87 protein-coding genes, 11 tRNA genes, 1 other RNA gene, 1 pseudogene and 1 riboswitch are annotated in these 98,226 nt (G+C 71.9%); of the genes and pseudogenes, 51 read left to right on the top strand and 49 right to left on the bottom strand.

Annotated elements, in window-relative coordinates:
* Nucleotides 1-417: 417 nt before the first annotated feature.
* Nucleotides 418-966, bottom strand: coding sequence for a MarR family winged helix-turn-helix transcriptional regulator (locus ACH4G3_RS14570; protein WP_020272015.1), 549 nt, complete (start codon nucleotides 964-966; stop codon nucleotides 418-420).
* A gap of 125 nt (nucleotides 967-1,091) precedes the next feature.
* Between ACH4G3_RS14570 and ACH4G3_RS14565 the strand changes: the two genes are divergently transcribed.
* The gene (locus tag ACH4G3_RS14565; RefSeq protein WP_397624772.1) at nucleotides 1,092-2,357 is read left to right on the top strand and encodes an MFS transporter; all 1,266 of its coding nucleotides are present in this window, start codon (nucleotides 1,092-1,094) and stop codon (nucleotides 2,355-2,357) included.
* 43 nt (nucleotides 2,358-2,400) lie between these two features.
* Here the strand turns inward: ACH4G3_RS14565 and ACH4G3_RS14560 are convergent, their stop codons facing one another.
* The 3 genes from ACH4G3_RS14560 to ACH4G3_RS14550 are packed head-to-tail and all read right to left on the bottom strand — an operon-like array spanning nucleotide 2,401 to nucleotide 6,128.
* Nucleotides 2,401-5,031 carry a hypothetical protein gene (locus ACH4G3_RS14560; protein ID WP_397624746.1) on the bottom strand — a complete coding sequence of 877 codons (2,631 nt, stop codon included), beginning with the start codon at nucleotides 5,029-5,031 and terminating at the stop codon, nucleotides 2,401-2,403.
* A 34-nt stretch (nucleotides 5,032-5,065) separates the two neighbouring features.
* Nucleotides 5,066-5,758 carry an ABC transporter ATP-binding protein gene (locus ACH4G3_RS14555; protein ID WP_397624745.1) on the bottom strand — a complete coding sequence of 231 codons (693 nt, stop codon included), beginning with the start codon at nucleotides 5,756-5,758 and terminating at the stop codon, nucleotides 5,066-5,068.
* Nucleotide 5,759: 1 nt separating this feature from the next.
* Nucleotides 5,760-6,128 (bottom strand): peptidase inhibitor family I36 protein, encoded by a 369-nt coding sequence (locus ACH4G3_RS14550; RefSeq protein ID WP_397624744.1) that lies wholly within the window; start codon nucleotides 6,126-6,128, stop codon nucleotides 5,760-5,762.
* Nucleotides 6,129-6,403: 275 nt separating this feature from the next.
* Here ACH4G3_RS14550 and ACH4G3_RS14545 point away from each other — a divergent pair, with 275 nt between their 5' ends.
* Entirely contained in the window at nucleotides 6,404-7,111 is a 708-nt protein-coding gene (locus ACH4G3_RS14545) for a helix-turn-helix transcriptional regulator (protein ID WP_397624771.1), read from the top strand.
* Between the two features lie 76 nt (nucleotides 7,112-7,187).
* Here the strand turns inward: ACH4G3_RS14545 and ACH4G3_RS14540 are convergent, their stop codons facing one another.
* Nucleotides 7,188-8,852, bottom strand: a complete 1,665-nt coding sequence (locus tag ACH4G3_RS14540; protein ID WP_397624743.1) for an ATP-binding SpoIIE family protein phosphatase — start codon at nucleotides 8,850-8,852, stop codon at nucleotides 7,188-7,190.
* A gap of 173 nt (nucleotides 8,853-9,025) precedes the next feature.
* Nucleotides 9,026-10,405: an NAD(P)/FAD-dependent oxidoreductase gene (locus ACH4G3_RS14535; RefSeq protein WP_397624742.1), complete on the bottom strand. Its 1,380-nt coding sequence runs from the start codon at nucleotides 10,403-10,405 to the stop codon at nucleotides 9,026-9,028.
* A 376-nt stretch (nucleotides 10,406-10,781) separates the two neighbouring features.
* Here ACH4G3_RS14535 and ACH4G3_RS14530 point away from each other — a divergent pair, with 376 nt between their 5' ends.
* Together ACH4G3_RS14530 and ACH4G3_RS14525 are read left to right on the top strand one after the other, a co-directional pair.
* Nucleotides 10,782-11,561 carry a TetR/AcrR family transcriptional regulator gene (locus ACH4G3_RS14530; protein ID WP_397624741.1) on the top strand — a complete coding sequence of 260 codons (780 nt, stop codon included), beginning with the start codon at nucleotides 10,782-10,784 and terminating at the stop codon, nucleotides 11,559-11,561.
* Between the two features lie 406 nt (nucleotides 11,562-11,967).
* Complete coding sequence (locus tag ACH4G3_RS14525) at nucleotides 11,968-13,959, top strand: sigma-70 family RNA polymerase sigma factor (protein ID WP_397624740.1); 1,992 nt, start codon at nucleotides 11,968-11,970, stop codon at nucleotides 13,957-13,959.
* Nucleotides 13,960-13,963: 4 nt separating this feature from the next.
* Here ACH4G3_RS14525 and ACH4G3_RS14520 read toward each other — a convergent pair whose 3' ends face one another.
* A complete protein-coding gene (locus tag ACH4G3_RS14520) occupies nucleotides 13,964-17,242 on the bottom strand; it encodes an AfsR/SARP family transcriptional regulator (RefSeq protein ID WP_397624739.1) in 3,279 nt (1,092 codons plus the stop codon).
* 263 nt (nucleotides 17,243-17,505) lie between these two features.
* Nucleotides 17,506-19,623: an asparagine synthase-related protein gene (locus ACH4G3_RS14515; RefSeq protein ID WP_397624738.1), complete on the bottom strand. Its 2,118-nt coding sequence runs from the start codon at nucleotides 19,621-19,623 to the stop codon at nucleotides 17,506-17,508.
* A gap of 770 nt (nucleotides 19,624-20,393) precedes the next feature.
* Here ACH4G3_RS14515 and ACH4G3_RS14510 point away from each other — a divergent pair.
* From ACH4G3_RS14510 to ACH4G3_RS14495, 4 genes are all read left to right on the top strand, one after another.
* Nucleotides 20,394-21,815 (top strand): NsdA family TPR-like regulatory protein, encoded by a 1,422-nt coding sequence (locus ACH4G3_RS14510; RefSeq protein ID WP_397624737.1) that lies wholly within the window; start codon nucleotides 20,394-20,396, stop codon nucleotides 21,813-21,815.
* 74 nt (nucleotides 21,816-21,889) lie between these two features.
* On the top strand, nucleotides 21,890-23,104 hold the full coding sequence (gene lhgO / locus ACH4G3_RS14505) for an L-2-hydroxyglutarate oxidase (RefSeq protein WP_397624770.1): 1,215 nt from the start codon (nucleotides 21,890-21,892) through the stop codon (nucleotides 23,102-23,104).
* Between the two features lie 128 nt (nucleotides 23,105-23,232).
* On the top strand, nucleotides 23,233-24,066 hold the full coding sequence (gene trmB / locus ACH4G3_RS14500; protein WP_397624736.1) for a tRNA (guanosine(46)-N7)-methyltransferase TrmB: 834 nt from the start codon (nucleotides 23,233-23,235) through the stop codon (nucleotides 24,064-24,066).
* 64 nt (nucleotides 24,067-24,130) lie between these two features.
* Nucleotides 24,131-25,471, top strand: a complete 1,341-nt coding sequence (locus ACH4G3_RS14495; RefSeq protein ID WP_397624735.1) for a PrsW family intramembrane metalloprotease — start codon at nucleotides 24,131-24,133, stop codon at nucleotides 25,469-25,471.
* A 10-nt stretch (nucleotides 25,472-25,481) separates the two neighbouring features.
* Here ACH4G3_RS14495 and ACH4G3_RS14490 read toward each other — a convergent pair whose 3' ends face one another.
* From ACH4G3_RS14490 to ACH4G3_RS14475, 4 genes are all read right to left on the bottom strand, one after another.
* A complete protein-coding gene (locus ACH4G3_RS14490) occupies nucleotides 25,482-26,426 on the bottom strand; it encodes an aldo/keto reductase (protein ID WP_397624734.1) in 945 nt (314 codons plus the stop codon).
* Between the two features lie 106 nt (nucleotides 26,427-26,532).
* Nucleotides 26,533-27,564, bottom strand: a complete 1,032-nt coding sequence (locus tag ACH4G3_RS14485; RefSeq protein ID WP_397624733.1) for a M23 family metallopeptidase — start codon at nucleotides 27,562-27,564, stop codon at nucleotides 26,533-26,535.
* Between the two features lie 11 nt (nucleotides 27,565-27,575).
* Nucleotides 27,576-27,732, bottom strand: a riboswitch (cyclic di-AMP (ydaO/yuaA leader).
* A 297-nt stretch (nucleotides 27,733-28,029) separates the two neighbouring features.
* Nucleotides 28,030-28,103: transfer RNA gene (locus ACH4G3_RS14480), tRNA-Met, on the bottom strand.
* Nucleotides 28,104-28,156: 53 nt separating this feature from the next.
* On the bottom strand, nucleotides 28,157-29,302 hold the full coding sequence (locus ACH4G3_RS14475) for a dihydrofolate reductase family protein (RefSeq protein ID WP_397624732.1): 1,146 nt from the start codon (nucleotides 29,300-29,302) through the stop codon (nucleotides 28,157-28,159).
* A 118-nt stretch (nucleotides 29,303-29,420) separates the two neighbouring features.
* Here ACH4G3_RS14475 and ACH4G3_RS14470 point away from each other — a divergent pair, with 118 nt between their 5' ends.
* From ACH4G3_RS14470 to ACH4G3_RS14460, 3 genes are all read left to right on the top strand, one after another.
* Nucleotides 29,421-29,936: a MarR family winged helix-turn-helix transcriptional regulator gene (locus tag ACH4G3_RS14470; protein WP_397624731.1), complete on the top strand. Its 516-nt coding sequence runs from the start codon at nucleotides 29,421-29,423 to the stop codon at nucleotides 29,934-29,936.
* 142 nt (nucleotides 29,937-30,078) lie between these two features.
* On the top strand, nucleotides 30,079-30,720 hold the full coding sequence (locus ACH4G3_RS14465) for a GTP cyclohydrolase II (RefSeq protein ID WP_397624730.1): 642 nt from the start codon (nucleotides 30,079-30,081) through the stop codon (nucleotides 30,718-30,720).
* 118 nt (nucleotides 30,721-30,838) lie between these two features.
* A complete protein-coding gene (locus tag ACH4G3_RS14460; RefSeq protein WP_397624729.1) occupies nucleotides 30,839-31,399 on the top strand; it encodes a MarR family winged helix-turn-helix transcriptional regulator in 561 nt (186 codons plus the stop codon).
* Nucleotides 31,400-31,434: 35 nt separating this feature from the next.
* Here the strand turns inward: ACH4G3_RS14460 and ACH4G3_RS14455 are convergent, their stop codons facing one another.
* The 5 genes from ACH4G3_RS14455 to ACH4G3_RS14435 all read right to left on the bottom strand — a co-directional run bounded on the left by ACH4G3_RS14455 (nucleotide 31,435) and on the right by ACH4G3_RS14435 (nucleotide 35,558).
* On the bottom strand, nucleotides 31,435-32,505 hold the full coding sequence (locus tag ACH4G3_RS14455; RefSeq protein WP_397624728.1) for a SpoIIE family protein phosphatase: 1,071 nt from the start codon (nucleotides 32,503-32,505) through the stop codon (nucleotides 31,435-31,437).
* A complete protein-coding gene (locus ACH4G3_RS14450; RefSeq protein ID WP_397624727.1) occupies nucleotides 32,505-32,948 on the bottom strand; it encodes an anti-sigma regulatory factor in 444 nt (147 codons plus the stop codon). The genes ACH4G3_RS14455 and ACH4G3_RS14450 overlap by 1 nt, the downstream gene beginning before the upstream one ends.
* Entirely contained in the window at nucleotides 32,948-33,361 is a 414-nt protein-coding gene (locus ACH4G3_RS14445; protein WP_397624726.1) for an STAS domain-containing protein, read from the bottom strand. Before ACH4G3_RS14445 ends, ACH4G3_RS14450 begins: the two co-directional genes overlap by 1 nt.
* On the bottom strand, nucleotides 33,358-34,257 hold the full coding sequence (locus ACH4G3_RS14440; protein ID WP_397624725.1) for an STAS domain-containing protein: 900 nt from the start codon (nucleotides 34,255-34,257) through the stop codon (nucleotides 33,358-33,360). The genes ACH4G3_RS14445 and ACH4G3_RS14440 overlap by 4 nt, the downstream gene beginning before the upstream one ends.
* A gap of 116 nt (nucleotides 34,258-34,373) precedes the next feature.
* Entirely contained in the window at nucleotides 34,374-35,558 is a 1,185-nt protein-coding gene (locus ACH4G3_RS14435) for a PP2C family protein-serine/threonine phosphatase (RefSeq protein ID WP_397624769.1), read from the bottom strand.
* A gap of 197 nt (nucleotides 35,559-35,755) precedes the next feature.
* Between ACH4G3_RS14435 and ACH4G3_RS14430 the strand changes: the two genes are divergently transcribed.
* Both ACH4G3_RS14430 and ACH4G3_RS14425 read left to right on the top strand, forming a co-directional pair.
* On the top strand, nucleotides 35,756-36,199 hold the full coding sequence (locus ACH4G3_RS14430; RefSeq protein ID WP_397624724.1) for a MarR family transcriptional regulator: 444 nt from the start codon (nucleotides 35,756-35,758) through the stop codon (nucleotides 36,197-36,199).
* A gap of 341 nt (nucleotides 36,200-36,540) precedes the next feature.
* On the top strand, nucleotides 36,541-37,389 hold the full coding sequence (locus ACH4G3_RS14425; RefSeq protein WP_051185484.1) for an RNA polymerase sigma factor SigF: 849 nt from the start codon (nucleotides 36,541-36,543) through the stop codon (nucleotides 37,387-37,389).
* Between the two features lie 12 nt (nucleotides 37,390-37,401).
* Here ACH4G3_RS14425 and ACH4G3_RS14420 read toward each other — a convergent pair whose 3' ends face one another.
* On the bottom strand, nucleotides 37,402-37,860 hold the full coding sequence (locus tag ACH4G3_RS14420) for a MarR family winged helix-turn-helix transcriptional regulator (RefSeq protein WP_397624723.1): 459 nt from the start codon (nucleotides 37,858-37,860) through the stop codon (nucleotides 37,402-37,404).
* An 80-nt stretch (nucleotides 37,861-37,940) separates the two neighbouring features.
* On the opposite strand from ACH4G3_RS14420, the pseudogene ACH4G3_RS42380 reads away from it, so the two are divergent.
* A pseudogene (locus ACH4G3_RS42380) lies at nucleotides 37,941-38,078 on the top strand (helix-turn-helix domain-containing protein); the annotation flags it as partial.
* Nucleotides 38,079-38,127: 49 nt separating this feature from the next.
* On the top strand, nucleotides 38,128-38,337 hold the full coding sequence (locus tag ACH4G3_RS14410; RefSeq protein WP_397624722.1) for a hypothetical protein: 210 nt from the start codon (nucleotides 38,128-38,130) through the stop codon (nucleotides 38,335-38,337).
* Here the strand turns inward: ACH4G3_RS14410 and ACH4G3_RS14405 are convergent.
* The 4 genes from ACH4G3_RS14405 to ACH4G3_RS14390 form a co-directional block, all read right to left on the bottom strand.
* Nucleotides 38,335-38,407 (bottom strand) — tRNA-Lys (locus ACH4G3_RS14405). The two genes, ACH4G3_RS14410 and ACH4G3_RS14405, sit on opposite strands and share 3 nt — an antisense overlap.
* Before the next feature lie 158 nt (nucleotides 38,408-38,565).
* Entirely contained in the window at nucleotides 38,566-40,668 is a 2,103-nt protein-coding gene (locus ACH4G3_RS14400; RefSeq protein ID WP_397624721.1) for a DEAD/DEAH box helicase, read from the bottom strand.
* 318 nt (nucleotides 40,669-40,986) lie between these two features.
* Complete coding sequence (locus tag ACH4G3_RS14395; protein WP_397624720.1) at nucleotides 40,987-41,529, bottom strand: hypothetical protein; 543 nt, start codon at nucleotides 41,527-41,529, stop codon at nucleotides 40,987-40,989.
* 87 nt (nucleotides 41,530-41,616) lie between these two features.
* Nucleotides 41,617-41,967, bottom strand: coding sequence for a metallopeptidase family protein (locus ACH4G3_RS14390; RefSeq protein WP_397624719.1), 351 nt, complete (start codon nucleotides 41,965-41,967; stop codon nucleotides 41,617-41,619).
* An 83-nt stretch (nucleotides 41,968-42,050) separates the two neighbouring features.
* On the opposite strand from ACH4G3_RS14390, the gene ACH4G3_RS14385 reads away from it, so the two are divergent.
* From ACH4G3_RS14385 to ACH4G3_RS14355, 7 genes are all read left to right on the top strand, one after another.
* Nucleotides 42,051-43,649: a metallophosphoesterase family protein gene (locus ACH4G3_RS14385; protein WP_397624718.1), complete on the top strand. Its 1,599-nt coding sequence runs from the start codon at nucleotides 42,051-42,053 to the stop codon at nucleotides 43,647-43,649.
* A gap of 80 nt (nucleotides 43,650-43,729) precedes the next feature.
* Nucleotides 43,730-43,802 (top strand) — tRNA-Glu (locus ACH4G3_RS14380).
* Between the two features lie 37 nt (nucleotides 43,803-43,839).
* Nucleotides 43,840-43,914, top strand: a tRNA-Asp gene (locus ACH4G3_RS14375).
* A 24-nt stretch (nucleotides 43,915-43,938) separates the two neighbouring features.
* Nucleotides 43,939-44,012, top strand: a tRNA-Phe gene (locus ACH4G3_RS14370).
* A gap of 112 nt (nucleotides 44,013-44,124) precedes the next feature.
* Nucleotides 44,125-48,093 (top strand): ATP-dependent RNA helicase HrpA, encoded by a 3,969-nt coding sequence (gene hrpA / locus ACH4G3_RS14365; RefSeq protein WP_397624717.1) that lies wholly within the window; start codon nucleotides 44,125-44,127, stop codon nucleotides 48,091-48,093.
* A 93-nt stretch (nucleotides 48,094-48,186) separates the two neighbouring features.
* Nucleotides 48,187-48,261, top strand: a tRNA-Asp gene (locus tag ACH4G3_RS14360).
* A 167-nt stretch (nucleotides 48,262-48,428) separates the two neighbouring features.
* Entirely contained in the window at nucleotides 48,429-48,629 is a 201-nt protein-coding gene (locus ACH4G3_RS14355) for a DUF6274 family protein (protein WP_397624716.1), read from the top strand.
* Nucleotides 48,630-49,090: 461 nt separating this feature from the next.
* Here ACH4G3_RS14355 and bldC read toward each other — a convergent pair whose 3' ends face one another.
* Complete coding sequence (bldC, locus tag ACH4G3_RS14350) at nucleotides 49,091-49,297, bottom strand: developmental transcriptional regulator BldC (protein ID WP_003949541.1); 207 nt, start codon at nucleotides 49,295-49,297, stop codon at nucleotides 49,091-49,093.
* A gap of 596 nt (nucleotides 49,298-49,893) precedes the next feature.
* Nucleotides 49,894-50,739, bottom strand: coding sequence for a DUF8083 family protein (locus tag ACH4G3_RS14345; protein WP_397624715.1), 846 nt, complete (start codon nucleotides 50,737-50,739; stop codon nucleotides 49,894-49,896).
* Nucleotides 50,740-50,961: 222 nt separating this feature from the next.
* Here ACH4G3_RS14345 and ACH4G3_RS14340 point away from each other — a divergent pair, with 222 nt between their 5' ends.
* Both ACH4G3_RS14340 and ACH4G3_RS14335 read left to right on the top strand, forming a co-directional pair.
* Entirely contained in the window at nucleotides 50,962-52,065 is a 1,104-nt protein-coding gene (locus ACH4G3_RS14340) for a Leu/Phe/Val dehydrogenase (RefSeq protein WP_397624714.1), read from the top strand.
* 299 nt (nucleotides 52,066-52,364) lie between these two features.
* Complete coding sequence (locus ACH4G3_RS14335) at nucleotides 52,365-52,616, top strand: DUF3073 domain-containing protein (protein WP_020277200.1); 252 nt, start codon at nucleotides 52,365-52,367, stop codon at nucleotides 52,614-52,616.
* Between the two features lie 94 nt (nucleotides 52,617-52,710).
* On the opposite strand, the gene purM is transcribed toward ACH4G3_RS14335, so the two are convergent.
* From purM to purS, 9 genes are all read right to left on the bottom strand, one after another.
* Complete coding sequence (purM, locus tag ACH4G3_RS14330) at nucleotides 52,711-53,778, bottom strand: phosphoribosylformylglycinamidine cyclo-ligase (RefSeq protein WP_397624713.1); 1,068 nt, start codon at nucleotides 53,776-53,778, stop codon at nucleotides 52,711-52,713.
* A gap of 45 nt (nucleotides 53,779-53,823) precedes the next feature.
* The gene (gene purF, locus ACH4G3_RS14325; RefSeq protein WP_020277202.1) at nucleotides 53,824-55,353 is read right to left on the bottom strand and encodes an amidophosphoribosyltransferase; all 1,530 of its coding nucleotides are present in this window, start codon (nucleotides 55,351-55,353) and stop codon (nucleotides 53,824-53,826) included.
* Nucleotides 55,354-55,416: 63 nt separating this feature from the next.
* Complete coding sequence (locus ACH4G3_RS14320; RefSeq protein ID WP_397624712.1) at nucleotides 55,417-56,196, bottom strand: META domain-containing protein; 780 nt, start codon at nucleotides 56,194-56,196, stop codon at nucleotides 55,417-55,419.
* A 37-nt stretch (nucleotides 56,197-56,233) separates the two neighbouring features.
* Complete coding sequence (locus tag ACH4G3_RS14315) at nucleotides 56,234-57,031, bottom strand: maleylpyruvate isomerase family mycothiol-dependent enzyme (RefSeq protein ID WP_397624711.1); 798 nt, start codon at nucleotides 57,029-57,031, stop codon at nucleotides 56,234-56,236.
* A gap of 9 nt (nucleotides 57,032-57,040) precedes the next feature.
* Complete coding sequence (locus tag ACH4G3_RS14310; protein ID WP_397624710.1) at nucleotides 57,041-57,877, bottom strand: M23 family metallopeptidase; 837 nt, start codon at nucleotides 57,875-57,877, stop codon at nucleotides 57,041-57,043.
* 26 nt (nucleotides 57,878-57,903) lie between these two features.
* Nucleotides 57,904-58,404: an ArsR/SmtB family transcription factor gene (locus ACH4G3_RS14305; protein WP_397624709.1), complete on the bottom strand. Its 501-nt coding sequence runs from the start codon at nucleotides 58,402-58,404 to the stop codon at nucleotides 57,904-57,906.
* Nucleotides 58,405-58,505: 101 nt separating this feature from the next.
* Nucleotides 58,506-60,764, bottom strand: a complete 2,259-nt coding sequence (gene purL, locus ACH4G3_RS14300) for a phosphoribosylformylglycinamidine synthase subunit PurL (protein WP_397624708.1) — start codon at nucleotides 60,762-60,764, stop codon at nucleotides 58,506-58,508.
* Entirely contained in the window at nucleotides 60,761-61,441 is a 681-nt protein-coding gene (gene purQ, locus ACH4G3_RS14295; protein ID WP_397624707.1) for a phosphoribosylformylglycinamidine synthase subunit PurQ, read from the bottom strand. The genes purL and purQ overlap by 4 nt, the downstream gene beginning before the upstream one ends.
* The gene (gene purS, locus ACH4G3_RS14290; protein WP_397624706.1) at nucleotides 61,438-61,701 is read right to left on the bottom strand and encodes a phosphoribosylformylglycinamidine synthase subunit PurS; all 264 of its coding nucleotides are present in this window, start codon (nucleotides 61,699-61,701) and stop codon (nucleotides 61,438-61,440) included. Before purS ends, purQ begins: the two co-directional genes overlap by 4 nt.
* A 267-nt stretch (nucleotides 61,702-61,968) precedes the next feature.
* Here purS and ACH4G3_RS14285 point away from each other — a divergent pair, with 267 nt between their 5' ends.
* From ACH4G3_RS14285 to ACH4G3_RS14250, 8 genes are all read left to right on the top strand, one after another.
* The gene (locus tag ACH4G3_RS14285) at nucleotides 61,969-62,286 is read left to right on the top strand and encodes a histone-like nucleoid-structuring protein Lsr2 (protein WP_010045046.1); all 318 of its coding nucleotides are present in this window, start codon (nucleotides 61,969-61,971) and stop codon (nucleotides 62,284-62,286) included.
* 135 nt (nucleotides 62,287-62,421) lie between these two features.
* A tRNA-Gly gene (locus tag ACH4G3_RS14280) sits at nucleotides 62,422-62,493 on the top strand.
* Nucleotides 62,494-62,575: 82 nt separating this feature from the next.
* A tRNA-Gly gene (locus tag ACH4G3_RS14275) sits at nucleotides 62,576-62,648 on the top strand.
* A 144-nt stretch (nucleotides 62,649-62,792) separates the two neighbouring features.
* The gene (locus ACH4G3_RS14270) at nucleotides 62,793-63,761 is read left to right on the top strand and encodes an ABC transporter ATP-binding protein (protein WP_397624705.1); all 969 of its coding nucleotides are present in this window, start codon (nucleotides 62,793-62,795) and stop codon (nucleotides 63,759-63,761) included.
* Nucleotides 63,758-64,561, top strand: coding sequence for an ABC transporter permease (locus tag ACH4G3_RS14265; protein WP_397624704.1), 804 nt, complete (start codon nucleotides 63,758-63,760; stop codon nucleotides 64,559-64,561). Before ACH4G3_RS14270 ends, ACH4G3_RS14265 begins: the two co-directional genes overlap by 4 nt.
* A 22-nt stretch (nucleotides 64,562-64,583) precedes the next feature.
* Nucleotides 64,584-65,885 carry a sensor histidine kinase gene (locus ACH4G3_RS14260; RefSeq protein WP_397624703.1) on the top strand — a complete coding sequence of 434 codons (1,302 nt, stop codon included), beginning with the start codon at nucleotides 64,584-64,586 and terminating at the stop codon, nucleotides 65,883-65,885.
* The gene (locus ACH4G3_RS14255; protein WP_397624702.1) at nucleotides 65,882-66,502 is read left to right on the top strand and encodes a response regulator; all 621 of its coding nucleotides are present in this window, start codon (nucleotides 65,882-65,884) and stop codon (nucleotides 66,500-66,502) included. Before ACH4G3_RS14260 ends, ACH4G3_RS14255 begins: the two co-directional genes overlap by 4 nt.
* A gap of 22 nt (nucleotides 66,503-66,524) precedes the next feature.
* Nucleotides 66,525-66,600 (top strand) — tRNA-Gly (locus ACH4G3_RS14250).
* A 55-nt stretch (nucleotides 66,601-66,655) separates the two neighbouring features.
* On the opposite strand, the gene ACH4G3_RS14245 is transcribed toward ACH4G3_RS14250, so the two are convergent.
* The 6 genes from ACH4G3_RS14245 to ffs form a co-directional block, all read right to left on the bottom strand.
* Nucleotides 66,656-67,555 (bottom strand): phosphoribosylaminoimidazolesuccinocarboxamide synthase, encoded by a 900-nt coding sequence (locus ACH4G3_RS14245; protein WP_397624701.1) that lies wholly within the window; start codon nucleotides 67,553-67,555, stop codon nucleotides 66,656-66,658.
* 69 nt (nucleotides 67,556-67,624) lie between these two features.
* Nucleotides 67,625-69,100, bottom strand: a complete 1,476-nt coding sequence (locus tag ACH4G3_RS14240; RefSeq protein WP_397624700.1) for a N,N-dimethylformamidase beta subunit family domain-containing protein — start codon at nucleotides 69,098-69,100, stop codon at nucleotides 67,625-67,627.
* Nucleotides 69,101-69,304: 204 nt separating this feature from the next.
* Nucleotides 69,305-71,233, bottom strand: a complete 1,929-nt coding sequence (locus tag ACH4G3_RS14235; protein WP_397624768.1) for a M48 family metalloprotease — start codon at nucleotides 71,231-71,233, stop codon at nucleotides 69,305-69,307.
* Between the two features lie 467 nt (nucleotides 71,234-71,700).
* Nucleotides 71,701-72,951, bottom strand: coding sequence for a phosphoribosylamine--glycine ligase (purD, locus tag ACH4G3_RS14230; RefSeq protein WP_397624699.1), 1,251 nt, complete (start codon nucleotides 72,949-72,951; stop codon nucleotides 71,701-71,703).
* A 141-nt stretch (nucleotides 72,952-73,092) separates the two neighbouring features.
* The gene (locus tag ACH4G3_RS14225) at nucleotides 73,093-75,597 is read right to left on the bottom strand and encodes a DNA polymerase III subunit gamma and tau (protein WP_397624698.1); all 2,505 of its coding nucleotides are present in this window, start codon (nucleotides 75,595-75,597) and stop codon (nucleotides 73,093-73,095) included.
* Between the two features lie 76 nt (nucleotides 75,598-75,673).
* Nucleotides 75,674-75,768: signal recognition particle sRNA small type (ffs, locus tag ACH4G3_RS14220), an RNA gene on the bottom strand.
* Nucleotides 75,769-75,841: 73 nt separating this feature from the next.
* Between ffs and ACH4G3_RS14215 the strand changes: the two genes are divergently transcribed.
* Nucleotides 75,842-75,929: transfer RNA gene (locus tag ACH4G3_RS14215), tRNA-Ser, on the top strand.
* A 67-nt stretch (nucleotides 75,930-75,996) separates the two neighbouring features.
* On the opposite strand, the gene ACH4G3_RS14210 is transcribed toward ACH4G3_RS14215, so the two are convergent.
* On the bottom strand, nucleotides 75,997-76,428 hold the full coding sequence (locus tag ACH4G3_RS14210) for an arsenate reductase ArsC (protein WP_397624697.1): 432 nt from the start codon (nucleotides 76,426-76,428) through the stop codon (nucleotides 75,997-75,999).
* Between the two features lie 46 nt (nucleotides 76,429-76,474).
* Between ACH4G3_RS14210 and ACH4G3_RS14205 the strand changes: the two genes are divergently transcribed.
* Both ACH4G3_RS14205 and arsB read left to right on the top strand, forming a co-directional pair.
* Nucleotides 76,475-76,783, top strand: coding sequence for an ArsR/SmtB family transcription factor (locus ACH4G3_RS14205; RefSeq protein ID WP_397624696.1), 309 nt, complete (start codon nucleotides 76,475-76,477; stop codon nucleotides 76,781-76,783).
* On the top strand, nucleotides 76,780-77,868 hold the full coding sequence (gene arsB / locus ACH4G3_RS14200) for an ACR3 family arsenite efflux transporter (protein ID WP_397624695.1): 1,089 nt from the start codon (nucleotides 76,780-76,782) through the stop codon (nucleotides 77,866-77,868). Before ACH4G3_RS14205 ends, arsB begins: the two co-directional genes overlap by 4 nt.
* A gap of 19 nt (nucleotides 77,869-77,887) precedes the next feature.
* Here arsB and ACH4G3_RS14195 read toward each other — a convergent pair whose 3' ends face one another.
* Nucleotides 77,888-78,265, bottom strand: a complete 378-nt coding sequence (locus ACH4G3_RS14195) for an ArsR/SmtB family transcription factor (RefSeq protein ID WP_397624694.1) — start codon at nucleotides 78,263-78,265, stop codon at nucleotides 77,888-77,890.
* Nucleotides 78,266-78,413: 148 nt separating this feature from the next.
* Between ACH4G3_RS14195 and ACH4G3_RS14190 the strand changes: the two genes are divergently transcribed.
* The 3 genes from ACH4G3_RS14190 to ACH4G3_RS14180 all read left to right on the top strand — a co-directional run bounded on the left by ACH4G3_RS14190 (nucleotide 78,414) and on the right by ACH4G3_RS14180 (nucleotide 81,553).
* Nucleotides 78,414-79,778: an FAD-dependent oxidoreductase gene (locus ACH4G3_RS14190; RefSeq protein WP_397624767.1), complete on the top strand. Its 1,365-nt coding sequence runs from the start codon at nucleotides 78,414-78,416 to the stop codon at nucleotides 79,776-79,778.
* 28 nt (nucleotides 79,779-79,806) lie between these two features.
* A complete protein-coding gene (locus ACH4G3_RS14185) occupies nucleotides 79,807-80,253 on the top strand; it encodes an ArsI/CadI family heavy metal resistance metalloenzyme (protein WP_397624693.1) in 447 nt (148 codons plus the stop codon).
* A 172-nt stretch (nucleotides 80,254-80,425) separates the two neighbouring features.
* Entirely contained in the window at nucleotides 80,426-81,553 is a 1,128-nt protein-coding gene (locus ACH4G3_RS14180) for a ribonuclease H family protein (protein WP_397624692.1), read from the top strand.
* Between the two features lie 43 nt (nucleotides 81,554-81,596).
* Here the strand turns inward: ACH4G3_RS14180 and ACH4G3_RS14175 are convergent, their stop codons facing one another.
* The 3 genes from ACH4G3_RS14175 to ACH4G3_RS14165 are packed head-to-tail and all read right to left on the bottom strand — an operon-like array spanning nucleotide 81,597 to nucleotide 85,071.
* Nucleotides 81,597-82,064: an MSMEG_6728 family protein gene (locus ACH4G3_RS14175; RefSeq protein ID WP_397624691.1), complete on the bottom strand. Its 468-nt coding sequence runs from the start codon at nucleotides 82,062-82,064 to the stop codon at nucleotides 81,597-81,599.
* Nucleotides 82,065-82,082: 18 nt separating this feature from the next.
* Nucleotides 82,083-82,550, bottom strand: a complete 468-nt coding sequence (locus ACH4G3_RS14170) for a DUF4383 domain-containing protein (protein WP_397624690.1) — start codon at nucleotides 82,548-82,550, stop codon at nucleotides 82,083-82,085.
* A 13-nt stretch (nucleotides 82,551-82,563) separates the two neighbouring features.
* The gene (locus ACH4G3_RS14165; RefSeq protein ID WP_397624689.1) at nucleotides 82,564-85,071 is read right to left on the bottom strand and encodes a SpoIIE family protein phosphatase; all 2,508 of its coding nucleotides are present in this window, start codon (nucleotides 85,069-85,071) and stop codon (nucleotides 82,564-82,566) included.
* A 168-nt stretch (nucleotides 85,072-85,239) separates the two neighbouring features.
* Between ACH4G3_RS14165 and ACH4G3_RS14160 the strand changes: the two genes are divergently transcribed.
* Nucleotides 85,240-86,211 carry a DUF72 domain-containing protein gene (locus tag ACH4G3_RS14160; RefSeq protein WP_397624688.1) on the top strand — a complete coding sequence of 324 codons (972 nt, stop codon included), beginning with the start codon at nucleotides 85,240-85,242 and terminating at the stop codon, nucleotides 86,209-86,211.
* On the opposite strand, the gene ACH4G3_RS14155 is transcribed toward ACH4G3_RS14160, so the two are convergent.
* From ACH4G3_RS14155 to ACH4G3_RS14140, 4 genes are all read right to left on the bottom strand, one after another.
* On the bottom strand, nucleotides 86,111-87,970 hold the full coding sequence (locus ACH4G3_RS14155) for a copper resistance CopC/CopD family protein (protein ID WP_397624766.1): 1,860 nt from the start codon (nucleotides 87,968-87,970) through the stop codon (nucleotides 86,111-86,113). The genes ACH4G3_RS14160 and ACH4G3_RS14155 overlap by 101 nt on opposite strands.
* Nucleotides 87,971-88,165: 195 nt before the next feature.
* Nucleotides 88,166-88,648, bottom strand: coding sequence for a cupin domain-containing protein (locus ACH4G3_RS14150; RefSeq protein ID WP_397624687.1), 483 nt, complete (start codon nucleotides 88,646-88,648; stop codon nucleotides 88,166-88,168).
* Entirely contained in the window at nucleotides 88,645-89,253 is a 609-nt protein-coding gene (locus ACH4G3_RS14145; protein ID WP_397624686.1) for a GNAT family N-acetyltransferase, read from the bottom strand. Before ACH4G3_RS14145 ends, ACH4G3_RS14150 begins: the two co-directional genes overlap by 4 nt.
* Nucleotides 89,246-91,351: a penicillin acylase family protein gene (locus tag ACH4G3_RS14140; protein WP_397624685.1), complete on the bottom strand. Its 2,106-nt coding sequence runs from the start codon at nucleotides 91,349-91,351 to the stop codon at nucleotides 89,246-89,248. Before ACH4G3_RS14140 ends, ACH4G3_RS14145 begins: the two co-directional genes overlap by 8 nt.
* 77 nt (nucleotides 91,352-91,428) lie before the next feature.
* On the opposite strand from ACH4G3_RS14140, the gene ACH4G3_RS14135 reads away from it, so the two are divergent.
* The 6 genes from ACH4G3_RS14135 (at nucleotide 91,429) to ACH4G3_RS14110 (ending at nucleotide 95,025) form a co-directional block, all read left to right on the top strand.
* A complete protein-coding gene (locus ACH4G3_RS14135) occupies nucleotides 91,429-92,151 on the top strand; it encodes a siderophore-interacting protein (RefSeq protein WP_397624684.1) in 723 nt (240 codons plus the stop codon).
* Nucleotides 92,152-92,208: 57 nt separating this feature from the next.
* Nucleotides 92,209-92,802, top strand: coding sequence for an HhH-GPD-type base excision DNA repair protein (locus ACH4G3_RS14130; RefSeq protein WP_397624683.1), 594 nt, complete (start codon nucleotides 92,209-92,211; stop codon nucleotides 92,800-92,802).
* A 255-nt stretch (nucleotides 92,803-93,057) separates the two neighbouring features.
* The gene (locus tag ACH4G3_RS14125) at nucleotides 93,058-93,432 is read left to right on the top strand and encodes a hypothetical protein (protein WP_397624682.1); all 375 of its coding nucleotides are present in this window, start codon (nucleotides 93,058-93,060) and stop codon (nucleotides 93,430-93,432) included.
* A 69-nt stretch (nucleotides 93,433-93,501) separates the two neighbouring features.
* A complete protein-coding gene (locus ACH4G3_RS14120) occupies nucleotides 93,502-93,654 on the top strand; it encodes a hypothetical protein (protein ID WP_397624681.1) in 153 nt (50 codons plus the stop codon).
* Between the two features lie 338 nt (nucleotides 93,655-93,992).
* The gene (locus ACH4G3_RS14115) at nucleotides 93,993-94,289 is read left to right on the top strand and encodes a type II toxin-antitoxin system VapB family antitoxin (RefSeq protein ID WP_003991361.1); all 297 of its coding nucleotides are present in this window, start codon (nucleotides 93,993-93,995) and stop codon (nucleotides 94,287-94,289) included.
* A gap of 121 nt (nucleotides 94,290-94,410) precedes the next feature.
* Nucleotides 94,411-95,025, top strand: coding sequence for a LytR C-terminal domain-containing protein (locus ACH4G3_RS14110; protein ID WP_397624765.1), 615 nt, complete (start codon nucleotides 94,411-94,413; stop codon nucleotides 95,023-95,025).
* A gap of 15 nt (nucleotides 95,026-95,040) precedes the next feature.
* Here the strand turns inward: ACH4G3_RS14110 and upp are convergent, their stop codons facing one another.
* Nucleotides 95,041-95,676, bottom strand: coding sequence for a uracil phosphoribosyltransferase (gene upp / locus ACH4G3_RS14105; protein ID WP_037671908.1), 636 nt, complete (start codon nucleotides 95,674-95,676; stop codon nucleotides 95,041-95,043).
* 132 nt (nucleotides 95,677-95,808) lie between these two features.
* Here upp and ACH4G3_RS14100 point away from each other — a divergent pair, with 132 nt between their 5' ends.
* From ACH4G3_RS14100 to ACH4G3_RS14075, 6 genes are all read left to right on the top strand, one after another.
* On the top strand, nucleotides 95,809-96,063 hold the full coding sequence (locus ACH4G3_RS14100; RefSeq protein WP_397624680.1) for a hypothetical protein: 255 nt from the start codon (nucleotides 95,809-95,811) through the stop codon (nucleotides 96,061-96,063).
* Between the two features lie 275 nt (nucleotides 96,064-96,338).
* On the top strand, nucleotides 96,339-96,875 hold the full coding sequence (locus tag ACH4G3_RS14095) for a tRNA adenosine deaminase-associated protein (RefSeq protein WP_354747412.1): 537 nt from the start codon (nucleotides 96,339-96,341) through the stop codon (nucleotides 96,873-96,875).
* 56 nt (nucleotides 96,876-96,931) lie between these two features.
* Nucleotides 96,932-97,363, top strand: a complete 432-nt coding sequence (tadA, locus tag ACH4G3_RS14090) for a tRNA adenosine(34) deaminase TadA (protein ID WP_354747243.1) — start codon at nucleotides 96,932-96,934, stop codon at nucleotides 97,361-97,363.
* 45 nt (nucleotides 97,364-97,408) lie between these two features.
* Nucleotides 97,409-97,493 (top strand) — tRNA-Ser (locus ACH4G3_RS14085).
* A 116-nt stretch (nucleotides 97,494-97,609) separates the two neighbouring features.
* The gene (locus ACH4G3_RS14080) at nucleotides 97,610-97,786 is read left to right on the top strand and encodes a hypothetical protein (RefSeq protein WP_397624679.1); all 177 of its coding nucleotides are present in this window, start codon (nucleotides 97,610-97,612) and stop codon (nucleotides 97,784-97,786) included.
* The gene (locus ACH4G3_RS14075; protein WP_397624678.1) at nucleotides 97,786-98,079 is read left to right on the top strand and encodes a Dabb family protein; all 294 of its coding nucleotides are present in this window, start codon (nucleotides 97,786-97,788) and stop codon (nucleotides 98,077-98,079) included. Before ACH4G3_RS14080 ends, ACH4G3_RS14075 begins: the two co-directional genes overlap by 1 nt.
* Nucleotides 98,080-98,226: the final 147 nt, after the last annotated feature.

The raw sequence follows: 98,226 nt of genomic DNA, 5'->3' as shown, positions 1-98,226 counted from the left end.
CTCAAGGAACGGTCGCTTCCTTTGTACTCACCCTCTCGGGCTTTCCTCCGGGCGCTTCCCTTCGGTCTTGCGTTTCCGACTCTATCAGATCTTTTTCTTCGATCTGACCCCCAGTCAGCGGGGTTCGTCTTCTTGGCCGCTGGGCCCTTCCGACGTGTCCAACCTTAGCGCGTTCTCTCGGCGTTTCCAAAATCGAAGCCAGTGCGGAGTCGATCAGGTCGTCGAGTCCCAATTCGAATTGAATTCGGGCACGCCGAAATCAACCCCGTTGGGAGCGATCTTGCTAGTGGTTGGGTGCCGCTCAAGCGGCGGAAGTGCTGTCGCAGAACCGTTACGGCTCCCCGGCAACCCGAAGAACTTTACGGATCGGGAGGAGGCCTGTCAAGTGCCCCCCTGTCAAGATCTTTTATGCGGGCGTCAGTCCAGGTCGGAGAGGCGGCCGCCGGCGTCCGGCTGGGCGTCTTCCACCCGGCGCAGGAGCCGGGTGAGGACCTCGCCGAGCGCGGTGCGCTCCTGCGGGGACAGGTCCTGGAGCAGGTCCTCCTCGAAGACCGACGCCAGGCGCATCGCCTCCAGCCACTTCTCACGACCTCCGTTGGTGAGCTCCACGATGACGCGGACCCTGTTGGACTCGTCCCGTTCCCGGGTGACCAGTCCTTCGCCGACCATGCGGTCGATCCGGTGGGTCATGGCGGCCGGGGTCAGGCCGAGGCGCTTGGCGAGGTCGCTCGGGCCCAGACGGTAGGGGGCGCCGGAGAGGACGAGGGCCTTCAGTACCTCCCACTCGGCGTTGCTGATGCCGAGCGCCGCGGTCTGACGGCCGTAGGCGACGTTCATACGGCGGTTCAGGCGGGACAGGGCCGAGACGATCTGCTCCACCTGGGGGTCGAGGTCCTGGAACTCGCGCTGGTACGCCGCGATCTGCTCTTCGAGGGTCGGCTCGCTGGGGCCGGGGGTGTCGCCCATGGGGGGAGTATCGCACGCTCGTTCTTTGCCTTGAAGTCCTTGGGTATGTACTCTTTAGCTTCGAACTTTAGTTTCGAAGTCTTCACTCCTAACTACTTGTGAGAGAGGTGAACGTGACCAGGGCGATGGGCGCAGCGATGCGCCGGATCCACGTGGGCAACGCACTCAGCGCGTTCGGGCTCGGCTTCACCGTTCCTTATCTGTACGTCTATGTGGCGCAGGTGCGGGGACTGGGAGCCATGACGGCGGGTCTCGTACTCGCCGTCTTCGCTGTGGCGGCGCTGGTCGTGCTGCCGTTCGCCGGGCGGGCCATCGTCCGGCGTGGCCCGCTGCCGGTGCTGCTCGCCGCCCTGGTCGCCGCCGCCGTCGGTGCGCTGGGTCTGGGGCTGGCGAGCAGCGCGGCGGCGGTGCTGTCGGCGGCCGCCGTGCTGGGGGCCGGGCAGGCCGTGACGCAGCCGGCGCTGGCGACGATGATCGTGGACTGCTCGACCGCACAGACGCGCTCGCGGGCCTTCGCCATGCAGTTCTTCCTGCAGAACCTCGGGCTCGGGGTGGGTGGCCTCATCGGTGGTCATCTCGTCGACACGTCGAGCGCCGCCTCCTTCACGCTGCTCTTCGCGATCGAGGCGGCGATGTTCCTGCTGCTGGTCGTGGTGATGACGACCGTGCGGCTGCCGCACGCGCCGCGGATCGGGGCGGCGCCCGTGGCGTCGGGGCGGGGCAGCTGGAAGCAGTTGCTGGGCAACCGGGCCATGGTGCAGCTGTGCGTGCTGGGCTTCGTGCTGTTCTTCGCCTGCTACGGGCAGTTCGAGTCGGGGCTGAGCGCGTACGGGGTCGAGGCCGCCGGGATATCGACGTCGGCGCTGGGGACCGCACTGGCGGCGAACACGCTGGTGATCGTCGTGGCGCAGTTCGCCGTGCTGCGGTTCGTGGAGCGGCGTCGGCGCTCGCGGGTGATCGCTGCTGTCGGGCTGATCTGGGCCGTGGCCTGGGCTGTCGCCGGGTACGCGGGGCTCGGGCACGGGAGCCAGGAGATGGCGACGGCCGCGTTCGTCTCGACGTACGCGCTGTTCGGGCTGGGTGAGGCGATGCTGTCGCCGACGGTCGCCCCGCTGGTCGCCGATCTGGCGCCGGAGGGGATGGCCGGGCAGTACAACTCCGCGTTCGCTCTGGTCAAGCAGCTCGCGCTGGCCGTCGGGCCGGCGGTGGGCGGGCCGCTGGGGGCCTCGCTGCACGCGCCGTACATCGTGGCGTTCCTGCTGTTCTCGCTGGGCATCACCGTTCTCGCCGTGCGGCTGGGGCGGCAGCTGACCGACGTACAGGACCGGCCGTGGCTCGCGAAGAGCCGGGTCGTGGCGCGGGGTGGGGCGTCCGTGTCCGCGGACGTGTGAGGCACCGGCGCCGTCGGCGTGCGCCCGGGCCGGACTGTCCGGGTCAGGCCGATCGCGCCTCGGTCACGCGGAGCCGGTGGGCCGAGTGGACCGCGGCGAGCAGCGCGGCGAAGTAGATCGCCGCGGCGAGGACGGCCAGCTGCCACCACGGGACGCTCAGCACGAAACCGGAGATCCGCGCCGCGAGGACGACGGTCGGGAACACAGCGATCACCAGGCCGAGCAGGGTGCTCACGGCGATGAGGGCCGCGTGCTGACAGAGCAGCACCTGGCGTGCCCAGCGCGGCGGGATGCCCACGGCGATCAGCCGGGCGAGGTAGCGACGCAGGATGCGGGTCTGGCTGCGGGTGGCGGCGAGCACTGCGGCGAGGGCCAGGGCCACCAGGCCCACCGCGGTGGCCAGGAGCGCTGCCGGGGGCACCGGGTCGTCGGGCTCCACGTGGATCAGCACCGCACCGGCGTCCATACCGGCGTCGATCACCGCCTGTTGCAGGGCGTGGGCCTTCTTGTCGGAGACACCGGTGACCATGACCGGTCCGTGTGCCTGGATCGGCAGGTCCAGTGCGGTCGCGGTGGCGCTCAGCATGATGCCGTCGGAGCCTGTGCGCCATTCGGCCGGGTCCACGTCGAGGGCCGTGGCGGGCAGGGCGGCGGTGCGGCCCAGGACCTTGTCGCCCTGGCGGACGGCGAGACGCAGGCGCGTGTCGGGCCCGGTCGGGGCGTCGGCGGCGTGTGACCAGACCAGGACGCCGCCGTCGCGCAGGACGGAGGTCTGGCCCGGGTCGAGCCGGCGGCCGGTCAGTCGTTCGACATCGCGGGGGTGGTTCGCGGCGAGCAGGCTGCCGTACTGGCCTTCCCGGCCGGCCATCAGGGGGTTGTCCGGGTCTCCGGCCATCAGGAAGCGCACCTCGGTGCGGGGCAGGCCGTCGAGCCCGCCCGAGGTGCCGGCCGTACGCAGCAATGCCTTGCTGGGTGGGTGGGTGTCGCTCCCGTAGCCGGCCAGCAGCACCTGCCCGGGCAGGACCGCCGGGTACGACTGCTTCTCGACCGTGCGGATGAGGGTGTCCAGCAGGGTGACGTAGCCCAGGGACGCGCCGAGCAGCACGGTGAGCACCGCAAGGGCGGCGCAGGCCCTGGCCCGGTCGGCGGCCAGCTGCCGTCGCACCAGGCGGCGCCGGGGACCGCCCTCCGGCATCAGTCTGAGCAGTCCCGCGAACACCTCGGGGATGGTCAGGAGCACTGCGGCGATCATGATGCCGGTGAGGACCATGGCCTGGGCGGGCGAGTCGACCCGGGTGGCGTACACCGCCGTGGCGCACCACGCGGCGACGGCCAGCAGGTGCCGGGCGTCGCGGGCACGGCGGCCGGACGGCCGGTCGGCTCGTGACGCGCTGTCGTCCGCGCCGGGCGGGTGGCCGGCCTCCCGCTGCCGGGCGCGGGCCAGCATTGCCCCGGCGATCAGGCCGGTCACCAGGACCACGGCGAGCAGGCGCAGTGCGGGCGTCGCGAGGTCGTCGAGCGGGCCGCCCGGGCGCTCGCGCAGGTGGGAGACGAGCAGGCGGGCCCCCATGCCCACGGCGACACCGGCGACCGTTCCGCACACCGCCGCGGCCAGTGACCAGGCCAGCGCGGCCAGAGCCGGGGCGGCCGCCGCCGTCGTACGGGGGACGCCGACGGACACCAGTGAGGTGGTGGTGCGCCGGAAACGGCGGCCGTTCAGCCCGAACACCAGGGCCACCGCCGCGGTGGGAACCAGCAGGGAGGGGACGGTGTAGCCGGCCGGGGTCTTCTCGATCCAGGTCTTCTGCGGGCGGGCGGACAGCTGCTCCCTGGTGACCAGGGTGGCGGTCACGGCGGTGCGCGCGTCCTGCCGCAGGGCGGCGGTGTCCTCGCTGTCGTCCCGGCCCTCGGCCCAGGTGCGTGCCGCCCCGGCGAAGGCGTCGACGACGGCTTGCTGCCGCTCCCCCGACCACACGACGTCCATCTGGGCGGCCAGGACCGGGAACCCCTGGCTCAGGCCCGGGTCGAGCGTCGCCCAGGTGCCCGGTCCGAGCAGCAGGTTCGCGGTGTCCGCGGACCGGTCGTCAACGGTGCCGACGACCTGGAGCCGTACGTCGCCCAGCACGGTGAGGGTCTCGCCGACCGAGGCCGGCACGTCACTCGGCTCGGTGACCGCCACCTCGCCCGGTCGGCTGGGCCACCGTCCGGACAGCAGCTCGTAGCGCTCGGGGTACGGGTCGGCGGACCAGGCGGTCTCCAGCGCCGTCACATTGCGGGCCGGTGCGGTGTTGAGCTGGACGTCGGTCGCGCTGAGCACGACCTCGGCGTCGGTGGCTCCCGCGGCGCGCAGCCGGCTCCGGAGATCTTCGACGAACGTGTCGTCGCCGGGCAGCAGTGACACCCCGCTGCCGTAGCCGACCTTGGCACCGAAGCGGCCCAGTTCGTTGTCGGCGACCTGCTCTCCCGACAGGGACAGTGTCCGCAGGGTGACGAACATGGCCATCACCAGCAGCGCCGCGACGAAGACGAGCGCGACCGACCGGGCGAGGGCCTTGGAGCGGGCCAGCCGCCGGGCGAGCCGGAAGGCCAGACGAACCCTGCCTCCGTAGGCCAGGGGGACGGACGGGATCGGGTCGCCCGTCGTACGGCCGTGGGTCCCGGGCTCGTGCGTCATGCGGCCTGCGCTCCCGTTTCGTCGTCCGTGGTGGTCACGAGCGGGATTCCAGCCGGCCGTCGACGACCTCGTAGACCGTGTCGGCGAAGTCGCGGCAGCGTGGGTCGTGCGAGCAGATCACCGCCAGGACGCCGTCGTCGCACAGTTTCCGGAACAGCTCGAACAGCTCCTTGGTGGCCGCCGAGTCCAGAGCGCCGGTCGGTTCGTCCGCCAGCAGGACCGACCGCTGTCCGGTGAGCGCCCGGGCGACTCCCACGCGCTGCCGCTGGCCGCCGGACATCTGCCAGGGGAACCGGTCCTCCAGCCCGGCGAGGCCGACGCGGGAGAGCTGGTCCAGTGCCTGTCCACGAGCCTCCGCCACCGAGAGGCCGGCGGCCTCCAGGGGCAGTGCGACGTTCTCCGCCGCGGTGAACTCCTCGATGAGGTTGTGCTCCTGGAACACCACGCCGACGGTACGCAGCCGCAGTGACGCGCGCTGCGCCTCGTCAGCCGTGCTCACGTCGACCCCGCCGACCCGGATCTCGCCGGAGTCGGCGAGGTCCAGGCCGGCGAGCAGGTTCAGCAGGGTCGACTTGCCGGAGCCGCTGGCGCCGTACACGCATACGAACTCCCCCGCCCGGGCGGTGAAGTCCACGTCTCGCGCGGCCCATACGGTCTCGGCCGCGGAGCGGTACGCCTTGCACACCCCGCTCGTCCGGACGAGCGGTGCACCAGCGGCTGCGGTCAACTCAGCATCCGTTCGTCGTACGCCAGGACGAGATCTCGTCGCTGTTCCAGGGCGCGACATTGTCGTCGCTGTCGTTGCGGTGCATGCTCTGCCGGTCACCGGAGCCGTTGGAGTGCTCGGCCATGCAGCCGGTGTGGCTGGCGGAGCGGTTGGCCCACGAGTCCATCTCGTCGTTGCGGTCACCGCTGAGGTTCGTCCACGTGCCGGAGCCGTGGCCGCGCTCGCCGATCATCCAGCGGAAGTCGTTGTTGCCCCACATGCACATGTTGTTGGAGTTGCAGTCGCTCAGTGCCGCGCTCGCCACGCCCTGCGTGGTGAACAGGCTCGCGCCGACGATCATCGTCGCCGCTATGGCGGTTTTGACTCTCATCGTTCCCCCTCCTGGTCGTGTACTGGTGTCCACGACCCTCGGGCACCGCCGCCACCGGCTGCACCCCCCGTTGAGGGGTCTTCCGGCCCTTCGTCACCCTGTCGGGGGGTTGACAGGGAGGGAAGGGCCCGTCGGCACGGCAAGCGCTTGACCGGCGCATGACCAAGTGTGAGGCTGCAGGCGCCAGTTGACGTCTGAAGGACCCGCTCCTGACCACAGCGTGTTCTCACGACCAGCCTGACTCGACGGGGGTACGGATGTTGCGTGTCGCGTTGGTGGCTCCCTTGCTCTCCGCCCGCATCGCGGTGCGCAGGGTGCTGGACGAAGCAGAGCAGTTCGGCGTCGTCGCCGAGGGCGCTCCCGGCACTATGGCCGATATCGTGCGCTGGTCACGGCCGGACGTCGTGGTTATCAGCCATGCCGCGGAGAGCGAGGCCCTGCACACGCTGCTGCGCCTCGGCGGTGGGAAACCGGAGGGACGACGGCACGCGGGGCCGGGGCAGCGCACCGGACGGCCCGCCACTGTCGTGCTGGCCGAGCATCTCACCGGCCACGGCACACGCCAGCTGCTCGGCCAGGGCGTGACGGGCGTCCTGCGCCGCAGTACGGCCGCTCAGCACCTGCCCTGGGCGGTCACCGCCGTCGCCCAGGGCAGTCTGGCGCTGGACCCCTGTCTGACGGAGGCCCTCAAGACCGCCTACGTCCGGCCCGCTCCGGCCGACTCCGAACGCGTCCCGGCCGAGGCCCTGGTCTCCACGCTCACCCCACGCGAGCGGGACGTCCTCGCCCTGGTCGGCGAGGGCATGCCCAACCGGGAGATCGCCGCCGCCCTCAGCCTGAGCCCTGACACGGTCAAGGATCACCTGCGCCGCATTTACACCAAGCTCGGCGTCGAGACCCGGCTGCACGCGGCCCGTATCGCCTGGCACGCGGAGGGCGGCGCCGCTCACCGGCCGGTCCGGTACGCGCCCGAGCCGATCTAGCTGTGCTGTTCGGGGAGGTTGGCGACGCGGTTGGCGGGGAGCCGGCCTCCGATGCCGGTGTGGGCGCCGCCGTTCGTCACATCCCCCCGCGCGGCAGGGCGAACTCGCACCACACCGCCTTGCCGCCGCCCGGCGTCCGGCGGCAGCCCCAGTTCGACGCGATCGTGGCGACGATGGCGATGCCCCGGCCCGATTCGTCGCCCGGTTCCGCGCGGCGGCGTCTGGGGAGATGGTCGTCGCCGTCGGTGACCTCGATGATCAGACGGCGGTCGGTGCGGCGCAGGCGCAGGCGCATCGGTGGCGTGCCGTGCTGGAGGGAGTTGGCGACCAGTTCGCTGGTGGCCAGGACGCCCAGGTCGTGCAGGTCGGCGGGGAAGCGCCAGCTGGTCAGGACGCCGGAGGCGAAGGCACGCGCGCGTGGGGCCGCTTCCACGCCGCCCAGGAGGTCCAGGGCGGCGTTGCGGAACAGCTCGCTCTCCGGGCCTGTCCGGGCCGGGTGCTGGAGGACCAGGACGGCCACGTCGTCGTCGTGGTCGGGAGTGACGCCGGCCGAGCGGACCAGGCGGTCGCAGACGACCTGGGGCGTGCCGGTGGCGCCGGCCAGGGCGCTTTCCAGGGCGGCGATGCCCTCGTCCAGGTCGGCGTCCCGGCGCTCCACCAGGCCGTCCGTGTAGAGGACGGCCGTGGAGCCGGGGCCGAGGGGGATCGAGCCCGAGGCGTGCATCCAGCCGCCGGTGCCGAGCGGCGGGCCGGTGGGTTCGTCGGCGCGCAGGACCGCGCCGTTCTCGTCGCGGACCAGGATGGGCAGGTGGCCCGCCGAGGCGTAGACCAGCTTGCCCTCGTTCGGGTCGTGGACCGCGTACGCGCACGTGGCGATCTGGTTGGCGTCGATCTCGGCTGCCAGGCCGTCGAGGAGCTGGAGGACCTCGTGCGGGGGCAGGTCGAGTCGGGCGTAGGCGCGGACCGCCGTGCGGAGCTGGCCCATGACCGCTGCCGCGCGGACGCCGCGCCCCATGACGTCGCCGATGACGAGGGCGGTGCGGCCGCCGCCCAGGGTGATGACGTCGTACCAGTCGCCGCCGACCGCGGCCTCCGTGCCGCCGGGGTGGTACGTGGCGGCGACGCGCAGGTCGTCGGGTTCTTCGAGCTCCTGGGGGAGCAGTGACCTCTGGAGTGTCACCGCCGTTTCACGCTGGCGGCGTTCGCTGGCGCGCAGGCGTTCGGCGGCTTCGGCGTGGTCGGTGACGTCCGTGGCGAAGACGAGCACGCCGCGGCCGTCGCTGCCGCCCTTGCCGTCGCCCTGGGCGACGGGGGTGCAGGTGAAGGTGTAGGAGCGGCCGTCGGGGGCCTTGCGGGACTTGACCGTGCGGGGCTTGCCGCTGCGCTGGACCTGGTCCAGGAGGGGGAAGAGGCCGAGGGCGTCCAGTTCCGGGAGGACCTCGCGGGCGCGTTCGCCCAGGGGGCGTGCGCCGAAGGCGGTCGTGTAGGCGTCATTGACGTAGGCGATGCGGTGGTCGGGGCCATGGACCAGGGCGACGAGGGACGGGACGCGGTCGAGGACCTCGCGCACCCGCAGTTCGTCGACGGCGGGTACGGACGGTGGCTCGTCGGCCAGTTGTTCGGCACGGGCGGCGGGTACGGAACCTTCCCGTCGCCGGTCCGGGGAGGCCGTCTGCTCGGTCCGCGCTGCGGCGCGGCGCTGCGTTCCGGGGAGCCGGGCGCTCCAGCGCGTGAAGTTCACGAATCCTTGCCTCGTGTAGTCGTCGGCGGCCGGCACCGGAACCGGCCGGGGCCCCGGGGGCCCGCACCGGGGCGAGGGGTGGCACGCCCGCGGTGGTGGACCAGTCTGGCAGTGAGCGGACCGGACCGGCATCCGTCAGACGCCGGGCCGGCCGACGGAGTTCCTGGGTCCGGTCAGGACGACCCCTTCGGGTTGACCGGGGGGTCTTGGGAAGGCTTTCCACCGGCCGCGAGTTCGAACTCGGCCCGGGGGTGTTCGAGTGAACCCAGTGAGACGATCTCGCGCTTGAAGAGTCCGGCCAGGGTCCATTCCGCGAGCACGCGCGCCTTGCGGTTGAAGGTGGGCACGCGGCTGAGGTGGTAGGCGCGGTGCATGAACCAGGCGGGGTAGCCCTTGATCTTGCGTCCGTAGACGTGGGCGACGCCCTTGTGCAGGCCCAGGGAGGCGACCGAGCCGGCGTAGGCGTGTTCGTATGTCTGAAGGGGCTCGCCGCGCAGGGTGTGCACGATGTTGTCGGCGAGGACCTTTGACTGGCGGAGGGCGTGCTGGGCGTTGGGGGCGCACTCGCGGCCCGGTTCGGCGGCGGTGACGTCAGGGACGGCGGCGGCGTCTCCGGCCGCCCACGCGTGCGTGGCACCCTCGACGGCCAGTTCCGCCGTGCACTTGAGCCGTCCGCGGTCGTTGCGGGGCAGGTCGGTGGCCGCCAGGACCGGGTGGGGTTTGACGCCGGCCGTCCAGACGACCGTACGGGTGGGGAAGCGGGCACCGTCGCTGAGGACCGCGACCCGGTCAGCGCAGGACTCCAGGCGGGTCCGGAGGCGTACGTCGATGTTGCGGCGGCGCAGTTCGGTGACGGTGTAGCGGCCCATCTCCTCGCCGACCTCGGGCAGGATGCGGTCCGAGGCCTCGACGAGGATCCACTTCATGTCCTCGGGCTGGACGTTGTGGTAGTAGCGCGCGGCGTAGCGGGCCATGTCCTCCAGTTCGCCGAGCGCCTCCACGCCGGCGAAGCCGCCGCCGACGAAGACGAAGGTGAGGGCCGCGTCGCGGATCGCGGGATCGCGGGTGGAGGAGGCGATGTCCATCTGCTCGATGACGTGGTTGCGCAGGCCGATGGCCTCTTCGACGGTCTTGAAGCCGATGCCGTGGTCGGCGAGGCCGGGGACGGGCAGGGTGCGCGAGACGGAGCCGGGGGCGAGGACGAGTTCGTCGTAGTTCAGCAGTTGCCCGCCCGTGCCCTCCTCCTCGGTGGCCAGGGTGGTGATGGTGGCGGTGCGCTTCGCGTGGTCGATGGCGGTGGCCTCGCCGATGACGACGCGGCACCGGTCGAGGACGCGGCGCAGCGGTACGACGACGTGGCGCGGGGAGATGGCGCCCGCGGCGGCCTCGGGAAGGAACGGCTGGTACGTCATGTACGGGTCGGGGGTGACGACGGTGATCTCCACGTCGCCCCGCTCCAGCTCCCGTTTCAGTCTGCGCTGCAGGCGCAGGGCCGTGTACATCCCGACGTAGCCACCACCGACAACGAGAATGCGCGCACGTTCCTTCACCATCCCATGACGCACCCGCCGCTGGCGTTTGTCCACAGCCTCGACGAATTGTGTGACCGGAGCGGAAGAGCGCGCGGAGTTGGCCGGAAAGGCGAGGCGTGGTGAATACCCGCAGGTCAGCAGGGGTCGTGCGAGGGGCGCTCGGGGGCACATTCAGGACGTATACGGCACGTACTCCGATCGGTGGGCGCTCCGTGCGGAACGTCCCCCTTCTGAATTGACTCCCTCTCAACTATGTTCGTGTGTCGACGGGGTGTAGGGGGATGCGCTCGCCGGGTCCGCGACGGGCGGGGCCGGGGACCCGGGCCTGTTCCTCCGTCCCGGCATCGAATGGCGGGGAGTGTCTCCGGGGGGAGACGTCATTACCGGGGGAATGCGAATGCATGTTCAGGACTCTCATTGGTCGTCCGCGTCCGCTGTCGCGGCGGGTGGCGCGACGATGAACGCGACGGCGGGCAACGGACGCGGGAACGGAGCGCGGACGACGCCGCTGCGCGTGGACGCACAGCGCAATCTGGAGCATGTGCTGCGGGCGGCGCGCGAGGTGTTCGGCGAGCTGGGGTACGGCGCGCCGATGGAGGACGTGGCGCGACGCGCGCGGGTCGGCGTGGGCACGGTGTACCGGCGGTTCCCGAGCAAGGACGTCCTGGTGCGGCGGATAGCCGAGGAGGAGACCTCCCGGCTGACCGACCAGGCGCGTGCGGCGCTCGGGCAGGAGGACGAGCCGTGGTCGGCGCTGTCGCGCTTCCTGCGTACGTCGGTGGCCTCCGGCGCCGGGCGGCTGCTGCCGCCGCAGGTGCTGCGGGTCTCGGTCGAGGAGGACCGTGCCGGTCAGGCGCGGGTGCCGCAGCAGCGGACGCAGCCGGGCCCGGCTGAGCTGCGGCTGGTGCCGGAGGAGCCGGTGGCGGTCGCCTCGGTGCCGATGGCGGCGGTCGCGGCGGAGGACGACGCCGGGGCGTCGGCGCTGCTCGAGGTGGTGGGCCAGCTCGTGGAGCGGGCGCGTGCCGCGGGTGAGCTGCGGGCGGACGTGTCGGTGTCGGACGTGCTGCTGGTGATCGCGACGGCCGCGCCCTCGCTGCCGGACGCGGCACAGCAGGCGGCCGCGTCGGCCCGGCTGCTGGACATCCTGCTGGAGGGGCTGCGGTCACGGCCGGCGTGAGGCGGGCCGGGCCGGCGGAAGGGGTTTCCGCAAGGGGTTCCGCAAGAGTTTCCGGAGCGAGCGGAGCGACCGGCCGGTGCGTTCGGCTGGGCTGGTCGGCCGAACTGGTCGACCAGTCTGGTCGGCTGATCCGTTCGGTCGGACCGGTCGGCTGATCCGTTCGGTCGGACCGGTCGGCTGATCCCGTCGGTCGGACCGGTCGGCTGATCCCGTCGATCAGACCGGTCCGCTTCCGAGCCCGGCGTGACAGGGATTCATTCCCCGAACGAGTGACGTCTAGTACTGGCGTGCGGTAAATCCCCACGGATGAGTGATGGTCCGGACTCCAGAGTTCTGGCCAAAGGCCAATATGGCACTCTGACCCGGTGGTCTGGACGTGTTGGGCGGCTGGCGGGGGCTTTCCGCGATGAGCGGTGACGGGCGGGACGAGCCGAGCGGTAACGGGGACACCACAGCAGGCGGCCCGGTCCCGCCGCAGGTGCCGAGCCAGGGCGGACGCGCGGGCGTACCGCCGGGCGGGCGTCCGGCCGACGACTCGGTCCCGCCCCAGCGCACATGGCGTGAGGACAGCGTCCTGCCGCCGCCGCGCGAGCTGCCGCCCTCCGACGCCGATCTCATCGACCGGATGCGCTCGGGCGACGACACGGCGTACGAGGAGCTGTTCCGGCGGCACGCGCAGGCTGTGCGCCGGTACGCCCGGACCTGCTGCCGTGACGCCCATACCGCCGACGACCTGACCGCCGAGGTCTTCGCCCGCATGCTCCAGGCGGTACGCGGCGGCTCCGGCCCCGAGCACGCCGTACGCGCCTACCTGCTCACCTCCGTCCGGCGCGTCGCCGCTTCCTGGACGCGGTCGGCGCGGCGCGAGCAGCTCGTCGACGACTTCGCGGTGTTCGCCGCCCAGTCCGCACGCGGCTCCTACGTGTCCGACGACGACACGCTCGACCTGGGCGCGGACGTGCGGGCGATGCACGACGCCGAGCGGTCCATGGCCATGCGGGCCTTCCGGTCGCTGCCGGAGCGGTGGCAGGCCGTGCTGTGGCACACCGAGGTGGAGGACGAGTCGCCCAGCGAGGTCGCCACGCTCTTCGGGCTGGACGCCAACGGCACGCGCGTGCTCGCCAGCCGGGCCCGCGAGGGCCTCAGGCAGGCCTACCTCCAGGCCCACGTCAGCGCCGCGCTCACCGCCGACGAGGAATGCGCGCGCTACGCCGACCGGCTCGGCACGTACGCCCGCGGCAGGCTGCGCACCCGTGCCGAACGGGGGCTGCGCAAGCACCTGGAGGAGTGCGCGAAGTGCCGGCTGGCCGCGACGCAGATCGAGGAGGTCGCCGGTGGCATCCCCGCCGTGGTGCCGCTCGCGGTCATCGGCTGGTTCGGTGCCGCCGGATACGCCAAGGCGGCCGGGCTCATCGCCGGAGGCGCGGGAGCGGGGGCGGCCGGAGCCGCGGCCGCGGCGGTGGGCGGGGGCTCGTCCGGCGGGACGGCGGCGGGCGCCGGTTCGGCCGGTGGGGCCGCGGGGGGCGGCTCGTCCGGTGGGGCCGGAGGTGGTGCGGCGGCCGCCGAAGGGGTGGGCGCGCCGGTGAAGGCCGGTATCGCGGCCGGTGTGGTCGCCGTGGGCGTCGTGGCCGCGGTGGTGCTGGCGCTGGCCGGCAACGAGAAGCAGCAGGACGAGGCGAGGCCGGCTCCCACCCCGTCCTCACCGGTGGTCCGGCCCGCCGAGCCCACGCCCTCTCCCTCGGAGCGGGAACCGGGACCGCGGCCACCGGCGATCGTGCCCGCGCGCGCCGGGACGCCCGCGCCGACGCCGACCCCCAGGACCAGCCCGTCGTCCACACCGTCCCCGGCCGCGACCCCGACGCGCACCCCACCGCCCGCGTCCCCGAGGCCGGCACCACCCCCGGCGCCCACACGCACACCCACACCCACACCGACCCCGCCCCCGACCGAGAGGCCGCCCGCCCCGGCCGTCTACCAGTGGAGCGAACTGTCGTACGACATCAGCGGCGACGGCACCGCGCCCGAGATGCGGATCGGCGCGAGCAGCTGGGTCTGGCAGCGGCACGGCCTGTCGGCAGGCGACCGGCGGTACACGCACGGCGTCACCGTGCACGGCCGCTCCTCCGTCACCATCGACCTCAACCGCTCCTGCTCCTCGTACGAGGCGCTCGTCGGGGTGGACGACATGGCGCTGAAGCTCGGCAGTGTCTACTTCTCCGTCTACGCCGACGGGGTCCGGCTGTGGCGGTCCGGGCTGGTGGAGGGCGGTGACCCGGTGGTTCCCGTCCGGGTGAACCTCACCGGCCGGAGCACCGTGCGGCTGGTGGTGGAACCGCACGGCGCCCTCGACAACCTGGCCCTGGCGGACTGGGCGGAGTCCAGGTTCACCTGCGGTTAGCGGCTCACGGCCCGGTCGCGCACGAGGTCCGCGCCTTCTCCAGCTCGCGCAGGGCGTCTTCCGCCGTGAGGGCCGTGCCCCGGGCGCGCTCCGACTCGCACCGGGCAGGGCCCAGGGCGGCACGCGCGGCTGCCAAGGTCCGTTCCACCTGGGCGTGCTCCGGCATGGGCCGGGGGCGGCCGGCCCACCAGTGGTCCCCGGCCCCGAGCAGCCGTGCCGCACGCGGGAAGTCGCCGAGGTCGGCCAGCAGTCCTGCCGCACTGTCCACGACGATGGCCCGGATCAGGTCGGAGCACCGCTTGTCCACGGCCTCGCGCAGGGCTCCGGTCAGCTTGGCCAGGCCGGGCCCCGGGCCGGACTCGCTCGCCGTGACCACGGCGTCCATGAGGTCCAGCATCACCACGAACTGGGGCGGCGGTGTGCCGCGCGCAGCGTCCGCACGCGCCGCATCGCAGAACTCGCGCGCCCGGGCGATGTCCCCCTCCTCGAACGCCATCTGGGTCCGCAGCAGCAGGACGAACGCCCTGGAGTCCGCCACGCCGTACCGTTCGGATGCGGCACTCGCCTCGTCCAGCCCCGCCAGAGCGGCCGAGTGGTCTCCCGCGCGGTACGCGATCTCGGCGAGCCGGGCGAGGAGGAACGGCGACTCGGCGTACGCGCCCACCTCGTAGGCGAGCCGCAGCGCCTCCTCGTACTCCCCCTTGGCCTCCTCGAAGCGGCTGCGCGCCATGGCGGCCTCGCCGGCCGCGCTGCACACCTGGGCCCGCAGCCAGCGGTCACCCGTGCGACGGCTGAGGACGCGCAACTCCGCGAGGTCGTCGTCCACGCCGTCCAGGTCGCCGGGGGCGTCGACGACCATGTGCGTACGGAACATCAGGGCGACGGCGGTCTCCCAGTCCCCGCCGTACGTACGGCAGTTGGCGACGGCGGAGTCCATGACGGCCCGGAGGTCGCCGCGGTCGCCCAGGTAGGAGGAGATGATCGGGCAGACGAGCCCCGGGATACGGGCCGCCCGTGGGCCCCCTTCCTGGAAGTAGGCCCACATCCGCTCCACATACGGCTGCCGCTCGTCGACGAACCGCTGTATGGGCCCCGCCTCGGTCATGAAGAACACATGCAGCAGGCGCAGATCCATCCGCAGGGCGTGCAGCGGATGCCCCGCCTCCCCGTCCGGCGCGGCGAGGAAGTGGTCGACCGGGTCGGGCAGGCCCGGCTCGCCGCCGGACGGCACAAGCCCCGCGGCGGCGTCCCTCTCCACGCCCAGCCGCAGGATCCGGTCGAGCCACTCCAGGCCCTCGTGCCGGTAGTTGCGCAGCCACCAGAACCAGCCGATGGCCACGACGAGAGCACCGGCCTCCTGCTCGTCCCCGGCCGTGATGGCCCGGTCGAGGGCCGCGCGGATGTTGTCGAGCTCGGTCTCCAGGCGGGAGACCCACGGCAGTTGCCCGGCGGAGCGCAGCAGCGGCTCGGCCTGCTCGACGAGCGCGCGCACCCACGCCCGGTGCCGCCGCTCGGCCGCGACGCGCAGTTGCGGAGCCTCGGCGGCACGCTCGACGGCGTACTCGTGGATGGTCTCCAGCAACCGGTACCGCATGCCGTCCAGTTCGTCCGTCCCGCAGGGTGCCGCGACGACGAGGGACTTGTCGACGAGGGCCCCGAGCAGCTCGGCGGCGGGCCCGGTGCACACGGCCTCCGCCGCCGCCAGGTCCCAGCCTCCCGCGAACACGGACACCTCGCGCAACACCGTCCGCTCGGCCTCGTCGAGCAGGTCCCACGACCAGTCGACGACGGCCCGCAGGGTCTGCTGGCGGGGCAGGACCGTACGGCTCCCGGAGGTGAGGAGGCGGAAGCGGTCGTCGAGCCGGTCGGCGATCTGCCGGGGCGTGAGCAACCGGAGCCGGGCCGCGGCCAGTTCGATGGCGAGCGGCAGCCCGTCCAGGCGGCGGCAGATCTCCGCCACCGCCCGCTCGTCCCGGAGCACGGCGTCCGCGTCGGGACGGACGGCGGTGGCGCGCTCCGCGAACAGCCGGCGGGCGTGGTCCGGCGGCAGGGGCTCGACCGGACGCACCAGTTCGCCGGGCACGCCCAGGGGTTCACGGCTGGTGGCGAGGATCGTGAGCCCCGGGCAGCGGGTCAGCAGGGTCTCGGCGAGGTGGGCGGCGGCGCCGATGACATGCTCGCAGTTGTCAAGGATCAGCAGTTGGCTGCGCGGCGCGCAGTACTCCACGAGCAGGGCGACGGGGTCGTCCTGCATGGCCGTCAGTTCGCTGGTCATCAGCACGGTCTCGCGCAGACCGAGCGCACTGACCACCGCTCCCGGCACCGCCTCCGGCCGGTCGAGCGGGGCGAGCTCGGCCAGCCACGCCTGCGGGAGCCGGGCGGCGGCTTCCTCGGCGAGACGGGTCTTGCCAGAGCCGCCCGGTCCGGTGAGGGTGACGAGTCGGGCCCTGCGCACGTCTGAACGGATGGCCTCGATCTCGGGTTCCCGGCCGACGAACGAGGTCAGACGCGGGCGGATGTTCCCAGTGCGCTCGGGCCGGGCGGGCGCTGGTTTCCCGCTCCTCGCGGCCGACGCGAGCAGGTCGGCGTGGAGGGCGCGCAGTTGCGGGCCGGGGTCGGTGCCGAGGCGCTCCGCGAGGGCGCGGCGGGCGGACTCGTACGCAGCGAGGGCGTCGGCTTCACGGCCGGTGTCGCGCAGGGCGCGGATGAGGAGGGCGTGCAGCGGTTCGTCGTACGGATGTACGGAGGTCAGTTCGCGCAGTTCCGGTACGACGTCCGGGGCGCGGCCGAGCCGTAGGCGGGCCTCGGCTCGGGCTCGGGTCGCCTCCAGGCGCGTGGCCTCCGGGCGGGCGGCGGCGGTGCGGTCGGGGAGGTCGGCGAGCGCTGGGCCGCGCCAGAGGGCGAGGGCGTCGTCGAGATGGCGTTCCGCCAGGGCGGGGGCGTCGGCGGCGAGGGCGTCGGTGCCTTGCCTGACGAGCCGTTCGAAGACGAAGAGGTCGATGTCGTCCGGCGTGGCCGTGAGGCGGTAGCCGCCGGTGTCCGACGTCACGGCGTCCTTGCCGAGTGCGCGGCGGAGGCGGCCGATGAGGGCCTGGAGCGCGGCGTGGGCGTCCTGGGGCGGGTCGTCCGTCCACACCTCGTCGATCAGTGTCTGGGGGCTGGTGACGCGGGAGGGGCGCAGGGCGAGGGCGGTGAGCAGGGCGCGGAGGCGGGGGCCGCCGACGGGTACGGCTGTGCCGTGCTCGTCCTCTGCCGTGGTGACGCCCAGGATTCTGTACCGCACCGGGTCATTGTCGCCCGGGTGGGGGCGAAGGCTGTGGGGTTTTCGGAGCCGGGTGTTTCCGGGGGCGGCGATGGCATGGGCGCGGGGTTGTACAACTCGGCGCTGCGGGGTGCTCGGCGTTGTTGCTGGGGCCGGGTGGGTCCGCAGCCCGGCGGACCGGGGTGCCGCTGCGCCCACCCGTGCCGCCCTCAGCGGCACGACTGCCCGCAGCTGGGCGGACCCGCACCCGCGCACGGCCCCGACCCACCACCCGGCGTCAGGCGCTACACCCGCCGCACCCCGGCGGCCCCCGCCCCCAACGCCCCCCGCTGCGGCGCGATCCCCGCCGGTACGGCCCGCTGACGGGCCGGTGTACCCGTCCAGCAGGTACCGCGGCGCGACAGCAGGCGGCGCAGCCACAGTTCCAGGGAGACGAGGTCGGCGAGGCCGTCCAGGGGCAGGGGCTCGCCGGCCGCCGCGGAGCGCAGGGCCTTGCGGACCACCCGGGCTTCGACCAGCCCCGCCTCCGCCAGCAGCGGCGTGTCGAACAGGGCGACCAGGGAGTCCGCCGCCACCCTCAGCCCGGTACGGGCCGCGGCCGCCGCCGTCGCCTGGGTCGGGGCGCCCCACCCGGGCGGCAGGTCCCGGACCCCGGCCCCTTCCAGCACCGTACGCAGGACCGCCGCCCGCGCCCCCGGCCGCACCCGCAAGGCCTCGGGCAGCGCCCGGGCCGCGCGTACGACCTGGTTGTCGAGGAACGGCGCGTGCAGCCGCTGGAAGCGGATCTCCGCGGCCTGCTCCAGCACCCGCAGATCCGCCGCGTGCCGCGCCAGCGCCGCACGCGCGCGGAAGTCCCCTGGCCGCTGCCCCGGCCCCGCCAGCTCCGACCGGTGCGTCGCCGCCTGAAGGCGAACCGATACTTCAGCGAGCGCCTCACCGGTCAGCCAGCGCGCCGCCGGCCCGGGTCTCCCCCAGGTCAGGGCGGCGAGTGAGGCCTCCACCGCACCCCCGGGCGCGTCCGGACCGTCGTCCGTGCGGTGGTCGAGCAGGCGCTCGGCCAGGGATTCGAGCCCCGCCCGGTAGGGCGTACGGGACAGCCGTCGCGCCGCCGCGTACACGCGCGCGGGGACCAGCACCGAGCCGTCCGTCTTCGCCAGCGCGGCGACGGGCCGCACCAGGTGACGCCGCTTGCGGTCCATCAGCAGGTCGGCCAGGCGCGCGGGATGGGCGTCCAGGACCTGCCGGGCGCCGTAGCCCGTGAAGTGATCCGCGCTGCCGGCCGCGAGCCGCGCGCGGTGCCGCGCCGCCGTCACCAGGGACGCGCCCGGCTCGTCCGTCAGCGGGCCCTCCAGATCGGCGTACGGAAGGGTCTCCTCGCCACCGGCCACGACGACATGGTGCAGCCGCGGGTTCGCGGCCAGCGCACCCGCCCGCTCCAGCTCGGCCTCCCGCCCTCCGACGGCCAGGTCGTTGAACGTCACCGCCAGCAGCCGCTCCCCGGCGCCCGTGCCGTGCCCCAGCACCGTGCCCGGCATGCCGGGCAGCCCCGCGGCCAGCAGCGCCAGCGTCCCCGAGGCCGGCCCGCCGGACAGGTCCGCCCCGATCCCCGGCACCGGCATCCCGCGCGCGGCACGCCGCTCGGCGGGTCCCATGCCGGGCACCGGCCCGGGGTCGATGTCCGCCCCGGGGACGTGCCGCGGCGCGGACAGCCGGGTCCGTACGGCCTCCACGAGCGCGTCGCGCACGGCGTCGACCGCGCTGTCGGGATCGGCCGAAGGCGCCGCCACCGCCAGCGAGGCGACCGGTTCGTACCCGGCGATCTCGCGTGCCCCGGCGCGCAGGATCAGCGCATGCCCCGGCGGAATGCGCTTCACGCCGTCGTACGGCGTGGAGTCGTGCAGCGCGGCGGGCACGTCAGGGGCGGCCAGCAGCGCGGCGAGGTGCCCGAAGTCGAGGTTGGCCTCGATGAGGTCGGCCAGCGGCAGCGCGGCTGTCGCATACGCCGTGCCGCCGGCCCAGGGCGTGTAGAACACCGGCCGCGCGCCCGCGAGGTCGCCGCAGACGGTGACCCTCCTGCCGACCTGCACGATGGCCGTGTAGCTCCCCGGCCAGGCGGTCAGATGCCGAAGTGCCCCGCCGCGCGCGGCGAACAGCGCGACGCGCAGCTGCTCGTCGGTGGCGCCGCAGATACCGAGGACGGCGATGCGCGTGCGCTCGTCGGCCTTCACGACCCGCACCTCGTCGGGGCGCCAGTCACCGACCGCCCACAGCGGATCGGGGTCACCCCACAGGAGGTGGGAGCCCACCGGGTGCAGGGTCTCGCCGTCGGGTCCCGTGGCCCCCGCCGAGCCGGCAGCGACGGCTCCCGCGGCGGTGCTGCTCCACCCCACCAACCACCGCATCGCCGCCTCCACAGGCTGTGGACAACCAGTGCACCGTACGAACCGGTTCACCATGCTGCCATGAAGGAAGCGTTCCAGAGTGCGCCCGCGCCGCTTGCGCTCCGCCGAACGCGCCCCGGCGGAGCCACCCACGCCGCCTCGAACACCCGGAACGCCCCGAACTCCGCCACGAACGAGGCGGCGGTGGAGGCGGCAAGAACAGAAGGGACCGTCAGGAGGCAAGACCCGTCAGCGACACGTCACCAGTACGACTGCGGCGCGAATGCGCCCCCGATACGCGCCCCGAATACGCCCGAAGCGCCCTCAACTGCCATGGTAGGAGGCCTGATACCCCACCATCGACGGGGTCGATTTTCAGCCAAATCCCCATCCCGCGCGCAGCGTCGAACACTCTCCGTACAGATCCTGCGGACCACCGCGCTGTCGCGCAGTCCGGGAGACGGAGCACGCCTCCCGGACCGTTCCGCCGCCCGCGGGGATGAAGGCGGCGGTGTCCCCCAGCCCACTGGATCCAGTACAGCGGGCCGACCCACGCAACGACCATGGAACCGCTCCCGCGATGGCCGGAGAAGAGCGCACGGACAGGCGCACGGCCACACAGTGGGAGCACATGGCAACAGCCCGTATCTGAACCGCACTTCAGTACGGACCACAATCCCGCCAACCGGAACAATGCCCCTTAACGCTTGGGATGCGGCGAACTACGCTGGGTTTACGAATGCCGCGTGGTTATGCCAACGTCGGCAGCCGTCTGTGTCGAGGGGTGGCGCATGTCCAGGGAGCAACGCGGGCCGAACGAAAAACTCGGCGCCGTTCTCGCCCTCGCGGGAATCTCGAACGCAGGCCTCGCGCGGCGCGTCAACGATCTTGGCGCTCAGCGAGGACTGACGCTTCGCTATGACAAAACGTCGGTGGCGCGCTGGGTGTCGAAGGGCATGGTGCCGCAGGGTGCGGCGCCGCACCTCATCGCGGCCGCCATCGGCCAGAAGCTCGGCCGCCCGGTGCCGCTCCACGAGATCGGCCTGGCGGACGCGGACCCCGCGCCCGAAGTCGGCCTCGCCTTCCCGCGGGACGTCGGACAGGCGGTGAGGACCGCGACGGAGCTGTACCGCCTCGACCTCGCGGGCCGCCGCGCCGGGGGCGGCATCTGGCAGTCGCTGGCCGGCTCGTTCGCGGTGAGCGCGTACGCGACGCCCGCCTCACGATGGCTGATAACCCCGGCCGACAGTTCGGTCGCGCGTGACGTGGGCCCCGGCGAGGGCTCCGGCGCACCGCTCAAAGTCGGCCACAGCGATGTGCAGAAGCTGCGGGAGGCCGCCGAGGACGCGCGGCGCTGGGACTCCAAGTACGGCGGCGGCGACTGGCGTTCGTCGATGGTCCCCGAGTGCTTAAGGGTGGAGGCCGCCCCGCTCCTGCTCGGCTCCTACTCCGACGAGGTCGGCCGGGCCCTCTTCGGCGCCTCCGCCGAACTCACCCGGCTCGCGGGCTGGATGGCCTTCGACACGGGCCAGCAGGAAGCCGCCCAGCGCTACTACATCCAGGCCCTGCGCCTGGCCCGGGCGGCGGCGGACGTCCCCCTCGGGGGCTACGTCCTGGCCTCCATGTCCCTCCAGGCCACCTACCGCGGCTTCGGCGACGAGGGCGTGGACCTCGCCCAGGCCGCGCTGGAACGCAACCGTGGCCTGGCCACGGCCCGCACGATGAGCTTCTTCCGCCTCGTCGAGGCCCGGGCACACGCGCGTGCCGGTGACGCCCAGGCGGCCGGCGGCGCCCTGAAGGCGGCCGAGAGCTGGCTGGAGCGCGCCCGCCCCGGCGACAACGACCCGAGCTGGCTCGGCTTCTACTCCTACGACCGTTTCTGCGCCGACGCGGCCGAGTGCTACCGCGACCTCAAGGCGCCCCGCCAGGTCCGCCGCTTCACGGAACAGGCCCTCTCGAAGCCCACCGAGGAGTTCGTCCGCTCCCACGGCCTGCGCCTCGTCGTCTCGGCGGTCGCCGAACTGGAGTCGGGGAACCTGGACGCGGCGTGCGAGCAGGGCGTACGAGCGGTGGAGGTCGCCGGCCGGATCTCCTCCGCCCGTACCACCGAGTACGTCAAGGACCTCCTGCACCGGCTGGAGCCGTACGGCGACGAGCCACGGGTGGTCGAGCTGCGTGAACGTGCACGGCCGCTGCTGATGGCTCCGGCATAGCCGCGCAGTCATGCTGCCGTCTCCGCGTTTGAAGGCATTGTCAGTGGCGCAGTGCACTATCGAAGCGGGAGGTGGTGCGGGTGGCGCGGGTGCCGGAGATCGCGTACGACTGTGACGTGCTGGTGATCGGCGGGGGGATCGTCGGCCTGTCGACGGCGTACGCGATCACACGCGCCGCACCGGGCACACGTGTCACGGTCCTGGAGAAGGAGCCCGGCCCGGCCCGGCACCAGACCGGCCGCAACAGCGGCGTCATCCACAGCGGTATCTACTACCGCCCCGGCTCCCTCAAGGCGCGCTACGCGGTGCGGGGCGCGGCGGAGATGGTCAAGTTCTGCGCCGAGTACGGCATCCCGCACGCGGTCACCGGCAAGCTGATCGTCGCGACCGACCGCGCGGAGCTGCCCCGCCTGCACGCGCTCGTGCAGCGCGGCCGGGAGAACGGGATACCGGTCCGTGAACTGGGCGGGTCCCAGATCGCGGAGTACGAGCCGGAGGTGCGAGGCCTCGCCGCGATACACGTCGGTACGACCGGCATCTGCGACTTCGTCGCGGTCGCCCGCCAGCTGGCCCACGGCTCGGGCGCGGAGATCCGCTACGGCACGCGGGTCGTACGGATCGACCGCCGCCCCGAGCGGGGAGTCGCCGTGCTCACGGCCGCCGGGGATGTCGTGCGGGGGCGGATGCTGGTGAACTGCGCGGGTCTGTACAGCGACGAGATCGCCCGGCTGACCGGGGACGACCCGGACGTCCGGATCGTGCCGTTCCGCGGGGAGTACTACGAGCTGGCCCGGCCGGAGCTGGTGCGGGGCCTGGTCTATCCGGTCCCCGACCCGGCGTTCCCGTTCCTCGGCGTGCATCTCACGCGCGGGATCGACGGGGGTGTCCACATCGGGCCCAACGCGGTGCCGGCGCTGGCCCGCGAGGGGTACGAGTGGGGGACGGTCCGTGCGCGGGAGCTGGGGTCGACGCTGGCCTGGCCGGGCTCCTGGCGGATAGCCCGGCGGCACTGGCGGTACGGGGCGGGGGAGCTGCGGCGGTCGCTGTCCAAGGGGGCGTTCACGGAGGCGGTGCGCAGGTTGCTGCCCGGGGTGTCCGAGGACGACCTGGTGCCGACGGCGGCGGGGGTCCGGGCACAGGCGGTACTGCGTGACGGCACGCTGGTGGACGACTTCCTGATCCGCGAGGGCGCCCGCACGGTGCACGTGCTGAACGCGCCGTCTCCTGCGGCCACGGCGTCCTTGCCGATCGGCAGGGAGGTGGCGCGCAGGGCGTTGAGCGCGCTGTGAGTGTGCCGGCACCTGGACGTCGTCGCCCGAGTCCGGGCGGGTCCGCGGCCCGGCGAGCCGGTTGCCGCTGCGCCCACCCTCCCGCCGCCACCCGGCCACCACGTGGCGGCCGTAAAATCGGTCTCACTGTGTCTGACTCCGTGCATACCCCCGAACCTCCCCAGCCCCCCACCCCCGGTGCCTCCATCCGGCACAGCCGGGCCAAGGGTGAGCCGCGTTTTCCCGATGGGCCGAAGGCCGATCCCGCCGGGTCGCACTTCGAGCGGCGGATCCGGAGTTTTCAGCCACGGCGGAGCCGGGTCACAGCCGGCCAGGCGGACGCGCTCCAGCGGCTGTGGCCCAAGTGGGGCCTCGACATCGACGGCAGCCGAGCCCTCGATCTCGCCGACTTGTTCGGCAACGACAACCCCGTCGTCCTGGAGATCGGCTTCGGCATGGGCGAGGCCACGGCCCAGATGGCCGCAGGGGACCCCACCACCAACATCCTCGCCGTCGACGTCCACACCCCCGGCCAGGGGAACCTGCTCAATCTCGCCGACCGGAACGGCCTGTCCAACATCCGGGTCGGCAACGGCGACGCGATCATCCTCCTCCGGGAGATGCTCACCCCGGACTCCCTCGACGGCCTGCGCGTCTACTTCCCCGACCCCTGGCCCAAGAAGCGGCACCACAAGCGCAGGCTCATCCAGCCCGACTTCCTGACCCTCGCCGCCACCCGCCTCAGGCCCGGCGCGATCGTGCACTGCGCCACCGACTGGGAACCGTACGCCGAACAGATGCTCGACGTACTCACGGCACATCCCGACTTCGAGAACACGCAGGCGGACGGCGGTTTCGCGCCCCGTCCCGACTTCCGTCCCCTGACCCGTTTCGAGGGCCAGGGACTGGACAAGGGACATGTCGTGAACGACCTCCTCTTCCGTCGCGTACAGCACGTGGACCAACCCCCCGCCGGCGCCTGACCGCACCCGCACCCGTATCCCTCCCGCCTGCGGACAGCGCCCATCCGTCGTTAGGGTCAATGCCGTGGCCACCAGCCCCCCACACACGTCGTACCCCCGCGTTCCTCCCGGCGGCGCCACCCCCGGCGCCGGCCCGCTGCGGCACGCCCACTGGTGGCAGCGCACCTGGGTCCGCTACGGCGCGCTGACCACGCTGCTCGCGATATCCGGCCTCGTCATCCTCGCCCTGGTCCGCGAGGAGACCGGCACGGAGGGGTTCCTGGTCGGGCTGGGGCTGGCCACACTCCCGGTGCCCCTGCTCATAGCCGCGTTCCGCTGGCTGGACCGGGTCGAACCGGGCCCCTGGCGGAATCTGCTGTTCTGCTTCGCCTGGGGCGCCTGCGCGGCGGCGCTGATCGCGATCGTCGCCAACAGCTTCGCGACCAGATGGATAGCGACGGCGACGGCGGATCCGTCCAGCGCGGACACGCTCGGCGCGACCGTCATAGCGCCGGTGGTCGAGGAGATCGCCAAGGCGGCGGCCGTCTTACTGGTCTTCCTCTTCCGGCGCCGCGACTTCACCGGCATCCTCGACGGAGTGGTCGTAGCCGGCGTGACGGCCACCGGCTTCGCGTTCACGGAGAACATCCTCTACCTGGGCACCGCCTTCGGCACCGACCAGCTCACCGGCGGCACCGGAATCGCCTCCGTCACGGCGGCGACCTTCTTCGTGCGCATCATCATGTCGCCGTTCGCGCACCCGCTGTTCACCGTTCTCACCGGCATCGGCTTCGGCATCTCCGCGCTCGCGGCGGACCGCCAGCACGTCCGCCGCGTCGCCTTCCCGCTCTCCGGGCTGCTGCTCGCGATGGGCATGCACGCGATGTGGAACGGCTCGTCGGCGTTCGGCGAGTACGGGTTCTTCGCCGTGTACGCGGCGTTCATGGTGCCCATCTTCGGGCTGCTGACGTGGCTGGTGATCTGGACACGGCAGCGGGAGCTGAGGACCGTACGGGCGGAGCTGCCCGCCTACGCCGTGGCCGGGTGGCTGTCCCCGGTGGAGCCGTACGCCCTCGGCTCGATGCGGGCGCGGCGGATCGCCCGCCAGTACGCCCGCCGCCACGCGGGCCGGGCGGCGGCGCGGGAGGTCGCGCGGTACGAGGCCTGTGCGACGTCCCTGGCGTTCCTGAGGCACCGGGGCCGCCGCGGCCGCGCCGGTGCCGACTTCGTCGTACGGGAACGGGAACTGCTGGACGAACTGTGGCGGCGCCGGGAGGCGGCCCGCCCCGCGCTGGAGTACGCCGCGCGGGTCACGGCCCCTCCGGTACCGGTGGTGGCCCCGCCCTGGCCGGTGTACGGGGCATACGGGTACGGCTGTCCGGCGACGCCGGCGCCGTACCCTGCCGGCAATCCGTACCGGTCGTAGCAGGAACCGCTCAGGCCGAAGCCTCCGTGAGCCGCGCGAGCTCCGCCTCCGTCAGCGTCAGCTCCCCGACCCCGATCAGCGCGGGCAGCTGCTCCACCGTCCGCGCGGAGGCGATCGGCGCCGCCACCGTCGGCCGGGCCGCGAGCCAGGCGAGGGCGACCGTGGCGACGGGGACGTCGTGGGCCGCGGCCACCTCGTCGAGGGCGTCGAGGACCCGGCGGCCCCGCTCGGTCTCCAGGTGCTGGGCGGCACCGCCCGCCCGCGCGCTGTCGACGCTCGTACCGGGCCGGTACTTGCCGGTCAGGAAGCCCGACGCGAGCGCGTAGTACGGGACGGCCGCCAGGCCGGTCCGCTCGGCGAGGTCCTGGAGCTCGCCCTCGTAGGTGTCGCGGGAGACCAGGTTGTAGTGGGGCTGGAGGGCCACGTACCGGGCGAGCCCCTCCCGGTCGGAGAACTCCAGGGAGGTCCGCAGCCGCTCGGCGGAGATGTTGGAGGCGGCGATGTGCCGCACCTTCCCGGCCTTCACGAGTTCGTCGAGCGCGCCGATGATCTCCTCCACCGGCACGTCGGGCTTGTCGTAGTGGGTGTAGTACAGGTCGATGTAGTCGGTGCCGAGGCGCCGCAGGGAGGCGTCGGCGGCGGCCTTGATGTTGGCGGCGGACAGGCCCTGGAACTCGGGGTGCTGGCTGACCTTCGTGGCGACGACGACGTCCGCGCGGTTGCCGCGCGACGTCAGCCACTTGCCGAGGACGGTCTCGGACTCGCCTCCCTGGTTGCCTTCCGCCCACGCCGAGTAGACGTCGGCGGTGTCGACGAAGTTGCCGCCGGCGGCGGTGTACGCGTCCAGGACGGCGAACGACTGCGCCTCGTCGGCGGTCCAGCCGAAGACGTTGCCGCCGAGGGCGAGCGGGAAGACCTCGAGGTCGGAGGAGCCGAGCTTGCGAAGAGAAGTCATGCTCTGTGTCAACGGCCGTGCGGCGGAGGCTCATTCCGCAGCGGACGCAAAACTCCCGTAAACGCCCCCGGACGAAGCCCCCGCACGAGACCTGGAACGCCGGCGCTCAGACGTTCAGGCCCTTGCCCCGCAGCCAGGCCAGCGGGTCGATGCCGTTGCTGGAACCGCCGGTGTGGACCTCGAGGTGCAGGTGCGCCCCGGTGACGTTGCCGGTCGCGCCCACGCGTCCGATGACGTCACCCGTGCTGACCTTCTGGCCGACGCTGACGCCGATGGACGACTGGTGCGCGTACCAGATCTCCGTGCCGTCATCGAGGGTCAGGACCGTCTTGTAGCCGTACGAGCCGTTCCAGCCGGCCTCGGTGATGGTGCCGCTGTGCACCGCCTTGATCGGCGTGCCCGTGGGTGCGGCGAAGTCGAGGCCGGTGTGGTAGCCGGAGGACCAGTAGGCGCCGGCCTGGCCGAAGGTCGAGGTGAGGGTGTACGAGGAGGTCGGCAGTGTGTACTGCTTGGCGAGGGCGGCGAGCCGCTCGGCCTCGGCCTTCTTCCGGGCCTCCTCCTCCGCCTTCCTCTTGGCTTCGGCGGCCTTGGCCTTGGCTTCCTTCTCGGCCTTGGCAGCGGCCTCCGCGGCCGCCTTCTGGGCGGCTTCGGCGGCGTCCTGCGCGGCCTTGGTCTCGATCTGTTCCTGCTGGTGCTCGACCTGCGCCATGATCCGGGCGCGCAGCGCCTCACCGGCGCCGGAGGTGCCCTGCTCGGTGTCGGCGGACGCCGTGGCGAGGTCGCTGAGCGGGGTGGCGGAGCCCTCGGGGGTGTCGTCGTCCGAAATGAGGGAACCCACCGAGGGCAGGTCCGGAACGGAGATCGACACCGGCGGCTTGCCGGTCTGGGCGCTGGCCATGCCGCCCGCGCCCACGGCGGCTATGACGCCGACGCCCAGGACGGTGGAGCTGCGGGCGAGCCCTCCGCCGCGCTGCTTGGTGACGCGATGCCGGCCACGGATGGGGCGGATGGACTCCGCGGTGGGGTTCCATTCCTGGAACGGGCCCTCGTCGGTGCGGTGACCGCCGTAGCCGAAGGTCTCGGTGTCGCGCTGGTTCGGCGCGGACGGGGCCGCGGGGGCAGGCCGGTTGGACGCCACGTGGGCGTACTCCTTTCCTTCCTTCTCGCCTACCGGGTTAGCTGACGGGTTCGGAGCAGGAAGGTCTCCTACGCGCGTATACCGGCCGTGCTTCCACGGCGGCATCCGCTCGATTCACCCCAAGTGGTGGTTCCCCGGTTCCCTTTCGGGATTCGGCGCGTGCGCACGGAGCCGCCTTCTGTGACGGCTGGGACGACCGCGCTGCGTTATCGAACGTTAATAGACGCGCGGTGGGTATTCCAGCGGTTCCTCTTGATCATTAACCTTTTTCGCGCGGACCAACCTGCCATGACCAGCCTAAAACGGACGAGTTGACCGCCACCCAAGTGACTCACGGGTTTTGACGGTGTGTCAGTTGTGATGCGCAGCGGCGCGATTCACTCACCGACAGTAATGGCGAGCCCAGGGAAACGCGGAAAACACCGAGGGCCGGAACCCTTTCGGATTCCGGCCCTCGGCCTTCAGTAGCGGGGACAGGATTTGAACCTGCGACCTCTGGGTTATGAGCCCAGCGAGCTACCGAGCTGCTCCACCCCGCGTCGTTGTGACTCCAGTGTACGCCATCCGCGGGACCGCTCGCGCACACCGGTGCTCAGCGGCGGCTCAGCAGGTGTCGGTTCGGTGCCTTGGCCTGCTCCTCGTGCTCCGGGAGGACGACGACCTCGACTCCACCGGCCGCCAGGACGCCGCTGCCGTCGGCGCCCGCCACGAAGGTGTCCGGCTCGCGCCAGGCCGTGACCACACGCCGTACGCCCGCGTCGAGGATCAGCCGGGCGCAGGGTGCGGGGCGGGAGGCCCGGCGGGCGCAGGGCTCCAGGCTGCTGTAGACCGTCGCGCCGGCGAGCCCGGGGCCGGCCGGGTCGAGCTTGGCCAGGGCCGCCTCCTCGGCGTGCACGAGCGGGTCGCCGCCCTCGCGGGAGTGGCCGCGGGCCAGTTCCGTGCCGTCGGCCGCGACCACCACCGCGCCGACACTGAACGCCGTGTCCGACGGCGGGCACTGTGCCGCCAGTTCGCAGGCGAGGGCCAGCCAGTGGTGGTCGGCGGCGGCGGGGAGGGGGCCGGTGCCCGGGGCGGTCGGCTCGTAGCGCATCAGGACCACGTCCTCGATCCGCCGGGTCTCCAGCAGCCGGAGCCGGCCGGACTGGTAGCCGCCGGGGCCGAAGAGGCGGGGCGCCCCGGGGTCGCCCACGAAGAGCGGGGCGAGGACCAGCTGGAGTTCGTCGGCCAGGCCCTGGGTGAGGAGCTGGGTGTGGATCAGGCCGCCGCCCTCGACCATGAGCCGTCGTACGCCCCGGACGTCGTGCAGGTGGGTGAGGAGCCGCCGCCAGTCGAGGCCGGCGCCGAGCGGGACGACGTCGGTGGCATCGGTGGCGAGGCCGAGGGCACGGGCGCGTTCGGCACCCTGGTCGGTGGTGTAGAGGACCTTCTCGCCGCCGGTGTGCCAGAACCGTGCCGCCGGATCGAGGTCGCCGGAGCCGCTGACCGTGACCTTGAGGGGGTACTCCGGCAGGCCGGCCGCGGTCCGGGCGGCTCGCCGCTCGGGTGAGTTGACCAGCAGGCGCGGGTTGTCGGCGCGGACGGTGCCGGCGCCGATCAGGATCGCGTCGACGGACGCCCGGACCTCGTCGACCCGGTCGAAGTCGGCCGGGCTGGACAGGAGCAGGCGCTCGGGGCCGGTGTCGTCCAGGTAGCCGTCGAGGGAGACGGCGGCGGACAGCAGGACGTACGGATGGGGCATCGACGCTCCCGGCTCGTGGAAAACGGGCGACTGAGAAATCGGCGGACTGAGATCGGCTGAAAACGGCGGACTGACGGGCGGTCTTGGTTCAAGTTTGAAACAAACCTACACTGGCGGCATGACGACTCGCTGGCTCACCCCTGAGGAGCAACGCGCCTGGCGCGCGTACATCGCCGCCTCCTTGCTCCTGGAGGACGCGATCGACCGGCAGCTCCAGCAGGACGCCGGCATGCCGCACCTGTACTACTCCATCCTCTCGGTCCTGTCGGAGTCCCCGGAGCGGCGGCTGCGCATGACCGATCTCGCCGAGCGGCTGAAGATCACGCGCAGTCGGCTGACGTACGCGGTGACGCGGCTGGAGAAGGACGGCATGCTGCGGCGCGAGGCCTGCCGGTACGACAAGCGGGGCAGCATCGCGGCCCTGACGGACGACGGGTTCGCCGTACTGGACCGGGCGGCGCCCGGGCATGTCGAGACCGTGCGGAGCTTCCTGTTCGACCGGCTCAGCGAGGAGCAGGTGGGGCAGCTGGAGGAGATCTCCACGGCGATCGCGCAGGGGCTCCAGGAGGACGGGACGCGGCCGGCGTCGGACGACGTGCCGTGGCGACGGAGGTCCTCCTCGGCCTGTTCGTGACCCACCTCACACCGCACCCCGATCTCATTGCTTCAAATTTAAAGCAAGGGTAGGGTTCCGGACGTGGATCTGCTTCAAATCTGAAGCAGCCTGCAAGCCGACGGCTGTGCAGCCGAACAGGAACGGAACCCGGAGGCCCCGCATGCCCGACACCCCCGCTGTCCTCGCCACCCCGCGCTCCCGCGTCCGGGTCCCGCTGCGCTTCCACGACGGTTACGAGGTCGACGCCGAAGTCGTCACCTTCCACGGCCTGGCCGACGGCCAGGAACACGTGGCCGTCGTCCTGGGCGAGCCCGGCCCGGTTCCGCTGGTGCGGCTGCACTCCGAGTGCCTGACCGGGGACGTGTTCGGCTCGGCCCGCTGCGACTGCGGCCCGCAGCTGCGCGAGGCCGTCGAGCGCATAGCCGAGCGCGGCGGCGTGCTCCTCTACCTCCGCCAGGAGGGCCGGGGCATCGGCCTCTACAACAAGCTCGACGCCTACGCCCTCCAGGACGAGGGCCTCGACACCTACGAGGCGAACGCGGCCCTGGGGCTGCCGGAGGACGCCCGCGACTACACGGCGGCGGCCCAGATGCTCCGGGCCCTCGGCGTCGGCGAGCTGGACCTGCTCTCCAACAACCCCGACAAGGCCGCTCAGCTGCGCGACCTGGGCGTGGGCGTCCGCGACCGCGTCCCCACGGGCGTCTTCACCACCGCGCACAACGTCCGGTACCTGCGCGCGAAGGTCCTCCAGACCCAGCACACGCTGCCGCTCGCCGCGCTGACGGGGCTCAGCGCGGTCTGAGCCCCCCGGCCCGGCCGGGTGCTCGAACGGGGCGGCTTGCCCCTCGGCTCATCGGGTACAGCCTTTTGAAAGAGGGCGACCTCGGCAGTACCCGGAGCTTATGGAAAGTGACCGTTTCGTGACCGATCTCGACGGCCCCGGCGATCCCCGGGCGAGGAGACCGGGTGATGGCCCGGAGGCCGTCGCGGCACAGATCGCCGACGCCGTGGAGAGTCTGACGGCCCTGTGGTCGGTCGCCGCCCAGGACGCGTCCCTGCGGCTGTCCCTGCACCAGCTGCGGGCGCTGCGCGCCCTGGAGGCGGCGCCCGGCCTGAACCTGACGGCCCTGGCGGACCGGCTGGACATCGGCCTCCCCACAGCCAGCCGCCTCTGCGACCGCCTGGCGGCGGCCGGCCTCCTGGAACGCGCCCCGCACCCGGACACCCGCCGCGAGGTACAGCTATGGCTCACCGCGCACGGGCAGCACGTCCTGGGCGACGTCGCCGGGCGCCGGGCGCGGGCCCTGGCCACGGCGCTGGCGGCGATGGAACCGGCGGAACGGGTGGCGCTGAGCCGGGGGTTGCGGGGGTTTCTGGCGGCACGGGGCCCGGGGATCCCGCGCGTCGACGGGGCCGAGCGGGACGCCGGGCCCGACGCGGCCGGCCCTACCGGTGAGACCGACCCGCCCGATGGGCCGTAACGCCGTAGCGCCGCAAACAGGGGCGGGTCCGCCCCTCAGCCCCCCGAGCCGTGCCGGCTCCCGCCGCTCCCACCGCCGCCCAGCACCGCCACACACGTGTCGTCCCGCACCGGGCGAGCCGCGCTGCCCGCGTCGCGGAGGACCACCGCGGCCACCACCGCCGGGTCGCAGCCGAGGAGCACGGGGTCGTCGGGTGGCGTCCAGCGGCCGGGCAGGCCGTCGCTGTGCAGGACGAGCAGGCTGTCGTCCTGCCACGGCTCCCGCTGCACGGTCACGGTGGCCGGGGCCTGCGCGCCCACGATGCCGGGCTGGGACAGCATCGCCTTCCAGGTGCCGTCGGTGCGCAGCCGGGCGCCGACGTTGCCGATCCCGGCGAAGTGCAACCGCCCGGATCCCAGATCCAGTTGGGCCACGGCGACGGCCGCGCCCCGGGTGCGGCGCAGGATCCGGCCCAGATGCCGCAGCATCTCGACGGGCGGCCGGTCGGCAACGTCGCGCAGCGCGTCCACGGCCGCGCCGGACGCCTCGGCCGCCTTGGGTCCGTGGCCGAGCCCGTCGGCGAGCAGGAGGGTGTGGCGGTCGCCGGCGCAGACCCGGCTCCAGGCGTCGCCGGAGTACTCGGCCCGGCTGAGGGGGACGTTGACGCCACCGGCGTGGGGGCCCCGCGGGGGCGTCCGGTACCGGTCGGCGGGGGGTTCGTGGTCGATACGGGCCATGACCGCGGTGCCCCGGCCGGGGAGGCTGTGCAGGTCGAAGTCGTTCGCTATGCGCCGGCACGTGCCGAGGCCGGCGCCGAGGGAAGCCGCGGTGGTGTAGCCGTCGCGCAGCGCCGCCGCGACGTCCGGGATGCCCGGGCCGTGGTCGAGCGCGACGAGCTGCACGGACAGGCGCCGGCCGTCGGCGGGTGCGCGCTCGACGAGGTTGATGAGGACGTATCCGCCGTCCGCGTGCCGCACCAGGTTGGTCGCCAGCTCCGTCGCCACGAGCGCGGCGGTCGCGATGCGGTCCGGGCCGAGCCCGGCGCAGGCGCCGGCCGCCTCGGCCGCGACCCGGACGTCCCGCACCCGGGTCGAGTCGTCGACCGGCACGTCCCACACCCTGCTCATCACGCCCCCGGCCGGGCCGGCGGCACGACCGTCGCCCAGGCGGTGACGGTGACGGTGGTCCCCTCACCGGGCCGGCTGTCCACGTCGAACTCCTGGACCAGCCGCTTGGCCCCGCTCAGGCCGAGTCCGAGCCCCCCGCCGCTGGTGTAGCCGTCGGTCATCGCCTGGTCCAGATCGCGGATGCCGGGCCCGGCGTCGACGAAGGCCAGTCGCAGGCCGGGCGACGGCCCGGCGTCCAGCGGGGTGATCTCCACATGGCCACCGCCGCCGTGGACGAGGGTGTTGCGGGCCAGCTCGCTGGCGGCGGTGACGAGCTTGGTCTGCTGCACCAGACCGAAACCGAGCTCGGCGGCGGCCTGCCGGACCTGCTGCCGTACCCAGGCCAGGTCGGCGTCCGAGCCGATCGGCAGGCTGGCCGGGGCGGCATGGCGGGACGCCCGCATCACGGACTCCCCTCGCCCTGCCGCTCACCCGCGGTGAGCAGCTCCATCGCGCGTTCGGCGTCCAGGGCCGTCCGCAGTCCGGGCAGGGTGAGCCCCAGCTCGACCAGGGTGATCGCCACCGCGGGGCGCATCCCGGCCAGCACCGTACGGGCGGCCAGCAGTCCGGCTCCGGCGGCGATCTCGGCGAGGACCCGCCCCAGGAAGGAGTCGACGATGTCCACGCCGGAGATGTCGATGACCACGCCGGTCACCCGGGTGTGCGCGATCCGGTCGGTGATGTCCTGCTGGAGTTGCTCGGCCATCCCGTCGTGCAGTTCCCCCTGGAGGGTGACCAGCAGGATGTCGCCCAGCCGGAGGACCGGGACCGTGAAGCCGTGCCCGCCCGAGGGGACGTTCCCCGAGGGGCCGGTCATCGGGCGCCCGCGTCGGCCGCCCGCAGCGGCGCGATCTCGACGCCCTGCCGGCTGAGCGCGTAGGCCAGGGCGTCCGCCAGGCTCGCGCGGGTGAGCACCGTACCGAGGTCGATGCCCAGCTGGACGATGGTCTGCGCGATCGCCGGCCGGATGCCGGAGACGATGCACTCGGCGCCCATCAGCCGGGCCGCGGCCACCGTCTTCATCAGGTGCTGGGCGACCAGCGAGTCGACAGTGGGCACGCCGGTGATGTCGAGGATGGCGAACCGGGCGCGCTCGGCGACGATCGCGTCCAGCAGGCTCTCCATGACCACCTGGCTGCGCGCGCTGTCCAGCGTGCCGATCAGCGGTACGGCGACGGTGCTGTCCCAGAGTTTGATCACCGGGGTGGCCACTTCGTGCAGTTGCTCGCGCTGCCGTGCGATCACCTCCTCGCCCGCGCTGACCGTCGTCTCCAGTACGACCAGACGCAGCGTGCCCATGAGCACCGTGAGGGCCAGCACACACTCCTGGGCCTCGGGGGCGCAGGGGTCCGGGAACTCGGCGCGCAGCAGGTCGGTCACCGGTTCGCGCAGGGCTGCCACCTCGTCGGCGAGCCCGACCGCGTCGATGCCCATGCGGCCGCGGGAGGCCGCCATCCGCCCCAACTGGTCGCGCACCGCCGCGAATCCGGAGGCCCGGATGTCGTCCAGCCGCCCGGCGGCCGCCACCGCGGCCAGCGCCGCCGCCACGGACCTGCCCGCCTCCACCGCCTCGTCGCGGGACACGGTGAAGACCGTGCGGAACAGCGCGGCGTCCGCCCACCGTTGGGCGATCTGCTCCCGGCGCCGTTCGAGAAAGGCACTCACCTGCTGTGCGGGCGGCTCTTGTTCCGCGTTCTCTTCCGATACCGACACCGACACTTGCATCGCTCCCTCGCACGGGCCGGACCGAGGCCGCGCTGTGAAACCTCAGCCATTACTTGCCATGTGACAAACATTAGGGCCGGCGTACCGCTCCGCCAAACAGCCGCTCACCCACACCCCCTGACCTCCGCCTTCCCCGGCCCCTCCCGCCCACGCCAGTCCAGGCACACCACCAGGGCGTCGTCGTCCGGGACGGGTCTGCCGCGATGGCCGGACAGTTCGCGCAGGACGGCCCGGGGCACCTCGGCGGCCGGGAGCAGCCGGGTCGACTGGATCGCCCGGGCCAGGGCGGCGTCGCCGTACGCCTCTCCGCCCGGGGAGGCGACGTCGTACACCCCGTCGCTGACGAAGACCAGCCGGTCACCGGGCTCGACGGCGAACTCCTGGGCCACGTAGTCGGTCTCCTCGAACATGCCGAGCGGCAGCTGGGCGTCGAAGGGCACCCGCTCCACCACGCCCCGGCGCAGCCGCAGCAACCGCGGGGAACCGGCGTCCACCGCCCGGACCCGCCCGGTGGCCAGCTCGATGTCCAGCATGAGCACGGACAGGTAGCAGCGGCCCCGGTAGTGGGCGTACACCGCCTGGTCGGCCAGGGCCGCCTGGTCGGCCAGGGGGAGACCCGCCCGGCGCGCGTTGCGCAGGGCGTTGATCGCCAGGTTCGTCAGCAGGGAGGCCTCTATGCCCTCGCCCATGCCGTTGGTGACGTAGAGACTGAGCCGGTCGGCCGTGGCGGACCAGTCGAAGTTGTCGCCGAAGACCGCGTACGCCGGTTCCAGCTGGGCGCCCAGCTCGTACTCGGGGCGGGCGCAGGAACGGCCCGGCAGCAACTGCCACTGCATCTCGGCGGCCAGCGTGAGCCGGTCCCTGCGGCGTGCCTGGAGGTACAGGTCGGTGTCCCGCTCGGCCACGACGATCTCGTGCCCGAGCACCTCGGCGATCTCGGCCAGTTCGCCGAGGCAGCCGTCGGCGTGCTCGCCGCCCGGCAGGGTCACCGTCAGCACGCCGAGCCGGTCGCCGCGCACGGTGACCGGCAGATGCACGCGTACGAGGTCACCCTGCGGGGTTTCCACGTAGGGCTCCTGCGCGCCGAAGGCCCGGCCCGCCGGGCTGTTGGCCACGGAGACCGGCTGAAGGGTGTGCGGCAGCACGGACACCGGCTGGAGCACCGTGAGTCCGTAGTCGGCCAGGTACAGCTCGACGGAGTCCGCCGCGTACTGATCGGTCAGTACACGACGGACCGCGTCCAGCAGTTGATGGGGCGCCGCCGTGCGCAGGGCGCGCTCGGCGGCCACGAGTCTGTTCACGATCGTCGTCACGTTGGTCGACACACCAATCCTTGGTCTGAATGCGCGGTGGGCAGCTGTGGCCCCGGCCGAGGTCACCCCCCGGCTCCCCGCGCGCCTAGTACGCTGGCGGCCATCCCGGTGCCTGCGAGAGTGTGACTGTGACTTCCCTCCGACCCCGCCCTGAGCCAGCAGAGGTCGCACGTGTGACCTCCACGGCCGCGGAGTTGCTGGAAGTCCTCTGGGGCCGGGCCTCCACGGCACCCGCCTCCGCCTCCCAGCTGCGCGTGCTGCTCATCCTGGAGCACCACGAGGGCATCAATCTGCGCACCCTCGCCGACTCCCTCGCCTCCACCCCGCCCTCGACCAGCCGGCTGTGCGACCGGCTCCAGGCGGCCGGGTTCGTCGAGCGTGTGGTGAGTGCGGCGGACCGGCGCGAGGTACAGCTGCACCTCAGTGGGCGGGGCCGCGCCTTCCTGGCCGACCTGCGCGTCCGCCGGGAGCAGACGCTGCGCGCGGTGCTCGACCAGATGCCCGCCGCCAAGCGGGTCGCGCTGCTGCAGGGGCTGGAGGCGTTCTGCGACGCGGCCGCGGCCCAGATACACGACGACTCCGACGACTCCCCGGCGTCCGGTACCCGCACTGCCTGAACCGCCCGTCGTGGCACCGGGACGAACATTCCGGATCCTCCCCCGCGCCCGCACGTCACGGCTAGATTGTTGTCTCGTGACTATGATTGTCAAACGACAACTGTCCGCTCCATGAGTCCCGTCGCCGATTCCTCCGCGCCGCACCGCCCGCCCTCCTGCCCGTACCGTGAGCCGACCGTGCGGGTACCCCGTCACCGCCCCGACCTGCGCCGACTGTGGTCAACGTCTCTGCGGGCAGAAGACGGGGCATGAGCCGGGCGACTGCGGGTAGCGGCGTGGAGGTGGCCTGACGGGGGACGGGAGCGGGCCGGAACTACGAGGGAGGGCCCGTGACGGCGATCATGCGCATCGACACGACGACGGATTCCGGCACCGACACCGGTGAGGAGCTGCCGCAGATCGCAGAGCCGCAGAAGCTCGCCCCGCAGGACGCGCGTGAACTGACCGGACAGTTCCTCGAGCGGCTCGCCGTGCTGGAGGAGGGCACCGCCGAATACCAGTACGCGCGCAACACGCTCATCGAGATGAACATGTCGCTGGTGCGGTTCGCGGCCCGCCGGTTCCGTGCGAGCGGCCAGTCGATGGAGGACGTCGTCCAGGTCGGCGTCATCGGGCTGATCAAGGCCATCGACCGGTTCGAGGTCTCCCGCGAGGTGCAGTTCACCAGCTTCGCGGTGCCGTACATCATCGGTGAGATCAAGCGGTTCTTCCGCGACACGTCCTGGGCCGTGCACGTGCCGCGCCGCCTCCAGGAGGCCCGTACGGAACTCGCCAAGGCCACCGAGGAACTGTCCTCCCGCCTCGGCCGCGCTCCGAAGGTCGCGGAGCTGGCGGCGCTGATGAACCTCTCGGAGGAGGAGGTCGTCGAGGCCCAGGTCGCGGCGAACGGCTACCTGTCCTCGTCCCTGGACGCCGCCATCACCGGCGACTCGGAGGAAAGCGACACCTCGCTCTCCGAGTTCATCGGCGAGGAGGACCCGGCCCTAGAACTCGTCGAGGACTTCCACGCACTGGCTCCTCTGGTCGCCGAACTCGACGAGCGCCAGCGCCTCATCCTCCACCTCCGCTTCGTGGAGGAACTCACCCAGGCGGACATCGGCAAGCGCCTCGGCATCTCGCAGATGCACGTCTCCCGCCTGATCTCCCGGACGGTGGCCCGCCTGCGGTCGGGGATGCTGGCGACGGGCTAGCGGACAGCACACCTAGTGGTGCCAGGCACGCCCGCCCGTGTTGTGGATGAAGCGCTGCAGCACCTTGAGGGTGGTCAGGTACTCCTCGTCCGAGATACCCGCGTGCCGTTCCGCCCACAGCTCGTCCTGGAGTGCCGCGGCCTTGTCGTAGAACGCCTGGCCCTCTTCCGTGATGGTCAGGCGCCCCTCGGAGTCCTCGATGATCCAACCATGGGCGATGGTCGCGTCGATCTCCCGTTCCATGGCGTCCGAGCCCGTGTCGAGGTAGTTCTCCAGGAGGCGGGACACCTCGTGCCGGGATCTGACCGTGTCGGCCCGTGCGACCTGGGCGAGGACCCACCACTGCGGCTGCGTGGTGCCGATCCCCGCGAGGGCGGCCTGCGTGCGGCTGACGACAGCCTTGAAAGCGGCCCAACTCCAGTAGCCGATGGGCTGCTGGATCAGTTCGGCGTCGTTGTGTGAGTACTCCACGGCCGGTCCCTCCGTCTTCGTCCGAGCTGGTTCGACAGACCGACCGTAGAAACTCAACCTCGCTTGAGGTCAAGGCTCTTCGGGTGGTGGCGGGCCTGCGCCGCGAGGAGGTCGCGTACGTGGCCGGTGTGAGCACGGACTACTACACCCGCCTCGAACAGGGCCGGCACCCCAATGTCTCCGAGGCCGTCCTGGACGCCGTGGCCCGTGCGCCGCGGGCGCCATCGCCCGGAACGTGTGCAGCGCGTGCACCCCGAGGTCCATCAGATGCTGGACTTCCTCAACGGCGTCTTTCCGGCCGACCCCGGCCAGACCGTGTGCGTGTACACCGCGGAGCCCGGGAGCGCCTCCGCCCAGGCCCTCGCTCTCCTGGCCAGCTGGAGCGCCCCGGAAAGCACAGCGGCGCCCGCGCCGGCCGAAGCCGACCCGGGCGCCGCCCAGCAGGTCAGGGGATGTTTCCCCGCCCGCCTCCGGTAGGCCCTGTGGGACTCGAACCCACAACCAATGGATTAAAAGTCCACTGCTCTGCCAATTGAGCTAAGGGCCCCAGGCGATGTTGCCCCCACGAGCATAGCCGGACGAGGCCGAGTCTCCGATCGGGTATCGGTGACCCGGCCGTGCCGGAGGTGTGAAAACACCTACCGGAACGGCGGAGCGCCGTGGCCCCGCGGGAGCGGGGGCCACGGCGCTCGTCACGCCGGTGTGTCAGCCGTTGCGCTTCCAGCGCGGCTTGTCCTCGCGGCGCTGGAAGGAACCACCGCCACGGTGGTCGTCACGACGGCCCTGCGGACGGTCGTGCCCTGGACGGTCATGCCCGCCGGCGCGGTAGCCCGGACGGTCGTCCCGGCGGTCGCGGTTGAACGGACGGTCGCTGCCACGGTGCCCCGTGCGCTCGTCCCGGCGGAAGCCGCCGCGGTCGTCACGGCGCTCGAAGGGACGCCCGCCGCGGTCGTCACGGCGCTCGAACGAACGGCTGCCGCCACGGTCGTCACGACGCTCGAAGGAGCGGCCACCACGGTCGTCACGACGGAAGCCGCCGCGCTCACCACGGTCGCCCCGGTCGTCCCGGCGGAAACCGCCACGGTCACGGTCGCGGTCGAAGGAACGACCACCACGGTCGCGGTCCCTGTCCCGGTCACGGTTGAACCCACCGCGGTCGTCACGGCGCTCGAACGAACGCCCGCCACGGTCGTCACGACGGTCGGAGGAGCGGCCACCGCGGTCGCGGTCGAAGGACCGGTCCCGGTCGGCGTACCGGTCACGCCCGGCCCCGCCGCGCTCCTCGCGCCGCTCCCGACGCTCGTACGGCGCGGAGGAAGCCTCGGCGCGCTCGGCGTCCTGCGCGGTCCGCTGCTCCGGCACCGACAGCTCGACGCCGGCCGGAACCTCCGCGGACTCCCCGGACACCGCCGCCTGCGGCTCCTCGCCCCGCTCCCGAGCGACCCGCGCGAGCAGCCGGTCGGACTCCTCGCGCAGCTCGTTCGCACGCCGCTGCGCCCGCTCCAGCTCCTTGGTGAGCTGCGCGACCTCACGCTCGGCCTGCTGCGCGGCGTTGCCCACGGACTCGGCCTGGACCTCGGTCATCGACCGGGCGCCGGTGATCTCGGCGACCTCCGGGTCGAAGGCGCCGGCGCCCTGGATGATGTGGCGCGTGGCGTCGACGCCCGCGTCCTCCATCAGCCGGAAGATCTGACGCCGCTGGTGCGGCAGGGAGAGGGAGACGACGGTGCCGGTACGGCCCGCGCGCGCCGTACGGCCGGCGCGGTGCAGGTAGTCCTTGTGGTCGCCCGCCGGGTCCACGTTCAGCACCAGGTCGATGCCGTCGACGTGGATGCCGCGCGCCGCGACGTCGGTGGCGACGAGCACGTTGACGTACCCGTCCTTGAAGTCGGCCAGGGTCCGCGTCCGCGCGCCCTGCGTCATGCCACCGTGCAGCGCGTCGGCCTTCACACCGGAGTCGCGCAGCTGCTCGGCGACGCGGTCGGCGCCCAGCTGGGTGCGGACGAAGATGATCGTGCGGCCCTTGCGGGAGGCGATGGCCGCGGTGACCGGCGCCTTGTCCTTGGGCTTCACGATGAGGATGTGGTGCGACATGGTCGTCACGGCGCCCTGGGCGGCGTCGACCTCGTGGCTGACCGGGTTGTTCAGGTACCGGTCGACGAGGGTCTTGATCTCGTTCTCCATGGTCGCGGAGAACAGCATCCGCTGACCGCCCGCGGGCACCTGGTCCAGCAGCTCCGTCACCTCGGGCATGAAGCCCAGGTCGGACATCTGGTCGGCCTCGTCGAGCACGGCGATCTGCACGTTCTCCAGCGAGCAGGCGCCGCGGTTGATGATGTCGCGCAGCCGGCCCGGGGTGGCGACCAGGACGTCGACGCCCCTCTCGAGGGCGTAGATCTGGTTGCCCATGGACGTACCGCCGCAGACGACCTTCATCTTGAGGCCGAGGACGTCGCCGTAGGGCTGGAGCGCGTCGGCCACCTGCATGGCGAGCTCGCGCGTCGGCGTGAGGATGACGGCCCGCGGCTTGTGCTTCTCGGTGCGGCCGCCGGCGAGCTGGGCCAGGGCGGGCAGACCGAAGGAGAGGGTCTTGCCGGAGCCGGTACGCCCCCGGCCGAGGATGTCCTTGCCGTCCAGGGCGTCCGGGATGGTCGCGGCCTGGATCGGGAAGGGGGTGGTCACGCCGTTCTGCGCGAGCTTGCGGACGACGCCCTCGGGGAGACCGAGGTCGGCGAAAGTGACCTCGGGGGCGTCCTCGGCTGCCTCGTTCTCGGGCACGACGACGTGATCAGTACTGGCGATGGACATGCGAATGCGAAACCTTCCGGAGTCTCGTCGGCACGCGCCCGTCAACTCCGTGATTCGCGATTCGCAATACGACCGCCTCAATGCGGTCCACCACGGCAAGGGAGAGTACGCGCCACACGGCGCGCTCTGCGGTGGCGCCGGGCAAGATGGGATCAAACGATCTGCCACCATACGCACTCCGGGCCCCGTAAGGCAAACCGGACTCCGCAGGAGACAGTTGGGACGCCCTCCGTCGGCCGGTGGCCCGGAAAACTTCCCGTCGCTGCCAACCAGCCACCCCCCGGAATTGTTCCCGCCCCACGGCACGAGCCGGCAGGGCTACGCCGGCGACCCCGCCTCCGGCGCCGGCTCCCGCTGGGCGAGCTGAGGCCCCGGCGGCTCGTGCGCCGACGACGACGGCTCCGGTTTGTCCGTCGGCTCGGGGGACGTCGTCACCTCGGTCGGCGTCGGAGTGGGCTCGGGTTCGGCCGTCCGGGTGGGCGTCGGCGGAGCCGGCGGCTTCGGCGTCGGCCTGGCCGGCTTCCCCGGCTTGTCGCGCCCCGGCGCGGGCGCGCTCACCACGGCGGACGGCGACACACCGGGAGACGCCGGCTCCCCCGCCCCGCCGTCCTTGCCCTTCTTCCCCTTCGCCTTCTTGCCCTTGCCGTGCCCGCGCTCGCCGTCGGCCGCCGTACCGAACCCGGCACCGCCGCCCGACGCCGCCGACCCGCCGTCGGGTGCCTCCCCGCCGTGCCGCCCGGCGGAGTGCGACGGCTTGGCGCTCCCTCCCGCGCCGTCGTCGCCGACGCTCATACAGCCGGCGGCAGCGGCGACGGCCACGACCGTGGCGGCCAGGCGGACGGGTACGTACAAGGGGCGCACGGGGCCACCTCCGGGAAGGGTGAGGAAGTCAACACCTCCAACTCCCGCCGTGCGCAAGAGGACACGCCGCCCGCGTTCACAACCCGCTCAGCCGTAACCCAGGGCGTGAAGGCGCGCGTCGTCGATGCCGAAGTGGTGCGCGATCTCGTGCACCACCGTGATCTCCGTCTCGGCGACGACGTCCTCCCGCGACTCGCACATCCGCAACGTCGGATTCCGGTAGATGGTGATCCGGTCCGGCAACACACCGGCGTACCACTCTCCCCGGTCGGTCAGCGGAGTCCCCTCGTAGACCCCGAGCAGCTCGGGATCGTCCGAGGGTGGTTCGTCCTCGACGAACACCGCGACGTTGTCCATCAGTCGCGTCAACTCCGGCGGGATCCGGTCGAGCGCCTCGGCGACCAGCTCCTCGAACTCCTCGCGCGTCATCTCCAGCACAGGCCCATTGTCGGCCACGACGGAGCCGTACGAGAGCCTTCCGGCGTCGCATATCCGGCCCGGGACTTGGGCATACGGGACCAATGGCCCGCGTCCCCGCCGCAGTCCTGAGTGTCCTGAACCCGATCCGCAAAGCCCCACGCGCCCTCGCCCGCCGCTACCGCTCCCGGCAGGCCCCGGCCGTGATCGAACTCGTGCCGCAGCCGCACCCGTGGTCCCGCGCGGTGGGACTCGTGGCCGTCGTCCTCCTCGGCGCCTGGCTGGGCCTGCTGGTCGTGGGCAACGTCCGGGTCCCGGTCGGCCCCATGAACACCACCATGACGCTGCGCCCCTCCTTCACCGGTGGCACCAAGATCAACATCTCGCCCCTGGGCGCCCTCCAGCTGGACAGCCACATCGCCCCCGTCCGCCTGGACGTGAACGTCGACCAGCTCGACCCGGACCGCTCCCAGGCCCTGGTCGACCACCCCGAGCGGCTCTCCGGCCTCCAGGACGAGGTCACCGAGGACGTCGGACGAGGCACCCTCGACCTGGCCGTCCGTTCGGGCATCGCGGTCGTCGGCGGCGCCACCGCGCTCGGCCTCGCGGTCTACCGCCGCCCGCGCCGCGCCCTGGCCGCCGGCGGCCTCGCGCTCACCCTCCTCGCCGCCTCGGGCGGCACCGCGTACGCCACCTGGCGCCCCGACTCCGTCCTGGAACCCAAGTTCTCCGGGCTGCTCACCTCGGCCCCCTCCCTGGTCGGCAACGCGCGCAGCATCGTCACGGAATTCGACGTCTACCAGAAGGAATTGGCCCGCCTGGTCACCAACGTGACCAAGCTCTACGACGCCACCTCGACCCTCCCGGCCTACGCGCCCGACCCCTCGACCATCCGGGTCCTGCACGTCTCCGACATCCACCTGAACCCGGCGAGCTGGAAGATCATCGCCTCGCTGGTGGAGCAGTACAAGGTGGACGTGATCGTCGACTCGGGCGACACGATGGACCACGGCACAGCCGCCGAGAACGGCTTTCTGGACCCCATCGAGGACCTCGGGGCCCCCTACGTCTGGGTCCGCGGCAACCACGACTCGATGATCACCCAGCGCTATCTGGAAGGCCTGAAGAACGTCCACGTCCTCGACGACGGCCGGGCCGAGACGATCAAGGGCCTGCGCTTCGCGGGCATCGGCGACCCGCAGTTCACCCCGGACCGCTCGAAGCAGCCCGGCAACGAGCAGTCCCAGGAGCTGGCCGGAGCCCGCCTGGCCACGGCCCTGCGCGACCAGCGCACGGCCGGCACCCCGGTGGACATCGCCATGGCCCACGAACCGTCGGCGGCCCGCGAGGTCGACGGCGAGGTGCCGCTGGTGCTGGCCGGCCACGTCCACCACGACGAGATGGAAGTCCTGAAGTACGGCACCCGGCTCCGCATCGAGGGCTCCACGGGCGGCAGCGGCCTGCGCGCCATCGAGGGCAAGCACCCGGACCCCATCGAAGCGTCGATCCTCTACTTCGACCGGGACACCCGCCACCTCCAGGCCTGGGACGAGATCGAACTGGGCGGCCTCGGCCTCACGACGGCCGAGGTCAGCCGCCACCTCCCGGAGGAGAACCTGCCCGGCGCGACCCAGTCCCCGACCACCCCCACGACGGAGCCGCCGACGGGGTCCCCGACGGCCTCCTCGACGGCCTCTCCCTAAACCGTTTTGGCGATAGCTCCCGCCATCCCATATGCTTCTCACGTCCCCGACGCGCTGAGAAGCGCCCAGGCGGGCCGATAGCCCTCATCGTCTAGCGGCCTAGGACGCCGCCCTTTCAAGGCGGTAGCACGGGTTCGAATCCCGTTGGGGGCACGCACCACCCTGTGCGACACTGTCGTACGACACGCTTGGTCCTGTGGAGCAGTTTGGAGTGCTCGCCACCCTGTCAAGGTGGAGGCCGCGGGTTCAAATCCCGTCAGGACCGCTGAGGTTTCACGTGAAACCTCGTGGCTGGGTAGCTCAGTTGGTACGAGCGTCCGCCTGAAAAGCGGAAGGTCGCCGGTTCGACCCCGGCCCCAGCCACAACGGAAACCCCCGTCGAGTTCATCGGCGGGGGTTCTTGTTGTGCCCGGCCAGACCGCCGGGACAAAAGCGTTAGCCACAAAAATCCGCGGGATGAGATCCTGGATCGCGTATGTCTACGCAATCCGCCCCCGCCCTCGGCGCCCTCGCCCCCCGCCTGACCGAGCTGTCCCTGCGCGACGCGCACCGGCTCGGGCGCAGGCTCGAAGGTGCGCGCAAGATCCGTAAGCCGGAAGCACGCGCCGCCGTGCTGGCCGAGATCGAGGCGGAGATCGGCAAGGCCGAGGAGCGGATGGCCGGGCGCCGCGCCCACGTACCCGAGATCACGTATCCCGAGCAGCTGCCGGTCAGCCAGAAGAAGGACGAGATCGCCGACGCCATCCGCGACCACCAGGTCGTGATCGTCGCCGGTGAGACCGGTTCCGGGAAGACCACGCAGATCCCGAAGATCTGCATGGAGCTCGGCCGGGGCCTGCGCGGCATGATCGGGCACACCCAGCCGCGCAGGATCGCCGCCCGTACCGTCGCCGAGCGCGTCGCCGAGGAGCTGAACACCCCCCTCGGCGAGACCGTCGGCTGGAAGGTCCGTTTCACCGACCAGGTCGACCCGGACGCCACCTTCGTCAAACTCATGACGGACGGCATCCTGCTCGCCGAGATCCAGACCGACCGCGAGCTGCGCGCCTACGACACGATCATCATCGACGAGGCCCACGAGCGGTCCCTCAACATCGACTTCCTGCTGGGCTACCTCGCCCAGCTGCTGCCGAAGCGCCCCGACCTCAAGGTCGTCATCACCTCGGCCACCATCGACCCCGAGCGCTTCTCCCGGCACTTCGGCGACGCCCCGATCGTCGAGGTCAGCGGCCGTACCTACCCCGTGGAGGTCCGCTACCGGCCGCTCCTGGAGGAGGACGGCGACGACGCCGACCGCGACCAGATCACCGCGATCACCGACGCGGTCGAGGAGCTCCAGAAGGAGGGCCAGGGCGACATCCTGGTCTTCCTCTCCGGCGAGCGGGAGATCCGCGACACGGCCGACGCCCTGACCAAGAAGAACTACCGCTTCACGGAGATCCTGCCCCTCTACGCCCGGCTGTCCCACGCCGAGCAGCACCGCGTCTTCCAGCCGCACACCGGACGCAGGATCGTGCTGGCCACGAACGTCGCCGAGACGTCGCTGACGGTCCCGGGGATCAAGTACGTCATCGACCCCGGCTTCGCCCGCATCTCGCGCTACAGCCACCGCACCAAGGTCCAGCGCCTGCCGATCGAGCCGGTCTCGCAGGCCAGCGCCAACCAGCGCAAGGGCCGCTGCGGCCGTACCTCGGACGGCATCTGCATCCGTCTCTACAGCGAGGACGACTTCAACGCCCGCCCGGAGTTCACGGACGCGGAGATCCTCCGGACGAACCTCGCCTCCGTCATCCTCCAGATGACAGCGGCCGGCCTCGGCGACATCGAGAAGTTCCCCTTCATCGACCCGCCGGACCACCGCAACATCCGTGACGGTGTGCAGCTCCTCCAGGAACTGGGCGCCCTCGACCCGGCGCAGAAGGACCCCCGCAAGCGGCTCACGGACACCGGCCGCAAGCTCGCCCAACTGCCCGTCGACCCGCGGCTGGCCCGCATGGTCCTGGAGGCGGACAAGAACGGCTGTGTCCGCGAGGTCATGGTCATAGCCGCCGCGCTGTCCATCCAGGACCCCCGCGAGCGCCCCGCCGACAAGCAGACCCAGGCCGACCAGCAGCACGCCCGCTTCAAGGACGAGACCAGCGACTTCCTGGCCTACCTCAATCTCTGGCGCTACATCCGCGAGCAACAGAAGGAGCGCGGTTCGTCCTCCTTCCGCCGGATGTGCAAGCAGGAGTACCTCAACTTCCTTCGCATCCGCGAATGGCAGGACATCTACAGCCAGTTGCGCACGGTCGCGAAGCAGATGGGCATCCACCTCAACGAGGACGACGCCCCGGCCGACCGCATTCACGTCTCCCTCCTCGCGGGCCTGCTCTCCCACATCGGCATGAAGGACGTGAAGGAGACCGGCGGGGAGAGCGGGAGAAGCACGGGGAAGAACGAGTATCTGGGGGCGCGCAACGCCAAGTTCGCGATCTTCCCCGGCTCGGCCCTCTTCAAGAAGCCGCCGCGTTTCGTGATGTCGGCCGAGCTGGTGGAGACGAGCCGCCTCTGGGCCCGCGTCAACGCGAAGATCGAACCCGAGTGGGTCGAACCCCTCGCCGGCCACCTCCTCAAGCGCACCTACAGCGAACCGCACTGGGAGAAGGACCAGGCCGCGGTGATGGCGTACGAGAAGGTCACGCTCTACGGCGTGCCGATCGTGGCCCAGCGGAAGGTCAACTACGGCCGGATCGACCCGGAGGCCAGCCGCGAGCTGTTCATCCGGAACGCGCTCGTCGAGGGCGACTGGCGCACCCACCACAAGTTCTTCTCCGACAACCGCAGACTCCTCACCGAGGTCGAGGAACTGGAGCACCGGGCCCGGCGCCGGGACATCCTGGTCGACGACGAGACGCTGTTCGACTTCTACGACCAGCGGATCCCCGACCACGTGGTCTCCGGCGCCCACTTCGACTCCTGGTGGAAGCACAAGCGGCACGAACAGCCCGACTTCCTCGACTTCGAGCGCGAGATGCTCATCAACGAGAAGGCGGGCGAGGTCACCAAGGACGACTACCCGGACTCCTGGCGCCAGGGGAACCTCAAGTTCCGGGTGACGTACCAGTTCGAGCCGGGCGCGGACGCCGACGGCGTGACCGTCCACATCCCGCTCCAGGTCCTCAACCAGGTCACGGACGAGGGCTTCGACTGGCAGATCCCGGGCCTGCGGGAGGAGCTCGTCACGGAGCTCATCCGGTCCCTGCCCAAGCCGATCCGCCGCAACTACGTGCCCGCGCCGAACTACGCGAAGGCGTTCCTCGACCGCGCGGTCCCTCTGCAGGAGCCTCTCACCACCACCATGACCCGCGAACTGCGGCGCATGGTGGGCGTGCCCTTCGAGGCGGACGACTTCGACTGGTCCAAGGTCCCCGACCACCTCAAGGTCACGTTCCGGATCGTCGACGAGCGGCGCCGCAAGCTCGCCGAGGACAAGGACCTGGAGGCACTGAAGCTCAGGCTCCGGCCGAAGGCCCGCAAGGCGCTCTCGCAGGCGGCGGCCGCCACGGCGGAACGCCAGGGCGGCGAGTCCCTGGAGCGCAAGGGCCTCACGGACTGGACGATCGGCACCCTCACCCGCGTGTTCGAGACCCGGCGGGCCGGCCAGCCGGTGAAGGCGTACCCGGCGCTGGTCGACGACGGCGACACGGTCTCCGTACGGCTCTTCGACACGGAGGCCGAGCAGCAGCAGGCCATGTGGAAGGGCACCCGCCGCCTGATCCTGCGCAACATCCCGGTGAACCCGGCGAAGTTCGCCTCCGAGAAGCTGACGAACACGCAGAAGCTGGCACTGTCCGCGAATCCGCACGGCTCCATCCAGGCGCTGTTCGACGACTGTGCGATGGCGGCCGCCGACAAGCTGATCGCGGACTTCGGCGGGCCGGCGTGGGACGAGGAGTCGTACCGGAAGCTGTACGACAAGGTGCGCGCCGAGATCGTCGACACGACCGTCCGTACGGTGGGCCAGGTGCAGCAGGTCCTGGCCGCCTGGCAGGCCTGTGAGCGCCGTCTGAAGGCCGTACGCAGCCCCGCGCTGCTGCCGAACCTCCAGGACGTGCGGGGGCAGCTGGACGCCCTCGTGAAGCCCGGCTTCGTGACGGAGGCGGGTCTGCGCCGCATGCCGGACCTGATGCGCTACCTGGTGGCCGCGGACCGGCGTCTGACGCAGATGCCGACGAACGTCCAGCGGGACACCACGCGGATGCAGAAGGTCCACGAGATGCAGGACGAGTACGCCTGGCTCCTGGAGCAGATGCCGCAGGGGCGGCCGGTGCCGTCGTCGGTCCTGGACATCCGCTGGATGATCGAGGAGCTCCGGGTCAGCTACTTCGCCCACGCGCTGGGCACGGCGTACCCCGTCTCGGACAAGCGGATCGTGAAGGCGATCGACGCGGCGGTGCCGTGACGGGCTGTGCACGCAGGGTGAGTTCGACCAGGACCCCGCCCTCCTGTAGAGTCTCTTCTCGCAGCGCAACGCACGAATCGCGCCGCAAAACCTGGTCCTGTGGAGCAGTTTGGAGTGCTCGCCACCCTGTCAAGGTGGAGGCCGCGGGTTCAAATCCCGTCAGGACCGCAGTGAAAGAGCCCGGATCTTCGGATCCGGGCTCTTTCTTTGTGCGCCCTCGCGCCCCTGACCTGTGCAATGCCCCGTCGCGGGCCCTCACGCCGTCTTGACGGCCTCTCGTTCCCTCGGTACCCAGAAACCAGGGCCGTTCCCGTTCGGCCTTCCGGAGGTGGCGTATGGCGGCATCGGTCAGGCACGAGACGCGGGCCCTGCTCCGTGCGCACCTGTCGGCCGCGTCGTCGTACCGGCATCTCACTCGCCACTGTCCGATCTGCCATCACCTGCTGCGGCTGGCGATGGAGTCCGCCCAGTCCGCCCAACGCACCGCCCAGGCCTCCCAGGGGGCCGTCGAGACCGAGAGTCCGGCGCGAGCCTGACCGGAGGCCGGTCCCAACACCCCTTCGTACACGGGATGCTGGAGCCGATGGTTCCACTACCGCACCCGCAGCGGAGCTAACAAGCCGCTTGGTATGTGACGGGTGTCACCGCATGAGTTTTGAAAAGTGCGGTACTTACACCCCGCCTACAAGGGGTCAATTTAATATGTGCAATTGCACCCCTTCGGCGGTGCCGCACACAGCGGATCCGACACCCCTCCCCAGACTCCGACAAGGCCGCTCACAGCCAGGCCACGAGTCCGACAGCCGGCACACAAAAAAGATCGCGCTGGACCCGGCGGAGTCCAGCGCGATCGACGACGCACCCTGTTTACATGCCTGGAGAGCTCTGACTGGCGTGGGCGTGGGGCCTGTTGGGGCAGGACCCGCGTCGCTTGGAGCTGTCGTTCGGGCGCCTCGGCTGATGGGGGACCAGCCGGTTTGCCCGGTTATTCAGTTGTTCAGGCCTCGCTGCGCTGCTGCGGAATGCCCGCGAGCAGAGCGCGGACCTCGGCCTCGCGGTAGCGGCGATGCCCGCCGAGCGTGCGGATCGACGTGAGCTTGCCGGCCTTCGCCCACCGCGTGACCGTCTTGGGGTCGACGCGGAACATGGTGGCGACCTCAGCCGGGGTCAGCAGCGGCTCGGCATCAGGGGTGCGAGCGGTCATGAGCGGCCTCCTCGGGAGAACCGAACCTTCTCGGTTCTTTCCTCTAAATTCTGCACCTTGACCCGCGTTGCCCGAAATGGCGGACGCGAGTCGAGTCGGTTATAGGACGAACGGCTTGTCCTCGGCACTACAACTACACCATCTGTCCAGCCGCGTCGGCCAAACCGATGGAATTGCCCTCCCAGGTGTTCATCAGCGACGGAAGCCGATGGACCATGCCATAGCGGACAGTCACGCCACTGTGACGATCAGTCACAGGACGATCAGGAGTCACGAGACCCCCCAAAGCGTGCAATGCTGAGATTCCGCCCACAATCCAGCACAACGGGACGGAAGGAGCCCCCCGGACTCCTTGTCCTATTTTGGCATGAGGAGGGGCAAGGGGCGCAAGGGCCTCGTACGTGTACTCCGTCACGCTTGGCCTACTTGAGAGGTACGCCCGGATCGGGACCTACGTCCGTTGTTGACAAGGCTTCAGCAAACGCGGAGAGCTCTTCAGGAACGTCGGTGCGAGGACGAAACCCCAAAACGGGCGGTACGTCAAACGCCTGTTCGTGACCGGTCGCGAGCGGTCCGTAGGAACCGAAGGTCAGAGGTCAGTTCGCCGACCGCAGATCGCGTACGGAACGCCACCGCTCGACCAGCCGGGCGTACGCCGACCCCGCGGCCGCCCCGTCACCCCGGCGCAGCGCGGCGATCCCCTCGGCCACGTCCGCCGCCGAATGGTCGTCCTCCAGCGCCCCGGGCGGCACGGCGTGCACCAGGCCGCCGTAGTCCAGCTCCACGAGCGAGCGCGGGTGGAACTCCTCCAGCCAGCGCCCGACGTCCACGAGGCCGTCGATCAGCGGCCCCTCGTCCATGGCCTCCTTCAGGGCCCGCAGGCCCCGGGCCACCCGGCGCCGGGCCTGGACCATGGGCGTGCGGTAGCGCAGGACCGGCGGGCTGTCCACGCTGTCGCCCTTGTCGTACTCGCGCTCCTCGTCGGAGACCAGCACGAACCAGTTGATCGGCACCTGCCAGGTCGCCGTACGGATCCACGGCCGGGCGTCCGGGTTCTCCGTCAGCCAGCGCTCGTAGTCCTGGGCCGCCTGGTGGCGCAGGAAGGGCGGCAGGACCGCGTCCAAGACGGGCGGCGGGAGCTCCTCGGAGAGCTCCTCCAGGGCCTGCCAGCCGCGCAGCCGGGTGCGCCAGGGGCAGACGCAGACGACGCCGTCGACGTCCAGCACGAAGGCGTCCTCGCTCTCGTGCACCGGCACCAGGACCGGCGGGGTGGGCGCCAAGTCGGCCAGCGCACGGCGGAGTTCGTCCTGGTACGAGGGACGGTCCGGACGGCGGGCGTAGCGGGCCCAGTGGCTGCGCTCCGGTTCCGCGAAGGCGGCCAGCGGTTCGTACACGCGCAGATAGGTCGCGTAGGGGACGATCACCGAGGACACCTTGGGCACGCCTGCTCCCTCCCCCGCCCATCGTCGCGAAAACCTGCGGAACCCACTCACAAACGCGCGGGAAATCTATGCAAATCGTCGCACGGGTGTACTCCGGTCGGAGGTGATCCTGAGCACGGTGCGGCCGGCGGGGCCCCCAGGCTCTAATCTCATGCTCAACAGCCCCGCCACCCGCACGGGAGCTGGTCTCCACTCGCCGCTACTTACTCAGGAGTCACCACAGTGACCGACGTAACCGGCGCACCTGCTGATGTACTGCACACCCTGTTCCACTCGGACCAGGGGGGTCATGAGCAAGTCGTGCTCTGTCAGGACCGCGCGAGCGGCCTCAAGGCCGTCATCGCCATCCACTCCACCGCCCTGGGCCCCGCGCTCGGCGGTACGCGCTTCTACCCGTACGCGAACGAGGCCGAGGCCGTCGCCGACGCGCTGAACCTCGCCCGCGGGATGTCGTACAAGAACGCCATGGCCGGTCTCGACCACGGCGGCGGCAAGGCCGTGATCATCGGCGACCCGGAGCGGATCAAGACCGAGGAGCTGCTCCTCGCCTACGGCCGGTTCGTCGCCTCCCTCGGCGGCCGGTACGTCACCGCCTGCGACGTCGGGACGTACGTCGCCGACATGGACGTCGTGGCCCGCGAGTGCCGCTGGACCACCGGCCGCTCCCCCGAGAACGGCGGCGCCGGGGACTCCTCCGTCCTCACCGCCTACGGCGTCTACCAGGGCATGCGGGCCTCCGCGCAGCACCTGTGGGGCGACCCGTCGCTGCGCGCGAAGCGGGTCGGCATCGCCGGCGTCGGCAAGGTCGGCCACCACCTGGTGGAGCACCTGGTGAAGGAGGGCGCCGAGGTCTTCGTCACGGACGTGCGCGAGGACGCCGTACGGCGGATCACCGAGCGGCACCGGGACGTCATGGCCGTGAAGGACACCGACGAGCTGATCCGCATCGACGGTCTGGGCATCTACGCCCCTTGTGCACTGGGCGGGGCGCTGGACGACGACACCGTGCCGGTGCTGACCGCCGAGGTGGTCTGCGGGGCCGCCAACAACCAGCTCGCCCACCCGGGCGTGGAGAAGGACCTCGCCGACCGCGGGATCCTCTACGCGCCGGACTACGTGGTGAACGCCGGCGGCGTCATCCAGGTGGCCGACGAGCTGCACGGCTTCGACTTCGAGCGGTGCAAGGCCAAGGCGGCGAAGATCTTCGACACCACGCTGGCCATATTCGCACGTGCGAAGGAAGACGGCATTCCGCCGGCTGCCGCGGCCGACCGGATCGCCGAGCAGCGCATGCACGACGCGGCCGCGGCCCGCCGGGCGCGCTGATTCGGGAGCGCTCTCGTACGTTTGGCCGGTACCCGTCGGTGGGCAGTTAGAGAGAACTCTCACTTCTACCGGCGGGTCGACCGCCGATAAGTGGTTAAAATCGCGGTTGACCAGCGAGGACGGGGCGCCTCGAAGGTCCTGGGCGCGGGCACGTCATGCGGGCGACGTACCGTATGGGCGCGGGCTCAGGTACCGTGGAAGCCCTACGGACCGGTCTCTCCGCGGAGAGTCCGTGCCGGACCATGAACGCGTGTCAAGACTCTGGGGCCGTCGAGCCCCGTCGTTGAGGGGGTCGAGCCATGGGGCGCGGCCGGGCCAAGGCCAAGCAGACGAAGGTCGCCCGCCAGCTGAAGTACAACAGCGGTGGGACTGACCTCTCACGCCTGGCCGAGGAGCTGGGTGCATCGCCTTCGAATCCGCAGCCGCCTAACGGCGGGCCGTTCGAGGACGATGATCAGGACGACGACCTGTACGCACGGTACGCCGACCTCTACGAGGACGACGACGAAGACGAGGACGACCAGTCCTCGCAACACCGTCGCGGCGCTTGACCTTGCACTGAGCATGTTCCCGGTCGGTGACTGAAAGGTCACCGACCGGGTTCTGTGCTGCTTGCAAGGTCTCGCGGGGTTTCGACCCCGTGCCTCAGTTGTCGTAGTCACCGATCAGGGCGGCACCAGTGGTGTGCTCGCCCCGGTCCGTGATCTCTCCGGCCACCCAGGCGTCCACGCCACGGTCGGCCAGGGTCGCCAGGGCCACGTCCGTGGACTCCTGCGGCACGATCGCGATCATGCCGACGCCCATGTTCAGGGTCTTCTCCAGCTCCAGGCGCTCGACGTTCCCCGTCCGGCCGACGAGGTCGAAGACCGGGCCGGGGGTCCAGGTGGAGCGGTCGACGATCGCGTGCAGGTCGTCGGGGACGACCCGGGCGAGGTTGGCCGCGAGTCCGCCGCCAGTGACGTGGCTGAAGGCGTGCACCTCGGTGGTGCGCATCAGGGCCAGGCAGTCCAGCGAGTAGATCTTCGTCGGCTCCAGCAGTTCCTCGCCGAGGGTGCGGCCGAGCTCGTCGACGTGGGTGTCCAGCGCGAGGCCGGCCTGGTCCAGCAGGACGTGCCGGACAAGGGAGTACCCGTTCGAGTGAAGACCGGAGGACGCCATGGCGATCACCGCGTCACCCGTACGGATACGATCCGCGCCGAGCAGCCGGTCGGCCTCCACGACGCCCGTGCCGGCGCCGGCGACGTCGAAGTCGTCCTCGCCCAGCAGGCCCGGGTGCTCGGCCGTCTCGCCGCCGACCAGGGCGCAGCCGGCCAGCACACAGCCCTCGGCGATGCCCTTGACGATGGCGGCGACGCGCTCGGGGTGGACCTTGCCGACGCAGATGTAGTCGGTCATGAACAGCGGCTCGGCGCCGCACACCACGATGTCGTCCATGACCATGGCGACCAGGTCGTGGCCGATGGTGTCGTAGATGCCGAGCCGGCGGGCGATGTCGACCTTGGTGCCGACGCCGTCCGTGGCGGAGGCGAGCAGGGGCCGCTCGTAGTTCTTCAGGGCGGAGGCGTCGAAGAGGCCGGCGAAGCCGCCGAGGCCGCCGAGGACCTCGGGGCGCTGGGCCTTCTTCACCCATTCCTTCATCAGCTCGACGGCGCGGTCTCCCGCTTCGATGTCGACGCCCGCGGCTGCGTAGCTGGCACCAGTTGTCTCAGACATGGCTAATGAGAACCTTCGTGTCGTACAGCAGGTATTGCGGGCTGCCTACGGGCGGCGGATCGCGTCGGCGGCGGCCGTGGCGGCCGGGCCGGCGGCCAGCTCCGTCTCCAGGAGCTGCTTGCCGAGCAGCTCGGGATCCGGGAGTTCCATCGGGTATTCGCCGTCGAAGCAGGCGCGGCACAGGTTCGGCTTGGCGATGGTGGTCGCCTCGATCATGCCGTCGATGGAGATGTAGGCCAGGGAGTCGGCGCCCAGGGAGGTGCCGATCTCGTCGATCGTCATGCCGTTGGCGATGAGCTCGGCGCGGGTGGCGAAGTCGATGCCGAAGAAGCAGGGCCACTTCACGGGCGGCGAGGAGATCCGGATGTGGACCTCGGCGGCGCCGGCCTCGCGGAGCATGCGGACCAGGGCCCGCTGGGTGTTGCCGCGCACGATCGAGTCGTCGACGACGACCAGGCGCTTGCCCTTGATGACTTCCTTCAGCGGGTTCAGCTTCAGGCGGATGCCCAGCTGGCGGATGGTCTGCGAGGGCTGGATGAACGTACGGCCGACGTAGGCGTTCTTCACCAGGCCGGCGCCGAAGGGGATGCCCGAGGCCTCGGCGTAACCGATGGCCGCCGGGGTGCCGGACTCCGGGGTCGCTATCACCAGGTCGGCCTCGACCGGGGACTCCTTCGCCAGCTTGCGGCCCATCTCCACGCGGGAGAGGTAGACGTTCCGGCCGGCGATGTCGGTGTCGGGGCGGGCCAGGTACACGTACTCGAAGACACAGCCCTTGGGCTTCGCTTCCGCGAATCGGGACGTGCGCAGGCCGTTCTCGTCGATGGCGACGAACTCGCCCGGCTCTATCTCGCGGACGTACGCGGCGCCGCAGATGTCGAGGGCCGCGGACTCGGAGGCGACGACCCAGCCGCGCTCCAGCCGGCCGAGGACCAGCGGGCGGATGCCCTGCGGGTCGCGGGCGGCGTACAGCGTGTTCTCGTCCATGAAGACGAGGCTGAAGGCGCCGCGCACCTGGGGCAGGACCTGGCCGGCCGCCTCCTCGATGGTCAGCGGCTTGCCGTCCTCGTCGACCTGGGCCGCGAGGAGCGCGGTCAGCAGGTCGGTGTCGTTGGTGGCCGCGACGCGCGGCGTACGGCCGCCTTCCTGCTTGGGCAGGTCGGCGACCATCTCGGCGAGCTGGGCGGTGTTGACGAGGTTGCCGTTGTGCCCGAGCGCGATGGAGCCGTGCCCGGTGGCACGGAACGTCGGCTGGGCGTTCTCCCACACGGAGGCGCCGGTGGTCGAGTAGCGGGCGTGACCGACCGCGATATGACCCTGGAGCGAACCGAGTGAGGTCTCGTCGAAGACCTGGGAGACCAGGCCCATGTCCTTGAAGACGAGGATCTGTGAGCCGTTGCTGACCGCGATTCCCGCGGATTCCTGGCCTCGATGCTGGAGGGCGTAGAGCCCGAAGTACGTGAGCTTGGCGACCTCTTCGCCCGGAGCCCAGACACCGAAGACGCCACAAGCGTCCTGGGGGCCCTTCTCACCGGGGAGCAGGTCGTGGTTGAGTCGTCCGTCACCACGTGGCACGCCACCGAGTGTAGGCGAGGTCGTCCACTGGTCCGAATTGGGGATACCGGACTTTTCAGTGGATCACCGGTCGGCGACGGCTCGCACACTCGTGCCGTTTTCGCTGGTCAGCGTCAGAGTTTGGTGATCGACTCCGTACTTCAGCTTCCCGTCGAAAAGTCGCAGCAGGGCCTTCTCGTCGGACATGAGTGAGTCTTCGCACATCATTCGGGTCGTGGCCGGGCGGCCGAGGGTGATATGGCCGTCGCGGACGGTGGCCTCGGCGTTCACCTTGTTGCAGCCCAGGCTGCCGGAGACGGTGCCCTTCTTCGCGTCGAAGGTGAGGTGGGCGCGGCCGTCGGTGTCCGGGGTCGTGACCGTCCACCTGGTGCCGCTCAGCGGGGCGTCCTTCGCCTTGGTCAGGCGGACGGTGTCCCCCTGGCCGGTGGTGAGGGTGAGGCGGTCGCCGTCCACCCGGGCCTGGAGCTCCCGGTCGGAGAGTGTGCGGGCGAGGGTCTCCTCGAAGTCCATGGGCTTGTTCTCGCAGGCCATCTCCGTGGACATGGTCTTGCTGAGCCGGATGCGGTCGCCGTCGACGGTGGCCTCGGCGCCGAACTTGTTGCATCCGAAGCTGCCCTCGGCCCGGCCCTTGTCGATGGTCACGTGGGCGCCGGTGGGGGCCTTCTGGGTCTTTCCGTCGGCGGTGACGCTGTCCACGCTCCACCGCACGCCCGTCACCGTCACCGGCTTCCCGGCACCGACCGAACCGCTGCCGCCGTCCGCCTTCTCGTTGCCGCAGGCCGCCATGAGCGGGACGAGCATGGCGGCGGCCGTCAGGGTCATGCGCTGCTTCTGCCTGTCCATGCCACTTCGACGGGGGACCCGGGGTGATCGGTTCCCCTTATGCCATCAGCGGCAGGTGGGCCGAAAGGTCCGCCCGCTCGCCACTGGCGCTCACGCGGGCGTCCTGGAGCGCCTGTGCCCAGGCCAGCCGCCCGGTGGCCAGCCGGATCCAGGTCAGCGGGTCCGTCTCGACGACGCTGGGCGGGGTGCCCCGGGTGTGCCTCGGGCCCGCCACGCACTGCACCACCGCGTACGGCGGGATCCGCACCTCGGTGGAGCCGCCGGGCGCCTTCACGGCGAGGGCGTCGGCGAGGAGACGGGTGCAGGCGGCGAGGGCCTGGCGGTCGTAGGGGATGTCGAGGCCGGGGACGGCGGCGTTCAGGTCGTCGGTGTGGACGACGAGTTCGACGGTGCGGGTGACCAGGTAGTCGGCGAGGGTGATGGCGCCGGTGCGGGCGGCGAGGACGCGATCGCCGGGCGCGTCGGCCAGCTTGCGCGTGAGGCGCTCCTCGGTGCGGGCGTAGAGGGCGTCGAGGTCGGGGTTGGCGGCGGCGAGCTCACGGGTGCCGTCAGCGATGTCACCGGCGCGGGCGGCGGTGGCGAAGGGCCAGTCGAGGAGGGCGAGCTCCGGTTTCGCCGGCTCCTCCCGGTCGAGGTTGCGGCTGACGGTCTCCACGGCCATGGTCACGTGCGCGGCGAGGTCCCGTACCGTCCAGTCCCCCAGCCGGGTGGGCAGCGCGAGCTGGTCGGGGGTGAAGGTGCGTACGGCCTCGCGCACGTGCCCGAACTGAGTGAGGACCGCGGTGCGGATCTTGACGGGGTCGTAGCTGCGGGCGCGCTTCTTGGCCGGGGGCATGGGGGCAGCCTAGGCGCGGGGGGCCGGGGCCGGTTCGGGGACCTCGAACACCTCGCCGTTGCGGGGTACGCCGAGGCCACGCCAGGTGAAGGGGACGCCCCGGGCGGTGTCGGGATCGGAGCCGTCCATGAGCTGGAAGTGCAGGTGGGGCTCTGTCGAGTTGCCCGAGTTCCCGCAGGCGGCGAGCGGCTGTCCGGCGTGTACCCGGTCGCCCTCGCGGACGGTGAGGGAGCCGCGCCGCAGATGGGCGTACAGGGCGTGGGTGCCGTCGCCGAGATCCAGGATCACGTGGTTGCCGATGATCCGCTTGGCGCCGAACAGGTCGCGCACGGAGCCCTCCAGGAGCATCAGGTACAGCAGCGAGGGCAGCGACGTACGGCTCAGGTGGTCGCGCTGTCCGTCGGCGGCCCGTACGACCCTGCCGTCGGCGACGGCGAGGATGGGGACGCCGAAGCCGGGGAAGGCTTCGCTCCGGCGCGCGAGCGGCCACAGCCGGCGGAAACCGGGCCGGGCGCCCTGCTCGGGCTCGGCGACCATGTCGATGGCGAACGTCTGGCCGTAGGCGTGCGTGCCGTGACTCGGCGTGCGGTCGGCCGGGCTGTTCAGCGCCAGCCAGCGGCCGGTGACGGGCGGGGCGACCTCGACGGGCTCCCGGGCCGCTCGAGGGCTGTCCGGGGCACCGCCCCACCGGTTGGCCACGATGACGACGGTGTACGCCAGGACCGCCGGCAGGAAGTTCCACCACCACGGATAGCTCAGGTCCAGCGCGTAGTGGGCGATCACCGCACATAAGAAGGTCAGCTGCAGACCGCGGTAGGCCAGTGCGGCCAGTTTGCGTCCGGTCATGTCTCTCCCTCGTTCCCCCGTCTGTGTCAGGGCCGGGCCACCGCCACCGCCACCAGCAGCGGTACGACCCGCCCCGGCGGCACCTCGTAGCGGCCTCGGCCGGTCGTGTGCAGCCAGCCGGCGCCGGTCAGCTGGCGCAGGTGGTGGTAGATCTGGCCGGTCGTGCCGACCTCGTCCAGCTCGGCGAGATCCGCCGCGGTGCGTCGGCCGCCGAGGATCTCGCGCAGCAGCCGGATCCGGACCGGGTGGCCGAGTGCCGCGAACGACTCGGCGACCGGTGCCCAGTCCACCTCCAGCAGCCCGTCCGTCAGGGCTCCCGTCTGCCACGCGTACTGCTCGCCCGTCGGCAGGCGTACGGAGCCGGTGTAGAGGACACCGCCGTCGGCGGCTCCCAGCTCGGACAGCTGCTCCTTCAGCCCGTTCAGAGCCCAGAAGTCGCCTGCGTCGAGGCGGGGTCCGGCGCGGTGGGCGCCTTCCAGGGCCGCGAGCCGTCGTTCGAGGTCGGCGACACGTTGTTCCAGTTCCACACCGTGGATATTACGGAACTACGTAACTGCGTACAAGAGGTGGGTCCGGACATGCGAAGGCCCCGCCCGTCACCATGACGGGCGGGGCCTGGCATGCCTGGCTACGCCAGCAGCGCCGGAATCGTCCCCTCGTGGAGCTCGCGCAGCTCGGAGAGGGGGAGCGTGAACTCGCCCTGGATGTCCACCGCGTCACCGTCCACGACACCGATACGGGTGGCCGGCAGGCCCCGCGCACCGCACATGTCGTTGAAGCGGACTTCCTCCGAACGCGGCACGGCCACGACCGCGCGGCCCGCCGATTCGGAGAAGAGGAAGGTGAAGGCGTCCAAGCCGTCCGGGACGATCAGGCGCGCGCCCTTGCCGCCCAGCAGCGCCGACTCGACGACCGCCTGGATCAGACCGCCGTCGGACAGGTCGTGCGCGGAGTCGATCATGCCGTCGCGGGAGGCGGCGATCAGGATCTCGGCGAGCAGGCGCTCGCGCTCCAGGTCGACCTTCGGGGGGAGGCCGCCGAGGTGGTCGTGGACGACCTGCGACCAGGCCGAACCGCCGAACTCCTCACGCGTGTCGCCGAGGAGGTAGAGCAGCTGCCCCTCCTCCTGGAAGGCGACCGGCGTGCGGCGGGCCACGTCGTCGATGACGCCCAGGACCGCGACGACCGGGGTCGGGTGGATGGCCGCCTCGCCCGTCTGGTTGTAGAGGGACACGTTGCCGCCGGTCACCGGGGTGCCGAGCTGCTGGCAGGCGTCCGCCAGACCGCGCACGGCCTCCGCGAACTGCCACATCACCGCCGGGTCCTCGGGCGAGCCGAAGTTCAGGCAGTCCGAGACGGCGAGCGGCTTGGCGCCCGTCGTCGCCACGTTGCGGTAGGCCTCCGCCAGCGCCAGCTGCGCGCCCGCGTACGGGTCGAGCTTGGCGTACCGGCCGTTGCCGTCCGTGGCGAGGGCCACGCCGAGGCCGGTCTCCTCGTCGATCCGGATCATGCCGGAGTCCTCGGGCTGGGCGAGGACCGTGTTGCCCTGCACGAAATGGTCGTACTGGGAGGTGATCCAGGACTTGGAGGCCTGGTTCGGGGAGCCGACCAGCTTCAGGACCTGGTCCTTCAGCTCCTCGCTCGTCGCCGGCCGCGGCAGCTTGTTCGCGTCGTCCGCCTGGAGGGCGTCCTGCCAGGACGGGCGGGCGTACGGGCGCTCGTAGACCGGGCCCTCGTGGGCCACCGTGCGCGGGTCGACGTCGACGATCTTGCCGCCGTGCCAGTAGATCTCCAGGCGGTCGCCGTCGGTCACCTCACCGATGACGGTGGCGATGACGTCCCACTTCTCGCAGATCTCCAGGAAGCGGTCGACCTTCTCCGGCTCGACGACCGCGCACATGCGCTCCTGCGACTCGCTCATGAGGATTTCCTCGGGCGAGAGCGTCGAGTCGCGCAGGGGGACGTCGTCCAGCGTCACGCGCATGCCGCCGGAGCCGTTGGAGGCCAGCTCACTGGTGGCACAGGACAGGCCCGCCGCGCCCAGGTCCTGGATGCCGACGACCAGCTTCTCCTTGAAGGCCTCCAGGGTGCACTCGATGAGGAGCTTCTCCTGGAAGGGGTCGCCGACCTGGACGGCCGGGCGCTTCGAGGGCTTCGCGTCGTCGAAGGTCTCGGAGGCCAGGATCGAGGCGCCGCCGATGCCGTCGCCGCCGGTCCGGGCCCCGTACAGGATGACCTTGTTGCCCGCGCCGGACGCCTTCGCGAGGTGGATGTCCTCGTGCCGCATCACGCCGATGCACCCGGCGTTGACCAGCGGGTTGCCCTGGTAGCAGGCGTCGAAGACGACCTCGCCGCCGATGTTGGGCAGGCCCAGGCAGTTGCCGTAGCCGCCGATGCCGGCGACGACACCCGGCAGCACGCGCTTGGTGTCGGGGTGGTCGGCCGCGCCGAACCGCAGCGGGTCGACGACCGCCACCGGCCGGGCGCCCATGGCGATGATGTCGCGGACGATGCCGCCGACACCGGTGGCCGCGCCCTGGTAGGGCTCGACGTACGACGGGTGGTTGTGCGACTCGACCTTGAAGGTGACCGCGTAACCCTGGCCGACGTCCACGACACCGGCGTTCTCGCCGATGCCGACGAGCATGGCGTCGTTCTCGGGCGCCTTCTCGCCGAACTGGCGCAGGTGCACCTTGCTGCTCTTGTACGAGCAGTGCTCGGACCACATCACCGAGTACATGGCGAGCTCGGCACCGGTGGGCCGGCGGCCGAGGATCTCGACCACGCGCTCGTACTCGTCCTTCTTCAGGCCGAGTTCGGCCCAGGGCAGCTCGACGTCGGGGGTCGCGGCCGCGTGCTCGACCGTGTCCAGAGGCGTCCGGCTCATGCGTTGACCAGCTTCTTGAGGATCGAGGTGAAGAACGGGAGGCCGTCGGTACGGCCGGTGCCGATCAGCGGCTCGACGGCGTGCTCGGGGTGCGGCATGAGGCCTACGACGTTGCCGACCTCGTTGGTGACGCCCGCGATGTCGTTGTTCGAGCCGTTGGGGTTGACGTCCAGGTACCGGAAGGCGACCCGGCCCTCGGACTCCAGCGCGTCCAGCGTGTGCTGGTCGGCGACGTACTGCCCGTCGATGTTCTTCAGCGGGATGTGGATCTCCTGGCCGGCGGTGTAGTCGCTGGTCCAGGCCGTCTCGGCGTTCTCCACCCGCAGCTTCTGGTCACGGCAGATGAAGTGCAGATGGTTGTTGCGCAGCATCGTGCCGGGCAGCAGGTGGGCCTCGGTGAGGATCTGGAAGCCGTTGCAGATGCCGAGCACCGGCAGACCGGCCTTCGCCTGCTCCAGCAAGGGCTCCATGACCGGCGAGAAACGGGCGATGGCCCCGGCGCGCAGGTAGTCGCCGTAGGAGAAACCACCGCACAGCACCACGGCGTCGACCTGCTTGAGGTCCTTGTCCTTGTGCCACAGGGCGACCGGCTCGGCGCCCGCGAGGCGGATCGCGCGCTGCGTGTCCCGGTCGTCCAGACTGCCGGGGAAAGTGACGACGCCAATACGAGCGGTCACTTCACGGCCTCCGCGACTTCCTCGACCCGGACCGTGAAGTCCTCGATCACGGTGTTCGCGAGGAAGGACTCCGCAAGATCGTGAATGCGGGCGAGGGCGGCCTCGTCGACCGGCCCGTCAACTTCCAGTTCGAAACGCTTTCCCTGGCGGACGTCCGAGATCCCGTCGAAACGCAGCCGCGGCAGTGCGCGCTGCACCGCCTGGCCCTGGGGGTCGAGGATCTCCGGCTTGAGCATGACGTCGACTACGACGCGTGCCACTGGCACTCCCGGTGTGTGGTGCTGAGCAGGTTCCTTCAGACTACCCGCACAAAAATTCTACGCGCGTCGACTTGTAGGAAACTACGTGACCGTCATCACGATCCTGCATCGACGTACCCACACACGAAAATTTCCGGGAAAGATTCCGGGTCGACACCCGGAACCTATTGCGTTCGGACACGCGGACAGATTTAGTCGAGTTTCACATTGCATTGCCAGGCACTGTAGAAATGAATTGGCAAGTGCCGCAGGAAGGGACCGATATTCGTGGCGCAGAAGGTCGTGGTCACTCTCTTTGACGACATCGACGGCTCGGAAGCGGCGGAAACGATCGCCTTCGGACTGGACGGCAAGTCGTACGAGATCGACCTGAACGAAGTCAATGCCGGCGAACTGCGGAAAGCGCTCGCACCCTACGTGGAGGCCGGCCGCAAGCGGTCCCGCTCGGGCAGGGCGTACCGGCAGACGGAGGTCGCCCCCGACCCGTCGGCCGTGCGGGCCTGGGCCCAGGCGAACAAGATGGAGGTCCCCGCGCGCGGGCGCATCCCCAAGAAGGTCTACGAGGCGTTCACCGCCGCCCAGTGACGACCCGGTGAGGCCCGGCCGGACGACCGGTCACCCGCCCCTCGCGGCAACCGACTTGCGCAGCACCCCGGCTGATCAGCTAGAGTCTGGAGCACGCCGAGGGGCGAGGCCGAAAGGCCCGGCTCACGGAAACATGCGGGTGTAGTTCAGTAGTAGAACATCCCCCTTCCAGGGGGAAGGCGCAGTGTGCGATTCCTGTCACCCGCTCTGCATCGCCAGTACCGACCACTCTTGTGGATCAGGTAGGCTGGTGCCCGCACCGATCGGTGAGAGCCGGTCGGGAGCATATGCGGACGTAGCTCAGTTGGTAGAGCGCAACCTTGCCAAGGTTGAGGTCGCGAGTTCGAGCCTCGTCGTCCGCTCGGGAATGAGACCCCGGTCCTGATGGACCGGGGTCTTCTTCGTGTTTCCGTTCCCCGCCTCTGATCCCTGCTTCTGACATTTGTCATGCCGAGTGATGACAGCGCGCACTGCTCCCGGGGCCGCGCGGCCGGGACGCTGAAGACATGGAAACCAACGGACACGAACACGTGATTGAGGTCACTGACCTGCGGCGTGTGTACGGGGGCGGGTTCGAGGCGGTAAGCGGAATCACCTTTTCCGTGCGACGCGGGGAGATCTTCGCCCTGCTGGGCACCAACGGCGCCGGCAAGACGTCGACCGTCGAACTGCTGGAGGGCCTGGCGGTGCCGGCGGGCGGCCGGGTGCGGGTCCTCGGCCACGACCCGTACACCGACCGGGCCCTCGTACGGCCGCGCACCGGCGTGATGCTCCAGGAAGGCGGCTTCCCCTCCGAGCTGACCGTCGCGGAGACCGCGCGGATGTGGGCGGGGTGTGTGAGCGGGGCCCGGCCGCCAGCGGAGGTCCTGGCGCTGGTCGGGCTGGAGTCGAAGGCCGGCGTCCGGGTCAAGCAGTTGTCCGGCGGCCAGCGGCGCCGGCTGGATCTGGCGCTCGCGCTGCTCGGTGACCCCGAGGTGCTCTTCCTGGACGAGCCGACCACCGGGCTGGACGCCGAAGGCCGCCGGGAGACCTGGGAGTTGGTGAGCGCGCTGCGCGACGGCGGTACGACGGTGCTGCTGACCACGCACTACCTGGAGGAGGCCGAGAACCTCGCCGACCGGCTGGCGATCATGCACGCGGGCCGCATCGCCACCACCGGAACCCCGGCCGAGGTGACCGCCGCGGAACCGTCGCGGATCTCCTTCGAACTGCCCGAGGGCTATTTCGTCGGCGACCTCCCGCCGCTCGGCGAGCTGGGCGTGAGCGGGCACGAGACCGACGGCCGGACCGTCCGGCTCCGCACCCACGAACTCCAGCGGACGGCCACCGGGCTGCTGATGTGGGCTGCGCGGGTCCGGGTGGAACTGCGCCGCCTGGACGTGCGGTCGGCCTCCCTGGAGGAGGCGTTCCTCGGGATCGCCAAGAACGTCTCCGCGCAGCAGGCCACGGGAATGACGAAGGAGCACGCGGCATGAGCGCCACCCGCACGACCCCCCGCCCGGCGCCGTCGACGACTACTCCACTGAGCCGGATGACGGCGCTCGCCCGTGCCGAGATGACCCTGCTCGGGCGTACCAAGGGCGCGCTCGTCGCCGCGCTGTTCGCACCGCTGGTGCTGCCGGTCAGCACCTCGCAGGTGTCGAAGGAGATGGACCTCGCCGAAGTCGGGCTGAGCACCGGCACCCTGGTGCTGCCTGCCTCGGTCGGCTTCTCCCTGCTGTTCGCCGTCTACTCGGTGCTCGTCGGCGCCATCGTCGTCCGGCGTGAGGAACTGGTCCTCAAGCGGCTGCGCACCGGTGAGCTGAGGGACGTCGAGATCCTGGCCGGTTCCGCGCTGCCGGCCGTTCTCACCGGGCTCGTGCAGTGCCTGGTGCTGGCGGTGGGCTGCTCGGTCCTGCTGGATCTGCCCGCACCGGCCGCGCCCCAGCTGGCCGTCGTCGGCCTGCTGTCGGGGCTCGTGATGTGTGCCGCGCTGGCCGCCGCCACCGCGAGCTTCACCAGAACCGGCGAGAGCGCCCAGGTCACACCCATGCCGCTGATGATCATCTCGATGATGGGCTCCGGCATGTTCTTCCCGCTGGAGCTGCTGCCGGACCGGGTGGCCTCCGTCTGCGAACTCCTGCCGCTGACACCCGTCGTCACCCTGGTGCGCGGCGGCTGGACCGGCGACCTGCCGGTGTCCGAGGCGCTGGGCGCCGTCGCGACGGCGGTGGTCTGGATCATCATCGCGGTGTTTGCTGTACGGCGGTGGTTCCGCTGGGAACCGCGGCGCTGACCGAAGGGGGAGTGACGGGCTGATGCGCGGGCCGGGCGGGTGGTGGCGGCGGCAGAGCAAGCCGGAGAAGGTCGAGACGTACACGCGGTGGTCGTTCCACCTCTTCGCGGTGGTCGAGTTCGTCACGGTCGGGCTCATGGCGGTCACCCTGGGGGTGTGGCCGGGGGCCGGGCTGCTGCTGGTGCTGGGCGTGCACGTCGCGGTCTGCTTCGTCACCGTGTCACGGTCGCTGGACTGGACGCGGGGCAGGCGTCCACAGCCCGTCCGGCTGCTGTGGACGCTGGCCGCCGTCACCGCCGCGGTCGGCGTCACCGCGATCGGCATCGCGGACCGCGGACCGGACGGCGAGCACGTGGACACCGCCGCGGGCGGGGCCTTCGGGGTGGTCGTCATCGTCGGGACCGGCATCATCGCGCTCGGCATCCGTGAGCGGAAGCGCGTGTTCGCCGTCGTCGGGGCCTTCGCCGCAGGCTCCTGGATCGTGGCGTTCGCTCGGGGCGCCTCGGCGGGCGAATCGCTCTTCGCGTCGGTGATGGTGCTGTTCAGCGGCGGGATCATGGCCTCCACGGCCATCATCTCGGTGTGGCTGCTCAACATCGTCTACGAACTCGACGAGGCGCGTGAGACCCGGACCCGGCTCGCCGTCGCCGAGGAGCGGCTCAGGTTCGGGCGGGATCTGCACGACGTCATGGGGCGGAACCTCGCCGTCATCGCGCTCAAGAGCGAACTCGCCGTGCAGCTCGCCCAGCGGGACCGACCGGAGGCCGTGGCGCAGATGGTCGAGGTGCAGCGGCTCGCGCAGGAGTCGCAGCGGGAGGTCCGCGAGGTCGTCCGGGGCTACCGGGAGGCGGACCTCGCCTCGGAACTCGCCGGTGCGCAAGGCGTGCTGACCGCGGCCGGTATCGACTGCACGGTGAGCGGGGCGGCGGCGGAGCTGCCGGTCGCGGTGCGGTCCGCCCTGGGGTGGGTGGTCCGGGAGGCCGCCACGAACGTCCTGCGGCACGGGGACGCACGGCGGTGTGCGGTGAGACTGCGGATGTTGGAGGGACATGTGGTGTTGTCCGTGGAGAACGACGGGGTCACCGAGGCCGGGGGCGCTTCCTCCGGCTCGTCGGGCTCATCCGGCTCATCCGGCTCGTCAGGCTCATCCGGCTCCGGACTCGCCGGGCTCCGGGAGCGGCTGGCGGAGATCGACGGGACCCTGGTGGCCGGACCCGCCGGCAAGGGGCTGTTCCGGCTGACGGCAAAGATTCCGCTGCCGTCGGAACCCGCCCGTTCCGAGTCCGTCGCCATGGTGCCCACCGTGAGTGAGGTCACGCCATGACCGCCGCCGAGCCCGTGCGGCTGCTGCTCGCCGACGACGAGCACCTCATTCGCGGGGCGCTCGCCGCGCTGCTGTCGCTGGAGGACGACCTCACGGTCGTCGCCGAGGCGGCCACCGGGCCGGAGGCGCTCGCGATGGCCCGGGCTCACAAGCCCGACGTCGCCGTACTGGATCTGCAGATGCCCGGCGCCGACGGTGTGAAGGTCGCCACATCCCTGCGCACCGAACTGCCCGGCTGCAAGGTGGTCATCGTCACCAGCCACGGGCGGCCCGGGCATCTGAAGCGGGCGCTGGAGGCCGGGGTGCGGGGGTTCGTGCCGAAGACCGTGAGCGCGCAGCGCCTCGCGGAGCTCATCCGCACCGTGCACGCCGGGAACCGCTACGTCGACCCGGAGTTGGCCGCCGACGCGATCGCCGCCGGGGACTCGCCGCTGACCGCGCGGGAGGCCGAGGTGCTGGAGCTCGCCGCCGACGGTGCGCCCGTCGCGGAGATCGCCGAGCGCGCCGCGCTGTCACAGGGGACCGTACGGAACTACCTGTCGTCGGCCGTGTCGAAGCTCGGGGCGGAGAACCGGCATGCGGCGGTGCGGCTCGCGCGGGAGCGAGGTTGGGTATAGTGGTTCCCGCGCCACGGCGCAGGCGAACGTAGCTCAGTTGGTAGAGCGCAACCTTGCCAAGGTTGAGGTCGCGAGTTCGAACCTCGTCGTTCGCTCCAGAGAAAAGCCCCCCGGTTCCAGCCGGGGGGCTTCTTCGTGTTCCATGTGCGAGTCCTACGACCAGCTGGTGCCGGTCAGGCGCTCGTACGCCTCCACGTACTTGGCGCGGGTGGCGTCGACGACCTGCTGCGGCAGCGGGGGCGGCGGCTGCTCGCTCTTGCGGTCCCAGCCCGACTCCGCCGAGGTCAGCCAGTCGCGGACGAACTGCTTGTCGTACGACGGCTGCGCACGGCCCGGCTGCCACTCGTCGGCCGGCCAGAAGCGGGAGGAGTCCGCGGTCAGGACCTCGTCCGCGAGGACCAGGGAATCGCCGTCGAAGCCGAACTCGAACTTCGTGTCCGCGAGGATGATGCCCCGCTCGCGGGCGATGTCCCGGCCCCGCGAGTAGACGGCGAGCGTCGCCTGGCGCAGCCGGGCCGCGGTGTCGGCGCCGACCTGGCGGGCGACCTCCTCGTAGGAGACGTTCTCGTCGTGCTCGCCGACGGCTGCCTTGGTGGCCGGGGTGAAGATCGGGGCGGGCAGTTCACTGCCGTCGACCAGGCCCTCCGGCAGGGCGAGGCCGCAGACCGTGCGGGACTCGTTGTACTCGACCAGGCCCGAGCCCGTCAGGTAGCCGCGGGCCACGCACTCCACGGGGACCATCTGGAGCGACTTGCAGACGAGCGTGCGGCCCTCCCAGTCGGCGGGGGCGCCCGCGGGCAGTTCCGTACTCAGGACGTGGTTCGGGATCAGGTCGGCGAGCTGGTCGAACCACCACAGGGAGAGCTGCGTGAGGACCCGGCCCTTGTCGGGGATCTCGGTCGGCAGCACCCAGTCGAATGCGGAGATGCGGTCGCTGGCGACCATCACGAGGTCGCCCGCCTCGTTCTGGTACAGCTCGCGCACCTTGCCGGTGTGCAGATGCACCAGGCCCTGAACCTGGATCGGCTCGGGCTTCTCTACGAATCCGGACACGGTTCCTCCCCGTGGTTCTGTCCAAGTGGCTCGATTCTCCCGTATGCGAGCTTGATCGCGGACAGTGGGTCAATCGCGTTTGCAGATGCGGTCCAGGAGGTTTGCGGTGGCCCGCTGGACGCGGGCGTCGACGTGGCCGGGGCGGTCCAGGGCCGGGGTCCAGGCGAACGTTCCGGAGGCGAAGACCCAGGCGCCGGAGGGGGCGCGGTACAGGGACGTCTCCTGGTGGCGCGGTGCGCCCTCCTTGTCCGTGTACGGCGAGTGCGCGAGCAGCACGCGCTCCTCGTGCTCGGGCAGCGCGGTGCGCGGGAAGTAGCGGTCGGCCTCACCCGCCACCAGGCCCTCGATCTCGTCCCCCTCGTGCGCCCCGGTCGCCTCCCACAGCCAGTGGCCGGCGTTGCGCACGATCAGGGGATGCGGCACCGGGACGGGCCCGGCGTACTGGATGCCGATGAGCTGCTGCTCCGCCCGGTCGATCTCCCGCCACAGCACCGGCTTGCCGGGGCCCCTGCGCTTGCGGCAGGTCAGCAGGCGGTCGGGGACGCCGGACGGGGAGGGGCCCAGTTCCACCTGCCAGTACATCGAGTTGGCGGAGAGGAAGACGAGCGAGGTGCCGGTGTCGCGGGCGAGCTCCACCGCGCCGCGCATGGGGGCGGACCAGTACTCGTCGTGGCCCGGGAAGACCAGGCCGCGGTAGCGGGTGGGGTCGACGCGGCCCGCGTGCAGGTCGCCGGCGGTGGCGTAGGCGACGTCGTAGCCGTAGCGCTCGGCCCAGCGGATGAAGTCGTACGCGTGCCCGACGTGCAGGGGGAGGCCCGCGCCCGCGTACGGGCGGTCGAAGGACACCGTGGTGGCCGCCTCGGACTCGCCCAGCAGACGGCCCTTCTCGTCCCAGGCGTGGTAGAGGCTGGCGCCGGTGCGGCCGTCCTCCGGGTAGAGGTTGTACGCCTGCCAGGTGATGTCGGGCAGGACGAGGAGCAGGTCGGCGGGCTGGTCGTGGCGGACCGTGAACGGGACGTGGGAGCGGTAGCCGTCGGCGGTGGTGAGGACGGCGACGTACGCTCCGACGTTCCAGTACGACGGGATCTGGAGCCGCCAGGAGAGCCACCAGTGGTGGCAGGAGACCGTACGGTCCGCCGTGAGCGGCGGGGGCTGCACGATGCCGGACAGACGCGGACTGGTGGTGATCTTCGCGGCGCCGTCACCGCCGTAGTGGCCGATGCGGTAGATGTCGACGCCGAACTGCTGGGGCGGGTCGACGGTGATGTGGAAGTCGATGGCCTCGCCGGGTGCGACCGCGCCGGTGGAGGTGAAGCCCTTGATCTGGCGGTGGACGTCGTCGGCCGCACGGGGGCCGCCGGAGCGGCTGCCCTTCTTCGGTGCCGGGGCCGGGTCCTGGTCCACGTACCAGGGGACGACCTGGCCGTTGTCGTCGAAGTACGTGACGTTTCCGCGCAGCCACGGAACGGGGCCCTGGCCGAAGGGATCCGTCACAGCGTGCGCCAGCGCTCCCGACTCCCAGCGGCGGATCTGCTCCGAGCCCATGGTTTCTTCCCCTCCCCTTCGCCCCCGTGGCTGTGCGTGCTGTGTGGTGCGCTGCGACGTGTGTGGTTCTTTCGTGCCTATGTGTTTGTCGTATGTCGCAAGCCCTTGCCATGTGCGCGAACGGTCCAAGCACATCACATAATGCGCGCACTTCGTTACTGTTCGTTTCGAATTGGCCAGAAGCGGAGGCAGGCGCTCCGGCGGTCAGACGAGGCGGACCGGCTTCTCGGGGCGTATCCCCAGCTCGGCCAGCCAGGCCCGCAGGGGCGTGGAGTCGCCGTCCTCGATCAGGGTGAGGACCTTGGGCGCCAGGTCGGCGGTGCGTTCGCCGTTGTGGAGGAGGGTCGGGCCGTCCAGCCAGTCAAGGCCCGGGGTCGCGCCCGCGGTGTCCATCGCTGCGCAGCAGATCATCGCCGTGAGGTGGTCGGCGAGCAGTTCACGGGCCGTGCGCGGGGGCTGGAGGGGGAAGAGGGGGAGGGTCCGGTCGTCCCAGAGGGCTGCGGGGTCCGCGGTGGCGGGGGAGGCCGGGGAGCCGACGGGCTGGGAGCCGGTGGGCGGGGAGCCGGTGGGCGGAGAGGCCGCGGTCGTGGGGGCGGCGGGCGCAGTGGCGGTGGCCGAGGTGGCGGCGGACGACGTGGCCGCGGCCGAGGTGGCGGCGGACGACGTGGCGGCGGCCGAGGTGGCGGCGGTCGACGTGGTGACGGTCGGCGGGCTCGGTGTCGCGGTGGTTTCCTCGCGGGACAGTTCGGCGCTGAGCCGGGCGGCGAGGGTGGCGCTGCGGGGGGTCGTGCCGGAGAGGTCCTCTTCGTCGTCCGGGGGCCGTTCCGGGCCTCGGGTGGCGAACGGGGGCTCTGCGGCCCGGTCCGTCAGGTGGTCGAGGACGCGGGACAGGGTCGGGCCGCCGGTGTCGGGGGCCGTGCTCCCCGGGGCCGGGCGGACACCCATGGCGTCCAGGACGCGGTGGAGCCGGGCCGCGTCGATGCGCCACTTGCGGTCCACGACCTCCTCCGGATACTCGCTCCAGCCCACCGGCGACCAGTCGGGGCCGGGCCCCGCCGGGCCGCCGTGGAAGAGGCGGGCGGCGAGCAAGGAGGCGGCCTCGTCTATCGCGCCCGGCTCCTCCAGCAGATCGCAGGCGGGGCGCTCACCGAGCCGGGACGCGAAGCCCTCGGCCAGGCGGTCGCGCCGGGACAGCTCCGTGAGCGCCGCCACCACACCGGCGTCCAGCCGGGACGGCCAGCGGCCCATCCTCCAGGCGGGCAGCGCGACCCGGGTCAGCAGCCGGTCCCACCCCGCGTACGCCAGGCCCACCTGCTCCTGGGCGACGATCCGCAGCCCGTAATCCACAGCCTGTGCACGCTCCGCGGCCGCGGCCGCCACACCCCGCTCCATCTCGGCGGCGTACACACGGCAACTGCGCAGCAGCAGCCGGGCCACCCAGCCGACACCGGCCAGCACGACCCGCGACACCGGTCTGCGTTCCGGCGCCGAGGCCACGGCCACCGCGGCGTCCAGACCTCGGACGAAGCGCCGGGCGGCGGCTATGTCCGGGTGCGCCGAGGGGCCCGTACCGGCGACGACAGGGGCGAGGACCGCGCGCAGCTCGCCGACCCGCATCCACCACAGGAAGGGGGAGCCGATGACCAGGACCGGCGCGACCGGGTGCCGGCGGTGCGGGTGTCCGCCACCGCCCGCTATGTCGTCGTGCTCCTCGGCGGGGGGCGGGCCGTGGGCCCGGTGGGTGCGGTCCTCGAGCCAGCTGTCGCAGTCCGGCGTGAGCGCTATCGCCGAGGGCGCGGGGACATCGAGGCGGTCGGCGAGGTCGCGCACCATCCGGTACAGGTCCGGGGCCGCCTCCTCGGCGATCGGGATGGTGGGGCTCATGGCGGGACGGGCCCGGGCGACGACCAGGGCGATACCGGCGGCGGCGAGCAGCACGAGGACCGCGACCGGCGTCAGGATCCAGCGGGCGGCATCCCAGCCGGGGCCGACGAGACGGCCGGTGGCGGCGCCCGCGAGCAGGATCACGGCGACGGCGGCGGGCAGCAGGGCGACGGCCAGCGCGCGGCTGCGGATGCGCAGCACGACCAGTGCTCGTGCCCGCGCTGCCTGCGCGCCTGCCTCCACACCCATTCCGGTCACGACCGACCTCACCCCCTCCCCGTTGACCTGACGCTTTCCTTGCTCACTCCCCCACTGTGGCACCCGCCACTGACATCGCAATGCCGGTGGGCCATGTGCCGGAACGCTTGCGCCGCACCCTAGTTGGGGCTCCACCCCCCGTCAGCCGGATAGGACATCGGTCACTCGATGGAATGGCTTTGGGGAAAGGTGGATGACGGACAGCGAGGATCAGGCCCCGCATACCGAAAACTTCAGGCCCCGGATCCTGAGACGGATCCGGGGCCTGCGAGGTTCATCGAGCGGGGCCGTTTCCCGCGTTGGTGTGACGGCGGGTACTTGGGTTGACGCGTAGGTCTGGGCTGGCGTGTGGGTACGGGCTGGCGCGTGGGTACCGGGCTGGCGCGTGGTGGTGATCCCGGGTGCCGGGATGGCGCGTGGTGGTGACCGGGTGCCGGGATGGCCGGTTACGCGCCCGGTTACGCGCCTGCCGCCTTCGCGGCGATGTCCGTGCGGTGCTGGGAGCCGTCGAGGCGGATGCGGCCGACGGCCGTGTAGGCGCGGTCGCGGGCCTCGGCGAGGTCCTTGCCGGTGGCCGTGACGGACAGGACACGGCCGCCCGCGCTGACGATCGCGTCACCGTCACGCTTGGTGCCGGCGTGCAGCACGTAGGCATGCGGGGCGTCCTGGGCGGCGACCTCGTCGAGACCGGTGATCGGATCGCCGGTGCGCGGGGTGCCGGGGTAGTTGTGCGAGGCGACGACCACGGTCACGGCCGCGTCGTCGCTCCAGCGCAGCGGCTCCAGGTGGGCGAGGTTGCCGGTGGCCGCGGCCATCAGGAGACCGGCGAGCGGCGTCTTCAGCCGGGCCAGGACGACCTGGGTCTCGGGGTCGCCGAAGCGGGCGTTGAACTCGATCACGCGCACGCCGCGCGAGGTGATCGCGAGCCCGGCGTAGAGCAGGCCGGAGAACGGCGTGCCGCGGCGCTTCATCTCGTCCACGGTCGGCTGCAGGACGGTCTGCATGACCTCGTCGACCAGCTTCGGGTCGGCCCACGGCAGCGGCGAGTACGCCCCCATGCCGCCGGTGTTCGGGCCCTCGTCGCCGTCCAGCGCGCGCTTGAAGTCCTGGGCGGGCTGGAGCGGCACGACCGTCTCACCGTCGGTGACGGCGAACAGGGAGACCTCGGGGCCGTCCAGGTACTCCTCGATGACCACGCGCTCGCAGGCGGCGGCATGGGCCCTGGCCGCCTCGATGTCGTCGGTGACGACGACACCCTTGCCGGCGGCGAGCCCGTCGTCCTTGACGACGTACGGAGCACCGAAGGCGTCGAGGGCCGCGTCGACCTCCTCCGGGGTCGTGCAGACGTACGACCGCGCCGTGGGTACCTCGGCCACCGCCATGACGTCCTTCGCGAAGGCCTTGGAGCCCTCGAGCCGGGCGGCCTGCCCGGACGGGCCGAAGACCGGGATGCCGGCCTCGCGGACGGCGTCGGCGACACCGGCGACCAAGGGCGCCTCCGGGCCGACGACCACGAGGTCCGCGCCGAGCCGCGTGGCCAGCGCGGTGACGGCCGTGCCGTCCAGGGCGTCGACCTGGTGCAGCTCGGCGACCTCGGCGATGCCTGCGTTGCCGGGGGCGCAGTGCAGCGCGGTGACGTCGGGGTCGTGGGACAGGGAGTGGCACAGGGCGTGTTCGCGGGCGCCGCTGCCGATGACGAGGACCTTCACGGGGGTCAGCCTAACGGGAGGCGGCGGGTTCCCTTTGTGCGGGCTTCCGAAGGGGGCGGGGATCTTGGGTTGGAGGTTCCTCTGAACGGGGCTCGCCGGCTGGTCGCCCGGGGTGCTTCCACCGGCCTGGCTTGTCAGCCCCTAGGGCTCGTTGGAGAACTCCTCCACCACCGTCGCCCCCAGTTCCCGGACGATCAGCTCCTGGCCGGAGAGGGCCGACTCGTCGAGGTCGGGGTCGTCGTCCTCGGGGATGTCGTCCTCGACGGAGACGGACCGCGGCGCCGGGGCGGAGGGCTGGGATGCGGGGGCGGTGGGTGCGGGAGCCGGGGTGGAGCCGCGGGTGGGTGTGTTCGACTGCTGGGCGGGAGCGGACGGGGCGGTCGACTGGGACGTGGCGGGGCGCTGGGCGGTCGCCGTACCGCCGCTGCCGGCGTTGTAGTCGCCGCCTCCACCGCCGGTGTTGTAGCCGCCACCGCCGCCGTAGCCACCGCCGTAGCCACCGGTGCCGCCGCCGTGACCGCCCTGGCCGCCTCCGAACCCGGAGGGGCCGCCCGGGGCCTGCGGCGCGGAGCCGCCGGACGGGTCGACGATCGCCTCGATCTTCCACTGGACGTTGAACTGCTCGCCCAGCGCCTGCCGCAGCACGTCCTCACTGCCGCTGCTCAGGAAGTTGTCACGCGCGCCGGCGTTGACGAAGCCGAGCTGGAGGGTGGTGCCGTCGAAGCCGGCCACCTGGGCGTTCTGACTGAGCAGGATCCAGGTGAAGCGACGGCGGTTCTTGACCGCTTCCAGGATGTTCGGCCAGAGCATGCGGGGGTCGAGCCCCCCGGACGCGGGGGCGTGTGCGGGGGCCGGGGTGGCCGGTGCAGGGGCCGAGGGCGCCGGTGTGGGGCTGCTGGGTGCGGGTGCGCTCGGAGCGGGAGTGCTCGCTGCCGGGGGGGTCGACGCGGGTGCGGACGCGGGTGCGGGTGCGCCCGAGGCGGCCGTGGGCCAGCCGCCCGGGCGACGGCCGCTGCCGGCCGAGGCCGCGGTGGGCCAGGCGCCGGGGGCCGGGCCGGAAGCGGCCGCGGGAGCGTTGGAGGGAACGGGAGCCTGAGCGGACGGTGTGTGGGGCGGCTGGGCAGGTGAGGCCTGCCGTCCGTCGGCGGGGCCGGAGGTGGGCGCGGGCTCGGCTGGAGCGGGCGGGCCCGAAACCGCCGGCTGCTGTGCTTCCTGGCCCGCCGCAGCGGGGGCATGCGCATGCCCGGCCGCGGCCGCCGCGTGACCGCCACTGCCACTGCCACTGCCACCGGGGCCAGGGCCTCCGGGACCCCCAGGACCTCCACCACCCGGCGCTCCCGAGGCACGGACCGCCGCCCGGGCCGCTGCCGGACCGCCACCCGGAGGAACGGGAGCGGCCGCCGGGGCGGCCGCCGCTGCCCCATGTCCTTCGGGCCCTGGCGCGTACCCCATGGCGGGCATGCCGGCGGGGCCCTGGGAGGAGAAGTTCACACCGCGCTCGACCCGGTCCAGGCGGGCCATGACGGACCGCTCGTCGCCGTAGGCGGCGGGGAGCAGGACGCGCGCGCAGATCAGCTCGAGCTGGAGGCGGGGCGAATGGGCGCCGCGCATCTCGGTCAGGCCCTCGTTGACGAGGTCGGCGGCCCGGCTCAGCTCGGCGGCGCCGAAGGTGCCGGCCTGAGCCTGCATGCGCTCGACGACGTCGGCGGGGGCGTCGATGAGCCCCTTCTCTGCCGCGTCCGGGACGGCGGCGAGGATCACCAGGTCACGCAGCCGCTCCAGCAGATCGGCGACGAACCGACGGGGATCGTTCCCGCCCTCGATCACGCGGTCGACGACCTCGAAGGCCGCGGCCCCGTCACCGGTGGCGAAGGCCTCGACGACGGAGTCGAGGAGGGAGCCGTCGGTGTAGCCGAGCAGGGCCGTCGCCATGGCGTACGTCACACCGTCCGCAGCGGCGCCGGCCAGCAGCTGGTCCATGACGGACATGGAGTCACGCACGGAGCCGCCACCGGCGCGCACGACGAGCGGGAGGACACCGTCCTCGACCGGGATGGCCTCCTTCTGGCACACCTCGGCGAGGTACTCCCGCAGCGTCCCGGGCGGGACGAGCCGGAACGGGTAGTGATGGGTCCGCGACCGGATGGTCCCGATGACCTTCTCGGGCTCGGTGGTCGCGAAGATGAACTTGAGATGCTCCGGCGGCTCCTCGACGACCTTCAGCAGCGCGTTGAAACCGGCCGACGTGACCATGTGGGCCTCGTCGATGATGTAGATCTTGTACCGGCTGCGGGCAGGTCCGAAGAAGGCCTTCTCGCGCAGGTCACGGGCGTCGTCCACGCCACCGTGGGAAGCGGCGTCGATCTCGATGACGTCGATGGAACCGGGTCCGTTGCGCGCGAGGTCCTGACAGGACTGGCACTCACCGCACGGCGTGGGCGTAGGGCCCTGCTCGCAGTTCAGACACCGCGCCAGGATCCGCGCGCTGGTCGTCTTGCCACAGCCTCGCGGCCCGCTGAACAGGTACGCGTGGTTGACCCGGTTGTTGCGCAGCGCCTGCTGCAACGGGTCGGTGACGTGCTGCTGCCCGATGACCTCGGCGAAGGTCTCCGGGCGATAGCGGCGGTACAGAGCGAGAGACGACACGCCTACGAGGTTATAGGCGCCCACTGACAACGGACCCCGCCACGGGAAGCGGACCGCACCACACGAAGCCCGGAACGCAGACGCCCCCCACGCACCCGCCAGAGCCAACCTACCCTTGCTGCCTTCCGGCCCTGGGGGAGTTCAGTCAGATAGCGCCGCGTGAGGGGCTGCGCCAAGGCTACCTGATGTCAGGGGCAGGGAACGAGTTCGCGAGCACTCCTCTCCGTCATGTAATGTTTCCGGCGGAGGATTCGCCTAGAGGCCTAGGGCGCACGCTTGGAAAGCGTGTTGGGGGCAACCCCTCACGAGTTCGAATCTCGTATCCTCCGCCAGTGCCTCACCGGGCACGATGTCGAAGGGCCCCACCGTTCGCGGTGGGGCCCTTCGGCGTGTGTGGTCTCATGTGCGGGGACGGGATACGGGCCCGGCGTCGATCTCGGCGATCAGGGCCTCGATACGGTTCCTGATCTCGTCGCGGATAGGGCGGACGGCCTCCACGCCCTTGCCCGCCGGGTCCTCCAGGGCCCAGTCGAGGTACGTCTTGCCGGGGAAGACCGGGCAGGCGTCGCCGCAGCCCATCGTGATGACGTAGTCGGACGCCTGGACGGCCTCGGTCGTGAGGATCTTCGGCTTTGCGTCGGCGATGTCGATGCCGATCTCCCGCATGGCCTCGACCGCGGCCGGGTTGACCCGGTCGCCCGGGACGGAGCCGGCGGAGCGGACCTCGATCCGGTCGCCCGCGAGGTGGTGGAGGAAGCCGGCTGCCATCTGGGAACGCCCCGCGTTGTGGACGCAGACGAACAGCACGGAGGCGAGCGGGCTGGAGGACATCGGTTCTTCCTTCGTCAGCGGTTCATTGGTGTGAAAGTATCAGCCCATGCTGACATCAGTCGACACTGATCTGATCCGGGTCCTGGCCGATCCGCTCAGGCTGCGGATCGTGACCCTGCTGGCCAAAGAGACGCTGTGCACCACCCACCTCGTGGAGGAGACCGGTGCCCGGCAGACCAACCTCTCCAACCATCTGAGAGTGCTGCGCGAGGCCGGGGTCGTCGAGACGGAGCCGTGCGGCCGGTACACGTACTACAGGCTGCGCCCCGACGTCATCGCCCGGCTCGCCGGGCAGTTCAGCGACCTGGCCGAGTCCGCACGAACCGCCGCCGACAACAAGAGGGCCTGCCTGTGACCCGCACCGAAGCAGCAGCGACCGCCGAGGAACCCTCGGTCGTCGCGAAGCTGTCGACGCTCGACCGTTTCCTCGCCGTGTGGATCCTGCTCGCCATGGCCGTCGGCCTGGGCCTCGGCCGCGCCGTCCCCGGACTCGACGACGCCCTCGCGAAGGTCGAGATCGGCGGCATCTCGCTGCCGATCGCCATCGGCCTGCTGATCATGATGTATCCGGTCCTGGCCAAGGTCCGCTACGACAAGCTCGACGCCGTCACCGGCGACAAGAGGCTCATGGTCTCGTCGCTCGTCATCAACTGGATCGTCGGACCGGCGGTGATGTTCGCCCTCGCCTGGATCTTCCTGCCGGACCTGCCCGAGTACCGCACCGGCCTGATCATCGTCGGGCTGGCCCGCTGTATCGCGATGGTCATCATCTGGAACGACCTCGCTTGCGGCGACCGCGAGGCGGCAGCGGTCCTGGTCGCGCTGAACTCGGTCTTCCAGGTGGTGGCGTTCGGCCTGCTCGGCTGGTTCTACCTCGAGTTGCTGCCCGGCTGGCTGAACCTGGGCGACGGGGAGCACCTGGACATCTCCATGGGGAAGATCGCCCTGAACGTCGTCGTCTTCCTCGGCGTGCCGCTGCTGGCCGGGTTCCTCACCCGCCGCATCGGCGAGCGGAAGCTGGGCCGTGAGGCGTACGAGTCGGGCTTCCTTCCGAAGATCGGCCCGTGGGCGCTGTACGGCCTGCTCTTCACGATCGTCATCCTCTTCGCCCTGCAGGGGAGGACCATCACCTCGCAGCCGCTGGACGTCGCCCGGATCGCGCTGCCGCTGCTGGTGTACTTCGCCGTGATGTGGTTCGGCACCTTCGCCCTCGGCAAGGTCATCGGCCTCGCCTACGACCGCACCGCGACCCTCGCCTTCACCGCGGCCGGCAACAACTTCGAGCTGGCGATCGCGGTCGCCATCGCCACCTTCGGCGTGACGTCAGGTCAGGCGTTGTCGGGCGTGGTCGGGCCGCTGATCGAGGTGCCGGTGCTGGTGGCGCTGGTGTACGTCTCGCTGGCCTGGCGGCGGAAGTTCAGCGCCACGCCTTCTCGCTGACCGCGTTTTCGGTGGTGGGTCAGGCTGCGGCCGGAGAGATGGTCAGCAGCTTGCCCATCGCGGACAGCACGGACGGCTCGACGCGGTAGTAGACCCAGGTGCCGCGCCGTTCGGAGGTCAGCAGCCCGGCCTCCTTCAGCTTCTTCAGGTGGTGGGAGACGGTCGGCTGCGAGACGCCGACATCGGAGATGTCGCAGACGCACGCCTCGCCGCCCTCGTGCGAGGCCACCGCCGAGAACAGCCGCAACCGCACCGGGTCCCCCAGGGCCTTGAACATCCGCGCGGCCGTTTCGGCCTCCTCCGCGGTGAACGGACGCTCGGTGAGGGGCGGGCAGCACGGCGCCACGGCCTCCGGGACCTCGGGTTCCAGCAGCGGCAGCACCCTCGTATTCGACATACGTCAATGTTGACATGCGTCGAACCAAAGAGGCCAGAGGCATCGATTCGATGAATGTCTATATTGACGGTCATCGAAGCAGGTGCCATGCTGACAGCACAAGCCATCGACAGATGTCGAATCAAAGGGGAACCTCGTGGTCGTGCCGATCAACAGCGTGCCCACTGACCAGCTGCCCGTCGTGGTCATCGGCGCCGGCCCGGTCGGCCTGGCCGCCGCCGCACATCTCGTCGAGCGGGGCCTTGAACCGCTGGTCCTGGAAGCCGGTCCGTCGGCCGGCACGGCCGTGCGCGGCTGGGCGCACGTGCGGCTGTTCTCGACCTGGTCGGAGGTCACCGACCCGGCCGCGGAGAAGCTCCTCGCCCCGACCGGCTGGACCCGCCCGGACGGCTCCGCCTACCCCACCGGCGGCGACTGGGCCGAGAACTACCTCCAGCCCCTCGCCGACGTCCTCGGCGACAAGGTCCGCTACGGCGCCACCGTCACCGGCGTCGCCCGCGCCGGACGCGACCGCGTCGTCGACTCCGGCCGCGACGAGCAGCCCTTCGCCGTGCACGTCCTGTCGGCCGGCGGCCGTGAGGAACGGATCAGCGCCCGCGCGGTCATCGACGCCTCCGGCACGTGGTCCGTGCCCGGGCCACTGGGCGCGGACGGCCTGCCCGCCCTCGGCGAGAAGACGGCCGCCCACCGCATCTCCTACCGCGTCCCCGACCTCAACGTCCCGTCCGTACGCGCCCGGTACGCGGGCAGGCGCACCGCGGTCGTCGGCTCCGGCGCCTCGGCCTTCACCGCCCTGGCCCACCTCGCGGACCTGGCCGAGGACGAGCCGGGCACGCACGCGGTGTGGATCCTGCGCCGCGGCATCACCGGCTCGACGTTCGGCGGCGGCGAGGCCGACCAGCTGCCCGCGCGCGGTGCCCTCGGCCTGCGTGCCAAGGCCGCGGTGGAGGAAGGCCACGCGAGCGCGGTCACCGGGTTCCGTGCGCAGGCCGTCGAGCGGGACGGCGACCGGCTGGTCCTGGTCGCCGAGGACGGGCGCCGGCTGGACCCGGTCGACGAGGTGATCGTCCTAACCGGTCTCCGCCCGGACCTGTCCTTCCTCTCCGAGCTCCGCTTGTGCTTGGACGACCGCCTCCAGGCGCCCACAGCCCTGGCCCCGCTGATCGACCCCAACGTCCACTCCTGCGGCACCGTCCACCCGCACGGCGTGAAAGAGCTCTCCCACCCCGAGCAGGGCGTCTACCTGGTCGGTATGAAGTCCTACGGCCGCGCGCCCACGTTCCTCGCGATGACCGGCTACGAGCAGGTCCGCTCGGTCGCCGCCGCGATCGCCGGAGACCGTGCGGCCGCCGAGCGCGTCGAGCTGACCCTGCCCGAGACCGGCGTGTGCGGCGGGGCCGGCCTGTTCGACGAGCCCGGCGCCACCCCGGCCGAGGGCGGAGGCTGCTGCGCCACTCCGGCCACCTCGCAGATCGGCACCGGCGCTCCGGCCACCGCCTCCGGCGGCTGCTGAACTCCCCGCCCACTCCAGGAGGTTCGTCATGACGTCCCGTGTCCAGCTCGCCCTCCGTGTCCCCGATCTCGCCGAGTCCGTGGCCTTCTACACGAAGCTCTTCGGTACGGAGCCCGCCAAACTCCGCGACGGCTACGCCAACTTCGCCATCGCCGAGCCCCCGCTGAAGCTCGTTCTCATCGAAGGCACCACAGGTGAGCCGACCCGCATGGACCACCTCGGCGTCGAGGTCGAGACGACCGAGGCGGTGCACGCCGCCACCGCCCGCCTGGGCGAGGCGGGCCTGAGCACCGACGTGGAGAACGACACGACCTGTTGTTACGCCGTCCAGGACAAGGTCTGGGTCCACGGCCCCGGCCAGGAACCCTGGGAGGTGTATGTGGTCAAGGCCGACGCCGGCTCCCTGGCCAAGCAGCAGGGCAGCACCTGCTGCGCCGGCGCGGAGGAGCCGGCCGCCGCGGGCGGCTGCTGCTGATCCGCCGGTGCGGCGGGCGACGCCGCGGCCGCGTTCTCGGTGGTGGCCTTCTTTCGTTCGATACCGGTCGCCGCGCGCGCTCGGCGTGCACCGCGCGCCCCCTCGCCCACACTTCCTCCGGATGCGTCGCGGTGAGATCATCTCGTCGTCTCGGCGCGCTTCGGGAGGACGGATGGGTCTTGACTCGGGGGAGGTCGTGCTCCACGCGGCCGGGCGGTGCGAGGACGGATACGGCGGCTGGGCGGCGGTCCTGACCCACGGGTCTCACCGGCGCGAGCTGAACGGCAGCGGCACCGGCGTGACCTCCCACCGGATGGCGCTGACGGCCGTCGTGGAAGGGCTCACGGCGCTGACCCGCCCGTCGCGCGTGCGGATCTGCGTGGCCGACGAGACCCTGCACGAGAAGCGCGCCCAGCGCCGCCCGCCCGACGAGCCGGACCTGTGGCAGAGGCTGCGTCCGCTGCTCGCCCGGCACCACGTCGCATGGACGGAGCCCGGCGAATGGGCGGACGAGGACGACGAGGACAACGAGTACGGCCCAGCCGGCGAAGCCGGCGACTACGACGAGTGGGCCGTCGAGGGGCCCTGCGACCTGGCCGCCGAACTGGCCTTTCACCAGCACCGTGGCGAGGAGGTCAGGGCGGGAGCGCAGAGCGAGGAGAACACGCTGGCCGTCGCGGTGTCACGGTTCCTTGCCGAGCGGTGGGACGACATGCACGCGTTCGAGGCCGCCGACGACGTCATCTCGACGCTGCGTTTCAGCATCGGCTGGTACGGCGACACGCCGTTCACCGAGATGGCGCCCGCCGAGATCGTCGATGAACTGGGCGCCTTCTTCAGCAGCACCCTGCCCCACAAGCAGCACGCGTCGCCCCACGAGCTCCGGACGGCGAAGCGCGTGGTGACGGATCTGCTGAACTGGCTCGTCGCGAACGGCCATGTCGATGCCGACGTGGCCCGGGACCGCCTGGAGGACATCGACATCACCGTGGACGAGCGGGCCTTGCTCAAGGAGTTCGTCGACGCGTTCGGCGGCGACGATCTCGTGCCCTGGCCCGACCCCTCCCGCTGGGAGGACCGCGTCGACTGCCAGTACCTGACGATCGCGGAAGTGGCCGGCGAGTCCCTCACGTTCAAGGACGAAGACGGACACGACGAGGACGACTGCCCGACGGTGGGCCCGGTCCCCGTCCGCCCCGAGATCGCCGCCCGGGCCCGGACCGGCTGGCGGATCCTGCTGTCCGCGGTGAGGGTGCGGGGGCAGTGGAGACTCGTCGAGGTGGTCAGCGGGGACCCGTGACGGCTGGTCCGTCGGACAGGTCCCCGTGAAGTCGGCCCGGTGTCTACGCGCGCCGGTCCGACGCCGGCCACACGTACGGCAGGTCGTCCGGGACGCCGGGGAAGAGGTCCGCGTAGGTGGTGGGGTCCTTGCGGACGAGGGCCGAGCGGTGGCTGTGGTGGAAGGGGGCGTCGCCCAGCCAGGGGGGCAGTTCGCCCTCGGCCGCCAGGACGTGCTGGTCGCGGACCGGGGTGTGCGGGCGGATCGCCGCGAGGTCGGCGACCAGGGTGGCCGCGCAGCTGTCCTGGTGGCCCTGTTCGCGCCAGACGCGGCAGATCTCCAGGCCGTAGCGGACGAGTGCCTCCTCGTAGCCGGCCCACATCCGGACCGCCGGGTGGTGGCGCCAGCCGTACCCCGGTACGACCAGGCCGCGCAGCACCTGCAGCGCCTCGACCCGCTGTTTGCCGAGCCGGCGGCGGTCCAGGACCAGGGCCGACTCCCGGAAGCCGGGGTAGGGGAGGAAGGTCTGCACGCCGTCCCTCCCAGGGGCCTACCGCTGCGCTCCGGTGCGGGGGCCGCGGGTCGGGCGGCGGCGGCCGAGAGCCAGAGCCAGGCCGATCATCGCGATGCCCAGGGCGAAGTGAAGCCAGTCGTCGGCGGTGTTGAGGGGGACGAAGTTGGCGTCGCTGTCGTGGCCGACGGACAGGCCGTAGATCCACAGCACCAGGTAGACGGCACCGCCGACCAGCAGGTACGAGTACGCTCCGCCGGCCGTGCGGGCGAGGGCCAGGCCGGCGAGACCGTAGGCCAGGTGCACGAGGTTGTGCAGGATCGAGACCTGGAACAGGCCCAGCAGCTCGGCGCCCGACTCGTGGGAGGCGAACTCCATCGAGTCGTAGTCGGTGGTGATGCCGGGGATGAAGCCCAGCACGCCCACCAGGAGGAAGACGACGCCCATCAGCTGGGCTGCCCGCTGCACGGGGGCCGCGGCGGCCCGGTGGGACGTGTGTGTGGTCATGGCCCTTGGATCCTCACTGGAGAGAGACGGTCTGCTCCGCCCAGATGGTCTTGCCCGTGGCGCCCTGGCGCGTGCCCCAGCGCGCGGTCAGCTGGGCCACGAGGAGCAGACCGCGCCCGCCCTCGTCGTAGGTGCGGGCGCGCCGCAGGTGGGGAGCGGTGTTGCCGCCGTCGGAGACCTCGCAGATCAGGGTGTCGTCGTGGATCAGACGGAGCTGGATCGGCGGCCGCGCGTGCCGGATGGCGTTGGTGACGAGTTCGCTGACGACCAGTTCGGTGACGAAGACGGCGTCGGAAAGCCCCCACCTCTCCAGCTGAGCCACCACGTCCTTGCGGGTCTGGGCGACCGCGGACGGGTCGTCCGGCACCGCCCAGGTGGCGACCTGGCTCGCGTCGAGCGCGCGGGTGCGGGCGACGAGCAGGGCCACGTCGTCGGCCGGGCGCTGCGGCAGCAGGTCGGCCAGCACCGTGTCGCACAGGGCGTCCAGCGAGGGCGCCGGGCGGGCCAGGGCCTCGCGCAGCCGGTGGACGCCGGCGTCGGGGTCCCGGTCGCGGTTCTCGATCAGGCCGTTGGTGTAGAGGGCGAGCAGGCTGCCCTCGGGCAGGACGGCCTCGGTGGCCTCGTGGGGCAGGCCGCCCATACCGAGCGGGGGCGCGGCCGGGAGTTCGATCAGCTCGACCCTCCCGTCGGGGCTCACCACGGCCGGCACGGGATGCCCGGCCCCGGCGAAGCAGCAGCGCCGCGACACAGGGTCGTACACGGCGTACAGGCAGGTCGCACCCACGTCCCCGGAGGTCTCCCCGCCCTCCCCGTCCTCCACCTCCACGCTCAGCCGGGCGACCAGGTCGTCCAGGTGGGTGAGGAGCTCGTCGCACGGCAGGTCGATGTCGGCCAGGGTGCGTACGGCCGTCCGCAGCCGGCCCATGGTCGCGGAGGCGTGCAGCCCGTGGCCGACGACGTCGCCGACGACCAGGGCCACCCGCGCCCCGGAGAGGGGGATGACGTCGAACCAGTCGCCGCCGACGCCGGCGTGCCCGCCCGCCGGCAGATAACGGGTGGCGACCTCGACCGCCGCCTGCCGGGGCAGCCGCCGCGGCAGCAGGCTGCGCTGGAGCGTGACGGCCGTGGTGCGCTCCCGGGTGTAGCGGCGGGCGTTGTCGATGCTGACCGCGGCCCTGGCCACCAGTTCCCCGGCCAGGACCAGGTCGTCGTGCCGGAAGGGCTCGGGGTTGCGGTACCGGACGAGGAGCACGACTCCCAGCGTGGTCCCGCGGGCGGCGAGCGGCACGGTCATCACCGAGTGGATGCCGAGCGCCCGGATCCTCGCGGCACGCTCCGGGTCGTGCGCGAGCCACGCCGCGAACGCCGGATCGGTCACCTCGTGCAGGGTGGCGCGTCCCGCGCGCAGGCTCTCGTAGGGCGCCGAACCCTCCGGGTAGGCGTCCACCTGGCCGGCCGCCACGACCGCCTCCGGGGCCCCCGGGGTCACCGACCGCAGCGCCACCCGCCGCAGCAGCAGCGGCCCCTCCGCCGGAAGGACCCGGTCGGGCGGTTCGGGTACGTCGTCCAGCGCGGCGACCAGATCGACACTGACGAAGTCGGCCAGGGCCGGGACGATCACGTCCGTCAGCTCCTCGGCCGTGCGCCGCACGTCGAGCGTGCCGCCGATGCGCCGGCCGGCCTCGGCGATCAACTGGAGCCGCTTGCGGGCCCAGAACTGTTCCGTCATGTCGTGCGCGGAGAGGCAGACGCCCCGGATCGCGCCCTCGGCGTCCCGCAGCGCGGACTCGAAGACCGACCAGGCGTGCTCGCGGGTCTCGCCCGGGGCGCGCAGATAGTTCTCCTCGTACTGCGGCTCACCGGTCCGCAGCACCCGGGCCATGCTGCGTTCCGCCCGTGCACCGGCCTCGTCGTCGACGATCTCGGACACGCGCAGGCCCAGCATCTCCTCCTCGGTGAGCGCCATGGCCCGCTCCATGCCCTCGTTGGCCCGCCTGAGCCGGAGCCGGGTGTCGTAGAGCGCCAGGGCGCAGCACGGGGACTGGGTGAAGCTCCAGCTCACGAGGGATTCGTCGAGGGCGGGCCGGGGCTGCCGGCGGGTCAGGGCGGACACGAGGAGCCAGGCGGGGGCGCCGGTGCCGGGCGTCCTGTGGTGGGCGAGGACCCGGACGGTCAGCTTCCGGCCGTCATGGTGCCGGAGCGCGACATCGCCGTTCCACCGGGACAGTCCGGCGAGCGCGGGCGGGCCGCCCCGGGCCGGGAGCGGCTCGGCCAGCAGACCCTCGGCGGGGCGGCCGGTCATCTGCCGGGCCGAGTACCCGAGGAGGCGTTCGGCGCCCGCGTTCCAGCCGGTCACCCTGCCCTGCTCGTCGAGGGTGACGCGGGCAGTGAGGGCCTCGCCGACGAGGTCCGCGAGGGCTTCGGGGTCATCGAGGGCGGGGGCTTGGGGGGCTTGGGGTTCCGCTCCGAGCGGCCGGTCGGCCCGGTGGCCGGCCCGGCCGACGGTGACGGGCTGCTCCATGATCGGTCATCTCGCTCTGGCGGGAGTCTGCGGTGATCCCGGATGCTCGGAGGACAGTCATCCCATATGTAACCTATCCCCTGATTACCCCGATTGTGACGGCCCTTACCCTGCCGCCACGGCCCGGGCGGGAGCCTGCCGCTGCCCGGCCCGGGTAACCGGTCCCCCATGGGCGAGATCCTGGTGGGCACGTGTTCCTGGACCGACCGGGCCCTGGTCGGCAGCGGCTGGTACCCGGTGGGGCGGCGGGACGCCGAGGGGCGGTTACGGCACTACGCCGAGCGGTTCCCGGTCGTCGAGGTCGACGCCTCGTACTACGCGCTGCCGAGCGAGCGGAACAGCCGGCTGTGGGCCGAGCGGACACCGGACGGGTTCGTGTTCGACGTCAAGGCGTTCTCGCTGCTGACCGGGCACCCCACCAGGGGGGCGGTGATGCCGGCCGGGCTGCCGGCCGATCACCGGGACGCCGCCGTGCTCGACGAGGTGTGGGCGCGGTTCACGGCCGGGATCGAGCCGTTGCGGCGGGCCGGGCGGCTCGGGAGCGTGCTGTTCCAGTTCCCGCCGTGGTTCCGGCCCGGGGAGCGGGCGGAGGAGTTCCTCCAGGGCTGCGCCGAGCGGACGCGCGGCTGGCCCGTCGCCGTGGAGTTCCGGCATCCCTCGTGGTGGGAGCCGGAGCGGGCGCAGGCCACGTGCGCGCTGCTCGCCCGGTACGGCATGGCCGCGGTCGCCGTCGACATGACGCAGACATTGCCCTCCTCGATGCCGCCCGTCACCCCGGTCACCTCGCCCCGGCTGTCCGTCGTACGGTTCCACGGACGCAGCACCGCCTGGGGGACCGGCAGCAAGGAGGACCGGTTCCGGTACGGGTACGGCGAGGACGAGCTCGCCGAGTGGCTGCCCCGCGTGCGCCGGCTGGCCGAGCGGACCGAACAGGTCCACGTCCTGTTCAACAACTGCTGCGGCGACGCCGCCGTCCGTGCCGCCGAGTGCATGACGCGGCTCCTCGACGGCGAGCTGCCGCCGGCGGCCGCGAGGCTGCCTAGGGCACGATCCGCACCTGCTTCTCCACTGTCACCTGGTCCACGTCCGACACCCGCACGGTCGTCTTCATCGTCCAGGTCCCGGCGAGGGGCAGGTTGACGGAGTTGGTGCTCCAGTAGCCGCCGGCGTCGGTGAGCCGGGCGTCGATCGGGCCGACCTTCCGGGAGGGGAGGGTGAAGCTGATGCGGACCTCGGGGACGACGATCAGACCCTTGTCGGCGCCGTAGACCACGGCCTGGACGCCGTTCTCGCCGACGCGGGCCGGGTCCAGGGTGACCTGCACCGTGCCACGGCCGGACAGGGGGCCGGTGCTTCCGCCCGTGTCGAAGGGCACAGTGGTCAGGGTCGTGGGCGGCAGCGCGCCCGCCGGAGACCGCTGCGCGGCCTCGGCCTGCGCGCGGCCCGGCAGCGTGGTGGTGAGGAGTGTCGTGATCAGCAGCACCACGGCGGCGACGGCGACTTCGACGAGGACGGAGCGGCGCAGACCGCGACGCCGGGTGTCCGCGTCGCCGGACTCGGGTGCCGGTTCCGAGGCCCCCTCCGGTTTCTCCGGCGCTTCCGGCTCCTCCGGCTCCCCCGGGTCTCCGGCCTCGACTGCCGCACCGGCCTCCCCGGGCTCCCCCGGCGGTGCCGGCGCTCCCGCGCCGACCGGCTGCGCGACCCGTTCCGGTACGGCCGTCCGGGTGGCGGCGGCCGCCGGTGCCGCGAGGCGGGCCGTCCATCGGCGCGAGTACCCGGCCGCCAGCAACAGCGCGGTCACCGCGACCAGTTTGGCCAGCAGCAGCCGGCCGTACGACGTGCCGGTCAGCGCGGAGAGGGAGCCGAGGCCGCGCCAGGACTGATAGAGGCCGGTGACCGCCAGGACGGTCACCGAGATGAAGGCGATCCGGGAGAAGCGGGGCACGACCTCCGCCAGCGCGTCGACCGAGGCCCGGCGCAGGGTCAGCAGCAGCGCCACGAGGCCACCGAGCCAGACGCCTGTCGCGACCAGGTGCAGCACGGACGACGTCATCGCCACGGGCACCTGGATCCCGGCGGAGGCGTGCTCGGCCGCGGCCCAGGTCAGGGCCAGGGCGACGGCCAGGGCCGCGCCCACCGCCCGCATCACGGGCTCCTGGCGGTCGCGGTGCCTGGACAACCGGAGCAGGAAGGCGGCGGTCAGCAGGAGGACGGCCAGCCTGGCGAGCAGGGCCGTGCCCGGGCGGCTGGTCAGAGTGCGTTCGAGGGCGGAGAGGTCGAAGGCCGAGGCCGGGCCCGCGCCCGTCTCGTACGGGGCGCGCAGCATCAGCAGGACGACCGTCGAGCCGAGCAGGGTCCACCAGGCCGCCGCCAGAGGTCTGCGCAGCGGAGACGTGTCCGCGGGTCGGCACAGCAGCGCGAACGCCACCGTGCCGACGAGCAGCGCGGCGGCGAGGTAGGCGAGATAGCGGGCGGCGTCGTAGAGGCCGCCGGTCAGGGGGTCCTCGTCCGGGCCGGTGTCGACCTGCGCGGACGTCGCGGACCGTTTGCCGACGGAGAAGGTGAAGGCGCCGGAGACCGGGTGGCTGTCGGAGGACACCACCCGCCAGGCCACCGTGTAGGTGCCCTGGGCGAGTTTGCCGGGCAGTCCGACCCGGGCCGTTTCGGAACGGCCGTCCGCGTGCTGCGCCTCGCCGGTGTGCACGCGGCGCTGGTCCGGGCCGAAGACCCGGAAGGAGTCGTCGAGCAGGCCGACGGACTCGGTGAAGGTCAGGGTGAGGTGGCGGGGGGCACGCTGGACGACGGATCCGTCGTCGGGGTCGGTGCTGCGGAGGGCGGCGTGGGCGGAAGCCGGGGCTGCGCTGAAGAGGAGCAGGACCAGCACGGTGCCGAGCAGCACCAGGGCTTGACGTCGCCGGGGGTGTCCGCCATTGCGCTCCTCGTTCCGCCGTTGGTGCACGTGGGTCTCCGGGGTCGGGCTGTACGGCTCTCGGTTATGTACGGAAGGGAGTTGTCTCGCGCTCAGCGGGGCGTGGGTTTGCGTGGATCGGCGGGTGCGGGTCTGTGGGGGTTGTTCGCGCAGTTCCCCGCGCCCCTAGAAAGGTCGGCACAGAGCTGCGATCTTGTCCGCCACCCCCGGATACCGTGCCGTCAGCTCCGCCGCGTCCCCGTGCTCATAGCCCTGGAACGTGAAGCCGGGAGCCATCGTGCAGCCGAACAGGGTCCACTGCCCGCCCTCGCGCACCCTGCCGCCCATCCATGTGCCCGCCGGGATCGTGAACTGGACGTGCTGGCCGCCGAGGACGTCCGGCCCGAGCACCACCGTCCGCGTGCTGCCGTCCGGGGCGAGCAGCAGGAGCTCCAGGGGATCGCCGAGGTAGAAGTGCCAGATCTCGTCGGTCGGCAGGCGGTGGAGGGCGGAGTAGTCGTCGGGGCCCGCTGTCAGGAGGGCGACGATCGCCGTGCCCTCCGGCCTGCCGTCGGGGCGTTCGGGACCGGCCCAGGTCTGGCGGAACAGGCCGCCTTCGCGGGGGATCGGCTCGAGGCCGTAGTGGGCGATGAGGTCGTCGGGCGTCACGCGGGGAAGAGTATCTCCCGGTCGAGGAAGGCGAGCTGGGCCTTCTTCTCGGGCAGGTACACGTCCGGGAGGTCGATCTCCGGCAGGACCACCACCGGCCCCGGGGTGAAGCCCATGGTGAGGAAACGGGCGATCGCCTTCTCGTTGCGGACGTCCGGGTCGACCACGATCCGCCGGCGGTCCAGGCCGAGCAGGACGTACCGGGCGACGGCGGTCACCAGCCGTGCGGTCCAGCCGGAGCGCGCCCCGCCCGGGCCGGCGGGGGCGACCAGCAGGTGGACGCCGATGTCACCGGGCCGGACGTCGTAGCACTCGCTGACGCGGTCCGCCCCGGGCTCGTAGGTCTGCAGGAGGGCGACCGGCTCGCCGTCGCGGACGACGAGGTAGGCGTGGTGGGTGGTGAGGGTCTCCATGTGGGCGTAGATCTCGGCCACCTGTCGCTCGGTCAGGCCCGTCATGCCCCAGAAGACGGCCCGGTCCTCGCTCACCCAGCGGTGGACCGTCCCGGCGTCGGCCTCCGGGTCCAGGGGCAGGACGCGGACGGTTCCGAAGCCGTCGGTCACCTGCTCGTGGACGGCCGTGCGGGAGGCGTACGGGTCAGACATCGGTCTCCTTCTTCAGCAGGGTCCAGTCGGTGACGACCGGGACGAGGTCCCCGGCGAGCCACAGGGGGAGCTGGTCGCGGTGGTGGGGCGAGTTGGGGACGCCCGAGGCGCCGAGCGGGACGACCCAGCGGCTGTCCTCGCGCCGGGCCAGGTCCCAGACGTACCGGGCGGCCGGGCCGCGCGCGGCGCGGTCGGTGAGGCCCGGCACGCCCGAGGTGCACAGCACGCAGTCGTGGTCGCCGGACAGCCCCGGTTCGTCGTACGGCGTCTCCGGCTCGAGCGCCCGCCAGGGGGCGAGCCGGTGGGTGTCGCCCCAGACGCCGGCGGGCGGCCGGGCGGCCACCTCCTCGACCGCCGCGCGGACGGCCGACGGGCGGTCGATTCCGTACAGCTCCTCGGCCCGCAGCAGGTGTTCGAGGGCGAAGCCCACGCGCGGGAGGAGGGCGAGCCAGGGCCGGAACACCTCCGGATACGCCGGCGGTGTGGCGAGTGCGGCGAAGGCGGGGTGCGCCGCCAGCCGCCGTACGACCGCGCCGCGCACGGCCGAGTAGAGGGCCGCGTCGGCGCTGTCGGCGTCCATGCGGCGGTTCCAGGCGAGGAGGCGGTCCCGCAGGGCGGAGGCCTCGGGGGTGAGGGCGTCGAGGGCCCGGAGGTGGTCCAGGAGGGGGGACGCGGAGGCGAGGTGGGTGTCCGTGTGGATCGCGGGCATGTCGGCGGCGGACCAGCGCTCCTTGCCTGCGAGCAGCGCGGCGATGCGGTCGTGGCGGTGCGACGGGGCGAACTCGACGCCGAGGGGTCCGGCCGGGCCGCGCTGGTTGGCCATGACGGCGACGCCGTCGTCGGTGAGCCCGGCGCGGGGTGTCTCCTGCCAGCCGTGCCACTCGTGGCCGGGCTCCCAGGCGGGCACCAGGCGCAGGCGGTTGGCCTCGGCGCGCAGCGGCACCCGCCCGGCGACGCGGTGCAGCACACCGCCCTCGGTGTCGGCGGCCTGGACGACGTTGACCGGCTCGGCCCACCGGTCGAACGCCCGGTCCACGTCGGCGACCCGGCGGGCCCGCAGCAGCGGCAGCAGGGCGCCGAAGCCGAGGTCACCGGTGACGCGGGGCGGGTGGCGCAGGCTGATCGCCACGGGCGGGCCGGAGGGATCGGCCGGGTCGAACGGGTCGCCGTCGAGCCCCTCGGGGCCGCCGATGACCACCGGGCCCCGGTCGGTCTCGATCACCTCGACCTCGACCGGTTCCTCGCCCGCCACCTCGACGACCTCCGTGTGCCGGGCCGCCCGGCGCCACACCCCGTCCGGGCCGAGGGCCTCCACCCCGGCGCCGGTGCGCCGCAGCCGCTCCCGGTACAGGTCCTGGTAGTCGGCCATGGCGTTGGTGATGGCCCAGGCGACCGTGCCGGTGTGCCCGAAGTGGGCGATGCCGGGGACACCGGGGACGGCCAGGCCGACGACGTCGAACTCCGGGCAGGACAGGTGGATCTGCTGGTAGACACCGGGGTCCTCGATCCAGCGGTGGGGGTCACCGGCGATGACCGCCTGCCCGGTGGCGGTCCGTTCGCCGCTCACCAGCCAGCCGTTGCTGCCGGAGGTGCCGGGGCCGTCGGTGGCGAACAGGCCGATGGCGTCCGCGCCCAGGTGGGCCGCGACCTGCTCACGCCAGAGCTTGGCCGGGAACCCGGCGAAGAGGATGTGGGTGGCGAGCCAGACGCCGAGCGGGGTCCAGGGGTGCCAGGGGCCGGGGGTGAGGCTGGTGCGGGCGAACTCGGGGGCCGCGTCGGCGCCCGCCGCCAGCCCGCCGTTGACCCCCTCCACATACGCCCGCAGCCAGTCCGCCGTCTCGGCGTCCCTTCTCTCCAGGTCCGCGAAGCAGCGTCTGGCGGTGTCGTCGAGTCTGGCGCGTCTGGCGAACCGGTCCCAGGGCAGGGCGCTCGCGCCGAGGAAGGACGCCGAGGTGCCCTGGGCCCGGTGCCGCTCGGTCTCCAGCTGCCAGGCCCGGTCGCGGCCGGTGACGAGGCCCTGGGCGTGGGCGAGTCCGGTCGCGCTGCCCGCGCGCAGATGCGGAATACCCCAGGCGTCACGGTAGATCTCGGTGGCCACGTGCCCCCACTTTCCTTTAGGTTAGCCTTGCCTAAGTCAGAGCTGTGGCGGAATCGTACGCGAAGGGTGAATACGGGATGGGGCAGGGGCGGGGTTGGGAGGGCGCGGTCCTCAGACTGCTGCGCGCGAAGGATTTCGTGTTCACCGTGACCGACGCGGAGGACGTCACCCCGGACTACCGGCGACTGCGCTTCACCGACGGCGGTCTGCTCGCGGCGGCCGGCGGGCACCCGACCATGTGGGTACGGCTGTGGTTCGACAACGCGGGCAAGCCCCACCAGCGGGCCTACACCCTGGTCGACCCGGACCCGGCGTCCGGGACCTTCAGCCTGGAGTTCGCCCTGCACGAGGGCTGCGCCAGCGACTGGGCCAGGGCGGCTAAGCCGGGCGACACCATCGAGGCGACGGTCCAGGGCACCGGCTTCGAGCACCCCGACCCCGCTCCCTCGCACGTCTTCGCCGTCGGCGACCCGGCCTCGCTGCCGGCCATCAACTCCCTGCTGGACGCGCTCGGTTCCGCCCCGGCCACCGTCTGGTTCGAGGGCGGCGACGACGATCTGCCGTTCCGCACCGACCCGGCCCGGCACGAGCTGCGCAAGGTGCCGCGCAAGGACTCCGGCGCACACCTGGTCGAGCAGGTGAGGGCGGACCTGCCCGGCCTGCTGCGGGGCACGCCCGACCCGTACGTCTGGATCGCCTGCGACACGACGACGACGCGCGCCCTGTCGGCCTACGTCCGCAAGGAACTGGGCCTGCCCAAGCAGCGGGTGCACGCGCTGGGCTACTGGCGGGCGACGTGAGCCCGGGCGGGCCGGGCTCCGGACGCGGCCGGACCCGCCCCGAGGGATGATCGGTGCATGGACGTCACTCTTCACCTCGCCCAGGACCCCGAGGCCGACGCGCTGCTCGGGCGCAGTCCGCTCGCCGCGCTGGTCGGCATGCTGCTGGACCAGCAGATCCCGATGGAGTGGGCGTTCAAGGGCCCGGCGACCATCGCCCAGCGGCTCGGCACGGACGACCTGGACGCGCACGAGATCGCCGCGCACGATCCCGAGGCCTTCGCCGCGCTGCTCTCCCAGAAGCCGGCGGTGCACCGCTACCCGGGCTCCATGGCCAAGCGGATCCAGCAGCTGTGCCAGTACCTCGTCGAGCACTACGACGGTGACGCCGAGGCCGTCTGGAAGGACACCACCACCGGCAAGGAACTGCTGAAGCGGCTGGCCGAGCTGCCCGGCTTCGGCAAGCAGAAGGCCCAGATCTTCCTCGCCCTGCTCGGCAAGCAACTCGGGGTGCAGCCGACGGGCTGGCGAGAGGCGGCGGGCTCCTACGGCGAACCCAAGTCCTTCCGCTCGGTCGCCGACATCACCGGCCCCGAGTCACTGGCGAAGGTACGAGCACACAAACAGGAAATGAAGGCAGCGGCCAAGGCCGCGAAGGCGACGGGCAAGTAGCGGACCGCGGAGGCCCAGCCTCTCCCTCCGGCCCCGTGGCCATCAGCCGCGCGGCCCGTCCCAGGTGGCGGGAGCCTCCCGGACGGGCCAAGCATGGATCATGAGCGAGCCATCGAGCGGCTCCCCCCGGGGACCGGAGCGGTGCCCTTCCCACCGGCACGCGCCCGGGATGCCCTGGGGCTTGGGGTCCCACGTCATGGCCCTGCGTGACCAGGGCCGTCGTACGCCGAGCGAGCGGAACTCGCAGCCGGTGGGATGAAACCGCGTGCCCACGGCGGGGAACCGCCTCTCCTGAACCCCGCGCCGCGGCCGGCCCCCCGCGCCACCCGTCGGAGCACGTGGCCGCGGGTCCTCGTCCTGCTGCTCGCCCTGCTCGTGCCCGGCGCGCACGCCGAGGCGCACGCAGGACCGACGGCCGCCGTCTCCGCGGAGAGCACGGCCGTCGGGTGCGACGTCCTCGACACCGCCCTGCGCCCACCGGCCCGGGGCGCCCGTCGCACCGCCGTCCCCCTGCGCCCCACCCCGCTCCCGGATTCCGGGTCCGCGTACACCGCGCCGCATCCCGTGCCCGTGCCGCCGGGGCCGCGGCACGACCCCCGACCCCTGTGTTCCGAGGTCCTGCGCTGCTGACGGGACCGGACACCTGTCCGTCCGCCCGTGCGCAGCCATGCGCAGCAACACGGAACGAGGAACACAGCCATGCTCGAAGACCCGTACGCGGTCCTGCGCGCCCTCCTGCGCGCCGAGGCCGTCCGCAACACCCCCAAGCCGTCCCAGCCCCGGCCTCAGCCGCCGTCCGGGCCGAAGACGCGAGAGCGGCAGCAGAGCCCGGAGGAAAGAGAACGCGGCTGACCGAGCGGCGGTGGCGGTGGCGACCGGACCAGCGCCTCCGCCGCCCCCGGTCGCCGGGACGGCCCGATGAGCGGGCGCGTGATGCCCCACCCGGTCCGCGCCGACCCCTTTCGGGCGAATCAGGCGCACGGATCGCGTGATCCACTCCAGGAACTCCTCGACGGCGCGGGCCTGGAGCCGGTCGGCCCACCTGGGTGCATGCGGCCGCCGGCACGGTCTCACGCTCCGGCATATTCACGCCCCCGTTCCCGTTTCGTACCGCCTTGTGGGTTTTTTTTCAGGGCCGCACTCCGTCGCCACGGCTGCGCCCGGAAGGTCCTGCCCGGTAGGCTTTCCGTGTGATCTTCAAGCGCATCGGAAACGGCCGGCCGTACCCCGACCACGGCCGGGACAGCACCCGGCAGTGGGCGGACGTCGCGCCGCGCCCGGTCCGCCTCGATCAGCTCGTGACGACCAAGCAGCAGCTCGACCTCGAGACGCTCCTCGCCGAGGACTCGACGTTCTACGGCGACCTCTTCGCGCACGTCGTGAAGTGGCAGGGCGATCTGTACCTGGAGGACGGCCTGCACCGCGCGGTGCGGGCGGCGCTCCAGCAGCGTCAGGTGCTGCACGCGCGCGTGCTCGAGCTCGACTGAGCCCGGCAGGTCACGGGTTGACCCTTTCGGGTTCTGCTGGGCGACGTCGAATGATCATCTAGTAGGCATCGTCGCTCAGGCGCACTACGCTGCGCTCATGAGCATGCTGACTCCCCCCGGCATGGGCGGCAAATACCGCATCAAGGGAAACAAGTACCCGCGGATGCGCCGGCCCCGGCGGCGCGGCAGGCTCGTCGTGCTGGGCGTCGCCTCCGCCGCCGTGCTCGGAGTGGGCGGCTGGGGCACGCTGCAACTCATCGACGTCTTCACCGGCGGCGGCGGAAAGGCCTCGGCGGCGGGCGGGACGGACTGCGCCCCCAGGACCAAGGCGAGCGCCTCGCCCAGCGCCAGGGCCCTGCCCGAGCCGCGCACGATCACGGTCAACGTGTTCAACGCCACCACCCGCAGCGGCCTGGCGAAGAAGACCGCCGACGAGCTGAAGAAGCGCGGCTTCAAGATCGGCGACGTGGGCAACGCGACGAAGCAGTACGACAAGAAGGTCAAGGGCCCCGGCGTGCTGCTCGGCCCCTCCTCCGCCCTCGACACCTCGCTGCCGGTGCTCGGCACCCAGCTCCCGGACGCCGAACGGCGTACCGACGCGGCCCGCAAGGGCGCTGCCCTCGACCTCGTCATCGGCGACGCCTTCAAGGAGCTGGCGAAGAAGCCGGACGCCGACCGGGCCCTGACCAAGCTGGCCAGGCCCGAGCCGGCGCCGTCGTCGAAGAAGGGCTGCTGAGCAGCTCCGAACGGCTTACTCGGCCGCCCCGTACATCCGGTCCCCCGCGTCACCGAGGCCCGGCACGATGTAGCCGTGCTCGTTCAGGCGCTCGTCGACCGACGCGGTCACGACCGTCACCGGGGTGCCCGCCAGCTCGCGCTCCATGACCTCCACGCCCTCCGGAGCGGCCAGCAGCACCACGGCGGTCACGTCGTCGGCGCCGCGCCGGATCAGCTCCTGGATCGCCGCGACCAGCGTGCCGCCGGTGGCGAGCATCGGGTCCAGCACATACACCTGACGGCCCGACAGGTCCTCCGGCATACGCGTGGCGTACGTGGAGGCCTGGAGCGTCTCCTCGTTGCGGATCATGCCGAGGAAGCCCACCTCGGCCGTCGGCAGCAGCCTGACCATCCCGTCCAGCATGCCGAGGCCGGCCCGCAGGATCGGCACCACCAGCGGACGCGGGTGGGACAGCTTGACGCCCGTGGTCGTGGCCACCGGCGTCTTGATGTCGACCTGTTCGGTGCGCACGTCGCGCGTGGCCTCGTAGGCGAGCAGGGTGACCAGCTCGTCGGCGAGACGGCGGAAGGTCGCGGAGTCGGTGCGCTGGTCGCGCAGCGTGGTGAGCTTGTGGGCGACCAGGGGGTGGTCGACGACGTGGAGACGCATGTCCACAACAGTAACCGGGCCCGCTCACCCCGGCGGCACGGCAAGCCCGCCGTCCGGCCGTCACCCGTTCGCTGGCGTCAAACCGCCCGTCCGGGGGAAAGTGGGAAGGACGGACTGGGGGTGGTGAGCCTGATGCCCGACCGGGATTCCCGAGACGTTCCGTCGCCGCGCGCACAGCCCGCGCCGGACGCGGAGACCGACGAGACCGGCAGGACCGGCGCGCTGGACGCGAGGACGGACGAGACCGACGCCGAGCGCCGCCGGCGGCGCGCCCGGTTCCTGCGCGATCTGGCCGAGGCGCGGGAGCTGCGCGACCGCGTCCAGCCGCGCCGCGTCAAGGTGGCCCGGCTGCGGCACGCGATGCGCATGCGCACGTTCCGCTGGTAGGAAACGGGTGAGGAAACCCCCGGGGAAGATCACGAACCGCGCGGACGTTGCCGGGGTGACCGTGCGTGCAGCGGGGGAAAGCCGCGTACGATCCGCAGGTGGCGGCAACGAGCGTGCGATCAAAACTGCCGGACACAGGGAGCCGAAGACGTCCCCTGAACGCATTGTTTCTGCCACGATTCCGAGTGGGTGGGGCTCGGACGAGCACTCCCCGCCCGCAACCTCCGCCGGGGGGACCCCCAACCGGCACGCCTATGACCAGTGGGAGAGTCACGGTGTACTTCGCCGCACTGCTCGCGCGCACCGAAGACGGGTGGGAAGCGAGCGACACAGAGCTCGACGATGTGGAAACCCTGTCGGATCTGGCCGACCTGGCCCGTGAAGCCTCCCCCGACGAGGACACGGTGCTCGTGCTCATCGAGCAGGAGGACGCCTGGTTCGGAGTCGTCCGCGTGGACGGCGAGGAGGACCCGCGCATCTACGTCTCGGACGCCGCCGCCGCTGCCCGCAGCAGCTACGGCGAGATCCTGCTCACCGACGAGCTGCTCGGACGCGATCCGGACGACGGGGACGACCTGGACGCCCTCGACCTCGACGGCACCGAGGACGGTGAGTCCGACGACGACGAGGCCGACGACGGCGACGCGGTCGCCGGAACCGGCGAGGCCGTGCCGCACGGCCCGGTCGGCGACGCCCAGATCCTGGACGACCTCGGCGTGAGCGAGAAGGAGCTGCGCTCGCTGGCGACGGACGCCGTCACGGAGATCGCCGAGGCGCTGGGTGCCTCGGAGACCCTGGAGACCGTCCGCTGACCGCTCGCACCACCCCGCGACAGCCGGATCCGGTGCGGGACCCCTGGCGCTCCGCGATGCGACTCGCCCTGGACGAAGCCGCCGAGGCCGTCCGGGGCGGGGACGTCCCCGTCGGCGCCGTCGTACTGGCCCCGGACGGCACCACCGTGCTCGCGGCCGGGCACAACGAGCGTGAGGCCGGCGGTGACCCGACGGCCCACGCGGAGGTCCTCGCCCTGCGGCGGGCCGCGGCCGCACTCGGCCGGTGGCGGCTCGCCGGCTGCACTCTCGTGGTGACGCTGGAGCCCTGCACGATGTGCGCGGGCGCGATCCAGCAGTCCCGCGTCGACCGGCTCGTCTACGGCGCCCGCGACGAGAAGGCCGGCGCGGCCGGCTCCCTCTGGGATCTCGTCCGCGACCGGCGGCTCAACCACCGGCCCGAGGTGATCGAGGGCGTGCTCGCCGAGGAGTGCGCCCGGGTCCTCACCGAGTTCTTCCGCGGCCGCTGAATACCGATTTCAAAGCACGCCGCACCTTGCTGTAAGGTCTCCCTCGGTAGCGTGTCCGAGCGGCCGAAGGAGCTCGCCTCGAAAGCGAGTGTGGCGCAAGTCACCGAGGGTTCAAATCCCTCCGCTACCGCTGGAGAAGGGCCCCGTCGTCAGACGGGGCCCTTCGTGCGATCAGCCCCTTCGCCTGCCGGACCCTTCGTGCGATCATGTGCGCTGCATGGGACACCAGTGACAGGGGAGGCCGCGATGGCGGTGAACGCGAAGAAGGTCGCCGTCTACTTGCTCGTGGTCTTCGTCTTCTACGTGATCATCACCGACCCGAAGAAGGCAGCCGACTACGTCCAGATAGGGTTCGAGGGCATATCGGACGCCGCCCAGGCCCTCGGCGACTTCGCCACGTGGGTCGCCAACGGAGGAAAGTGATGATCCGCCACCTGGTCCTCTTCAAGCTCCACGAGGGCGTCGAGCGCGACGACCCGCGGGTCCTGAAGGGCGTCGAGGCATTCCGCGCCCTCCACGGCACGATCCCCGAGATCCGCTTCTGGGAGTTCGGCTGGAACGTCAGCGACCGTCCCATCGCCCATGACTTCGCCATCAACTCGGCCTTCGACGACGCGGACGCGCTGCGCCGGTACGTGGAGCATCCCGACCACCAGGCGGGTGTCGCGCTGTGGCGCGAGTTCGCCACATGGGTGATCGCCGACTACGAGTTCTGAGCCCGCCGCTTCGAGCCCCCCGTCGTTCCGACGGGGGGCTCTTCCGTTGTCGGCCCGCTGCCGGCCCGGTGCCGGTCCGTGCTGGTGTGCATCGATGGTGCATTTCATCCCTCAACACGTAGTTATGGGGTGCTTGCACACAGTGCA

Origin of the sequence: Streptomyces afghaniensis (assembly GCF_044327915.1) — a bacterium.
Lineage (GTDB): Bacteria > Actinomycetota > Actinomycetes > Streptomycetales > Streptomycetaceae > Streptomyces > Streptomyces afghaniensis.
Note: the sequence above shows the minus strand (reverse complement) of the source record. Positions and strands in the feature narration are given on the sequence as shown.

Bases quoted from the DNA above. Each gene is read 5' to 3' on its own strand.
- ACH4G3_RS14165 (WP_397624689.1), bottom strand. From the start codon at position 85,071: ATGGAGCAGCCCGTCACCGTCGGCCGGGCCGGCCACCGGGCCGACCGG.
- ACH4G3_RS14265 (WP_397624704.1), top strand. From the start codon at position 63,758: ATGAGCGCCACCCGCACGACCCCCCGCCCGGCGCCGTCGACGACTACT.
- ACH4G3_RS14355 (WP_397624716.1), top strand. From the start codon at position 48,429: ATGGCGGCATCGGTCAGGCACGAGACGCGGGCCCTGCTCCGTGCGCAC.
- ACH4G3_RS14310 (WP_397624710.1), bottom strand. From the start codon at position 57,877: ATGACCGGACGCAAACTGGCCGCACTGGCCTACCGCGGTCTGCAGCTG.
- ACH4G3_RS14510 (WP_397624737.1), top strand. From the start codon at position 20,394: ATGTCCAGGGAGCAACGCGGGCCGAACGAAAAACTCGGCGCCGTTCTC.
- ACH4G3_RS14455 (WP_397624728.1), bottom strand. From the start codon at position 32,505: ATGAGCAGGGTGTGGGACGTGCCGGTCGACGACTCGACCCGGGTGCGG.
- ACH4G3_RS14565 (WP_397624772.1), top strand. From the start codon at position 1,092: ATGGGCGCAGCGATGCGCCGGATCCACGTGGGCAACGCACTCAGCGCG.
- purL (WP_397624708.1), bottom strand. From the start codon at position 60,764: ATGAGCCGGACGCCTCTGGACACGGTCGAGCACGCGGCCGCGACCCCC.
- ACH4G3_RS14320 (WP_397624712.1), bottom strand. From the start codon at position 56,196: ATGGACAGGCAGAAGCAGCGCATGACCCTGACGGCCGCCGCCATGCTC.
- ACH4G3_RS14445 (WP_397624726.1), bottom strand. From the start codon at position 33,361: ATGACCGGCCCCTCGGGGAACGTCCCCTCGGGCGGGCACGGCTTCACG.
- ACH4G3_RS14260 (WP_397624703.1), top strand. From the start codon at position 64,584: ATGCGCGGGCCGGGCGGGTGGTGGCGGCGGCAGAGCAAGCCGGAGAAG.
- ACH4G3_RS14145 (WP_397624686.1), bottom strand. From the start codon at position 89,253: ATGTCTGACCCGTACGCCTCCCGCACGGCCGTCCACGAGCAGGTGACC.
- ACH4G3_RS14515 (WP_397624738.1), bottom strand. From the start codon at position 19,623: ATGCGGTGGTTGGTGGGGTGGAGCAGCACCGCCGCGGGAGCCGTCGCT.
- ACH4G3_RS14130 (WP_397624683.1), top strand. From the start codon at position 92,209: ATGGACGTCACTCTTCACCTCGCCCAGGACCCCGAGGCCGACGCGCTG.
- ACH4G3_RS14470 (WP_397624731.1), top strand. From the start codon at position 29,421: ATGACGACTCGCTGGCTCACCCCTGAGGAGCAACGCGCCTGGCGCGCG.
- ACH4G3_RS14195 (WP_397624694.1), bottom strand. From the start codon at position 78,265: ATGTCGAATACGAGGGTGCTGCCGCTGCTGGAACCCGAGGTCCCGGAG.
- ACH4G3_RS14170 (WP_397624690.1), bottom strand. From the start codon at position 82,550: ATGACCACACACACGTCCCACCGGGCCGCCGCGGCCCCCGTGCAGCGG.
- ACH4G3_RS14255 (WP_397624702.1), top strand. From the start codon at position 65,882: ATGACCGCCGCCGAGCCCGTGCGGCTGCTGCTCGCCGACGACGAGCAC.
- hrpA (WP_397624717.1), top strand. From the start codon at position 44,125: ATGTCTACGCAATCCGCCCCCGCCCTCGGCGCCCTCGCCCCCCGCCTG.
- ACH4G3_RS14120 (WP_397624681.1), top strand. From the start codon at position 93,502: ATGCTCGAAGACCCGTACGCGGTCCTGCGCGCCCTCCTGCGCGCCGAG.
- ACH4G3_RS14210 (WP_397624697.1), bottom strand. From the start codon at position 76,428: ATGTCCTCCAGCCCGCTCGCCTCCGTGCTGTTCGTCTGCGTCCACAAC.
- ACH4G3_RS14315 (WP_397624711.1), bottom strand. From the start codon at position 57,031: ATGCCCCCGGCCAAGAAGCGCGCCCGCAGCTACGACCCCGTCAAGATC.
- bldC (WP_003949541.1), bottom strand. From the start codon at position 49,297: ATGACCGCTCGCACCCCTGATGCCGAGCCGCTGCTGACCCCGGCTGAG.
- ACH4G3_RS14135 (WP_397624684.1), top strand. From the start codon at position 91,429: ATGGGGCAGGGGCGGGGTTGGGAGGGCGCGGTCCTCAGACTGCTGCGC.
- ACH4G3_RS14550 (WP_397624744.1), bottom strand. From the start codon at position 6,128: ATGAGAGTCAAAACCGCCATAGCGGCGACGATGATCGTCGGCGCGAGC.
- ACH4G3_RS14535 (WP_397624742.1), bottom strand. From the start codon at position 10,405: ATGGTGAAGGAACGTGCGCGCATTCTCGTTGTCGGTGGTGGCTACGTC.
- ACH4G3_RS14180 (WP_397624692.1), top strand. From the start codon at position 80,426: ATGGGTCTTGACTCGGGGGAGGTCGTGCTCCACGCGGCCGGGCGGTGC.
- ACH4G3_RS14075 (WP_397624678.1), top strand. From the start codon at position 97,786: ATGATCCGCCACCTGGTCCTCTTCAAGCTCCACGAGGGCGTCGAGCGC.
- ACH4G3_RS14080 (WP_397624679.1), top strand. From the start codon at position 97,610: ATGGCGGTGAACGCGAAGAAGGTCGCCGTCTACTTGCTCGTGGTCTTC.
- ACH4G3_RS14385 (WP_397624718.1), top strand. From the start codon at position 42,051: ATGGCCCGCGTCCCCGCCGCAGTCCTGAGTGTCCTGAACCCGATCCGC.
- ACH4G3_RS14205 (WP_397624696.1), top strand. From the start codon at position 76,475: ATGCTGACATCAGTCGACACTGATCTGATCCGGGTCCTGGCCGATCCG.
- purM (WP_397624713.1), bottom strand. From the start codon at position 53,778: ATGTCTGAGACAACTGGTGCCAGCTACGCAGCCGCGGGCGTCGACATC.
- ACH4G3_RS14525 (WP_397624740.1), top strand. From the start codon at position 11,968: ATGAGCGGTGACGGGCGGGACGAGCCGAGCGGTAACGGGGACACCACA.
- ACH4G3_RS14560 (WP_397624746.1), bottom strand. From the start codon at position 5,031: ATGACGCACGAGCCCGGGACCCACGGCCGTACGACGGGCGACCCGATC.
- ACH4G3_RS14530 (WP_397624741.1), top strand. From the start codon at position 10,782: ATGCATGTTCAGGACTCTCATTGGTCGTCCGCGTCCGCTGTCGCGGCG.
- upp (WP_037671908.1), bottom strand. From the start codon at position 95,676: ATGCGTCTCCACGTCGTCGACCACCCCCTGGTCGCCCACAAGCTCACC.
- ACH4G3_RS14270 (WP_397624705.1), top strand. From the start codon at position 62,793: ATGGAAACCAACGGACACGAACACGTGATTGAGGTCACTGACCTGCGG.
- ACH4G3_RS14570 (WP_020272015.1), bottom strand. From the start codon at position 966: ATGGGCGACACCCCCGGCCCCAGCGAGCCGACCCTCGAAGAGCAGATC.
- ACH4G3_RS14335 (WP_020277200.1), top strand. From the start codon at position 52,365: ATGGGGCGCGGCCGGGCCAAGGCCAAGCAGACGAAGGTCGCCCGCCAG.
- ACH4G3_RS14160 (WP_397624688.1), top strand. From the start codon at position 85,240: ATGGGCGAGATCCTGGTGGGCACGTGTTCCTGGACCGACCGGGCCCTG.
- ACH4G3_RS14125 (WP_397624682.1), top strand. From the start codon at position 93,058: ATGAAACCGCGTGCCCACGGCGGGGAACCGCCTCTCCTGAACCCCGCG.
- ACH4G3_RS14110 (WP_397624765.1), top strand. From the start codon at position 94,411: ATGGGCGGCAAATACCGCATCAAGGGAAACAAGTACCCGCGGATGCGC.
- ACH4G3_RS14465 (WP_397624730.1), top strand. From the start codon at position 30,079: ATGCCCGACACCCCCGCTGTCCTCGCCACCCCGCGCTCCCGCGTCCGG.
- ACH4G3_RS14425 (WP_051185484.1), top strand. From the start codon at position 36,541: ATGCGCATCGACACGACGACGGATTCCGGCACCGACACCGGTGAGGAG.
- ACH4G3_RS14450 (WP_397624727.1), bottom strand. From the start codon at position 32,948: ATGCGGGCGTCCCGCCATGCCGCCCCGGCCAGCCTGCCGATCGGCTCG.
- ACH4G3_RS14100 (WP_397624680.1), top strand. From the start codon at position 95,809: ATGCCCGACCGGGATTCCCGAGACGTTCCGTCGCCGCGCGCACAGCCC.
- ACH4G3_RS14490 (WP_397624734.1), bottom strand. From the start codon at position 26,426: ATGACTTCTCTTCGCAAGCTCGGCTCCTCCGACCTCGAGGTCTTCCCG.
- ACH4G3_RS14240 (WP_397624700.1), bottom strand. From the start codon at position 69,100: ATGGGCTCGGAGCAGATCCGCCGCTGGGAGTCGGGAGCGCTGGCGCAC.
- ACH4G3_RS14235 (WP_397624768.1), bottom strand. From the start codon at position 71,233: ATGGGTGTGGAGGCAGGCGCGCAGGCAGCGCGGGCACGAGCACTGGTC.
- ACH4G3_RS14410 (WP_397624722.1), top strand. From the start codon at position 38,128: ATGCTGGACTTCCTCAACGGCGTCTTTCCGGCCGACCCCGGCCAGACC.
- ACH4G3_RS14185 (WP_397624693.1), top strand. From the start codon at position 79,807: ATGACGTCCCGTGTCCAGCTCGCCCTCCGTGTCCCCGATCTCGCCGAG.
- ACH4G3_RS14400 (WP_397624721.1), bottom strand. From the start codon at position 40,668: ATGTCCATCGCCAGTACTGATCACGTCGTCGTGCCCGAGAACGAGGCA.
- ACH4G3_RS14475 (WP_397624732.1), bottom strand. From the start codon at position 29,302: ATGCCCCATCCGTACGTCCTGCTGTCCGCCGCCGTCTCCCTCGACGGC.
- tadA (WP_354747243.1), top strand. From the start codon at position 96,932: ATGCGACTCGCCCTGGACGAAGCCGCCGAGGCCGTCCGGGGCGGGGAC.